The 115,343-nt window shown below is 40.0% G+C and carries 110 protein-coding genes, 1 other RNA gene and 1 riboswitch (2 of these 112 cut by a window edge); of the genes, 18 read left to right on the top strand and 93 right to left on the bottom strand.

Annotation, left to right across the window (positions count from 1 at the left end; translation table 11 throughout):
* A protein-coding gene (gene speB / locus NYE63_RS17555; protein WP_342602084.1) for an agmatinase crosses the window boundary here: on the top strand, positions 1-234 show its end. Its footprint begins 744 nt before the window's first position; the window shows 234 of its 978 coding nt (coding positions 745-978); its start codon lies beyond the left edge, outside the window; the stop codon is at positions 232-234.
* A gap of 191 nt (positions 235-425) precedes the next feature.
* Here speB and NYE63_RS17560 read toward each other — a convergent pair whose 3' ends face one another.
* The 7 genes from NYE63_RS17560 to NYE63_RS17590 all read right to left on the bottom strand — a co-directional run bounded on the left by NYE63_RS17560 (position 426) and on the right by NYE63_RS17590 (position 9,063).
* Complete coding sequence (locus NYE63_RS17560; RefSeq protein ID WP_342602085.1) at positions 426-1,490, bottom strand: M14 family zinc carboxypeptidase; 1,065 nt, start codon at positions 1,488-1,490, stop codon at positions 426-428.
* Between the two features lie 278 nt (positions 1,491-1,768).
* A complete protein-coding gene (locus tag NYE63_RS17565) occupies positions 1,769-2,962 on the bottom strand; it encodes a M14 family zinc carboxypeptidase (RefSeq protein WP_342602086.1) in 1,194 nt (397 codons plus the stop codon).
* Positions 2,963-3,327: 365 nt separating this feature from the next.
* Positions 3,328-4,413, bottom strand: a complete 1,086-nt coding sequence (locus NYE63_RS17570) for an endospore germination permease (protein WP_342602087.1) — start codon at positions 4,411-4,413, stop codon at positions 3,328-3,330.
* Between the two features lie 13 nt (positions 4,414-4,426).
* Positions 4,427-4,660 (bottom strand): hypothetical protein, encoded by a 234-nt coding sequence (locus NYE63_RS17575; protein WP_063590757.1) that lies wholly within the window; start codon positions 4,658-4,660, stop codon positions 4,427-4,429.
* 6 nt (positions 4,661-4,666) lie between these two features.
* Positions 4,667-5,854: a Ger(x)C family spore germination protein gene (locus NYE63_RS17580; RefSeq protein ID WP_342602088.1), complete on the bottom strand. Its 1,188-nt coding sequence runs from the start codon at positions 5,852-5,854 to the stop codon at positions 4,667-4,669.
* A 25-nt stretch (positions 5,855-5,879) separates the two neighbouring features.
* Complete coding sequence (locus tag NYE63_RS17585) at positions 5,880-7,379, bottom strand: spore germination protein (RefSeq protein WP_342605814.1); 1,500 nt, start codon at positions 7,377-7,379, stop codon at positions 5,880-5,882.
* A gap of 1,330 nt (positions 7,380-8,709) precedes the next feature.
* Positions 8,710-9,063 (bottom strand): GNAT family N-acetyltransferase, encoded by a 354-nt coding sequence (locus NYE63_RS17590; protein ID WP_342602089.1) that lies wholly within the window; start codon positions 9,061-9,063, stop codon positions 8,710-8,712.
* A gap of 1,182 nt (positions 9,064-10,245) precedes the next feature.
* On the opposite strand from NYE63_RS17590, the gene NYE63_RS17595 reads away from it, so the two are divergent.
* The 4 genes from NYE63_RS17595 to NYE63_RS17610 all read left to right on the top strand — a co-directional run bounded on the left by NYE63_RS17595 (position 10,246) and on the right by NYE63_RS17610 (position 12,648).
* Positions 10,246-10,605: a GerAB/ArcD/ProY family transporter gene (locus NYE63_RS17595; protein WP_342602090.1), complete on the top strand. Its 360-nt coding sequence runs from the start codon at positions 10,246-10,248 to the stop codon at positions 10,603-10,605.
* On the top strand, positions 10,584-11,360 hold the full coding sequence (locus NYE63_RS17600; protein WP_342602091.1) for an endospore germination permease: 777 nt from the start codon (positions 10,584-10,586) through the stop codon (positions 11,358-11,360). The genes NYE63_RS17595 and NYE63_RS17600 overlap by 22 nt, the downstream gene beginning before the upstream one ends.
* A 116-nt stretch (positions 11,361-11,476) precedes the next feature.
* Complete coding sequence (locus NYE63_RS17605) at positions 11,477-12,052, top strand: membrane-spanning protein (RefSeq protein ID WP_342602092.1); 576 nt, start codon at positions 11,477-11,479, stop codon at positions 12,050-12,052.
* Between the two features lie 20 nt (positions 12,053-12,072).
* Positions 12,073-12,648 carry a hypothetical protein gene (locus tag NYE63_RS17610; RefSeq protein WP_342602093.1) on the top strand — a complete coding sequence of 192 codons (576 nt, stop codon included), beginning with the start codon at positions 12,073-12,075 and terminating at the stop codon, positions 12,646-12,648.
* A gap of 87 nt (positions 12,649-12,735) precedes the next feature.
* On the opposite strand, the gene NYE63_RS17615 is transcribed toward NYE63_RS17610, so the two are convergent.
* Entirely contained in the window at positions 12,736-13,206 is a 471-nt protein-coding gene (locus NYE63_RS17615; RefSeq protein ID WP_342602094.1) for a hypothetical protein, read from the bottom strand.
* Positions 13,196-13,576, bottom strand: a complete 381-nt coding sequence (locus tag NYE63_RS17620) for a hypothetical protein (RefSeq protein WP_342602095.1) — start codon at positions 13,574-13,576, stop codon at positions 13,196-13,198. Before NYE63_RS17620 ends, NYE63_RS17615 begins: the two co-directional genes overlap by 11 nt.
* 520 nt (positions 13,577-14,096) lie before the next feature.
* On the opposite strand from NYE63_RS17620, the gene NYE63_RS17625 reads away from it, so the two are divergent.
* Entirely contained in the window at positions 14,097-14,543 is a 447-nt protein-coding gene (locus NYE63_RS17625) for a DUF5392 family protein (protein ID WP_342602096.1), read from the top strand.
* A gap of 187 nt (positions 14,544-14,730) precedes the next feature.
* Here the strand turns inward: NYE63_RS17625 and NYE63_RS17630 are convergent, their stop codons facing one another.
* From NYE63_RS17630 to hmpA, 13 genes are all read right to left on the bottom strand, one after another.
* Positions 14,731-15,762 (bottom strand): SRPBCC family protein, encoded by a 1,032-nt coding sequence (locus NYE63_RS17630; RefSeq protein WP_342602097.1) that lies wholly within the window; start codon positions 15,760-15,762, stop codon positions 14,731-14,733.
* Positions 15,763-15,828: 66 nt separating this feature from the next.
* A complete protein-coding gene (locus NYE63_RS17635) occupies positions 15,829-17,271 on the bottom strand; it encodes an aldehyde dehydrogenase family protein (protein WP_342602098.1) in 1,443 nt (480 codons plus the stop codon).
* Positions 17,272-17,403: 132 nt separating this feature from the next.
* On the bottom strand, positions 17,404-18,834 hold the full coding sequence (locus tag NYE63_RS17640; RefSeq protein ID WP_342602099.1) for an amino acid permease: 1,431 nt from the start codon (positions 18,832-18,834) through the stop codon (positions 17,404-17,406).
* A 58-nt stretch (positions 18,835-18,892) separates the two neighbouring features.
* Positions 18,893-20,074, bottom strand: a complete 1,182-nt coding sequence (locus NYE63_RS17645; RefSeq protein ID WP_342602100.1) for a Glu/Leu/Phe/Val dehydrogenase dimerization domain-containing protein — start codon at positions 20,072-20,074, stop codon at positions 18,893-18,895.
* A gap of 80 nt (positions 20,075-20,154) precedes the next feature.
* Positions 20,155-21,819 (bottom strand): thiamine pyrophosphate-dependent enzyme, encoded by a 1,665-nt coding sequence (locus NYE63_RS17650; protein ID WP_342602101.1) that lies wholly within the window; start codon positions 21,817-21,819, stop codon positions 20,155-20,157.
* A gap of 65 nt (positions 21,820-21,884) precedes the next feature.
* Entirely contained in the window at positions 21,885-23,381 is a 1,497-nt protein-coding gene (locus tag NYE63_RS17655; protein ID WP_342602102.1) for a sodium:solute symporter family protein, read from the bottom strand.
* Positions 23,381-23,572, bottom strand: a complete 192-nt coding sequence (locus NYE63_RS17660) for a DUF3311 domain-containing protein (protein ID WP_342602103.1) — start codon at positions 23,570-23,572, stop codon at positions 23,381-23,383. The genes NYE63_RS17655 and NYE63_RS17660 overlap by 1 nt, the downstream gene beginning before the upstream one ends.
* Positions 23,573-23,658: 86 nt before the next feature.
* Positions 23,659-24,621, bottom strand: coding sequence for a hydroxyacid dehydrogenase (locus NYE63_RS17665; protein ID WP_342602104.1), 963 nt, complete (start codon positions 24,619-24,621; stop codon positions 23,659-23,661).
* Between the two features lie 200 nt (positions 24,622-24,821).
* On the bottom strand, positions 24,822-26,756 hold the full coding sequence (locus NYE63_RS17670) for a sigma 54-interacting transcriptional regulator (protein WP_342602105.1): 1,935 nt from the start codon (positions 26,754-26,756) through the stop codon (positions 24,822-24,824).
* A gap of 674 nt (positions 26,757-27,430) precedes the next feature.
* Entirely contained in the window at positions 27,431-27,865 is a 435-nt protein-coding gene (locus NYE63_RS17675; RefSeq protein WP_342602106.1) for a general stress protein, read from the bottom strand.
* A gap of 80 nt (positions 27,866-27,945) precedes the next feature.
* Positions 27,946-29,193, bottom strand: coding sequence for a glutamate-5-semialdehyde dehydrogenase (locus tag NYE63_RS17680; RefSeq protein ID WP_342602107.1), 1,248 nt, complete (start codon positions 29,191-29,193; stop codon positions 27,946-27,948).
* A gap of 38 nt (positions 29,194-29,231) precedes the next feature.
* Positions 29,232-30,320, bottom strand: coding sequence for a glutamate 5-kinase (proB, locus tag NYE63_RS17685; RefSeq protein ID WP_342602108.1), 1,089 nt, complete (start codon positions 30,318-30,320; stop codon positions 29,232-29,234).
* A 334-nt stretch (positions 30,321-30,654) separates the two neighbouring features.
* Positions 30,655-31,863, bottom strand: a complete 1,209-nt coding sequence (hmpA, locus tag NYE63_RS17690) for an NO-inducible flavohemoprotein (RefSeq protein ID WP_342602109.1) — start codon at positions 31,861-31,863, stop codon at positions 30,655-30,657.
* A 170-nt stretch (positions 31,864-32,033) separates the two neighbouring features.
* Here hmpA and NYE63_RS17695 point away from each other — a divergent pair, with 170 nt between their 5' ends.
* The gene (locus NYE63_RS17695) at positions 32,034-32,498 is read left to right on the top strand and encodes an Rrf2 family transcriptional regulator (RefSeq protein WP_342602110.1); all 465 of its coding nucleotides are present in this window, start codon (positions 32,034-32,036) and stop codon (positions 32,496-32,498) included.
* Between the two features lie 35 nt (positions 32,499-32,533).
* Here NYE63_RS17695 and NYE63_RS17700 read toward each other — a convergent pair whose 3' ends face one another.
* The 3 genes from NYE63_RS17700 to NYE63_RS17710 form a co-directional block, all read right to left on the bottom strand.
* Positions 32,534-32,824 (bottom strand): HD domain-containing phosphohydrolase, encoded by a 291-nt coding sequence (locus NYE63_RS17700; RefSeq protein WP_342605815.1) that lies wholly within the window; start codon positions 32,822-32,824, stop codon positions 32,534-32,536.
* Between the two features lie 271 nt (positions 32,825-33,095).
* A complete protein-coding gene (locus NYE63_RS17705) occupies positions 33,096-33,281 on the bottom strand; it encodes a zinc-finger domain-containing protein (protein ID WP_214789160.1) in 186 nt (61 codons plus the stop codon).
* Between the two features lie 5 nt (positions 33,282-33,286).
* Positions 33,287-33,958 carry a reverse transcriptase-like protein gene (locus NYE63_RS17710; protein ID WP_230162699.1) on the bottom strand — a complete coding sequence of 224 codons (672 nt, stop codon included), beginning with the start codon at positions 33,956-33,958 and terminating at the stop codon, positions 33,287-33,289.
* Between the two features lie 222 nt (positions 33,959-34,180).
* Between NYE63_RS17710 and NYE63_RS17715 the strand changes: the two genes are divergently transcribed.
* Both NYE63_RS17715 and NYE63_RS17720 read left to right on the top strand, forming a co-directional pair.
* Positions 34,181-34,594, top strand: a complete 414-nt coding sequence (locus tag NYE63_RS17715) for a reverse transcriptase-like protein (RefSeq protein ID WP_125162269.1) — start codon at positions 34,181-34,183, stop codon at positions 34,592-34,594.
* Positions 34,578-35,489, top strand: coding sequence for a DMT family transporter (locus tag NYE63_RS17720; protein WP_342602111.1), 912 nt, complete (start codon positions 34,578-34,580; stop codon positions 35,487-35,489). The genes NYE63_RS17715 and NYE63_RS17720 overlap by 17 nt, the downstream gene beginning before the upstream one ends.
* Positions 35,490-35,533: 44 nt before the next feature.
* Here the strand turns inward: NYE63_RS17720 and NYE63_RS17725 are convergent, their stop codons facing one another.
* From NYE63_RS17725 to NYE63_RS17760, 8 genes are all read right to left on the bottom strand, one after another.
* Positions 35,534-35,827 carry a DUF6123 family protein gene (locus NYE63_RS17725; RefSeq protein ID WP_063233274.1) on the bottom strand — a complete coding sequence of 98 codons (294 nt, stop codon included), beginning with the start codon at positions 35,825-35,827 and terminating at the stop codon, positions 35,534-35,536.
* Positions 35,828-35,936: 109 nt separating this feature from the next.
* Positions 35,937-36,812 carry a 5'-3' exonuclease H3TH domain-containing protein gene (locus NYE63_RS17730; protein WP_251430711.1) on the bottom strand — a complete coding sequence of 292 codons (876 nt, stop codon included), beginning with the start codon at positions 36,810-36,812 and terminating at the stop codon, positions 35,937-35,939.
* 85 nt (positions 36,813-36,897) lie between these two features.
* On the bottom strand, positions 36,898-37,725 hold the full coding sequence (locus NYE63_RS17735; RefSeq protein ID WP_342602112.1) for a sulfurtransferase: 828 nt from the start codon (positions 37,723-37,725) through the stop codon (positions 36,898-36,900).
* A gap of 12 nt (positions 37,726-37,737) precedes the next feature.
* Positions 37,738-38,499 (bottom strand): nucleotidyltransferase domain-containing protein, encoded by a 762-nt coding sequence (locus tag NYE63_RS17740; RefSeq protein ID WP_342602113.1) that lies wholly within the window; start codon positions 38,497-38,499, stop codon positions 37,738-37,740.
* A gap of 15 nt (positions 38,500-38,514) precedes the next feature.
* Entirely contained in the window at positions 38,515-42,225 is a 3,711-nt protein-coding gene (locus NYE63_RS17745; RefSeq protein WP_342602114.1) for a dynamin family protein, read from the bottom strand.
* Between the two features lie 194 nt (positions 42,226-42,419).
* A complete protein-coding gene (locus NYE63_RS17750) occupies positions 42,420-42,578 on the bottom strand; it encodes a hypothetical protein (RefSeq protein ID WP_251430661.1) in 159 nt (52 codons plus the stop codon).
* 150 nt (positions 42,579-42,728) lie between these two features.
* Positions 42,729-43,259 (bottom strand): isoprenylcysteine carboxylmethyltransferase family protein, encoded by a 531-nt coding sequence (locus NYE63_RS17755; protein WP_342602115.1) that lies wholly within the window; start codon positions 43,257-43,259, stop codon positions 42,729-42,731.
* Complete coding sequence (locus tag NYE63_RS17760; RefSeq protein ID WP_342602116.1) at positions 43,259-44,347, bottom strand: 3-oxoacyl-[acyl-carrier-protein] synthase III C-terminal domain-containing protein; 1,089 nt, start codon at positions 44,345-44,347, stop codon at positions 43,259-43,261. The genes NYE63_RS17755 and NYE63_RS17760 overlap by 1 nt, the downstream gene beginning before the upstream one ends.
* A 330-nt stretch (positions 44,348-44,677) precedes the next feature.
* Here NYE63_RS17760 and NYE63_RS17765 point away from each other — a divergent pair, with 330 nt between their 5' ends.
* Positions 44,678-44,971 (top strand): chemotaxis protein CheX, encoded by a 294-nt coding sequence (locus NYE63_RS17765; protein WP_342602117.1) that lies wholly within the window; start codon positions 44,678-44,680, stop codon positions 44,969-44,971.
* Between the two features lie 381 nt (positions 44,972-45,352).
* Here the strand turns inward: NYE63_RS17765 and NYE63_RS17770 are convergent, their stop codons facing one another.
* The 13 genes from NYE63_RS17770 to NYE63_RS17830 form a co-directional block, all read right to left on the bottom strand.
* Positions 45,353-46,666 carry a nucleobase:cation symporter-2 family protein gene (locus NYE63_RS17770; RefSeq protein ID WP_342602118.1) on the bottom strand — a complete coding sequence of 438 codons (1,314 nt, stop codon included), beginning with the start codon at positions 46,664-46,666 and terminating at the stop codon, positions 45,353-45,355.
* Positions 46,659-47,258: a xanthine phosphoribosyltransferase gene (locus NYE63_RS17775; RefSeq protein WP_342602119.1), complete on the bottom strand. Its 600-nt coding sequence runs from the start codon at positions 47,256-47,258 to the stop codon at positions 46,659-46,661. Before NYE63_RS17775 ends, NYE63_RS17770 begins: the two co-directional genes overlap by 8 nt.
* Positions 47,259-47,419: 161 nt before the next feature.
* Positions 47,420-47,521, bottom strand: a riboswitch (purine riboswitch).
* Between the two features lie 223 nt (positions 47,522-47,744).
* Positions 47,745-49,262, bottom strand: coding sequence for a carboxypeptidase M32 (locus tag NYE63_RS17780; RefSeq protein WP_342602120.1), 1,518 nt, complete (start codon positions 49,260-49,262; stop codon positions 47,745-47,747).
* Between the two features lie 127 nt (positions 49,263-49,389).
* Positions 49,390-51,303 (bottom strand): ATP-dependent DNA helicase, encoded by a 1,914-nt coding sequence (locus tag NYE63_RS17785; protein ID WP_342602121.1) that lies wholly within the window; start codon positions 51,301-51,303, stop codon positions 49,390-49,392.
* Between the two features lie 226 nt (positions 51,304-51,529).
* A complete protein-coding gene (locus tag NYE63_RS17790) occupies positions 51,530-51,730 on the bottom strand; it encodes a cold-shock protein (protein ID WP_034307871.1) in 201 nt (66 codons plus the stop codon).
* A 193-nt stretch (positions 51,731-51,923) separates the two neighbouring features.
* Positions 51,924-53,072: a class I SAM-dependent RNA methyltransferase gene (locus NYE63_RS17795; RefSeq protein ID WP_342602122.1), complete on the bottom strand. Its 1,149-nt coding sequence runs from the start codon at positions 53,070-53,072 to the stop codon at positions 51,924-51,926.
* 626 nt (positions 53,073-53,698) lie between these two features.
* An RNA gene (gene rnpB / locus NYE63_RS17800) (RNase P RNA component class B) lies at positions 53,699-54,088 on the bottom strand.
* Positions 54,089-54,168: 80 nt separating this feature from the next.
* On the bottom strand, positions 54,169-54,480 hold the full coding sequence (gpsB, locus tag NYE63_RS17805; RefSeq protein WP_076365757.1) for a cell division regulator GpsB: 312 nt from the start codon (positions 54,478-54,480) through the stop codon (positions 54,169-54,171).
* A gap of 204 nt (positions 54,481-54,684) precedes the next feature.
* Positions 54,685-55,236, bottom strand: a complete 552-nt coding sequence (locus NYE63_RS17810; protein WP_342602123.1) for a DUF1273 domain-containing protein — start codon at positions 55,234-55,236, stop codon at positions 54,685-54,687.
* A gap of 65 nt (positions 55,237-55,301) precedes the next feature.
* Positions 55,302-55,880 carry a CotD family spore coat protein gene (locus NYE63_RS17815; RefSeq protein WP_342602124.1) on the bottom strand — a complete coding sequence of 193 codons (579 nt, stop codon included), beginning with the start codon at positions 55,878-55,880 and terminating at the stop codon, positions 55,302-55,304.
* 453 nt (positions 55,881-56,333) lie between these two features.
* Positions 56,334-57,590, bottom strand: a complete 1,257-nt coding sequence (locus NYE63_RS17820; RefSeq protein ID WP_342602125.1) for a ribonuclease H-like domain-containing protein — start codon at positions 57,588-57,590, stop codon at positions 56,334-56,336.
* 36 nt (positions 57,591-57,626) lie between these two features.
* Positions 57,627-59,903: a DEAD/DEAH box helicase gene (locus NYE63_RS17825; RefSeq protein WP_342602126.1), complete on the bottom strand. Its 2,277-nt coding sequence runs from the start codon at positions 59,901-59,903 to the stop codon at positions 57,627-57,629.
* A gap of 117 nt (positions 59,904-60,020) precedes the next feature.
* Positions 60,021-60,788 carry an alpha/beta hydrolase gene (locus NYE63_RS17830; protein ID WP_342602127.1) on the bottom strand — a complete coding sequence of 256 codons (768 nt, stop codon included), beginning with the start codon at positions 60,786-60,788 and terminating at the stop codon, positions 60,021-60,023.
* 141 nt (positions 60,789-60,929) lie between these two features.
* Between NYE63_RS17830 and NYE63_RS17835 the strand changes: the two genes are divergently transcribed.
* Positions 60,930-61,382: an Hsp20/alpha crystallin family protein gene (locus NYE63_RS17835; RefSeq protein ID WP_342602128.1), complete on the top strand. Its 453-nt coding sequence runs from the start codon at positions 60,930-60,932 to the stop codon at positions 61,380-61,382.
* A 68-nt stretch (positions 61,383-61,450) separates the two neighbouring features.
* On the opposite strand, the gene NYE63_RS17840 is transcribed toward NYE63_RS17835, so the two are convergent.
* The 4 genes from NYE63_RS17840 to NYE63_RS17855 all read right to left on the bottom strand — a co-directional run bounded on the left by NYE63_RS17840 (position 61,451) and on the right by NYE63_RS17855 (position 64,254).
* Positions 61,451-62,161 carry a YppG family protein gene (locus tag NYE63_RS17840; protein WP_342602129.1) on the bottom strand — a complete coding sequence of 237 codons (711 nt, stop codon included), beginning with the start codon at positions 62,159-62,161 and terminating at the stop codon, positions 61,451-61,453.
* A gap of 76 nt (positions 62,162-62,237) precedes the next feature.
* On the bottom strand, positions 62,238-62,606 hold the full coding sequence (locus NYE63_RS17845) for a YppE family protein (RefSeq protein ID WP_342602130.1): 369 nt from the start codon (positions 62,604-62,606) through the stop codon (positions 62,238-62,240).
* A 69-nt stretch (positions 62,607-62,675) separates the two neighbouring features.
* The gene (locus NYE63_RS17850) at positions 62,676-62,951 is read right to left on the bottom strand and encodes a hypothetical protein (protein WP_342602131.1); all 276 of its coding nucleotides are present in this window, start codon (positions 62,949-62,951) and stop codon (positions 62,676-62,678) included.
* Between the two features lie 355 nt (positions 62,952-63,306).
* The gene (locus NYE63_RS17855; RefSeq protein ID WP_342602132.1) at positions 63,307-64,254 is read right to left on the bottom strand and encodes a DUF2515 family protein; all 948 of its coding nucleotides are present in this window, start codon (positions 64,252-64,254) and stop codon (positions 63,307-63,309) included.
* Between the two features lie 144 nt (positions 64,255-64,398).
* On the opposite strand from NYE63_RS17855, the gene recU reads away from it, so the two are divergent.
* Complete coding sequence (recU, locus tag NYE63_RS17860) at positions 64,399-65,010, top strand: Holliday junction resolvase RecU (RefSeq protein WP_342602133.1); 612 nt, start codon at positions 64,399-64,401, stop codon at positions 65,008-65,010.
* Between the two features lie 27 nt (positions 65,011-65,037).
* Complete coding sequence (locus NYE63_RS17865; protein WP_342602134.1) at positions 65,038-67,785, top strand: PBP1A family penicillin-binding protein; 2,748 nt, start codon at positions 65,038-65,040, stop codon at positions 67,783-67,785.
* Positions 67,786-67,821: 36 nt separating this feature from the next.
* Here NYE63_RS17865 and NYE63_RS17870 read toward each other — a convergent pair whose 3' ends face one another.
* From NYE63_RS17870 to NYE63_RS17895, 6 genes are all read right to left on the bottom strand, one after another.
* Complete coding sequence (locus NYE63_RS17870; RefSeq protein ID WP_342602135.1) at positions 67,822-68,361, bottom strand: YpoC family protein; 540 nt, start codon at positions 68,359-68,361, stop codon at positions 67,822-67,824.
* Positions 68,358-69,014: an endonuclease III gene (gene nth / locus NYE63_RS17875; protein WP_342602136.1), complete on the bottom strand. Its 657-nt coding sequence runs from the start codon at positions 69,012-69,014 to the stop codon at positions 68,358-68,360. The genes NYE63_RS17870 and nth overlap by 4 nt, the downstream gene beginning before the upstream one ends.
* A 22-nt stretch (positions 69,015-69,036) precedes the next feature.
* Positions 69,037-69,732 (bottom strand): DnaD domain-containing protein, encoded by a 696-nt coding sequence (locus NYE63_RS17880; RefSeq protein ID WP_342602137.1) that lies wholly within the window; start codon positions 69,730-69,732, stop codon positions 69,037-69,039.
* 116 nt (positions 69,733-69,848) lie between these two features.
* Positions 69,849-71,141: an asparagine--tRNA ligase gene (gene asnS, locus NYE63_RS17885; RefSeq protein WP_063233252.1), complete on the bottom strand. Its 1,293-nt coding sequence runs from the start codon at positions 71,139-71,141 to the stop codon at positions 69,849-69,851.
* A 254-nt stretch (positions 71,142-71,395) separates the two neighbouring features.
* Positions 71,396-73,252, bottom strand: coding sequence for a XylR N-terminal domain-containing protein (locus tag NYE63_RS17890; RefSeq protein ID WP_342602138.1), 1,857 nt, complete (start codon positions 73,250-73,252; stop codon positions 71,396-71,398).
* A 150-nt stretch (positions 73,253-73,402) separates the two neighbouring features.
* Positions 73,403-74,935 carry a 4-hydroxyphenylacetate 3-hydroxylase family protein gene (locus NYE63_RS17895; protein ID WP_342602139.1) on the bottom strand — a complete coding sequence of 511 codons (1,533 nt, stop codon included), beginning with the start codon at positions 74,933-74,935 and terminating at the stop codon, positions 73,403-73,405.
* A gap of 205 nt (positions 74,936-75,140) precedes the next feature.
* Between NYE63_RS17895 and NYE63_RS17900 the strand changes: the two genes are divergently transcribed.
* Genes NYE63_RS17900 through NYE63_RS17910 form a run of 3 tightly spaced genes read left to right on the top strand, consistent with a single transcriptional unit; the run spans position 75,141 to position 77,118 of the window.
* Positions 75,141-75,929, top strand: coding sequence for a fumarylacetoacetate hydrolase family protein (locus NYE63_RS17900; protein ID WP_342602140.1), 789 nt, complete (start codon positions 75,141-75,143; stop codon positions 75,927-75,929).
* Complete coding sequence (locus NYE63_RS17905; protein WP_342602141.1) at positions 75,926-76,714, top strand: fumarylacetoacetate hydrolase family protein; 789 nt, start codon at positions 75,926-75,928, stop codon at positions 76,712-76,714. Before NYE63_RS17900 ends, NYE63_RS17905 begins: the two co-directional genes overlap by 4 nt.
* Positions 76,715-76,731: 17 nt before the next feature.
* Positions 76,732-77,118, top strand: a complete 387-nt coding sequence (locus tag NYE63_RS17910; protein WP_342602142.1) for a 5-carboxymethyl-2-hydroxymuconate Delta-isomerase — start codon at positions 76,732-76,734, stop codon at positions 77,116-77,118.
* A gap of 78 nt (positions 77,119-77,196) precedes the next feature.
* Here NYE63_RS17910 and hpaB read toward each other — a convergent pair whose 3' ends face one another.
* Positions 77,197-78,669, bottom strand: a complete 1,473-nt coding sequence (hpaB, locus tag NYE63_RS17915) for a 4-hydroxyphenylacetate 3-monooxygenase, oxygenase component (protein WP_342602143.1) — start codon at positions 78,667-78,669, stop codon at positions 77,197-77,199.
* A 164-nt stretch (positions 78,670-78,833) separates the two neighbouring features.
* On the opposite strand from hpaB, the gene NYE63_RS17920 reads away from it, so the two are divergent.
* Complete coding sequence (locus tag NYE63_RS17920; RefSeq protein ID WP_342602144.1) at positions 78,834-79,703, top strand: LysR family transcriptional regulator; 870 nt, start codon at positions 78,834-78,836, stop codon at positions 79,701-79,703.
* Positions 79,704-79,885: 182 nt separating this feature from the next.
* On the opposite strand, the gene NYE63_RS17925 is transcribed toward NYE63_RS17920, so the two are convergent.
* The 21 genes from NYE63_RS17925 to NYE63_RS18025 all read right to left on the bottom strand — a co-directional run bounded on the left by NYE63_RS17925 (position 79,886) and on the right by NYE63_RS18025 (position 100,673).
* Positions 79,886-81,451: a cation acetate symporter gene (locus tag NYE63_RS17925; RefSeq protein WP_342602145.1), complete on the bottom strand. Its 1,566-nt coding sequence runs from the start codon at positions 81,449-81,451 to the stop codon at positions 79,886-79,888.
* Between the two features lie 3 nt (positions 81,452-81,454).
* Entirely contained in the window at positions 81,455-81,793 is a 339-nt protein-coding gene (locus NYE63_RS17930; protein WP_342605816.1) for a DUF485 domain-containing protein, read from the bottom strand.
* Positions 81,794-81,989: 196 nt separating this feature from the next.
* Positions 81,990-82,862: an FAD synthetase family protein gene (locus tag NYE63_RS17935; protein ID WP_342602146.1), complete on the bottom strand. Its 873-nt coding sequence runs from the start codon at positions 82,860-82,862 to the stop codon at positions 81,990-81,992.
* Positions 82,863-83,090: 228 nt separating this feature from the next.
* Positions 83,091-84,074: a 3,4-dihydroxyphenylacetate 2,3-dioxygenase gene (gene hpaD, locus NYE63_RS17940; protein WP_342602147.1), complete on the bottom strand. Its 984-nt coding sequence runs from the start codon at positions 84,072-84,074 to the stop codon at positions 83,091-83,093.
* Positions 84,075-84,106: 32 nt separating this feature from the next.
* Positions 84,107-85,621 carry a 5-carboxymethyl-2-hydroxymuconate semialdehyde dehydrogenase gene (gene hpaE, locus NYE63_RS17945; RefSeq protein ID WP_342602148.1) on the bottom strand — a complete coding sequence of 505 codons (1,515 nt, stop codon included), beginning with the start codon at positions 85,619-85,621 and terminating at the stop codon, positions 84,107-84,109.
* 78 nt (positions 85,622-85,699) lie between these two features.
* Positions 85,700-86,620: a 2,4-dihydroxyhept-2-ene-1,7-dioic acid aldolase gene (hpaI, locus tag NYE63_RS17950; RefSeq protein WP_342605817.1), complete on the bottom strand. Its 921-nt coding sequence runs from the start codon at positions 86,618-86,620 to the stop codon at positions 85,700-85,702.
* Between the two features lie 106 nt (positions 86,621-86,726).
* Positions 86,727-87,404 carry a GntR family transcriptional regulator gene (locus NYE63_RS17955; RefSeq protein WP_342602149.1) on the bottom strand — a complete coding sequence of 226 codons (678 nt, stop codon included), beginning with the start codon at positions 87,402-87,404 and terminating at the stop codon, positions 86,727-86,729.
* A gap of 282 nt (positions 87,405-87,686) precedes the next feature.
* Positions 87,687-88,871 carry a pyridoxal phosphate-dependent aminotransferase gene (locus tag NYE63_RS17960; RefSeq protein WP_342602150.1) on the bottom strand — a complete coding sequence of 395 codons (1,185 nt, stop codon included), beginning with the start codon at positions 88,869-88,871 and terminating at the stop codon, positions 87,687-87,689.
* A 15-nt stretch (positions 88,872-88,886) separates the two neighbouring features.
* A complete protein-coding gene (locus NYE63_RS17965; protein ID WP_063233239.1) occupies positions 88,887-89,363 on the bottom strand; it encodes a DUF5590 domain-containing protein in 477 nt (158 codons plus the stop codon).
* A gap of 18 nt (positions 89,364-89,381) precedes the next feature.
* On the bottom strand, positions 89,382-89,552 hold the full coding sequence (locus NYE63_RS17970; RefSeq protein ID WP_065310840.1) for a YpmA family protein: 171 nt from the start codon (positions 89,550-89,552) through the stop codon (positions 89,382-89,384).
* Between the two features lie 152 nt (positions 89,553-89,704).
* Positions 89,705-92,485 (bottom strand): ATP-dependent DNA helicase DinG, encoded by a 2,781-nt coding sequence (gene dinG, locus NYE63_RS17975; RefSeq protein ID WP_342602151.1) that lies wholly within the window; start codon positions 92,483-92,485, stop codon positions 89,705-89,707.
* 160 nt (positions 92,486-92,645) lie between these two features.
* Positions 92,646-93,029: an aspartate 1-decarboxylase gene (gene panD, locus NYE63_RS17980; protein ID WP_054400285.1), complete on the bottom strand. Its 384-nt coding sequence runs from the start codon at positions 93,027-93,029 to the stop codon at positions 92,646-92,648.
* A gap of 25 nt (positions 93,030-93,054) precedes the next feature.
* Entirely contained in the window at positions 93,055-93,903 is an 849-nt protein-coding gene (panC, locus tag NYE63_RS17985; RefSeq protein ID WP_342602152.1) for a pantoate--beta-alanine ligase, read from the bottom strand.
* Positions 93,900-94,736 (bottom strand): 3-methyl-2-oxobutanoate hydroxymethyltransferase, encoded by an 837-nt coding sequence (panB, locus tag NYE63_RS17990; RefSeq protein ID WP_342602153.1) that lies wholly within the window; start codon positions 94,734-94,736, stop codon positions 93,900-93,902. The genes panC and panB overlap by 4 nt, the downstream gene beginning before the upstream one ends.
* A gap of 339 nt (positions 94,737-95,075) precedes the next feature.
* On the bottom strand, positions 95,076-96,056 hold the full coding sequence (locus NYE63_RS17995) for a biotin--[acetyl-CoA-carboxylase] ligase (protein WP_342602154.1): 981 nt from the start codon (positions 96,054-96,056) through the stop codon (positions 95,076-95,078).
* Positions 96,041-97,222 carry a CCA tRNA nucleotidyltransferase gene (locus NYE63_RS18000; protein ID WP_342602155.1) on the bottom strand — a complete coding sequence of 394 codons (1,182 nt, stop codon included), beginning with the start codon at positions 97,220-97,222 and terminating at the stop codon, positions 96,041-96,043. The genes NYE63_RS17995 and NYE63_RS18000 overlap by 16 nt, the downstream gene beginning before the upstream one ends.
* 13 nt (positions 97,223-97,235) lie before the next feature.
* Positions 97,236-98,375, bottom strand: a complete 1,140-nt coding sequence (gene bshA, locus NYE63_RS18005) for an N-acetyl-alpha-D-glucosaminyl L-malate synthase BshA (RefSeq protein ID WP_342602156.1) — start codon at positions 98,373-98,375, stop codon at positions 97,236-97,238.
* Between the two features lie 4 nt (positions 98,376-98,379).
* Positions 98,380-99,093: a bacillithiol biosynthesis deacetylase BshB1 gene (gene bshB1 / locus NYE63_RS18010; protein WP_342602157.1), complete on the bottom strand. Its 714-nt coding sequence runs from the start codon at positions 99,091-99,093 to the stop codon at positions 98,380-98,382.
* Positions 99,077-99,502: a methylglyoxal synthase gene (locus tag NYE63_RS18015; protein WP_063233231.1), complete on the bottom strand. Its 426-nt coding sequence runs from the start codon at positions 99,500-99,502 to the stop codon at positions 99,077-99,079. Before NYE63_RS18015 ends, bshB1 begins: the two co-directional genes overlap by 17 nt.
* A gap of 18 nt (positions 99,503-99,520) precedes the next feature.
* Positions 99,521-100,321, bottom strand: a complete 801-nt coding sequence (gene dapB / locus NYE63_RS18020; RefSeq protein ID WP_342602158.1) for a 4-hydroxy-tetrahydrodipicolinate reductase — start codon at positions 100,319-100,321, stop codon at positions 99,521-99,523.
* Positions 100,314-100,673 (bottom strand): nucleotide pyrophosphohydrolase, encoded by a 360-nt coding sequence (locus tag NYE63_RS18025; protein WP_207440388.1) that lies wholly within the window; start codon positions 100,671-100,673, stop codon positions 100,314-100,316. Before NYE63_RS18025 ends, dapB begins: the two co-directional genes overlap by 8 nt.
* Before the next feature lie 167 nt (positions 100,674-100,840).
* Here NYE63_RS18025 and NYE63_RS18030 point away from each other — a divergent pair, with 167 nt between their 5' ends.
* Positions 100,841-101,713, top strand: coding sequence for a YitT family protein (locus NYE63_RS18030; RefSeq protein WP_063233229.1), 873 nt, complete (start codon positions 100,841-100,843; stop codon positions 101,711-101,713).
* Between the two features lie 138 nt (positions 101,714-101,851).
* Here NYE63_RS18030 and NYE63_RS18035 read toward each other — a convergent pair whose 3' ends face one another.
* The 15 genes from NYE63_RS18035 to aroC form a co-directional block, all read right to left on the bottom strand.
* Positions 101,852-102,526, bottom strand: coding sequence for a zinc metallopeptidase (locus NYE63_RS18035; protein WP_342602159.1), 675 nt, complete (start codon positions 102,524-102,526; stop codon positions 101,852-101,854).
* A gap of 85 nt (positions 102,527-102,611) precedes the next feature.
* The gene (gene ypjB, locus NYE63_RS18040) at positions 102,612-103,397 is read right to left on the bottom strand and encodes a sporulation protein YpjB (RefSeq protein ID WP_063233227.1); all 786 of its coding nucleotides are present in this window, start codon (positions 103,395-103,397) and stop codon (positions 102,612-102,614) included.
* Positions 103,398-103,515: 118 nt separating this feature from the next.
* On the bottom strand, positions 103,516-104,112 hold the full coding sequence (locus NYE63_RS18045; protein ID WP_342602160.1) for a DUF1405 domain-containing protein: 597 nt from the start codon (positions 104,110-104,112) through the stop codon (positions 103,516-103,518).
* 176 nt (positions 104,113-104,288) lie between these two features.
* Positions 104,289-105,056 carry a c-type cytochrome gene (locus NYE63_RS18050; RefSeq protein WP_342602161.1) on the bottom strand — a complete coding sequence of 256 codons (768 nt, stop codon included), beginning with the start codon at positions 105,054-105,056 and terminating at the stop codon, positions 104,289-104,291.
* Between the two features lie 56 nt (positions 105,057-105,112).
* Positions 105,113-105,787: a cytochrome b6 gene (locus tag NYE63_RS18055; protein ID WP_034307974.1), complete on the bottom strand. Its 675-nt coding sequence runs from the start codon at positions 105,785-105,787 to the stop codon at positions 105,113-105,115.
* A 3-nt stretch (positions 105,788-105,790) separates the two neighbouring features.
* Entirely contained in the window at positions 105,791-106,297 is a 507-nt protein-coding gene (locus NYE63_RS18060) for a ubiquinol-cytochrome c reductase iron-sulfur subunit (RefSeq protein ID WP_063233224.1), read from the bottom strand.
* Positions 106,298-106,457: 160 nt separating this feature from the next.
* A complete protein-coding gene (locus NYE63_RS18065) occupies positions 106,458-106,919 on the bottom strand; it encodes a YpiF family protein (protein ID WP_342602162.1) in 462 nt (153 codons plus the stop codon).
* 162 nt (positions 106,920-107,081) lie between these two features.
* Positions 107,082-107,633 (bottom strand): ReoY family proteolytic degradation factor, encoded by a 552-nt coding sequence (locus tag NYE63_RS18070; RefSeq protein WP_063233222.1) that lies wholly within the window; start codon positions 107,631-107,633, stop codon positions 107,082-107,084.
* A gap of 41 nt (positions 107,634-107,674) precedes the next feature.
* Positions 107,675-108,946: a tetratricopeptide repeat protein gene (locus NYE63_RS18075; protein WP_342602163.1), complete on the bottom strand. Its 1,272-nt coding sequence runs from the start codon at positions 108,944-108,946 to the stop codon at positions 107,675-107,677.
* 367 nt (positions 108,947-109,313) lie between these two features.
* On the bottom strand, positions 109,314-110,600 hold the full coding sequence (gene aroA / locus NYE63_RS18080) for a 3-phosphoshikimate 1-carboxyvinyltransferase (protein ID WP_342602164.1): 1,287 nt from the start codon (positions 110,598-110,600) through the stop codon (positions 109,314-109,316).
* A 23-nt stretch (positions 110,601-110,623) separates the two neighbouring features.
* Positions 110,624-111,727, bottom strand: coding sequence for a prephenate dehydrogenase (locus tag NYE63_RS18085; RefSeq protein ID WP_342602165.1), 1,104 nt, complete (start codon positions 111,725-111,727; stop codon positions 110,624-110,626).
* Between the two features lie 47 nt (positions 111,728-111,774).
* Positions 111,775-112,887 carry a histidinol-phosphate transaminase gene (hisC, locus tag NYE63_RS18090; protein WP_342602166.1) on the bottom strand — a complete coding sequence of 371 codons (1,113 nt, stop codon included), beginning with the start codon at positions 112,885-112,887 and terminating at the stop codon, positions 111,775-111,777.
* 81 nt (positions 112,888-112,968) lie between these two features.
* Positions 112,969-113,337 carry a chorismate mutase gene (aroH, locus tag NYE63_RS18095; protein ID WP_342602167.1) on the bottom strand — a complete coding sequence of 123 codons (369 nt, stop codon included), beginning with the start codon at positions 113,335-113,337 and terminating at the stop codon, positions 112,969-112,971.
* 24 nt (positions 113,338-113,361) lie between these two features.
* Positions 113,362-114,441: a 3-dehydroquinate synthase gene (gene aroB, locus NYE63_RS18100; RefSeq protein WP_342602168.1), complete on the bottom strand. Its 1,080-nt coding sequence runs from the start codon at positions 114,439-114,441 to the stop codon at positions 113,362-113,364.
* Positions 114,442-114,444: 3 nt separating this feature from the next.
* Positions 114,445-115,343: the 3' portion of a chorismate synthase gene (aroC, locus tag NYE63_RS18105; protein ID WP_283897137.1), read on the bottom strand. The gene runs 274 nt beyond the window's last position; 899 of the gene's 1,173 nt are visible here — the last part of the coding sequence; the start codon falls outside the window, past its right edge; its stop codon occupies positions 114,445-114,447.

Genomic DNA, 115,343 nt, shown 5'->3' on the forward strand with positions numbered 1-115,343 from the left:
CTTGAGGTCGGTGGTCTAAATAGCTTTGAAACCCTAGAGATGATACGCTCTCTGCAAGGATTCAACTTTATTGGGTTCGACCTGGTGGAGGTCCTCCCGCCATACGATCCAACACAAATTACGTCACTATTGGCTGCCACCATCATTCATGACTTTGCCAGTTTAGTAGCCTTACAGTTAAAAGAAGAACAAAAAAAGGAGAATTCACAAGATAATAAAGTCATGAAACAATAGCAAAATGGGTTCCATATCCAAAAGGCATCTGCTCTTAGTGAAAGCAGATGCTTTTTCCTATGTGATCTCTTATCCCCCATTTCCAATTTAAAGAATTTCATATAATATGATGAACAAGTTCGAGATTCAAAATCGGTGTGGGAGAATTCAAAAAAAAACACATCCCATTCTGAATGGGATGTGTCATCATTTTATTCGTCTGATTCTGCTCCAGAACGATTCGATTGTGTTGGCAGGGTGTCCCAAAAGCTTGCATCAACAGTTTCAATTGAATCATCGGCAAGAGCTCTTACAGCTGCATCCAAAGTGGTTACTGTTTGCTTTATTAGATAGCCATTACTTTTTTGTCCAAGCGCTACTGACTCGATATTGTGGTCCGACATACCTCGCATCTCAAAGAGTAGTGTGGCAATATCATAACGAACGGCTGCACCATTACGGCCTATATTTTCTCCAGAACCGCCATCATACTTACCAATATGCCCCCAACCAGTTGGTTCAATGGAGTTATATACAACAGCACCCAGTTTTTTTGACGCTTCTAACACTTCAGGCTTTACTTTAGCGTTTGTAGGATAAAGAATTGAACCTGAAACAAGTTCACCATCTGTTTCGCTTAGTGTCCCTTGATGATGTAAATCTATCATGTAATCTATATCGTATTTCGCAAATACATTTTCGTGTAAAGCTTTTACCTCTACTTGCATGGAATCAGTTTTTTTATCATGCTCACGGTTTAAGTCGATCCCATTTGCATTTGCCCGTGTTAGATGTCGATCACCCTTTGCTAAATAGTCATCAAGAGGGAAATTAACATCTCCCATGGCCCCATCTGCATTTAACATGGGAATGATCAGTATATTAACATTTTCCAATAAACCTTTCGTTTTATTCGTGCCTAGATGTTTAATGAATTCGAGGGCACCCTCAGTAGTCAGTTGTTCATTTCCATGCTGTTGAGTTAAAAATAGAATAGTAGGATTCTTAGGATTTGAAATGTACTTCGCTAGGTAAATATCCCTTCCTTTTACCGTTTCCCCGATTACTTCCAGTGCCAGCCTTTCTTGTTTAGCATCCTGCGTTTCAAGATATCTTACCAGGCTTTCATATGTATGAAGATTTGAAGTTGTCACTTGGCCATTTCCAGCACTGGGGCCATTTCCAACCGCTCCGACTGGTAGCGCAACAGCTGTTACTGCGCTTAACGTCATCAAACTAGATAATGAAACTGATAGAACTTTCTTTTTAAAATTCAATAAAAACCCTCCTTATCAAATTTAATAACCAGGAAAAATATCCATTACTAATATTCTGACATTTTTAACACTTTATGTTAATAGTGAAAAGTAACTATGTTTCCAAATAGTTTTCTTCTACACAATATAACTTGAAAGGAATTACTTCTACAAAGGCGATATTCAAAAAAGCATTTTCTGTTTGCCGAAACCGTTCATGAAGAAAAACCAGGCGGCTAGCCGTCTGGTTACTTCAATCTCAACTGGAAGTTGATAAAAATATCATTTCTTCTCAATTTTTATTGCCTGCCCTCCGTCAGTGGAATTGACTCGTATTGTTCCGGATTGATTTTATATACAGAACCATCAGTAACTCCATCAATTATTCCATATAACCCTCTTTCCACTGCTTTAATAAGCATGCCTTTTTTCTTTTGGCCAAAAGACTGTGTTTGGCCTCTAACTTCAAAGAGTACTGTCCCACTTCCGTTTAAAGCAAAGGCTCCTAAAGCCGTTCCAGGAAGGTTTTGATTTTGTGGATATAACGATATATTTCCATATGGAGAATTTCCTTGTTCTTTCATAGCATTATATACCGCTACATTCAATTGTCTGGAAAAATCATAATTATAGTTTTTTGCATATTTGGCATACTCTTGTCCTGAAGGCGAGCTTGGATCAGGAACAAATTGAGCGGAAAGCGAGTATGTGACTAAATCATCCGTTCCATCAACTTCATAATAGGGAGCTTGGTGGTGCAAGTCGACAAAAATCTCCACCTTTCCGTATTGCTTCAGGAGAGACTTGTAAACATCACGTGATGCTTGTGATTCAGGTGTTATGAACCAACCAGGGGTGGATGATTTTCCAGGGAAGTCTTTAGCTTGAGGAATATAATTTAAATCAGGATTAAAGTCACGATTGACATCGAAGCCAGGTTTGGACTCATAATCGAATGATTCATTTTTGTATGTATAATAGTTCCAAGATGGTTTCGCTCCTGCTAACTGTGGAAACTGTTCCACGACCTCTGACCAGGTCATATCATTACCCCGACGGTTCAATTCAGCACCATCCGGATTCATTTTCGGCAAAGCCACTAGGGTAATTTCTTTACGAATTTTCTCCGCTTCAGGAGAATTCGTCCCCAAAAACTTCAAAATATTCAAGATGGCATCCGTACCAGTTTTCTCATTTCCATGAATCTCACTTTGAATTAAAACGACTTTGTCACCTGTTCCCACGGTTGCTTTATAGATTTCTCTATTTCTATTAGAATATCCAGCTACATCCACTTTTACTTTACCTTGGCTATTACTCGCAATTTGTTCTAGCTTTTTCCCTAGTTCAGCATGATCTGTAAAACCTGAAACCGAATAAGTTTGTTGAATGGGTGTTCCTGGGGATGTTTCATTCGCTGCAAATGTTGGTGCCGCAATACTCGCCGATAAAACGGCAACTCCTAGAGCTGAAACAAGTTTCCTGTTTTTCATATTACAACAATCACTCCCTTAAAATATTTTTCTATCTCATTATACAAAACGGCAAAGTAGAAATATGCTGGAATTTGATGTCGTATTATGACTTTTTATGATTCGGGCATCCGCTTTATCTATAAGATGGGTGCTACACTCCCTTATTCAGATCGTAAATATATGCTTTTTGAAAAGTGCCGATTTTTCCATGCAAAAAGATCCGCGACATGTGTATCACGGATAGTTCCCGGAAGTAAAAATGTAAAAAGTTAGGCTGTGATTCCGCCATGTGGTCGCTAATCCTTTCCCTTTTGGGATTAATTCTGTAAGCCGCATCCAGAGCAACATCCACATGAAAATATCTAATGTGATGCAAGTTGTCCCTACCTTCCCCTAATTTTCCCGACCACTAATAATAACAATGGCAGAAAAAAACAAATTGTTAAGGAAAAGGGTGTCCAAGCTATAGCTATAAAGTTTTGATAATGTACTATATCGGGATGAGAAAAGATAGTAAAAGTGAGAATTAGAAAAGCTAATGGGAATAGAAGAATTTTGTAATTTTGCATACCTAGCAATTGAGCTAGTCCTAAGGCGAGTCCATAAAAGCAAATGGTCAACTTAAAATACTCTGTAAAAACCCAAATGAATGCCACAATGACCTCGACCCTTTCAAAAAAATCACCAATGCTTATCCTCATCCCCAGTTTATAAGAAGGATAGATTAATCTTGCTGTATTAGCAGGATCCAATACGAGGATACTGAAAATGATCACTAAGAAAAGAACACCGCCACCTATTAAAGTCCCTAAATAAAAATTTTTCTTCATTTCAGCCTTTTCATTTACATATGGAGTGATCATTAAAAAGAAAACAAGCTGAACATAAGGCAGAGCTAAAGAGTGATATGATCCCTTCATTATCGGTTTCAAGCCTTCTTCAAATATAGGTTGCATATTTTCGATTTTGATATCGGGGATAAGAAATACGAATAATATGAAAAGCAGCAGTACAAGCCAAGGAAAAAAGATTAATGCAGTTCGGCAGATGACCTCCAATCCTAGCCGTGCACCAAATAAGCTTGTTAATATAAACAAGATCATTATCATTTCCATAGGTGTCTCAACCAGAACCTGTGACGAAAAGAAATTCCCAATTTCACTTAGTAACGCAGAAGAAAGGTAATAAATATATAACAGGAATAGCAGGGCAGAGATTTTCCCAATCCATTTGCCAAATATTTTTTCATTAACTTCTATATAAGTCATGGATGGGTAAAGTGAGGCGAGTCGGGTAAATAAGAAAACGAAACATAAACCGATGAGAGTAGCTAATATATAGGCAATCCAGCCATCCTGTTTTGCTAATGAGACAAGTCCGGAAGGTAAAGTAAGTATCGCTCCTCCTATGTTGAATATGATGACTAAAATAAGAAATTCACCAGAGCTGATTTTTCCTTTTTCAAGCATATTCGATACCTCCCTAGGATAGGATACGATCCATGAAATGAGCGAGTGGACTATATATTTTTGTTATCCAATCTATAGGAGTGGGAATGGTAATATCCTTGATTATTAAAATGCTCAACGTCATGCCAATTAAAAGCAATAAAATAAAAATGACAATTTCTTTCCAGCATTTCTTTTTAATAAGAGGAGGTATTTCAAAAAATGAAATAATAGCTCCAGTACACACTGTTCCAATAATTGCCCACATTGATCTTTACTCCTCGATTTCTTTTTGAAAGGATTCTGATATCGTTCCTAAATTACGAATCTTTGCTTTAACGGTTACATTCACGTCCAAATTTGCGAATTCCCGTTCCCAATTTTCTTCTAAACGTTTCCATGCTCTAGGATTAGTTCTATGGATTTCATCACCAAAACCGAAAATGTCACTTTGATACTTCTCTTGAAGCGTTTTTATCGATCCTTCTATTTTAGCTTTAATATCTTTTGCGTATCTTTCATTCAATTCTTCGATTTTTTCGGGTTTAGTTAAATCGATTGAGCATTCTACTTCACCAATACTCCCTTCTGTCGTGACATTTATATCAATTTTGGGATTTCCTTTTTCCATTTTCCCCTTGATTTTCGTTTTTGAACTAGTCGTGTTGATCGTAATTTGCTCACCTTCACATGGAATATTTACCGCAGTAGACTTAACATGATCTGTAATGTAACTAACACCTTTACTGTCGTTCCTGTTTAACCAGCCGACAAGTTTATCCTTCTTGAATACTCCAAGATAATCCAAACGCAAACCGGATTTCGGGGAGATATTTTGTGCATTCGTAACATTGCTTCCTGATTCGGGATCACCATAAACGTAAATCCCCGTTAGCATGGCCTGTCTGCCTTTGCTGACGATACTGCTGACCAGCTCATCCAAAGTGACTGTCCTAGTCGGTGCCCATCTTTTCTCTGAATTTTCCAAGGAGTCAAAGACTTTATTTGCCGGTATTTTTTCAAGAGCCGTTTGCACATTAAGCGTATCATAAGCAGTTGAACCCTTAGCAACGGTCATATAGAAATCGGAACGCAACTCCTTTAGCCGGGAAAGGAAATCCAGAGGTTTTGCAATTCCTTCCCTGGCCATTTCCTCACCAAAGACAACTTCGCGAAGATGTGCTACATATAACCTCCTTGGTACATCAGTTGATAGGCTTCTAAGGGCTTCAAAAATGGTTTTACCACTCTTCCTGAAGGTTACAACTTCCGTGCGACCAGACCTGGCATCACCTGCCAGCTCACTCGAATTCAGAACTTGGACGGTTACCAGATACCCATCTTCTGTTTTATCAATTCCCATGGCAGTAACGATGGCTAGTTCATTCAACTCAATGCTGCTCCAACAGCCCGATAAACAAATTATAGGTAACATTAAAAATACCTTTAGCATTTTTTTCATCTTGAACCCTCATAATCTCATCATTTTATCTAGGTGGTTTCGGAGAACTTACATCTCCTCTGTCTGTATCATTTTTACTGATCAAACGAGGCCGCTTTAATAATGACCAGTGTGGCAATCGGATGATATTGTCTTTTTGATCTTGTAAAATGAATGGTGCATTTGGAGCTAAATATGGTAATCCAAAAGATCGCAAGCTATTTAAATGTAGGACCATCACGATCAGCCCCAAAATGATCCCGTATAATCCAAATGTAGCGGCAAGGATCATAAACAAGAATCTAAGCATCCGAAAAGCCATTGCCATACTATTGGCTGGGAACACAAAGCTGCAGATGGCTGTTAAGGACACAATGATAACCATTGTTGCTGAAACGAACCCTGCTTCGACAGCAGCCTGCCCAATAACTAATGCACCTACGATGGAAATGGATGAACCGATTGCCCTAGGCATCCTCACACCGGCCTCACGCAAGATTTCAAACACTACCTCCATTATCATCGCTTCTACAAAAGCTGGAAAAGGAACACCCTCTCGTTGTGAGGCTAGACTTATGAGTAAAGGTGTAGGAAGCATTTCTTGATGAAAGGTTGAGACTGCTACATAAAGGGACGGTGTAAGCAAAGCAAGGAAAAAGGATAAATACCGTAATACCCGAATTAATGTTGCAATGTCTGCCCGTTGATAATAGTCTTCACTGGACTGGAAAAAATGTACCATAAGTGCTGGAACGATAAGGACAAACGGCGTTCCGTCAACTAGGATTGCAATCCTTCCTTCTAAAATGGCAGCGGCTACCGCATCAGGACGTTCCGTATTATAAACGGTTGGAAATGGAGTGTATACTTCATCCTGAATAAGCTCTTCAATGTAACCACTCTCAAGAATCGCATCTATATTGATTCGATTTAACCGGCATTGCAATTCTGAAACCGTTTTATCATTTGCAACACCTTTTAGATACATGATCGCAACGTCTGTTTGCGTTCTTTCACCAATCTGTTTTGTTTCTAGCCATAGGTTAGGATCTTTTATTCTCCGTCGTATTAAAGCAGTATTTGTTCGTAGCGTTTCAGTGAACCCATCCTTCGGTCCTCTAACTACTGTTTGGGAGGAAGGTTCCTGAACTCCGCGATCGACCCAATCTCTTGACCCGAGTGCTATTCCTTTTGGGGAGCCGTCCATCAATAACATCGTATCTCCCGATAAAACATGGTTAAAAAGCTTTTGAAAATCAGTTATTTCCACTATTCCACCTATAGGAAGAGTATGTGATTTTATCATTTTAAAACAGTCAGAGGGATTAAGGACCGCTACGTCCAAGTCCGAGTTCCGAATTTCAACCATCAAAGTGTCGAGGATGAAATCTTGGATGGAAGTTGAATCAGTTAATCCATCGGTGTAAACGATGCCTAATTTAATTTGCCCATTTTTACCTGCTTGAAAATCCCTTATAACTAAGTCTGAACTATTTCCTAACGTTTTCTTAATATGGTCTAAATTAAAATGAAGGTCAGAAGATATAAGTTTTGTTTGATGTTTCTTTGAGTCTTTACTTCGGTTTTGGGCTTGTTCTGGATTTTGGGCTTGATTTTTAGATTTGCTGGAGTTTGAATTTCCGCTTTGATTTAGGTCTTCATGTTGGTTTTTATTTTTCACTGATTGTTTATCTTCAATTAACTTCCTCAATGGGATAGGAACTCGAGATTTCAATGCTAACCCCCTCATAACCAAAAGCCTGTTAAAATTATGTTTTCACCTTGGCTGCAATTATATCCATCTAAGTAAAATAAATTGCAATTCATTGTGGACTTGATAATCTTTATCAAAATCCTACTTTTTTGTGTTCAACAAACACGCTCTTTTCTTGAAGATCGATAATTTAATTAAAGGATGCTGAAGGTTGTTCGGATATTAACCCTTCTGAACCTAGACTTTCTACAAAATTAAATCACGGTAGTTATTAACCACTTCCCGCCATCTCTGCAAACTCGGAAGCAATTTGTCTTATGGAATCAGATCAGTAGGTATAATTCGATATTAAAAAAGGATTTTCTTTTACCCTCTGCCTTTTGGGCTTTTTTTCCTTTTTATTGTGGTGTAAGTAAAACTTTTAAAAAAATCCGAAGGGCGAGTAATACAGTTTATATTAGGTGTTTTTGATGAATAGCTGATTTTCTATATTTTCGGAAAGAATATCAATCCCCCTTCAATAGATTGCCTCCTATCATGAATATGGCAAAAATAATCCACCTCAAGACTTTCCTTTTCACTTAAGGTAATTTGGTCTGGTAATTGTCTTTTATTAATCTCCAATTTTCTTCCTTTGGCGACTGTTCCTCATCTAATCGTTTAAAGGCGTCTTGAAGCATAATCTCAATCAAATTTAAGTTATGTTTCAAAATATCCTATGAGTAAATGCATAGATTGCCAATATTCGCATAATCTATTATCATTTTTGAGAGCAACGACTTCAATTTTTTCTTGTTGGACTATAGTTGGATGGGTTAGGGGCACAAAAAAGAGAAATGAAGAAAAACTCTGCAGAGATTTCTCTCCACAGAGTTTCTATGAGCTTTCAACTAATTTTCGGATGGCAGGGTACCTTCCCTTTGAATATGTGGATAGAATTTACTTCCTTAAACTTGTTCAGATGTTTGTTCCATTCCAAGTTTATTCATACCTGGTTTTTCCAACCTTAACTTCATAGTTGTTGTTTTATCGTAATTTTTCCCACACTCTAGAAGTCGTAAAATTTCATTGCTGGAACATATGTACGAAAAAAGAGCTGCACCCAATAGATACCATCCGCTTCCTAAAAAAATTGTACATCTATTGTGTCAAGGCGCCTAATTCAAGATTCCAATGTAATATATTCAGCTCCATGTTCTTTTGCCCAATTATTTATATAACTGAGCAGACTATATCCAAGGCCACTAGGACGATGATTTACATCAGTAACCAAATCTTGTACATAAACATAGCGTTCATTATATGAATCTTCACGCCAGCTAATACCTGCTAATGCTACGATGCTTGTATCATGATATAAAGCAAATAACTGTTTACCCTCCTTACGCATGTCATTTAATAATTCTAGATATACCTTTAGAGTCAAATCAGAACGTAACTGACTCAATATAGGATAAGCCTGTAAGTATTGATGTTCGACCGTTAACTCTACTATATTTTCCACTGGTATTTTCATACTAATATTCTCCTAACCTTTATAAGTTTAATTGCTTCGCCTTCCCTTTATAAATCCATATTCATTTTCTGACATATAAATCTATCCAATATGCAGTTTCCTATTCTCTTCCTTTCTCCATATTTAGATATACCAATAAATTATATGCAAGAGTCATGCCATACCAAAGGAAATATGCAACTTATAATAATAGTAGCAATTAATATGCTTAAAAAATTATTACTAACATTTGTACCAATGATGCACCTTTTCCTTAATTGACAAAACGAGGCAGTTTAATCAGAAAATCTCACCAAATATACATCGACTAGGAAAATCGCAAAGGACCGTATCAGTAAGTACAAGGAGGATTTGATGAAAAATTTAGCGACAGTTAAAACACTAATTTCACTTGGACAAGAATTAGATGATTGATAGGAGAAGCTACATAAAGGAAATGAGGAAATGGTTTATCCAAACCCTAAAAGTGCCTTTATTCTAACTGTGGAATATTCTCTATTATTCGGATGGTTTAAGAAAATAGGGACAAGTAATATTTTCTTCTATACATGCAATGTTTTGTCTTGCGAATTTATTCATCAATCAATACCACTCGTTTATTGAGTAGAAAAATTATCTAACTGTATATATTCATGACAATTGCATGAACAGTTTGTCGCGGATTTGAGAACTGCGCCAAACACACTTTAGATTTCTCCAATAATATTTTTTTAGAAGCTATAAAACAGTGTAAAAGGATAAGATTTAGCTACTTTAAGGAAGTTTTCTATCATGACAAAAAACAATCAACAGCAAAAAATGGTCTGTCATTAAAAAGAAAACACGCGTACATCATACATATCGGAGTGCTACACTTCCTTCAAATACAGTTTGTTTATTTCGATTTTGATTCTGGAAAAAGAAACAAGAATAATATGAAAAGCAGCACTAAATAATTTGTAATGCAATTCATTGTTTTACTTTTAAAGTGATTTCACGATATATTTTTATACCTTTACCAATGGAATCGGTTCTAATGAATATCTTAGAATTTTCAGGAAAAGGCAAGAAAAATTGAGACCAAATGAAACGGGGATGGATTGTTGAAGAAAGGCAATTAATTTCTGTCTGAATAACTTTTACATGAATAGCGAAAAATAAGAAGTATTAAGAAGGAAGGAACAAACAAAAAGGTGAATAATAATGCCTGGTAGTTTCAAAATTTCATCACATCAATTGATGATTTTAATCCTTTTGTATTCGGTAGGAACCGTTATTTTACATACTCCTTCTCCTTTAGTTAGTTTTGCAAAGCAGGATGCGTGGCTTGCTGCATTACTTGGGACAGGTATCGCATTAATTTTTGTATGGTTTTACATCAGGGTTGGAAATTTATATCCTGATCTCGCTTTAGATCAAATAAATGAAAAGGTTTTCGGTAAGTTAATCGGAAAGATGATCAATCTCACATTTTTTTCTGGTCATTTTCCACTGCTGCCGAGACAACTTATTATGTGGGGAATTTCATTGAAACTTTTTGGATGCCGGATACTCCACTTGTAGCATTAAATATATTGTTAGCTGCAGTAGTGACCTTTACAGTTCGCCTTGGTATTGAAACTTTTACACGCACGTTGGAAATATTCTTCATACCCGTATTAATTTTACTGACCATTTATTTGGTTTCCATCATTCCTCAAGCAAATATCCAAAATATTCAGCCAGTATTTGAAAATGGAGCAAAACCTATTATAAGGGCGACACTTTTTTACGTCAGCGTGTTCACGCTGTCTCCTGTTATGTTTTTAATGATTTTCCCTTCAAAAGTCAATGAAAGTAAAAAAGGGGGAAAAGCCTTTTATATTGGAACATTGCTCGGAGGAATCATTTTAATTCTTGTTATCATGCTGGATATCTTGGTTCTTGGACCCGATACCACCGCAAGAAATATCGCTCCAAGTTATACGATGGCAAAAAAAATAAATGTAGGGAATTTCCTAATGCGGATTGAAGCTCTAATTGCTACGATTTGGATCTTTACAACCTATACCAGGACGGTGATGTATTTTTATGTATCAGTTGTTGTATTTTCAAACATATTCAATATAAAAGATTATCGTCCATTTACTACAGCATTAGGGATGATAATGGTTTTTTTTTCATTGATTGTTTTTCCGACGGTCCCATTATCCGGGGAATTCAATAAAAATATATGGTTATTCTATGCATCAACTTATGGTCTGGTCATGCCTTTTTTATTGTTTATCACGGCTAAATTTAAAAACATCATTAAAAAGCACCATGTTAGCCAACAATGATAATAATAATGTGAGTTGGAGAATTAAAAAAGAACATCATAAAAATACCCCAAAAATTCAATTTTGCCGGCATCTGGCTGAATTGGATTTGATCGTAATGAATATTTACGAATGAGGTGAGTATATTGAAACATAAAATAATCATTATTTTTAGTCTGGTTTTTATAGCATTCATGACTGGTTTATTCATCTTTTACCTCATAAAGGATGATTCTTCCCGATGGATGGTAGCTCTTGGGGGAATATTGGTAAGTGCCTTGCCCATTTCATTACTGTTTGTAAAAAATAATCCCTTTAATATTCCAACCATAATCGGTTATTATGTTTTTGTTTTCTGTACCACATTTTTAGGGTCTATCGCAAATTTTTATGTTGATTTTAAATGGTGGGACTCTGGCCTTCACTTCTACAAAGGTATTTTCGTGGGTTTTGTTGGGATTGCTCTTTATAAACTATACATCCCTCAAAAAGCGAGAAAAGATGTTTCAAGGTTTGTCATCTTTCTTTTTGTTCTCTCACTTTCAGTCATTGCCACTGTTCTTTGGGAAATATATGAGTTCGCAGGAGATCTCACTTTTACTCATACGATGCAGCGAGGCGGTAATAAAGATACCATGTACGATATAATTTTCGGTTTTACCGGCGGCATAATTATCTCCCTTTATTCTAGTGTACAAAATTTAAAATTATGATGATTTGTTGAGGTAATCATATGAATCGTAAGCTAGTTATTTCATTAAGTTTAGTGTATGTACTTTTCATGGCAGCTTTATCTATTTTTTACTATACAGCCGATGAAACTTTCAAATCACTGGTTTCGATCGGCGGTGTGGTATGTGGGGCAGTTCCACTTTTATTGGCCCTTTTTACCAAGCTTCAATTCAATCTGCCAATTATCATTTCCTATTTAATCTTCTTATTCGCTTCACAATTTTTAGGATCTATTTTAGGTTGGTATGGACTGGGATGGTGGGACACATTCTTACATTTACTAAGCGGTTCCCTTCTTGCTTTTACGGGAATTGCTTTATATGAACGATTGGTATACAGAAATGCAGGCAAAGAGATATCCCCTTGGTTTGTCTTTTTGTTTACCCTCTCTTTCTCAGCACTTGGTGGTGTCATATGGGAGATCTACGAATTTAGTTCTGATCAATTATTCGGAATGACACTACAAGGCGGGGGAAATACAGATACAATGATAGATTTAATCGCGGATACTATTGGAGGACTTATCATTGCAGTGTGGGCTGGAGTGCGGACAAAGATTAAGGTCAAGAAAACATGAAAAAACCCTTGGTTTAATCATAGCTAACCATTTCTTAGAAGGGTATAAAAAACGACCATCATATCTAATGAATGGTCGTTTTTATGTTCATTTAAATATGATGGAAATTATTTTTTCCGTCGTCATCGCACTATCTACCACATATGTTCCAGGACGCAATCCGTTGGCCTTGCCTTTCTTTTCAACCGCATCATAAAATTCATAGGCATTTTTTATGACTTTAGCCTTTTGTAGGGTTTTACCCACATCGATGCTTGTCGAGCCTTTAGACACAGTTAGAACAGTACGGTATATGATTTTTTCTGTTGGTTCTTTTACCGTTTCTTTTTCCGCTTCCGCTTTATCTTTAACCGACTGTGCTTCAGCAACCTGATCTTTCCATTCTTTTTCGGAATGTATGACATACCCTTCTGAAGCCAGAGACTCTTTCATTTCATCTTCTGATAGCTTCTCCGAGGTGCCGGTCGCTTCACCTGGACCAAAGAAGTACACTGCACCGCATATGCCTGCTGCAACAACAAGGCCTCCGGCAAAGCTGCGCATGGATTTAGATGTCATTGGCCACATTTCTCCTTTCATTCTTCGTTTTTATGTAAGGAGTAAGCATGCTTTCAATTTCATCTTCCGACTGTTTTGTCTTCAGTGCGATGCTTTCAAATGAATAGCCTCGCTTATGTAGGTCGAGTACTTCACGCAACAAGTTCCGCTTTTCGGAAGACATTGCAAGAATGCCTGCCTCTTGCACCGTAATTTCAGCATCTATCTCGATGTTCCTGATTTTTTCCTGTAATACATTCATTTCATCCCCAAATGTGATAGCAACCTGTTCCAATTGACTGTCAACTTTTGCAGAATCCTTTTTAATAAACGATAAAATGAACAGTAATACTGCTGCACCAAACAAAATGATCAAAGCCCATTCCATCATTCTATGTCCCTCCTTAATCTTTGAATCTAATATCTCGCTTTCTAATTATATATTGATTTGTTCCAAAACTCGATTTAAAAGGATTTAAAAGAACAAAATACCACAATAGTCACGTATTTATGACAAAAAAAGGCGCGGGATGGCTGTCCATAAATATTAATAATGAAAAAGTGGGTAACACAATTCCATTTAAGGACCATTTTACCATAACCTATTCATCATTTATACCATTGTTAGTATATTAAGGCAAATGATCTTTATTTGCCTCCACTCATACTGCAAGAACGCTTTCTAATTGGGTTAGTTCAACATATATAACTGGGCATTCCATTCATCAAACACATGCGTCACTGCTTTTACTTTTCCCTTAAAAGAGTTCAAGGGGTATATTAAATGACAAACACGTTTCCAAACTATAAGATATATATTATTAGGTCTCTTTTCCTGTTTCATTGAATAGGTACGATTTTCCCAGTGCCATATACTTATTGAGTGCATGCAAGATAATAAGGAGGAAACAATGAATATCAAAATAAATAATATACCGGGATTCATGCAAGCCGAACTCGAACAACTTCAATCAACAATTTCCCCCTTGTTGAAGAAAAATATGAAATACGGTTTTTTTTCGACGGTGATGATAGGCTTTTCCATCATTAATCTTTTTTTTCTTTTATTTAAGAACGACTCTTTAGCCATCTCGAAAATCGCACTTGGAATCTATGCATTGGTGGGAGCTGTAGGGTTTGCCTTATTAAAAGAAAACAAACACAACCAAAGAGAAATAGTGAAAATGAGTCAAAAATATATGTTGGAGAGAATCAAAAAAAGCGGCTATTTAACAGATGCCAGAAAAAGTAACTACGTTATAAGAGTAAATGAGCATCCGCTTACTGCCATGAATGTTTTTTTTGAGTTTCTTGCTGAAGAACAACAATGGAAGAACAAATCCTCACACCTGGAATAAATAAAAGGCAGTTCGCAAATTTCATAACTTTATCGGTCGTCCAAAAAAGTCATCACAAATAAAACAACTCAACCAGTATGCTCCGGTAAACTACCGAATCATACTGGTTGGTTGCTTTCACTATTAAATTTACAAATTCTCTATGAACGTTTCTTTTTTATGTGCATTCCAATTGGCAGCACAGTAGTTAGTTCTGGAGGTTCTTATCAATAAGTTCATGAAAATAAACTGCAGCATGTTCAGTTGGAGAAAAGATACCATTTGTAAATGCCTCGGAACTTAATCCTTTTTGCAATTTTTCCACCAGTTCAAAATCTTCCTGCCGTACTTGATCAACAAATTTAAAATATTCTTCTTTTTCTATCGTTGTTTTTTCATCGAGGGAGTAATCACGATAAATACCTAACGACGTCTCAGCATCAACAGGAATTACTTGAATGGTATTCACATTCCCATCTCCTGGATATACGTTAATCATCATATTTGGCCAAACCCAATAAAAACGCGCTTGGTCACCTTCAGCATTCTTGCTCGCTGCCATATATTGATAGGTGAATTTGTCGTGTGTCGTTGTGCAAAAGTTCGATATATCAAAAGATTTTGCAAAGCCAGGATGGGCAATGGAACAATGGTCACATTCAAGGTAGTTGTCAACAACAGCTTTCCAATTAGCTTTAACTTCACGCCGGGTTTCCCTAACTAGTTTCAGTGAATCAAAGAAGGGATACTCTTTCATTTTCTCTAAAAATTCCTGATAGGCTTCTGCCATAGAAGGTGCATTTTTGTCTAGATTGACAAAAATCATAGCATTCTGAACTTCTAAGCGAATGGATTTCATGCAGCTGTGCATCCCCAGTTCGTTCGTTTTAAAATTAGGAGCTCTATATACACTTCCGTCTAATTTGAACGTCCATCCATGGTATCCGCATTGTAAAATTTTTTTATTTCCTTGATCGGAGTTTTCTACTTTCATTCCGCGATGAGGGCAAATATTGTAGAAAGCACGCAGTTCACCATCTGTACCGTGAGAAACGATAATAGGCTCTCCGGCGATATCTAATGTGATGAAATCGCCTACTTTTTCAACTTGGCTTGCATGCCCAACTAATATCCAATTTCTCCTGAAAATCTTTTTGCTTTCTTCATTGAATACCTCTGGATCTACATAACGTGAATAAGGTAGTGTAGGGCTGAACTGTACATTTTCTTTAGTGGACATAATGAAAATCCCTCCTGATAATTATCTGATTTTTCCCCTAAACCGCTTCGTGCAATTTTTTTCTAGTTATACCCGATCCATATAGACTGTCTTGACTTCTGTATAGAATTCAACGGCACTCTTCCCTTGTTCACGGCTGCCTGCACTTGAATTTTTACATCCGCCAAATGGCATTTGCGGTTCAGTTCCTGCTGTTTCCGAATTGACATGGACAAGACCCACTTCGACATCTTCAATAAACCTTTGAGCCGCCGTTAAATTATTCGTGCATATTGCTGCGCTCAATCCATATTCGGTATCATTCGCCATCTTAACTGCTTCCTCATAATTTCCTGCCTTAAACAAGGCGATGACTGGTCCAAAGATTTCTTCACGTGCAATGCGGGCATGCTGAGCAACATTTTCAAAGATAGCCGGTCGTACATAATAACCGTTCGCCAATTCCTCTTCTGCCGGAATCTCTCCTCCACACAAAAGCGTAGCTTCCGATTTCCCCGTATCGATCATTTCAAGCACTCCATCGCGTTGTGATTTGGATACAGCGGGACCGATATATGTTTCTTCGTTGAGCGGGTCGCCCACTTTTAATTCTTTCGTACGAGCGACAAGACGATCACGGAATGCTTCATATATTCCTTCTTCAACAATCACCCTGCTAGTGGCTGTGCATTTTTGCCCAGTGGACTTAAAGGCTCCTCCTACAGCAATTTCCACTGCTTTTTCTAGATCAGCATCAGCTAGTACGACAAGCGGGTTTTTCCCTCCCATTTCCACTTGCACTTTCTTCCCATGTTCAATCGCTTGTTTTTGAATTTGCTTACCTACTTGATTCGAACCAGTAAAAGATATAGCCTTCACATCAGGATGTTCCACTAATACAGCACCAATGACGGAACCCCTTCCGAATACACAATTAAGGACACCAGGCGGAAGACCCGCTTCATCAAATGCTTTTATCACATGATAGACCGACTTAGGTGTAAGATCAGCCGGTTTAATCACGACTGTATTCCCGTAAATCAAGGCAGGCGCCAATTTCCACACAGGGATGGCAATTGGAAAGTTCCATGGTGTAATCAACCCCACCGGTCCTAACGGAGTACGAGTTGTGTACAAAAATGTATTGGCATTCGCTGAAGGAATTACTTCCCCGAGTGGCTGTCGGGATTCAGCAGCATAATATTCAAGAATGCTGGCAGCTCGATTGGCTTCCCCCATCCCTTCCAGAAATGTTTTTCCTTCTTCCTTTATCAAATCCCGCCCTACTTCCTGCATATTCTTTTTTAAAATATCAGCGGCTTTCTGCAAGTATGAAGCCCTTTGCTGAAACGATAGTTTTTTCCAAGCAGGAAATGAATTTTTTGCGGCAGCCACTGCATCATGTAAATCAGCCGCCGCGCTAGATGGAAATTCCCCTAAATTTTCTCCATTATGGGGACTAAGATTTTCCTTATACTCCCCTGTAGTGGGTTCTTGCCATTTTCCGTTAATATAATTTAAGTAACGCATAATATTTCCTCCGTATTCTATTTTTCTACATTTAAATTATAGTTTTTCTTATAACTGGAACTTCTAAATGGATCCTTCAACGATCCCTGCATCTCGAACGTTTTCTTTTGTCTGACATATTAAGTATAATCCCTATTGAACAAAATCATTTGGCGGTTCATTCGATAATGCCGGAACCTCTATTTTCCTTCTCGTATATCTAAAATAGTAAAATATATAGCTAGCAACGACGAAACCTAAACCCCAATACAACGAAGTGCGCTGTGTCGGATCATATGCGGTGAACACGAAAATGCCAAAACACATAAGTATGCAGAGAATCGGGACAAACGGGAAGAAAGGTACTCTAAACTTCAGATCTTCAACCTTTCCGCCTGCTCTGATATACTGTTTACGGAATCTATACTGTGCGAAAGCAATCGCCATCCAAGTAAGCACCCCTCCAACCCCGCTTATGGAAAGTAGCACAACAAATAACGTTTCTTCCGCTACTACACTAGTAAGTAGAGACAGCAAGGCAAAGACCATGGTGACGAGTAAGGCATTAAACGGTACACCGCGCCTATTGAGCTTTCCAAATGCAGAATGCGCCATACCATTTTGGGAAAGGGAGAAAAGGATCCTTGTACAAGCAAACAGACCCGTGTTCCCAACAGAGAGTACCGCAGTCAAAATTACAAAATTCATAATGTCAGCTGCATAAGGAATGCCTACCATTTCAAACACGGTAACAAATGGGCTTTCCAGTACCCCGACTTCTTGCCACGGAACGATAGCCGATAGAACAAAGATTGCTAGTACATAGAAAAGCAGCACACGTATTACGATGTTTCGAATCGCCCTCGGAATGCTTTGTTGCGGGTTTTCCGTCTCTCCTGCTGCAACACCCATGATTTCTGATCCCTGGAATGCGTATACGACTGTCATCATCGATATAAACACACCCGTGAATCCTGTAGGGAATAGTCCATCACCTATAAAATTGGAAAAGAACGGGGCAGGTTGTGCATCCTCCATATGAATCAATCCAAACATCGCTGCCGCACCGATAATTATGAATAGAATAACGGCAAGTACTTTAATCCCGGAGAACCAATACTCTGTCTCTGCGAAACTTCTCGTTGTTAATGCATTTATAGTGAATAAAAGTACCGTAAATATCACACACCATATCCATACTGGTATATCGGGAAACCATCTAGTCATGAGCAAACCGGCCGCTACAAATTCCAAGCCTACGTAAAGAGCCCAGCTCAGCCAGTAAATCCAGCCAATGACAAAACCAGTGGCGGGTCCAATAAATTTCGTTGCATGGACCTGAAAAGAACCGGACACCGGCATCACTACCGACAATTCACCGAGACAAATCATCGCCAAGTACATTAATAAGCCACCGACCAAATAGGCAACAATCGCTCCTGAGGGTCCAGCTTCACCGATTGCATATCCTGATCCCAGGAAAAGACCTGTTCCAATCACCCCGCCTAAGGAGAGCATGAATAAATGTCTACTCTTCATTGAACGCTGTAATTCTTTTGGCTGACTTTCATGTTCTGTTTGCATGAATTCCTCCCCCGTTTCTGATCGATAAACTGCTAAACACTTTTATGATTAACACAAGTTAACGAGTGTTCCCCGATAACGCTTCGGAAGGCTCTGCATATTCTGGCAAGTCGCTGATTGTCGGTTTAAATATTTCATAAGCGACTTCTCTTTGATATTTATTTTGGTTTTTAGCTTGTGTAAACAAGTGATACGTATTTTTCCTGCATAGTTTTTCAATATCATCAACGACAGCTTGTGGATTTGGTTTAACTAGTCCGAAAATAACCACATCATAAAATCTTATCGCCCCCAGGTTTGCAACGAAATCATTGACAACATCAATTCCCCTTTGTTTTATGATTTCGTCTCCCTCAGAAGAAAGGGGAATGTTTGCCGCCTCCACAATCAAGCTCGCTTTTACATTTTTAGCATTAGATCTGTGGATGACATCCTCCAGTGCGGACGGAATTAAAATGTCGCAATCTATGTCGAGCCATTCCGTGTTTGGCCTTACATCATAATGCGGTTCAAAAAAGGCTTTATCCATTTCTCCGTACATATTCTTATGATCAATAAGCTTTTGGACATCTAATCCTTCTTCACACGTTACCAAAAGAGCTGCATCGGAAATTCCCACAACTTTATAACCTAACTGGGACATTTTCAATGCGCAGCTTGCTCCTACACAGCCGAATCCTTGAATGACAACTCTCGCTTCACCTTTTCCGCTTTTAAATTTCCATGCCTCATCTGCGGAAAATGCCACACCATAACCAGTTACGACATCGTTTAATAACAACCCGTCGATTTTTGTCGTCAATAGTTCATCGAAGTCTTTTATCCCTTGCAGAACATTCGGATTCTGCTTCATTGATTTCGTTAGAGGGATATCAATACCAAATTCATTAAATATTTTGAGCACATCTTCATATTTGGTACCTAAATCACTTCCTAAAGATACCCCTATATCTATATAAGGCATCATTGCAATCAGAAATCTTCTTAACACTGCATATGCGTCTGGCGCTTTATAATCATAGGCAATACCCGCTTTACAACCGCCAGTCGTCTCAGACTCACAGGCTACATACTTATATGCCATAGCCTCGGCCAACCTTTCGACCTCTTCTCTTGTAACCGTTGGGTGCATTCTTGTACCGCCGCCTGTGTATCCTTTTACAAAGTTATGGACGACCAGCCAGCCTTTAGCATCTGTTTCCGTATCATTCCATTCCAAAACTAAATATGGTTTTAACAACAATGAAACCTCCTTTAAATATCTTTATTGGTTGCTGCTAACCTCCAATGCAAACAATACCAAAACAGTCATGCTGGCAATTAATTGTTTGACACTAGCTTTTCGTGTACTTCCTTCTTGTCTTGGCCTACAGATAGAATGTTTGGATTGACTGCAACTTCGATTACTGCCGGTAGCCCAGAAGTAATCGCCCTTTGCAGCGCTGGCGCAAAATCACTATTTTTTTCAACCTTTTCACCATGCGCTCCAAATAAGCGGGCCAATTTGGCAAAATCAGGATTAGACAAGTCAGTTCCAACCACTCGTTTTGGAAAATGCTTTTCTTGATGTGCACGAATTGTTCCGTAAATATTGTTGTTTACAACAATTGATATGGTCGGAATTTTATACCGTACAGCTGTTTCAATCTCTTGGAGAGTCATCATGAAGCCGCCATCGCCTGAAATTGAAACAACATGTTTGTGAGGCTGCGCCAGCTTTGCCCCAATCGCAGCAGGCAGTCCATATCCCATAGCACCCGACGTTGGTCCCACGTAAGTGTTTTCTTGTTCAAAACGGTAATATCTGGATAGCCATCCGAAAAAGTTGCCAGCATCATTTGTAATGATGGTATCCTTCGGCAGACAGACGGCAAGATCATGCATCAATCCGTCCATATCAACGAAATCTTCTGTGTAGTCCGCCTTTGGTTCAGAAAATTCCATATATTTATCGTGCAATTCTTTCAAATGATCTTCGCTTGAAATAAAAGATTCTGATTCTGGCGCTTGCAGAGCTTGTTCCAAGAAGCTCTTGGCATCTGCCTCAATGGCAAGAGAAGGAGCATATACTTTACCAAAAATATCCGGACAAATATCCACATGGATCAGCTTGGAATTTTTAGAAAGCAAGGTGTAATCTTGTGTTCCTACTTGAGAGAATCGTGTCCCTATTGCCAAAACTACATCTGCATCCCGGATTGCATCAAGTAAATATTTAGGTGTCCCAAACCCAAGCCAACCTGCATAGCAAGGATGTAAGTTCGGAAATGCGTCAAATCGACGGAAAGCTGTAACGACAGGAAGTTTCATTGCCTCTACAAATTGTACAAGCAACCTGTAGGCCTTAGCATGAATCACACCTCCACCAGCAATCAATACGGGGCGCTCCGCGTTTCGTATCATATCCATCGCCTGCTTCACATCTTCCATATGGGGTCGAGGAGGAAGCGAGCGATAAGAAGGATTTATGTTCAACTCTCCCTCATCTTCTAACATGTCATGCGGCAAAGCCACTAATACAGGCCCCGGACGCCCCGATCGCGCAATATGGAAAGCCCGTTGCAATAATTCCGGGATTCTTTCCACACGATCGATCTCTACCGTCCATTTACATAAATGACTGAAAAAACCCGTCAAGTTCACTTCCTGGAATGCCTCCTTTTCTTTAAAAGGGCGTTCGACTTGGCCAATAAGCGCAACCAATGGGGTTGAATCTTGAGCTGCAGTATGAATGCCGATAGCTAAGTTTGTAGCACCCACTCCACGCGTTGCCATACAAACTCCTACCTCTCCTGAAGCCTTGGCATACCCTTCCGCCATAAAAGAGGCACCTCCTTCATGCCTGGCGGAAATAAGTTCTATTTCAGGATGTTGATATAGTGCATCCATTACACTAAGATAACTTTCACCTGGTACACAAAAAGCTTTTTTTACCCCTTCTTTAGCCATTACTTCTACGACTGCTCTTCCTCCACTGACTTTCATAATCAAGCCTCCCGCTTTCAAGTACGTGTTTTTGTTCTAGTAATTTATGATTATATTAATATTGATCATTTAACAAGTTTTTCTATTCCTGAAGCTTGTTTATTATCTTCTTCCATCCCAATTGAAGTTTTTCTTGTAACGGCACTCACTCCCAGAGTTACTGCAATGTTGATGAATAATACAGCTAACCCTACATCAAGATCTTGTATTACTTGCGGTAGTGATGGAAATAATGTAGCAAGTGTCGTACCTGAAGTAGTCGAGTATATGACAATTAGAATTCCAACTATCATTCCGGCAAAAGCTCCTTGAACGGTGACAGGATTCTTTTTCCACAGACTGAAAAATAGCGCTGGGAACAACTGTGCCATGAAGCTATATGCCATAAGATACAACGTAAAAATTGACTCCCCGCCATTAAACGTAAAATATAGAGTCACTATAGAAATGACAGGTACTAACATCCTGCTCAGTCTTTGAAGCTGTTCATCTGATGTATTCGGCTTCCACACTTTATATACATTCTTTGAAAGTATTGTGGCAGTAGCCGTCAACACGAGTGAACTAGGTATAAGGGCGGCCATCGCGCCTGATGCTCCAATAACTCCAACAAACCAGGGATCAAATGACATCTTCGCCAGTTTAAATAAGGCCAAGTCTGCTTCTGCCCCCTGTAAATTCGGAACTTGGAGAATCGCAGAAAAACCAATAAATAACGAAAAAATGATGATTACTTGATAAATTGGCATAACCCCAGCATTCCAACGAAGTGATTTTGGACTTTTTGCAGAGAATACTCCCGCCAACATATGAGGAAACATATAGAATGCCAGTGCTGTCATGATCGTAGCTGAAATAAACCAAGAGATACTCAAACCTTGTTCCGGGAAAATTAAAAAACCTTGTTTTGCCGTATCGATTGCTTCAAACATCGGCTGTAAACCACCGTAATAATGAAGTGGAAAATAAATCCCCATAAAGACGACAACAGTCAGAATCATGATATCTTTAATGACCGCAGTCCACGCTACTCCATGCATCCCTGAAGCAGTTACATAAATTGTGATCGCAATGACACTTACAACTATAGCCACATTTGGCGAAATGGACCCATAGGAGGCTTCCGATACGATAATTCCTAACCCTTTTAACTGCATGATCAGATATGGAATAATTGAAATGACACTAATTACCGCCACAAGAATTCCTAAAGCCGGACTATTGTACTTTTTATCATAAAAATCAGATTGAGATATGACATTATTTTTTTTTGCATATCTCCAAATAGGCGGCAACAGCCAATAGGCGATTACAAAATAGAAGCAATTGAAAGCGTATAAGGCAGGAGGCATACCTGATCTATAAGCTCCGCCGCTTGCCCCCAAAAACGTATATGTCGTAAACATTTCACCTGCTATCAAGAAGAAGAGCAAAAAGCTGCCGAAACCTCTTCCGCCTATTGCCCATTGTTCCAAACTCATATTTTTACCTTTTCGAGCTTGAAGCCCTAACCAAATACACAGAACCAGAAAGAAAAGGATAACAAGCAGGGCTTCATTCATCAGTCTTCTTCCTCCTCGGTTACAGGATCAAGTTTATTGGCAATTATTAAAAACACTGATGTAAGACAAACCCATAATATGGCCCAAAAAAGAACAAATGGCATCCCTAAAACATAAGGTTCAACCCGATTGATAACCACAAGCGAGCCAAGTGCCGGTATTGCACTTATCACATAGATTATTTTCTTCATTTGTTCACCATCCTTATCAACAAATGCCAAACTTGAACCATCAAATCCTTCGTTTTCTGAAAAAACAGATAATTTTTTCTGTATTATTACATTGACAACCCTTTAGTTAAGGGCTCATTTACAGCCCAATTCGGTTGCAGGCCTGTAAGAACTTGTTCCACTTGCATTGCTGCATGTACAGCCATGCGTATCGAGCCTTCCTTCGTCAATGCCGCATTATGAGGACTGACTATCACATTGTCCAATTTAAAAAGGGGATTCCATTTATCAGGAGGCTCAACTTCAAATACGTCTATTCCAGCGCCGGCAATCTGGCCCGCTTGCAAAGCATTTACTAGATCACTTTCCTTCACTACACCGCCCCTGGAAGCGTTTACAAAATAGGAAGAAGATTTCATCCAGGAAAACTCACGGCTTCCTATTATCCCTTTTGTTGTTTTCGTTAACGGCAGATGCAGGCTAATAACATCAGAGTTTCTTAATACCCATTCTAAATCTGTTGCTATCTCCAACTCCGAATTCGTTCTGGCTGTAACATAGGGATCGTAGCCAAGCACTTTCATATCGAAGCCTTGGAAAGCCTTTTTTGCCAGTATTCTACCGATTCTCCCCAGTCCGATAATCCCCAAAGTCTTGCCTTCCAAGTCCATGCCAAAAAGTTGATTACGAATAGCAAAATTCCCGCTGCGCAGCTCTTTATCAGCCAAGCTTAAATTTTTGGACAATGATAAAATTAATGCCATTACATGTTCAGCTACAGAATTCGCATTTGCCTCTGGTGTATTTGTTACATAAATGCCACGCGCTGTAGCAGCTTCAATATCAATATTGTCCAAACCCACCCCGTACTTGGCAATTACTTTGAGGTTTTCAGCTGCTTGAATAACTTCTTTATTTATTACAGCCGTTGATCTCGTTAGTACTGCATCACAACCCTTGATTTCTTCCATAAGAATTTCTTGCGACAGATCAGACCCTACTTTAATCTTAAAGCCTTTTTCTACTAAATAACTTTTCCCCTCTTTCTCAATATCTTGAGGAATATACACTAAATGACTCACCTGCACACCAACCTTTCATATTAACCTTGAAGGAAAAATCTTTCCTATTGCATTGTTATATATACAATTATTGTGCCAACATAAAAAACATCAGTTTATTCAAGAAAGAAGCCAATTAGTTCTTATATTAAGACATAAATAAAGTTTAACAAATTGTTTCAAAATGAATTAATTAGTTTCATTACGTTTCAATTTGTTTCAATATTCAAGTCTTTCATCTTTCTCCATAAAGTCGTGCGACTCATCCCTAACTCAAAGGCAGCTTTTCCTTTATTAAAATTAACCTTAATTAACATTTGAACGATTCTCTCACGCTCGGATAAATGCATTCCAGGTGACATATCCATCTCTTCGTTTTGTTTCGACAGCTGTATTTTCTTTTTACTTCTATTGGGAAAATACATTTCAATATCGTACACATCAATTAACTTGTCTTTATAAAGAGCGCATAATCGCTCACAAAAATTTTGCAATTGGCGAATATTTCCCTCCCAATTCTCTTCGCTCAGCTTTTTCATGGCAGTATCCGTGATCTTAATTTGCTTTTGATCCGAATGAGCTTTCTGAATAAAAGCATTCACCAATAACGGAATATCTTCTCTACGTTCCCGAAGTGGAGGCAATACAAGGTCCAGTACACTCAAGCGATAATACAGATCCTCCCGAAAGTCATTACTTTTCACCATTTGCATGAGGTCTTTGTTCGTTGCCGACACAATTCTCACATCAACCGGAATTACTTTATCATCACCGATGCGCATGATTTCCCGCTCTTGGAGGACACGTAGCAGCCGGCTTTGCATTTTTGGGGAGATTTCCCCTATTTCATCTAAAAAAATCGTACCTCTATGAGCCAGTTCAAAAAATCCTTGCTTTCCGCCTTTCATGGCTCCCGTGAAAGCTCCTTCTGCATATCCAAAAAGCTCACTTTCCAATAAATTTTCGGGAAGGGCCGCGCAATTAATGGCTACAAACGGGTTATTTTTCCGGTTGCTATGATTATGTATGCTTTGGGCAAATATTTCCTTGCCCGTTCCAGTTTCTCCAATTATAAGAATGTTTGAATCTACTTCACTATAACGTTGTGCTGTTTCAATCGTCTTCTTAATTTCGGTACTTCGATACAATATATTATCAAATGTGTACTTAGCCACATGTCCACGTGAATGAAGTTTTCTAAAGAACTTCCCTTCCATCTCTTGAATGCGTGTAACATCTTGAAAGGCGACCATATCCCCCACTTTTTTACCTTTTAAAAATATCCCAACTTTTTTTACCGATAATTGAATCGATTGGTAAGCAACGGTATCTTTTTCGTATTCATCTTCGCTTAAAAGCATATTACGAAATTTCCCGGGCTTAATTATATCGTATATTGAATTTCCAATTAAGCTCCCCTTGGAAATGGATAATATCTCCTGAGCCGCCGTATTAAATACAGATATTTGTCCTTTTAAATCTATAGCAATAACCCCTTCATAGGCATAATTAAGAATCGTCTGGTAACGCTTAGTCTTCTCCTGTTCCCTTCTGCTGACAAGAGCTACTCTTTTCGCCTCAATCAACGCCTGCCGAAATGATTCCTTTCCAGTGTCAACCAGAATGGCTCCCAACCCTATCTCTTCAGCATATTTACAAGTACTTAAACCACTTAACACAACCTCACAGCCATCGCTGGCTGCCAAATCCACTAAACTGACTGAGGACTCGATATCATTTAATATATAGGACTGAATCGGCAAATCAACAATATCCGAAAGGTTTTCCACGCCATAAATCATGTTTAATGCTCCTATAACGGCCACTTTTTTACTGCCAAAACGTGCCTTGCAATCATACAGGGAACGAATGAGGTCAATACCTTGTACAGGTATATCAACGATAGGAATGAATTCATTGCTTTCTTTTAATAGTTTCGTAATTAATCCCCTTGAAATGATTACATCAGCATCCAGCTTCAACTTCCCAATCTTATCGGCATCCTCAACTACCTCCTCTAAAACAAACTTCACTGAACCGTTATCATTGTTGTCCGATTCCTCCAACTTGTTGAATTCCTCAAATCTTTCAAAAGCATCCGTAATATATCCTTTTCGAGGAACAACGAGTTTTATTTTTATCAATACACCCACCTCCAACGTAAAGTCATTTTGGTTTATTGGATATAAGCTCAATCAACCTGTTATTCTAGCCCTAAATACAAGGACTTGGTATAATCGAGTAAGCTAAGAATGCCGCAAAGGTTTTCATTCAAAACCGTAATAAGAAAAGCAATGTGAGACTTCTAAAATCGTATTTCTGCATTTTATTTAGCTATTAGATATTTCACTTTATAAAATGACTTTGAAAAATAAAAAACCCTTTATCGTGGGTTTTTTCATCATAAGAATTTCGATTGGTATGTAATATGGATATTCAGGTTATGACATTAAAGCTTGCTTTTCTTTAATAGCATACGCTTTTTAACATTAACATCAGTATAATGATTCTTAAGGTGAAAATCATCAAAAAAAAATCCTCTTTAATTTCTTAAAGTGGCATCGTCATCTACTTTTTCCCATAATTCCCCTTCCTTTCTCGGTAATAGGACTATATTCCTTTAATTCTTCATACAAATGTGGAATTCCTTTTGATTTTATAGTTACTGACAATAAAATTAGTCTACAAACATATTAACCCCGTTCAAGAAATCCTGAACGGGGTTTATCAATAAATATTTATTTTGAGTTTTTGCGGGCATTGAGCTCCGTTGTCAATCCTCGTAAATCTGTTCATTCAAGGTAGTTTACTTACGAACTTAATAAGGATCGGCGATGACAAGGATTTTCCCTGCTTTAATATCCTCCACATATTGGTCGACTTCGGCTTCCTCAAGTCCAATATCCAATAATGGCTTTCTCAATCCGCCTGCTCCCGATGCTGCCCCGGCTGCGGCTCCGCCAAAAGTGGCGAAAATTGGTCCTGCTGCCAATATCGGACCAATTCCTGGTATGGCTAATGCACTCATACCAATAAGCAGGCCTGTCAATCCGACAGCACCACCCGCTGCCGCCCCAGCTACTAATCCATCCGTCTTTGCCGGGCTGACTTCTTCGGCTTCATTGGGTAATTTATCAATGTTTTTCGCCACTACTGATATTTGATCGGATGTATATCCTTGTTCCTTTAAATTTTCGACTGCTGAAGTCGCTTCATGTTCATTTTCATATATTGCTATAAACCTCTTGTCCATGGTATCTGCTCCTTTAAAAGTAATGTAGTATACAATACCCTTAAATGAGTTTTAATAACCTTCCATGAAAGGAATGAATTTCACTCCCGGGTTTGCCCCTGGCCATAAATGAAGTACTTGCTTGATGTTAAGGCCGGTAAACCCATTGGTCCACGTGCATGCAGCTTTTGTGTGGAAATACCGATTTCTGCTCCATAACCGAATTCAAAACCGTCGGTAAAACGGGTGGAAGCATTGTGATAAACGGCTGCGGCATCTACTTTATTCAAAAATGCGGAAGCGTTTTGTTCATCCCTCGTTAAGATTGCTTCAGAATGCTTGGTACCGTATCGGTTAATGTGTTCAATCGCATCGAATACACCTTTTACAATTTTCACGCTGATTTTTAAAGCCAGGTACTCAGTTGACCAATCTTCCTCCGTAGCCGTTTTCGCTCTCGGAAAGGCGCTGCAAACCTCTTCATCTCCATATACTTCAATCCCCTTTTCGTCCAGGAGTTCCAAAATACTCACTCCATTTTCTTCAAACCATTTTTCATGAATTAGAAGCCCCTCGATAGCATTGCATACGGATGGACGCTGAGTTTTACCATTTAAGACAATTTTCTCGACCATCGTGATATCTGCGGTCTGATCGATGAAGATATGACAATTGCCTGCTCCTGTTTCAAGGACGGGAACAGTGGACTCCTTAATGACCGTTTCAATTAAATTCTTTCCACCGCGAGGAATCAAAACATCTAAATACTCATTAAGATGAAAAAGTTCCTTAGCGGTTTCACGACTCGTATCCTCGATCAACTGAACTGCTTCTACAGGAATCTCCGTATTCTCCAATGCTTTATGAATGGAGGAGACTAGTGCCATATTGGAGTATTTGGCTGACGAGCTGCCTCTTAATAGGACGGCATTCCCCGTTTTCAAGGACAATGTAGCTGCATCGATGGTCACGTTTGGCCTGGCTTCATAAATCATTCCTATTACCCCGATTGGGACCCGTAACTTTTTAATCAATAAGCCATTCTCTTTTTCGATCGTCTCCAATTGTTCCCCAATCGGATCATTTAAATCGATCAAAAGCATAATGGCCGCTGCCATGTCATCAATACGATTAACATTTAACATAATCCGATCTAATGTAGACTCACTGTAACCTTTTATCCTGCCTTCTTCAAGATCCTTTTGGTTTTCTTTTATCAAAAAATCTTTATCGATAATAAGTTGCTTAGCAATTTTTCCAAGTGCCTCATTCTTCTTTTCCGTCGTCAATCCGATTAGCTGATAACTGGCTTTTTTGGCTGCCTTTCCTTTCAAAGTCACTTCACTCATTTCCAAATGCCCCCTTTTCTTTCTCTGATATTGATTATCTATGCTTTCACCCATTTATCGCGATGGATCACTTCTATGGAAGTGATCACAAGCTCGGATGTCCTCTTTCCCATCGCCTGTTTTAATTCTTCGTCGGAATAAAGGACCTCACCCCGCCCCAATAATCCATTTGCACCAAAGACTTCGACAACATCGCCCTTATTGAAGACTCCTTTAATTTCATAAATTCCAGCTGGCAGCAGACTGCTGCCATTTGAAACTAAAGCCCTTTCGGCACCTTCATCAACGAAAATTTTCCCGGATACTTGTGAGTGAAGGGATATCCATTGTTTGTTTTTCGTTACTGTCGTCATGACATCATTCCCAATATACGTGCCATCACCATTGCCTTCAAGGATTGTTAGAAGTTTTTCACTCCCCAAACCTGATCCGATGAATACTTTCACCCCAAGAGACAATGCAGTTTGCGCTGCAATCAGCTTCGATTTCATACCCCCGGTTCCGACATTAGACCCTGCACCTTCTGCCATTTGCAATAAATCCTCCGTTACTTCGGATAACTTTTCAAATCGTTTCGCCCCTGGATTTGTCTGTGGATTGGAATCATAGAGCCCATTAATGTCCGTTAATATGATCAAGTTGGTGGCGTGGACCAACCCGCTTACTAAGGCGGATAGCATATCATTATCACCAAAAGTCAACTCCTCGACCGATACTGTATCATTTTCATTTATAATCGGAAGGATGCCGCGTTCAAGCAATTCCATCAATGTCGCATATGCATTTTTATATCTATCTTTTTTCGAGAAATCTTTCCTTGTTAATAAAATCTGCGCCGGAACGATTCCAAAGTGCCCTAATTGTTCCATATATGATTGAATCAATAGGCTTTGACCTACAGCTGCAGCAGCTTGTTTTCCCTTGAGTGTGACAGGTCTCGTAGGGTAGCCGAGCTTGCGAAAACCTGTCGCCACAGCACCTGATGAAACAAGGACAACTTCATGTCCCGCCTTCCTTAATGCTGCCACTGCCTGGATATGATCGGAAAATTTACTTTGGTCGATTTCACCTTGTGTGTTGGTCAAAGAACTACTTCCTATCTTTACAACGATACGTTTCTTTTCCATCGATTACTTCCTCCAATAAATATCTAAGACATGAAAAAAAGCCCTTTTCATCCTCGAAATAAGGACGAAAAGGGCTGCTCTCCGTGGTACCACCTTCATTGAATGCAAGTTCATGCATTCCACTTTGCCTGATAACGCCAGGATTTGCGCCTATGTTTTGCATAGGACTCAAGAAGCAGGTTCTGCGCTTTCCTGTCGCGGGCCTTCCAGCAATTGACGCCGCTCTCTGTCACAGTGATTCTCGCATACTAATCTTCTCTCAACGTTCATTGTTTTAATATAGTATGCAAAATTATCTGCTTGATGTCAATAACATTCCTACGATGAATGAACCTTATAATGCCATGGCCGGTCCGAAGAACTCATAGTGAATTTTATCCGTATCTATCCCCAATTCTTTCAGGTAAGTAATAATGGCCTTCATGAAAGGAACAGGGCCACACACATAATAATCAGCTTCAGGTTTAACAAAACTGCTCAATAATTCTTTATCGATATACCCTTCCTTTTCAAAATTCGGCAGGTTCTTATCATCATCACTCGGATTTTTAAAGACAAAAGATAAATGATAGCTGGCAAGCTTGTTCGTTAGTTCTGTCAGTTCCATTCTGAACGGCTGTAAATTGCCATTATCAGACGCATGAATGAATTGGACATCACGCTCAGGTGTTTGTTCAGCTACCGCTTGAACCATACTCATGAAAGGCGTTATACCAACGCCTCCGCTCAAGAATACTGCCGGTGTCCGTTTTTCCAAATCGATGGTGAAATCACCTGCAGGAGCCGTTAAGTCTATACTGTCACCCATCTGAATGGATTCATGCAAGTAGTTAGAGACCCTTCCATCAGGAGAGGTTCCCGGCGTTTCTTTTTTAACGGAAATCCGGAAGTAATCTTTTCCCGGAACATCAGACAAACTATACTGACGGTTGAATAAATAGCGTTCACCCGGTATCTCGATACGAACGGTAATATATTGTCCAGGAAGAAATGATGGAACCTTATCTCCATTTGATGGCTTTAAATAAAAGGAAGTGATTACGTCACTTTCCCGTACCTTTTCCACTACTGTGAATCGTTTGAAATCAGACCATCCGCCGACCTGATTGGAAGCTTGGTCATACATTTCCTTTTCGATGCTAATGAAAACATTGGCAATGACTCCATAGGCCTCCCCCCAAGCTTGGAGGATCTCTTCTGTAGCCGCATCTTGTAACACTTCCTTGATTGCACCTAATAAATATTCTCCAACAATGGGATAATGTTCGGCTTTAACTGCAAGACTTCTGTGTTTTTGTGCTATTTGCTTTACGACAGGTATTATCGTTTCAAGTTGATCTATATGTTTAGCTGCAGCCAAAACCGTGTTGGCAAGTGCATTTTGCTGGCGCCCCTTTTTTTGATTGGCATGATTAAAAATATTTAATAATTCAGGATGTGCTTCGAAAAGATTTTTATAGAATACAGTTGTGATAGTTGTACCATGAACTTCTAATACGGGTACGGTTGATTTGATAACATCGATAGTTTTCTGGGATAGCATAGTTAAACCTCTTTTCATAAACAAGTATTTTAAATACATGTTTATATTAGAACTTAAATGAATTAAAAGCAATATTTTTTATACATCTTTTCAAATATTAAGTTTTCATGTTTATAAAATGTTCACATTTATGATATAGTCAAATGGGGATAGAATGTGAGGCGATAAACATGAGGTTGACGAGTTATTCCGATTACTCACTTAGAGTGTTGATTTACCTGGCTTCCCACGATCAAAGCAAATTATCAAATATTAAAGAGATTTCTGAAGTCTATCAACTGTCTAAAAATCATTTGATGAAGATTGTTCATAATTTAGGTAAATTAGGCTATATTGAGACGATACGTGGAAGAAATGGCGGTTTCCGGCTTGCAAAATCACCCGCTGAAATAAATGTAGGGGAACTGGTGCGGAGAACCGAAGAAGATTTTTATCTAGTGGAATGTTTTAAAGATCACGATAACTGTGTGATTTCTCCCGTTTGTTCATTGAAATTTGTCCTTAATAATGCCTTGGATGCTTTTCTACAGGTCCTTGATCAATATACGATTGCAGACTTCAGCGAAAATAAAGTAATGCTCAAAACCTATTTTGATTCGGTAAAGCAGAATGACGAAGAGCCCGATTTTTTATAATCGGGCTCTTTTCCATTCGCAAATCTATGATCCCTTTACTGGTTTTCAATAAACATAACTTCTTTTCCGACCAAAGTGGACATTAATCGGCTTACAAACTCCACCAGGATTTCTGGATTGAATTTACTGAACATATCGCTGTTCATTTGCTCAATCACCTTATAAAACGGCATGGCCTGTTTATATACACGATTTGAAGACATTGCATGGAATACGTCGGCTATAGCGTCGATTTTCGAGTGATGATGGATATCAATCCCCTTCAGTCCAAGTGGATAACCTTGCCCAGCTTCCCGTTCATGGTGCTGAAGGGCTGTTAATGCTATCGATGGTGGATTCCAGGGATGTTTTTAAGTAATCATAAATGGTATAGCGTTTTATTTCTTCATATTCTGCCGCAGTAAGTTTACCTGTTTTTTCCAATAGGCTATCCGAAATCCATTATGAAATCAATTTCAGGTATGGTAAGAGGCGAATTCGCTTCATTATTCAGCTTCCCTTTTCTATTTTTCATGCTCTCACACTTTTCTCTTTTTTTTTACCTATAATCCATATCCTGTATTTTCCTATGTCATAATGAAAGCGATTTTTAGGCACTTAAGATCGGTCACTAAGTTCATTGCCCAGCTGTTTTAATTTTTCACCAACCGTACATTCTGAAATACAGAACTGATGGGCATATGTACGCCCCTTCTCTTTTCGAAAATGCTTTCGTAAAAAACAATCTTGACAGAATGAAGCGAGAACAACTTCCACTTCTTCATATATTTTTTTCCTGTTCATTGTTGTTATGGCTCCTTTGACCCATCAATTTCTATTTTGCTGAAAATGGCTTTTCCCTGCAGCGCTAGAGTTGCCAGGCGATCGGCTTCCTGGTTTTCCTTTCGAGAAATTGGCTTGCAGACCGGAATGATTTTTAATTTATCCAGTTTCGCTTCAATGCGGTCCAGCCATTTATTTAAGTTTTCTTCCATACAGGGCCATTCACCGGAAAGTTGATTTAAGACAACTAGAGAATCCCCTTTAAAGACACAGCTTTGATGGTGGATTCCAAGTTCGTCCATCTGCCTGACCGCTTCATGAAAGGCCGCATATTCCGCTTCATTATTCGATTCGAATTGCTCCAATTTCATATTGGTGCGCAGCCGCCAGAACTTCTTACCTTGACGAAAATAAATGGCAACACCGATTCCTGCCACCTTTTCATCCTTTTGAAAACCTCCATCAAAAAAAACCGTCACATCTTGCGGCTCTTCCTCAACTTCCGTCAGGAGTTTCTTTAGCTCCTTCTTGGTCCATGTTGTATCGAATTCATCCTTGAATTCCACTTCCTTCAGCCTTCCTGCCTTTTCAAGATCTTCCGTAATGACCAGTGCAGTCCCGGCATCAAGCCAATCCGAAACGAAATCGGCAGATGGTTTTTTTGAAGCATGATATGTCCATTGCATAATTACCTTCAAAGATTTCCAGCTCCTTATCCATTCACCATTCATGCAGAACAGCTTACAATTTTCATACCTTTTTTTCGTCATACCCTTTATAATATATTGTAAGCATTTGAATCACTCTTTTTAATTATAGTTCCCATATCAGCCTGAAATTCTCATGTTTCAATCTTAATTTTATATGAATCATTTTTTTATCAAAGCATATTAACAGTTAAACTCGAGGAGGAGCACATCTTGATCGAAGTGTATATTGATGGTGCCAGTGCGGGCAATCCAGGGCCGAGCGGCGCAGGTGTTTTCATAAATAATAACGGTGTGGTCGAGAGGCATTCCTTTCCGCTTGGAAATATGGAAAACCATGAAGCGGAGTACCATGCTTTAATCAAAGCATTGGAAATTTGCGTTGCCAATAAATATCAAATCGTTTCTTTTCGGACTGACTCCCAAGCCATCAACCAGGCCATTGAAAAAAGATTTGCAAAAAATAAGTATGCCATTTTGCTGGAACGGGCGCTAAAGCTTTCCGACGAGCTTGAATTGTTTTTCATGAAATGGATTCCAAATCTCGAAAACAAGTCCGCGGATGAGTTGGCAAGACGGGCCATTCGATTGAATAAGGCTGAGGAAATTCATGAACAAGACAGCTGATTTTTCTTTATTATTCGTTGTATTCATCTGGGGCGTCACTTTTGTCATGGTTCAAAATGCACTATCTTTTCTTGACCCTTTCACGTTTAATGCCGTCCGTTTCTTCATGGCCTTCGTTTTCCTGCTCATCCCTTATATATTTACTTCTTTACACAAAAAGGGGAAAACTTGGAATAAGGGCCTTTTTCTAGCTGGGTTTCATATAGGAGTTTGGCTTTTTCTGGGGTATGGGCTTCAAACAATCGGATTGAATTATACAACTCCTGCGAAGACAGGCTTCATAACAGGATTAAGTGTCGTCATGGTCCCTGTTTTTTCCTTGCTACTTTTAAAACATAGGCTTTCCCGCAATACAATAATAGGTGTCGCAGCCGCAACCATCGGGCTTTATTTAATGACTTTCGCTGACCGCTCCAATTTGAATATCGGTGATTTACTGGTATTTTTATGCGCAATCAGTTTTGCCATGCAGATCATTACTACCGCTAGATATGCCAGGACCCTTCCTGCTTTACCGTTGACGCTGATTCAGGTTTCCACCGTATCTTTATTATCATTTGTTTCAGCCTTTATTTTCAAAGAAAATCATTCCGTCATCTTCAGCTCAGAGGTCATGTTACAGAAGGATGTATGGACTGCTTTATTGGTTACGGCAGCTCTGGCCACGGCGTTCGCCTTTTTCGCACAAACCTTCTTCCAAGCCTATACAACACCTACAAGAGTGGCGCTGATTTTTTCAATGGAACCGGTTTTTGCTGCGTTATCCTCATACATATTGATAGGGGAAAAATTGACTTCCGCTTCCATCATCGGCTGCGCATTCATTTTCTTGGGAATGATATTTGCTGAACTGCCTGTTAAGAAAAAGAAGCCGGTGACACAGGAGTTTTCTTGAAAAGCCCAATAAAATAAATCGGACTTCCAGTTACGAAGTCCGATTTATTTAAGCAGCCCCTGTTCTTTTGCAAACGATACCGCTGCACTACGCGTTTCAATGCCATTTTGTTTTAAGTTTTCCAAAAAGGAGATATAAAAGCTACCATCAAAATTCTTTTGTACCTTCAATGTCAATTCTATTGCTGCATTGACTAAAATATCACTTGCATCCGTATAGCGCTTACCAAAATAAATAAAACCAATAGCGTCATTACCAAAAGTGAATCCCTTACCCTCTAAAAAACTAACATACTCTTCAGTTGACTTCGCCAATTCTGCATCCACTCCATACTTCATGCCTTATTTTCATCTTACCGTATATCAAAGATTTTGACTATCCATTTTTCGACAAAAAAATCACCATACAAAATAAAGGAGCTCCCATTGGGAAGCTCCGCTTATTTGATTAGATCATTCGCAGTAAAGCCCTGAATTCATGATCATTAGCCAGATTTTTGACCTTCTCTCGATCATACTGATAGACCGCATCGTCCAAAGAACATGAAATTGGTACATCACATTTTATTTCTGCTAGCTTTCTGGATAAATGAAGCATATCGACGGCGGATTCAATTTTAGCCCGCTGCCCATTTGTCAATGAAGCAACGTTTTCAAGAATCCCTTCGATACTTTGATACTGGATCAATAATTTCAACGCAGTCTTCTCCCCAATTCCTTTAACTCCGGGATAATTATCAGCTGTATCACCCATTAAAGCTTTTAAATCGATCATTTGTCTTGGTGTGATCCCTTTCCATTCAAAAAAGCTATCGGGATTATGCACTTCATAGTTACCATACCCTTTTTTTAATAATAGTACGGAAATGTTTTCATCTATTAACTGGAGCATATCTTGATCACCAGTCAATATACCCACCCGGCTATGTTGGGCAGATGCCTTGGCAATTGTTCCTATACAGTCGTCCGCCTCATATCCTGAGAGGCCTATGTTAGGGATATCAAATGCTTCAACCGCTTTTTTCGCTAGGTCGAATTGAGGGATCATTTCGACTGGAGCTTCTGATCGATTAGCCTTGTATCCATCAAATAATTCATTTCTGAAAGTCTTGCTGCCCATATCCCAACATACCGCTACATGACTAGGTGAAAAGTGATTCACCGCCGTCAGCATATGCTTCAAAAAACCTTGAACGGCATTAGTCGGGATGCCTTTTGAGTTAATCATGAATTGACCAGTAACGGCCGTTGCATAAAAAGCTCTAAATAAAAGCGCCATCCCATCGACAAGCATAAAGGAAGGATGCTGCTCATTTTCTTTCATTAACACATTATCACCTCTATCATGATGTACTTCCATTTTAACATAACTGGCCCTTTTTTTAAGGATCGTTTAATTGGAAAAAATATTATTCAATTGGATTATCAACATACGAGATCCAGTCACTGAAACTGCCAATATAAATCTTCACATCTTTAAAGCCTGCTTCTTTCAGGGCGATATAATTGGGTGATGCCGTTACACCTGAACCGCAGTACACAATGATTTCCTTATCTTTACCGATGCCTGTGAAATTTGACTGAAGATTTTCCTTCTTTTTAAAATAGCCATTTTCCAGAACGTTCGTCCACACCTTATTTACTGCACCAGGTATATGGCCGGCTTTTTTATCAATTGGCTCCTCGATGCCCTCGTAGCGCTTAGATTCCCTTGAATCCATTAATACGATAGCGTCAGGCCTATTCATTGTGTAATCCTTCACTGTTTGAAAAGATGCAAATACGGACTCATTTAAATCGATATGATATTCTGTAGGCACATATTTCGTTTGATTCGAGTCAATTGGATAGCCCGCATCCCTCCAGGCTCGAAAGCCCCCGTTAAGAACAAAGACTTTCTGATGCCCAAGATAGCTCAGAAGCCAGACAAACCTGGAAGCAAAAGAACCTTCCCCGCCATCATAAGCAATAAGTACCGTATCATTGGTTATTCCATTTGATTCCAGTTTAACTTTAATGGTCTCCAGGTCAGGAAGAGGATGTCTTCCCCCATGTTCTTGAACCGGCCCCGATAAGTCCTTTTCAAGATCGAAATAAACAGCGCCGGAAATATGGTCTTTTTTATATTCATTATATCCTGCATCAGGAGAGCCTAGCTGAAAGCGGCAGTCACAAATTTTGATATCACTGGAATTCAACAACGGCAACAGCTCTTCTTTTTCGATTATAAAACTCATCTGAAAAACCCCCTATTTCAAAATGGTCCAAATTAATTCATTAAGCTCCGTTTCCATGTTCTTCGCTTTATGTAGCATAGTTATCTCATTCTTTATGGAAAGCGATTTCCCTTCTAATAGCGAAAGATTCTTTTCACTTTCATTGTTGCTTATACTTTCTTCCATTTGTTTTGCTTTAAATATCCGGGTCATCCTGGTTTTCAGTTCTTGATCAATCTGAACTAAATCAAGTAATTCCCATACCGATAAAGGTGGCAGCGAACCCCGTTGGATGATATATTCAAGGATTAAATACGAACGGTATACTTGTACCCATATTTTTAGTTCTTTTCTTTCGGAATCCCTTGGTTTTGTCAATTGTTGAAGATTGTCACTCATCATCCGATAGTAATGGTGTCCCAGTGCCTTTTTGGAATAGCAATCCGCTATCAAACCATTCATCTTCCTATAATAATCCGTATGGGTTATCAACTTGATTGGCGATTGAAATAATTCAAAAAGAGCAGGATTACTCTTTAAGGTAAGGCGGGATGATTTAAATAGATCCCAGCCTTCAATGTCAAATAGGCCTTCTTTCAAATGAATGACTTCAACTGGCTGACTCAAGCTGAGGTATGATCGCTTATCATTATGAACATAAATAAACCGAACATCGTAATCCGATTGTATCGATGATAAACCAAAAGAATGGCTGCCAGTAACAGCAGCCATCAATATGGTCATATCCTCTTTCTTTTCCAGGTATCTCAATCGTGAAATAAGGTTTTCTTTCATGAATGAACCTCGTTTCTATTTCGAATGCATTTTAGCCAATTCCGCTACGGCATTTTCATAATACGGTAAATCGACCGTTTCCTCCAATGCTGCACGTAAACCTGCAAAGATATCCGATATTTCCGTCTTAAATTCTTTTTGAATCGCGAGTAACTCTTGGTCGAGGACTTCAATATACATTTCGAAAATCCGCTCACCCTGATCTTTTACATATATAAGGGCAGGTTCATCTAAACGCTTCTGAAGCCCTTCGCTCATTTTCGCTTTTTCATTTTTTTCAAAGAAAGATTTTGGATTTTTAAATAATGCCAATTCTTTTTTGAATTCCCCCGTATCTAATTTGGCAAAAGCTCTTGTAAATTCAAGGGACTCCCTCTCATTTGGTTCATATGGCTGTAATGAAAGGGTTCTTCTTATTTTTTGCATTTGCTGAAGCAAACTGCTTTGTTTCTCATTCAGTAATTTATTTACGAACATTTCCGTCCTTAAAGCCGTTGCCCGCATTTCCTGGGCAAGGTCAAAGCCTAACGCATCCAATAAGTTCTTCATCGATTGCTTGAGGACAATTTTCAAATCGCCTCCATCATCTTTTAGAACAGCCGGATTGAACGATTCTTTAAAGAAATCATTAAACCGGAAGAAGACGCGTTGTTTACTATAGAATGTCAATTCGTCTATCTCTTTTTTCAAACGTTGCTTCTCTGCATCCCCTTTAATGACAGAGAGGAGTTCCGAAATGGACTGTGCCTCATGAGAAAGGGTCTCCAAGGCATTTCGTTTCGCTTTCTCATCCTGCCTGGAAGCTGTAATTACATCTCGTAGCAGTTCTTCCGTTCTTTTAACAGCCGCTTGAGCCGATTCAATTGCAAGTCCAGTTAAATCGTTTTCTATGAAAGAATCGAATTGGCCTTGGAATTCCGAGATTCCGCTATTAGGAAGGAACGAATGCTTAAACGAACCAGGCGTTTGTTTTTCCATCAACGCTCCCTTACTCGTAAGCGGGAACAGTTTTGGAAAACGGATTCCGAATCCATTCAATTGATCTGTGACATAATCCATCACTTCGTCCAATTCGTCAGTGGTTTGTGCCAGATCGACGGCATTGACGATGAAAAACATCTTATCCATGGCGAAAGAATCTTTCACACGTCCAAGTTGTATCAAGAACTCCCTGTCTGCCCGTGAAAATGGGTGATTATAATAGGTCACAAATAGGATGGCGTCCGAATTCTTAATATATTCGAAAGCTGCTCCTGTATGTCGTGCATTTATCGAATCCGCCCCAGGTGTGTCAACAAGGACCATCCCCTGTTTTGTCATTTCACAGTCATATCGCAATTCAATTAGATCAACAAGACACGACTTGGACTCTTCAGCAGCAAAACGTTTAAATCCTTCAAGATCTACCGTTACCACATTTCCTAAATCATTTTGGTACTCGGGAAGCCCTTGATGAAACGCCCTAAGAAAGGATAAATGCGTTTTCCCCTTATCAACTTCCCCCGCCTTTGAAATGATTGCACCGGCTAGTTGAAGTGCTTCATCTAGATTCTTTGCCGATTTATCAAAAGCTGCCAACGCCAGCCTAACATCTTCCAACAGCATCGCTTCCGTCTTTAATTTGACGGTTGCCGTTCCATGTGGATGCTCAGCGTCTGAAGACATGATTTTGTTGATTGCGGCAGTTGTCGGATTTGGTGAAACAGGAAGGACGCTTTCTCCCATCAACGCATTGGCGAAGGAAGATTTACCCGCACTGAATGCACCGAAGAGGGCAACCGTGAACGTTTGCTGTTCCAAGCGATTTGCCTTCTCTTTCAATTCTTTGTAAAGTGATTGAAACCCTCTCAAAGGTTGGATCAGTTTGGCCGCCTGTTGTAAACCCGTTGCAGTCTCCATCAGCTTTTCTTTTCCGCGTAAATCAGTAGCATCAGATGTAGAAACAGTTACGGAAGGTACAGCTTCTTTGTTTTCTTTATCATGTTCCGTTTCAGGTTCGTTGACGGATCTTGAATTACTTACGTTATCCGTTTTCATGATTTTGACTGTAATATTTTTTTCTTCTTCATTCCATTGAGTTAAAAGCATATCGATATCGCGCTCATCGACTAATGATTCAGTTTGTTGAGCAATGGCTTCTAAACGTTCCGTTTGGTACTCAATTTCCGCATTCATCGCAGCAGTAACTTTAAGGGCTTCCGCAAACTCAGAAAAACCTTCAAGCTCCTTATCGATGGAATTAGACTGCTGTTCCACTATTCCTTCCATAACGGTAACCATATTATTCAAAAATCCTTCTGATACATCACGAGCTTTCTTTTTGATGGCTGATGCTAAATCATTCGTATAGTTTAAAACGTATTCACCCGTAATATCAACTTGAGGCTTCAAAGAGTTTTTTATGTAAGATTCCGTTACCTCAATCTGAAGTGCCTGAGCCGTACTTTCAAGTGTTGAATCATGGATCTCCGCTTGATTAAGCGTTTTAACCGCCAACTCTTTAAGATGCCATTCAAGCTGGGTTTTCACCTTTTCTTGTAAATCGGTCAAGAACGCCTTGATACGGGCCTCACGTTCGGCATCCGTTTTTTTCTTAGCAAATAATAGACCCATTTTAAAGTCCGGCTGAGCAGATTCCAAGAAAGATTTACCTAGGTCCCGTGTAGCCGCGGGCATGATGTACGCACCTTTTAGTATGGTTTCTAATGCATCAGCATATTGGACCTTGATTTCCTCTATACGTCCAGTTAATGATTTTTTTTCTTTCAATAGGCTGTCCACTTGATTCGTCAGGTGTATTCGCTCTTCATGAGGAAGTTCTGTTAAAACTTCAAAATCATCGGCATGTTCATCTTCATACTGCTCCTTCAGCCAATTAAGATGCCTTTCGACAAGCGCATTTGCCGATTGCATGATGGCATCTTTCCCATCATTTAGACCTTTGCCCGCCATTTCATATATGAATTGCTTGACCACATCTATTTCATTTTCACTATTGTTCAAGTCTCTTACGGATGTATAAAAAATACCATCTGGATATACATTCCAGTTCGCAAATGCTTCAGAAACGGAAAGCTTGAAGTCTTGAAAGCTAAGCTCGTTCTCATCATGCTTATCGATCATATTGATAATTAAGTATGTCGGTTTTTCAGCCTCTAACAATTCTTTAGTGAATAGGAAGTTCACTTCTGATTGGACGTGATTATAGTCCATGACATAGAAGACGACATCAGCTAGATGCAAGGCAGATTCCGTAGAAACTCTATGTGCATCATCTGTCGAATCAATTCCTGGCGTATCCATGATCGCACACGAATCCGGCAGTGAAAAATCATTGGAACTTATCGTTATAGCCGATACTGAATCTCCATCCTTGGCAAATTTCTTTACCTCTTTAAAATCATAAGGCGCAGGAAATAAGACTGGTGGCTGATGATGGTAATAGACTTTGGCATAGTCTTCCCCTTTTTGGACTTTTACCGTATTTGCACTTGTTGGAATCGGACTTGAAGGCAATACTTGATCACCAAGGAGAAAGTTGATCATACTAGATTTCCCCGCTGAAAAATGCCCGCAAAAAGCAATGATGAACTCCTCGTTATTGACTTTCATGATTAACTGTTTCAGTTTATCGGCATTGCCTGTATCACCTGCCGATTGAAATTTCTCATACATGGCAGTCAAAATCCCCAATTTGGACTGTTGCTTTAATGTTTCTTGAATCATGAATCCATACCCCTTAATCTATCGTCATTTTGATATTCTTATTGTAAACGATTTCGTTTATTATTCATACCATCAGCTTTATTTTTACTATATGATTCATTACAGGCCGTGTTCAAAAAAAAAACCACCGAATGGTGGATTCATGTAGTTTGTTTCATATATTGGCTTTGAAATGCAAAAAAAAACCAGGATTTTTACCTGGTTGTAGGGGTGGGGTTAAATGCAGCTCGGTTTTCCATTGGTGACTCGGTATAAGGTTTTACTGCCTTTGCCGGTTTTTGAATATTATTCAATACATGTTTCATCACAAAACCATATGTAGCGACTGTCAATAAAATGAATACCCAAACCATTACCAACACCATCCTCTTATATATTGATTAGCTTTTAGTTATTAGTTATTAAAATAAATTTATCAAAATCCTAATGAGAATAATTTTCATCTTCATTTAGAATCTTATCACGAACGATAATCATTTTCAATAAGAAATTAAATTTTTTTATTATTTTCCCTTAAAAACCGCAGAATATTCCGTATGTTCCTTTAATGCCTTCTCTTCTAGTGGGATTCTTACCGTCATCATCCAAACATTCAATAAACTAAAGATGATAGCAGTATAGTATGCATTGAATAGCAAGGAAATAACTATAATCTCAGTTGCCACTATGATATAGTTCGGATGCTTGAAATATTTATAAGGACCTTTTATGACTACATCGGCATCAGGAACCACTATGATTTTTGTGTTCCAATGTTTTCCCAATGACCGGATTACCCAAATCCTGCCTGACTGCGCAATTATAAAAAGGGTCAGCCAAATTGGCCAAAGTCCAGCCACATCTCTTTCAAGCACGACCACTTCAATAATGAGAATAATAAAAAAACTAAGGTGCATCAGAACCATCCATCTGTAATGGGACTCACCGTATTCTACTGCTCCTGCAACTTTCAGCTGTTTTTCATTTTGTTTGGCGATGTATAATTCAACCAGGCGCTGAATAGCAATCAAGATAATGAAAATGGCGAAGATCATCACTTCCACCTCATTAACACAAGTTCTGATGAAAAACCAGGCCCCAATGCAGCGGCCAAGCCAACCTCACCTTTATTCCCGCCACGCTGCATGAACCTCTCCAGGACATACAAAATGGTTGCTGAGGACATATTGCCAAATTCCCGCAATACATTCATTGACTCTGCCGTCATACTTTCATCGAACCCGAGGGCTTCGTGATATGCATCAATTACTTTTTTGCCTCCGGGGTGAGCAATGAAATCTTTTATATCCCTCAGATCGAGACCATTCTCCATTAAGAACTCTTGAACATTAGGTTTAAGCCAATCTTTGATGATTGTAGGGATATCTTTCGAAAAGATCACGTATAGCCCCTGATCTTTAACGTCCCAACCCATTACATCCAATGAATCCGGCATTAGCGTAGATTGCGAATCCAAAAATTGCAAATGACTTACTTTTTTTGAAAACTGTTCATCCGGCACTTCATCACCGCAAACCAAAACACAGCTTACTCCATCAGAAAATAAGGAAGTTCCAATTAAATTGCTTTTGGAAATATCATTCTTTTGAAATGTCAGACTGCATAACTCCACACTTAAAACAATAACCTTCGCCGTCGGGTATGCTTGGCAATATTCAAAAGCACGAGATAGACCACTTGCTCCCCCCGCACAGCCAAGTCCCCAAATCGGAATCCTTTTAACATGAGGGTTAAATGTAAGTTCATTCATTATCCTGGCATCAATTGTCGGGGTAGCAATCCCAGTGCTTGAGATAAAGAAGAAAGCATCTAGCTCTGTTGCCTGCAGTTCTTCTTTTAAAAATTCTGTATTGGCTAAGCATTTTTCTATTGCTTCTTTCCCAAACTTGACTGCCTGCTGAATATATAAATCATTCCGATCGGCAAAAGCATGATCCTCTTTAAACCAATCAAGATCATTTGAAAAATATCGATTTTCTACTTGTCCATTCTTAAAGGCTTTTAGTAACCGTTCTATATTCTTAAATGAGGCTCCAAATATTTCTCTCGAAAATTCCATGATTTTTTCCTGAGAAAGTAAATGTGGCAGCTTTATATGAGATGCAGATAATAAATACGGCATGATTCCACCCCTTATTATTCATGATATGGTTAATATACCCACAGGGATATCATTTATGCTTTATCGCTAAATGGTCATATTTATTGGCTGTTCAGAATATTTTTTCTTTTTTTCTAAAAAAACCAGGTAAAAAAGACTATGTATTTGATAAAATAGTGAACATAATCTTACAAGCGGAGGAACGAAAATGGAAATCGACACTATAATCACAAAAGTGTTAAATGGGGACCATCCTGGCAGTTAAGTCCGTTATCCCTTTCTCTTTGGACGTTTAAACGCCGTCCTCATTAGACAGCCTTTCGAACAGGAATCATTAGCGTCCTTATTGGCATGACAGGGGATATCCGCGGAAGAATAATTATTGAGGAAACAAACGGATGCATGATCATAATAGGTGAAAGCATGTTTGGCATACCCTTAGAAGGTGAAATGCTTGAATCTTTTGCAGCAGAACTCGGCAACATGCTTGCCGGTAATATCGCCACCTCTTTAGCAGGAGAGAATACATTAATTGATATTACCCCTCCAACCTTCATTGTGGGCAATACTCATGAAGCAATCAATTTACCCATTTCATTAAAAGGCGTAGGTACTCTTCATATCATCTTAATGATCGAAATGTAATCATGTAACATAAAACCCCCTTACCCATAATCGGTAAGGGGGCGCTTTCATTCTTCTTTCTTTACTGAAGATTGATTTTGCACTTGAATTATTATATTTTGAAACTCCTCTTTTCCACAAACACTGCACCTATACTCCTGGCTTAGAATAGTTCGACAATGAATACAATATTTTTTCTCCATCCTATCACTACTTTCCTGTACATATACTATCAATATATTCAAAAAGTGAATAGAGTTTCCTTTTATCTGACAAAACTCCAAATTCTATATCAATGATATGCCTTCGGCCACAATGAAAAAATGCCCACAATCCTCATCGCCTGAGGATTGTGGGCATTTAAAAGGGCGAATCTATCAAGTTTACCGAATCTATTTTTAATCAGGCTACATTTTGCCCTTCAATACGCGCTTCCTTCACCTTCCCTTTTGTAGGAATGATGTTAAAGACGATATTCAAGAAAATGGCTGTCAAACTTCCTGCTACAATACCGTTTTCCGTTAAGATTTGAAAGCTTTCCGGAATTTGCGCAAATAGTTCAGGAACGACCGTCACCCCAAGGCCCATACCTACGGAACAAGCGATGATCAATAAATTTTCTTGAGAAGCAAAATCTACTTTGCTCAACATCTTAATTCCAGCGGCAATTACCATCCCGAACATCGCAACCATTGCACCGCCAAGCACGGATGAAGGGATAATGGTCGTGAATGCACCAATTTTCGGAACAAAACCAATGAAAATAAGAATGCCCGCTGTAGTGTATATGACATTTCTCGTTTTAATGCCTGACAATTGAATCAATCCGACATTTTGTGAAAAAGCCGTATATGGAAACGCATTGAACAAACCGCCAATCATGATGGCAAGCCCTTCAGAACGATATCCGCGAGCTAAATCGTCTTCTGAAATCTCTTTGTCCGTTATTTCACCAAGGGCATAATAAACACCAGTCGATTCCACCAAGCTGACAATTGCCACCAAAGTCATTGTAATGATCGCCGTGACGTTAAATGTCGGAGCTCCAAAGTAGAAAAAATGAGGCATATGCAGCCAAGTGGCACTGACCACTGAGCTAAAATCCACTTTTCCAAGCAAGAAAGCTGCAAATGTTCCGACTAACAGCCCCAATAAAATAGAAATGGAGCGGACGAATCCAGACGAAAATTTATACATGAATATGATGAATAACAAAGTTCCAAAACCAAGAGCTACATTATTCAAGTCACCAAAATCAGCAGCCCCTTGGCCTCCACCAAGATTGTTGATGGCAACAGGAATAAGCGTAATGCCAATAATCAAAACGACCGATCCAGTGACAATGGGTGGGAAGAACCTTGCCAGTTTTCCGAAGAATTTACTAATGATAACGACGATCAATCCCGACACCAATATAGATCCATAAATGGAGTTGATTCCATATTGTGTACCAATTGCAATCATCGGGCTAACTGCTGTGAATGTGCAGCCTAGGACGACCGGAAGCCCAATTCCAAAGAATTTATTTTTCCACACTTGCAATAAAGTTGCTATCCCGCACATCAAAATGTCTATCGAAACTAAATAAGTTAACTGCGCTGCAGTCAATCCGAGCGCCCCACCGACAATCAATGGAATGACGACTGCACCGGCATACATGGCAAGAACATGTTGTAATCCTAAGGAAGCTACTTTTAATGGTGATTGATTAGACATTGACGGTTGCTCCTTCCTTTTCGTCAGCGAACGTTATCTCACCGAATTTCAACTCAGCAATTCGCGCAAGTGATTCCACTTGAAAACCTTGTTCCCTAAGATCCTTACCACCACTTTGGAATGCTTTTTCAATCACGATGCCGATTCCGGCTACTTCTGCTCCAACCTGCTTACAGATTTCCACCAAGCCCCGGGCTGCCTGTCCGACCGCAAGGAAATCATCGATGATCAAAACCTTATCTCCAGCTTCAATATATTTATTGGATACAGTAATGGTATTGGTTTCTTTTTTTGTAAAGGAATGAACGGACGCCGTCACTAAATCATTTGTTAAAGTAAGTGATTTACGTTTACGGGCAAAAATTAGCGGAACTTCCAATTCCAACGCAGCCATCAAACCAGGTCCAATGCCTGAAGATTCAATCGTCAGCACTTTCGTTATTTCCTTTTTTTCAAAACGTTTTACGAATTCTTTACCAATTTCTTTCATTAAGATAGGATCCATTTGATGATTTAAGAATGAATCTACTTTTAATATATCTTCTGATAAAGCTTGACCCTCGGACAAGATTTTTCCCTTTAAAAGTTGCATGAAGGTTCCTCCCAATCTTGGATGTTTATTGACCCATAAACACGCAAATGTTTCCCGGCATATAAAAAAGCCCAAGAAACATTGCGACACTTTTTTGGAGTGAAGCAATACTTCTTGGGCATGAATGAAAAATGAATCAGCAAAAGCCTTCATTTACGCAACAAGATCTATTACTCACCCATAGTCGAATTATTTACGGTAATCCGGTAGAAACTTGCAGGCCATATCCCTGCTATTATACGAGTGGAACTTTATATTTTATTAATATATGAATTATAACAACGCTGGCTTTATTTGAAAAGTAATTTTTGATAAAAAACCGAACTTTCAATTAAAAAAATAAATCATCATTCGTATTATTAGAAAATTATGAAATCACGAGGACTAAATAACATGAATTTTCCTATCAAGAAAAACATCACGTTACAGACCCATAAAAAAGGAAGAAGGCCTTGACATTTAATCCAAGTCCTTCTTCCTTTTAATTCATTTGATTTTATAAACTTCTTTATATTTATTTTCAAGATACTGTATTAAATACTGAACATTCAGGCCTTCCCCTGTCGTTTCTTTCAAAATCTCAAGAGGCTTTTTTGTTTTTCCGTATTTATGTATCTTTTCATTAAGCCATTTCCTGATGGGCTCAATATCACCCGCTTCCAACAGTCCATCAAAATCAGGCAAATCTTTAAGCATCGATTGCTTGATTTGGGCTGCATACATATAACCCAATGCATATGAAGGGAAATACCCAAAGCTGCCATCTGCCCAATGTACATCTTGCAACACACCCATTGCATCATTTTCAGGCACAATTCCCAAATAATCCTTGTATTTTTCATTCCAGACTTCCGGTAAATCCTTCACTTCAAGTTCTCCATTAAAGAGAGCCTTTTCCAGTTCATACCGAATCATAATATGTAGAGGATACGTCAGTTCATCTGCTTCAATACGGATGAACGATGGTTTTGATTCGTTAATGCCCCGGTAAAATTCATCCAGCGTCACATCAGTGAATTGTTCGGGAGCATACTCTTTTAATAAGGAAAATTTATTTTTCCAGAAGCTATGGTTCCGTCCAATGAAGTTTTCGAAAAACAAAGATTGTGATTCATGGATCCCCATTGATGTCCCGCTATCGAGAAGTGTTCCGGTTAACTCTTCGGCAATATTCTGCTCATAAATGGCATGTCCACACTCATGAATGGTACCAAAGATTGCCCCCCTAAAATCATTTTCATCGTATCGGGTCGTCACCCGGACATCGCCCCTATTTATTCCAGTCGCGAAAGGGTGAACTGTTTCATCCAGCCTGCCAGCCTGGAAATCGTATCCTAGCTGTTTTAAAACTTCCAAGTTGAGTAGATGCTGTTTTTCTTTTGGAAATTCTTTATAAAGGAACGCTGTTTCAGGTCTATGTTCGCTTTCAGCAATTTGTTTTACCAAAGGAACGATCCTCGAACGAAGCTCACTGAATACGCTGTCAAGTATATCTACAGTCATACCTGGTTCATACATATCTAAAAGGGTATTATATTTCGTCCCTTCATATCCCCAGTACTCTACGAACCTACGGGTATAAGCAACAATTTGCTCCAGATAAGGTTGAAATAAAGAAAAATCCGCTTTTTCCCTTGCCTCTTCCCATGCACTTTCAGAACGCGATTGTAAAATGACGAATTCCTTATATTCGTTTGCAGGAATTTTCTTATTCCTTTCAAACTCTTTTTTACACTCTAGTACCATTTTATTCGTCGTTTCACTAAGAGTGGCTTTCTCCATCGAAAGTTCTGAAATGAAGGATTCCATTTCTTTACTTGTGCTCATATTAAACACCTCGGAGGAAAGCACGCCGATAACTTCGGAACGCTGCTCAACTCCCTTTTTCGGTGAACCTGTACGCAAATCCCAAAAAATTAACGCGAGAGCTTCATTATAGGCCGAGATTTTCTTTACATATTCTTTAAATTCTTTTTCTATCAGATCGAAACCCTTTTTTGTCATATTCACTGCTCCTTCCAACTACACTTTACCATATTATACAAAAATCTTTCATTTCAGAACCACTCCGATTAATAAATTAAAATAAGAGCCAAGGGGCACCTTGGCTCTTATTTTGGATTGGATTGAGTTAAAGCGTTACAGGAAGAACAGATACAATCTTCTCTTTCACCTGTTCCGAAAGATCCTTTTCAATCAAAATCTGGACTGTTCCCGTATCATTGCTCGTCCTGATCAATCGCCCTATTCCCTGGCGCAATCGAAGGAGCATGTATGGAAGATCCACTTCTTCAAATGCGTCGGTAACCGAGTTGCGTTTGGCCTCGAAAACTGGATCGCGTGGCGGGAATGGAAGAGAGTGTATCACTACATTTTGTAATGAAGGTCCTGGAACATCAAGCCCTTCCCATAAATGATAGGAGAAAAGGACAGATTGCTCATCTTCTTGGAACTTCTTAACAAGCTCGCTGATTTCCGCTTCCCCTTCAAAATAAAATGGATAAGAAGATATTGTGCAGTTTTCCTTGAACCAATGCAATTCTTCTTTTGAATGAAACAACACTAGTGTTCGACCTTCATTTTCCTCAATTGTCTTCATTGTATATTGAAGTTTTGCCAATTGATCTCCCTTTTCGAAGACCGGCATGTTCATTTTCATGACTTCATCGTAATCAAATGGCGATTCAACGGAGAAGCTGTCATACTTTTCTATCCCTAAACTATCTGCAATATATTGGAAGGATTTATTATCCGATAATGTTGCCGATGAAAAAATGTAAGGGATTTTTTTAGAGAATACCTGTTCAGACAAAATATCCTGTACAAGCCTTGGCATGATGACCAATGTTTTGGTCATTTCATTTTCTTCAAACCAGGAAACGGCCTGTTCATCCTTCACAAATAGAGAAAGGGAGTAGCCCAGCTGCTCTAAATACTCTTCCGTCACTTTTAAATCATAATCATTAATCGTGTACATTTCCGCTTCAAAAACAAGGTTCTCCTCTAACTCTTCAACCTTTTTGTGAAGCTTTTGGGCAAAGCTTGTTATTTCTTTGGACATCGGGATTTCATAACGATTAGATCCGCTGACATGTATCGCTTTTTCATCCAATAAATCAAAAAATTCTTCATTGATATCAATCAAGTCCTCAATGATGTATAAGGTTTCTTCACGAACCTGATTGGCTGTAAGCAATTCCAAAACTGAAGCAAGGGTTTGTTCCCCAACTTTATAAGTTAAAGCCTTTTGAGCAGCAAATTCCAAAAGATGACCTTCATCAAAGACAACGCAGCTATGATCAGGCAGCAATGGTAACTGTCCTTCACGCTTACGCTTTTCCTTAGTCCATACATGCTCCATGAAGAAGTCATGTGAACAAATGATCAAGTCACTTGATTTTCGGTAGTGGTCCCGTGATAAGGTTTGCCCACAACGATGGCGTTTATCACAAGTAAAACAGTTTTGAAGCTGATCCCATCCAACCTTAGACCAGTCTTCATCATTTAAATATGGATACTGTTTACGGTCACCATACGCTGTATAGGCGTTCATGGATGAGTTATCATGGACAAACTTGGGAAGTTCATCATAGAGCTGATCTATTCCCTCTGAATCTTCATGATTCACTGCGTAATCCAATTTCTTAAGACATACATATTGATCGTGATATTTAGCAAGCCGAACATCCACTTCAATACCTAAAGCATTCTTGATTTTTTGGATGTCGCCTTCCTCTTTGACAAGCTGTTCAATCAACGTTTCATCTGCACAAGAAATAATTGCAGGTTTATTCGTATATCTCGCATAACAAATCGCATATAGTAAATAGACCAATGTCTTACCGGTCCCTACCCCTGCTTCAGCAAAACTTACATTCTTTTCTTTAAAGGCTTTTTCTAACTGAAAAGCCATGAAGATTTGTTCGTCACGCAGCTCAAATCCTTTTTCGGGAAGAATATCGTAAAAAACATCTCCGATCCATTCTGAAAGCTTATCGTAAAAAGAATCTTCCTTTGTTACCGAAAAAGGCAGTGTTTTAAGCATCATGGTCTCCCCTTTTATCTATCATCAGTATATAGAATCCGAAACATTATAATCTTAAGCAAAAGTATATTATCCTTTATTTCACATTAATAGTCAAGATATTTACCAACTATCAGCAATGAAACGTATTATGTATGTTTTTCTATGTAAGCTGCTGGTTGCCCGATTCGTAAAATAAAAGACAGGCCCCAAAAGAGAGCCTGTCTGTAAATAATATAGGGTTGAATTAAGCTTTGTTTACGTTTGATGCTTGTGGTCCACGTTGACCTTGTTCTACATCAAATGTAACGTCTTGGCCTTCTTCAAGTGTTTTGAAACCTTCGCCTTGGATAGCTGAGAAATGTACGAATACATCGTCTCCACCTTCACGTTCGATGAATCCAAAACCTTTTTCTGCGTTAAACCATTTTACTTTACCTTGTTCCATTTTTGTTGCCTCCTAGTGTGTTCTCCACACATTATATTACTATCCTTGCTCAAAAGAATATTAAGGTATTCCTTAAATCTGAACAAAAATAATTCATTATTAGAATAACAGAAAAGGAAATGATAAGCAAGACTGGAACCTATTATGAATAAATCGTCCTGACTATCAAAATCCTCCGTTATATTCTACCTACTCATTCACCTTGAGGCTGCCTTGGCGGCCTTTTCCCCCAATATTGATAAAGGTCAGCACGGATGAAACCATTGAACAATTTCCTTTTTTTCGTTGCAGGCTTACCGTAATGCTGTTCGAAGTCAGGATTGGAGGTAATCATGTATACTGACCATGTATCAAGCTTCTTAAAGGCTTTGCCCATTTCTCTATACATCTGCTCAACCGCTTTTTTCTCACCAAGACGTTCTCCATAAGGCGGGTTCCCGACAATGACACCATACTCTTTCCTGGTCGAGATATCCCTCACCTGCATTTGTTTGAATTCAATCAGATCACCAAGACCGGCTTCAAAACTATTCGCTTTAGCTATATCGACCATTCGATGGTCAATATCACAACCGGATATGTCCAAGTACTGATCATAATCGGCTAAATCTTCAGCCTCAATCCGTGCTTCATCCCAAACCTTACTGTCCATCCATGACCAGGTTTCAGAAACGAATTCCCTGTTAAACCCAGGTGCTATGTTCTGCCCGATTAAGGCCGCCTCGATGGGAATCGTTCCAGATCCACAAAATGGATCTATGAAAGGTTTATCCGGTTTCCAATTGGTCAGCATGATTAACGCAGCCGCCAATGTTTCTTTAAGGGGTGCCTCCCCCTGCCCTGTCCGATATCCCCGTTTATGCAAACCCGCGCCTGAAGTGTCCAAGGTAAGTGTCACTACATCTTTTAAAATAGACACTTCAATTTTAAACAAAGGGCCAGTCTCTGCAAACCAAGATACTTGCTTATATTTGCTTTTCAATCTATCAACAATCGCCTTTTTGACAATAGCCTGACAATCAGGGACACTGTAAAGCTGTGACTTAACTGATTTTCCACTCACGGGGAACTCGACATCGGCTGATAAGTAATCTTCCCAATTCAATGCCTTTGTTTTTTCAAACAACTCATCAAATGAATATGCTTTAAATTCTGCGACTTTAATTTTCACCCTATCGGCACTGCGCAGCCATAAGTTTGAGCGGGCAATGGCGGATTGGTCCCCTTTATACGTGATTTTACCATTTTCGACTTGACAATCGTAACCAAGATCCCGAACCTCCTTGGCAACAATTGATTCCAATCCCATTGCTGATGTTGCGATAATATCGAATTGTTTCATTAATCCTGCACCTTCTTTCCATTAATCCAAATCAATGGCACCTTTTCCCGAATTTCTTCATTTTTTGTAATTAAGAATCAGGCATTGATTTTTTACATGTAAACCTTATTTAAAAGGTCCACCGTCTTTATATATTTTAGTTAGAGTTCTTCATTGTTTGCCTAGCTTAAAAGAACATTTATTAATTACCGTGAAATAAAGCTTTACTCAATTATCCATGTACCTTAAGATACACGCTGCAATTATATGAAATAATCCAAACCAATTATGTATGCTTCCCATCCATTATCCTGAAATTTGAAGTTCTGTCTTGATACCTTCATTTTAGGGCTTACAGAAGAGTTAAGGAACCTGTATAAATAGGATACCCAGAATCAAGGAAATGCCTAACATTCCAACACTATTTTTAAAAACGCTACCGACAGACTTCATTTAAGCCATTTACTTTTCGCTTGCGACTTTTCGAATGGAATGGAAAACTTGCCAAGTTCTAAGTTTAACACAGCGGTGTTTCAGAAAACGAAAAATAAATGGAAATGCCCAATCTTTTTATAATCGGGCAATCTCCATAAACAAAAACTCCCCTTTAACAAGGAGAGTTGTGCTTTTGGTGTTATATGATAACGTTTTGTAAGCCATGTTTTGTTCCTCAGTACTGCAAGCGACTCGCGTCTCGTACTTCGGCGGTAATCATCTATCTACAGAAGCATGTGCTTCTGTCCTTCTCCTCGTTCAATTCCAAGGAAGAAAGCGCCCCTACCATTAATTTGGGTTTCTCGCTCGTGGGGTTTACCTCGTTCCACCCTTTACATTTCTGTAAAGGCTCCGTCACTGTGGCACTTTTATAGGTATTCATGCCATATCCAAAAGGACTTAGGCATTTTCCCAGCCGTCAGCAATCCAAGATTGCTGCCCAAGCTTATTTTTTCGCCAGGCACGAACACTACGGACATCGCAGTCCGTGCGAGCATGGACTTTCCTCTACTGCATAAATGCAGCAGCAATTACCCAAACGTTAACATAACATAATTGATTATACTCCATTATTCATGAAAACACAATACCAAAATCATTTTCACTTTTACAATGCAAAATCTCAGTCAAAAAGCTTGTTACCAAAAACGTGTTTTTCCAAGTTGGATAACCGTTTAAGGATGTCAAAGTTAGTGGTTCCCGGAGTGGCACTTGGAGCAGGTTGATTTGGACGTTTTGTACTCTCTTCGGCTAGTTTTTTTAATTTAAGATTTTCTTGTTTAAGATCTTCAATTTCCTGATGGAACACTTCATAATCTTTAATGATCAGATCCAGGAATTGATCCACATCTTCAGGTTTATAACCTCGCATGGCTGTTTTAAAATCTTTTTCAAGAATATCTTTAGCCGTTAATTTTATCTTATCGGATAGCATAAGACTTCACCTCAATACTTTCGCCAATACAATCGACTTTTTATTATTTTTTCAAATCTGCTTGGGTTTGTCAACGAAACACCTTTTTAGTATGCTTACTGTTTCAGTGAACGATATGTATTCCCATTAAATCTGTATCTAAATTTCATCATAATATGATTATGCTTTAGAAACAACTTTTAATCCATAATTATTTTCACTCCATCATTCTTCGGACCAGCTGGCTTCTTCCGCAGCCAGTTGCAGATCATCAAAGTTTATCTGAAAGATGGGGTATGGCTGTGTTTCCGCTTTTTTCATCGCCTCGAAATAAGGATATCGGGCTGATCCCTCTTTTTCGGCTTCGAAAATGATGAGCATGGCATCGCTTTTATGGACCATATACCTATTTTTGATTTTCAGCTGTTGTGGACCTTCATATGGTTTGTTGAAAATGGACTCAACAAAATCCGCACGGGCCAATATGGATCGGTAATAGTCTTGATTCGTCTCGTTCCAAGACTCTTCCTGTTTCAGGAAAGGAGTAAGCACCCCTAATTTAAGCTGATTATATTCTTCCTGTAATTCGAACACCACTTCTGCACCCCATAGTTCCGTACCCAACTGACCTGAGATGATCACCCATTCCAGCCCATCTTCCGCCAATGGAAGGAGACGTTGCTTCATCGCTTTCTTTATATATTTTACGGCTTCATGGTCATTTTTGAATATCCCGAATTCAAAAGCCTTATAGCCCGTCATATACAAAACCTTCATCGCTTGGCTAATCTCCTTTTAACATGATTATGTAAGAAAACAAGGGCTTAATAAGCCCTTATTTTTTAATATCCGAAATGTCTAGGCGGACAGCATGGGTTATGCGGCGGCCTTCCACAAATCAAGTGTTGATTATAGCACTCGTTCACCACGGATTGAGTATGCGGGAAATAGTGCTTATACGTGTTCACATGTTTATTGACATTTGTAGTATGTGATGGATGAACGACAGGAATCACTGTGTTCGATACATTCGTATTGACATATTGCTGTGTTGGAGAGACTTGCGCTGGGGCAACTTGAGATGGAGATGTTTGTGTTGGACCATATTGCGCTGGAGACACAGCAGATGGACCATATTGCGCTGGAGACACAGCAGATGGACCATATTGCGCTGGAGATACAGCAGATGGACTATAGGCTCCCATTACGTTAGAGTTTTTACCGGTTGACGCTCCCATTACGTTGTTGGGGTGTTTACCGGCCGACGCTCCCATTACGTTGTTGGGGTGTTTACCGGTTGATGCGCCCATTACTCCAGGTGCGTTCCCGTATGCTCCCATCACATTGTCGGATGCTCCCATTACATTGTTGGATGCTCCCATTACATGGGGTTTATTTCCTCCACAATTACGAAAATACATTTATAATTCGTCCCCTTTCATCATGATAAGTTTAGTCTTACCATTACAGACTATGAAAAAAAGGGGATACGTGTACTGATGAAATGACCTAATTATACAGAATAAGTATAAAACGATGTATGGCTGTCGATAAGTACACTATTATATTAATGCTATCCCTTCAATTGTACTGAGGGTAATTTTCTACAAAAAGGAATAGAGACTGTCTTTTAATGAAGTAAATAAAACAATTGTTAAACAAAGGACAACAAAAAATAGAAATAAAGTCGTTTTATACATTTCTTCGCTCCGCTTTCACCTTGAATTTATGATGTAAAGGAATGAAATGAACGCTTTGGAATTTCACCCTCAACTCTTTCCATTTTACACATAATAGTTGAAGGCTACAATAATTGTATACATATTTTTTATTTTCAGCCTTTAGCACTAAAAGACCATTTCGATTCCCATATTTTATACATAAATACCCTTAGATTTCTCTTTCTTTTTGAGCCGATGGATTCTCTTTTCTAATTCCAATTGTTTTTTCCCCGGAGTGGTCCCTTCTCTCTCCATCTCTTGAAGTGCGATTATTGAACATTTTAGAGCAAGACCGGCGTCCTTAAATTGATGTTCATATAATTTTGCGCATTCAATCTGTGCCTGTATCCTAATTTGCACATTCCCTTTTAAGGCTACTTCCTTCCAAATTCCCAACGCTTCATTGAATTGTTTTTGCTTCTTCTTCTGGAAGGCTAAGGCATGGCCAGCTATTATCCGGTCTTCCTCATTCCCTGCTTCCAATATTTTTTGATATGTCTCAACTGACTCTTCTTTTTTTCCCAAATATGCGAGCCATCGCGCGATTTCCATGGACTCTTCCGTATATCCATCGATTTGGAGGATTTTTCGGGACAAATGAATATACAATGTGATCAGTGATAAGATATCCAATTCATTATGCTTCATGATCCCAAACAAAATTTCCGGATTCTTCCTCTCAACAAAATCAAAATAAATCATCGGTGCCAAATATCCAGGAATATCATCTTCCCTATGTACACCTAGAATATCTGTTTCGACTGCTGATAATTTCACTCGTTCCAATTTGTTTCTCCAAAGGCGTCTTGAAGCATGGTACAAATCGAAATGTCCGAATTCCGGTAGTTTTGGTACATGTTCTTTTATCAAGGTATGTCTGGTTTTTAGCTGGGGCCAATCAAAGGATTTACCATTATATGTGACAAGCGTTTCGTAATTGATGTTTTCCAGAAAGCTTTGATAAAGCGGGATTTCACTTCCAGGCTGCGGAAGGATATGTTGCTTCACGACTACTTCTTCTCCTTCTAAATAAGCATAACCAAGTAAAAAAATGGTATTGCCGGCTCCGCCTCCAAGGCCTGTCGTTTCCGTATCGAAAAAAAACAGGTCTTCACTATTGACGCCCCTAGCGGATAGCGGATGCTCCAATGAAGTTTGATTCCACTCTTTTACGATCGTTTCCAGCTCGGAAAATGCATATAACCCGTGTTTGTGATTTATAGGGTAGCGGACTTCCCTAATGAAACAATAGTCACCATCGAAATGGAAGGAAACGGTATCGTTCTCCAGCCACTTTTCAATGTAAGGAATTTCTTCATTCACTGTCTGGTCATTTCCATCTACAGGAGAAGGATTTTTCCCTAGGTTCATATGCGTTTTCATACGGTTCAATTTATTTTTTAAAGACATAAAATTACACCTCTTTTCTCTTATCACTGCAATCTATTAATGTTTTTGCTTACAAAATTGACCCAATAATTGTTTGGCATCACTCTTGGCTGTTTTCGTTGCGGATTCCGTCCCGATACAGGAAGGACAGCCGCTTTCACACGTGCAATTTTCGATCATTGATATTGTTTCCTGCAGAATGACTTCAGAGTTTTCATATACTTTATCACTTAACCCTATGCCCCCCGGATAACTATCATAGATAAAAATGGTCGGTTTTTCATTATGCGCTGCCTTAACCTGCGGATAAACATGAATATCATGCAGATCGCACATAACATAAAGCGGAATCATGTAATTAAGAGCATGGGAGGCACCTATCATTCCTTGTTCTATTCGATTTTCGTCCCACTTAAATATATCGGAATCCATAGAAAGCATGGCCGAACTCGTGTGCAGTTCCATCTCCGGGAGACTGATTGGTCCTGAACCAATATTTTCATGAGTTTCGAATTTGATTTTTTTGAAGATCGTAGGCATCGCCCGGATTGCGACATCACCAAAAGCAGCTGCTGTGGAAGCGAAAGTGCGCTGTTTATCGACTTCCAATACAGACAACTGAACAGCTAGGTTTGCATCCGTATAATAATCTACATTGACTTCACGTACATAAGCTTTCTTTTCATCCCAATCAAGTTCTTCCACCTGAAATTGGATTCCCTGGTGCAAATAAATGGCTTCATCATGGAGAAGGGTCATTGCACTGAACGTATCCATTTCCCCTATGACCCGATTAACCGGTGCATTCGTTTGGTCGATGATCACTACATTTTCCTGTGCCGCTGAACGCAGGCTGATATTGCTTGCGGGAAAAGCATCATTCATCCAATGCCATTTGTCCCCATTCAGGTGTAAGACCCTTTCTTCCGTAAGGAATTCAAGAACGTCCATAATCTCCGTTTTCCCAAAGGTATCGTCTTTTTTAAATGGCAGCTCATATGCTGCACATTTTACATGATCAACCAAGATCAAAAGATTATCCGGATTGATTCTTGCAGTTTCTGGATTTCTGGTAAAGAAATAATCGGGATGCTGTACGATATATTGATCAAGGGCACTAGAACTGCCGACCATGATGATCAATGCTTCACCATGCCTTCTTCCTGCCCGACCCGCCTGTTGCCAGGCACTCGATATGGATCCAGGGTAACCAGTCATTATGCAAACCTGAAGCTGGCCGATATCGACACCCAACTCAAGTGCATTAGTGGAAACCACTCCATAAATGGAACCATCCCTGAGGCCTTGTTCAATTTCTCTACGCTGTGTTGGCAAATATCCACCGCGATAGCCTCTGATCGATTTTGGCCCCAATTGCTTTGACACAAGTTCCTGTAAATATGTCAATAGAATTTCCACACGAACCCTGCTTCGCGCAAAAACGATGGTTTGAATTTTATTTTTCAAAAATTCATTTGCCAGCTTCCTGACTTCCAAAACCGCACTCCTACGTATGTTCAGCGGTTTATTGACTATTGGGGGATTGTAAAACACAAAATGCTTTTTCCCACTTGGGGCTCCGTTATTATCGATAAGGACCATTTGTTTTTCCGTAAGCTCTTCTGCCAACTCTTTTGGGTTATTGATCGTAGCGGAAGTACAGATGAATACAGGGTCGCTTCCATAAAACCTGCAGATCCTTTTTAACCTTCTTATGACGTTGGCGGTATGACTTCCAAAAACGCCGCGGTAAATATGAAGTTCATCGATGACCACATACTTCAAGTTTTCAAACAAAGAGACCCATTTCGTATGATGGGGCAGGATTCCTGAATGGAGCATATCAGGATTGGTGATCACGATATGTCCGGCTTGGCGGATTTTTTGCCTGATATTTGAAGGTGTGTCCCCGTCATATGTATAACTATTTATCTCAGCATCCATTTCATGAATCATTTCATTCAATTCGCTTTTTTGATCATAACTCAGTGCTTTTGTCGGAAAAATATAAAGCGCCCTAGTTTTTTCATCTTCCAGTATTTTTTGAAGTACTGGCAAATTATAGCATAATGTTTTACCAGAAGCTGTGGGTGTGACCGCTACAAGGCTATTGCCACTGACAGCAGTATCAAATGCAGTTGCCTGATGGGTATATAACCCATTTATCCCCCGTATTTCAAGAGCATGCTTGATCTTATCATTCATTGCATCGGGAAAAGGAACATGTTTTGCCTGTTTCGCTTCAATTACTTGCCAATGTACTATATTATCTTTAAATTCTTCATTTGTTTTTAAATCTTTGATAACTTCTTTTAAATTTTTTCGCAGTTTCATATAACCACCTCATACTCCTATTCTACCGAATGAACGTTCTATGCAAAAGGGAAACTATTTCCTATTCAAAAAAAAAAGCTGGAAACGTCAACATCTCGTTTCCAGCTCGGTCTTTTATCACTTATTCTTCTCGACAAAGCGAATGATTTCTTCGATTAGTGTGCTTGGAGCTTCCAACATTCCCATATGGCCGCTGCCCTTAAGTATAACTTCAGTGATATGGCTCCCTTTTACAGAAAAGGTTTTTTCAATGGGAATCACCTTATCCTGTTCACCTGCAACCAATAGGACAGGTAACTTCGTATCTTTTAGTACATGATTTCTGTCTATTCTGTTCCTCATGGCATGTAAAGACCCTATCGCACCAATTTCACTTGTTTTATATCCGATTTCCTTTGTATGGTCAATATTGGGATCATCGGAATTAGCGAAAAGCTTTGGTATAAGTCCGTCAATGAAAGCAGGCATTCCCTCACTTTCGATTTTCTCGACAGATTTTAAGCGCCCCGCCTTTCCAGTCTCATCGTCCGGGAAAGCTGTAGAATGTACCAATGAAAAACCAGACAATTTCCCAGGAAACCTTTCTGCGAATGCCAAGGTGATATATCCCCCAAGCGAATGACCAAACATATATACCTGTCCGATTTCCAGTTCTTCCAAAAATGACACAATATCATCAGCCATATCTTCAATCGAGAATGATCCCCCTATTTCCTCACTTGCACCATGCCCCCGTAAATCAACGGCAATAACCCGGTATTCATCCTTTAATTCAGCAATGATGTCACTCCAATATTCATGGCTTCCGCAAAATCCATGGATAAACAACAATGTTTGATTTCCTTTCCCGGTATCTATGTAGGAAAGCTTGCTATTATCTGTCATATTAATCCCTCATTTCCTTTACTAATCATTCAGTAACGTTATTCCCTATAGACCTGTATCTGAAACCCAACAGTGCATTCACATTTCTTCATTCCTCACATAGCCTATAGGCAAAGGAATTTTTTAGAAAGGAGTAACGTGATGACCTCTTCTGAAAAAAATAATAATCAGAATCGAATAGAACCCTTTACCCATTTCATTAACAAAATGGATCGGCTGTTTTCTGAAAGGCCCCCTAAAGGCATGCTGCAATCTCTTGACGATTTCTTTGGTTCGGCGAAAGAACGCAGCTTTCCTGTTGATGTTCACGAAACGCATTCAGAATATACCCTTACCGCCACGTTGCCCGGAATTGCACGCAGCCAAATATCAATTGATGTACTTGACCATTCCGTAACCATATCTGCAAAGCATGTAGATCGAAAGCATAAAAATCAAGGATTGTTCCAAAAAGAAGTTTCAGCAGGTACTTTTTCAAGAACTATTTCCTTTCCAAAACCGATTGATGAAGCAAAAGTGACCGCTCGACATCGCGATGGCATCCTCACGCTTCACATACCCAAAATCAGAGGGAATCGGGTTGAAATCCAATAGGCATAAATAAAAGCAGACTTAAAAAAGTGGCTGGTCACTTGTAAGTCTGCTTTTCCTTTATTCACCATCTAAGCTTTGAAGAAGCCCCCTACCCCTTTGACCATTGAAGATACTTGAGAAACTGTATTCATCATTTGTCCAGCTGTATTCATCATCTTCGTTATATCCATGGAACCATCTTGTGTTTTGAACTGATTCATGACCGATTTGAAACCCGAAGGCTGAGGTTTTTGCATGAACTGCTGCTTGGGATATGGATTTTGAGCCTGCTGCTGACTTTGCGGAGGTCTTTTAGCTGGCTGTAACGGATTGGCGAACGGACTAAAAGCTTGCGGCGGCTGATTGGACTGGATTGGGTGCATTTGTGTCATTGGCTGCATTTGTGCCATTGGCTGCATTTGTGCCATTGGCTGCATTTGTGCCATTGGCTGCATTTGTGCCATTGGCTGCATTTGTGCCATTGGCTGCATTTGTGCCATTGGCTGCATTTGTGCCATTGGCTGCATGACACTGCTGACCGGATAAGCTCCCACAGGCATCACCTGCTGCTGGACAGGTTGGAATGGGTGATAGGCCGCCTGCTGATAATGATCATGATATGGCGGCATATAGCCCCCTGTATCCTGGAGATGGTAAGGATACATAAATGGTTGTTCAAGATTATGATTATTTGGCGGAGGATACGGCATTGGCTGTTGGTATCCTCCCCAATTTTCCGGCATTGATTGAGGAAACTGTCCTTGATTTGGGGAGATTTGGTTATAACCGGATCTCATCATGTCAATGAGCCCTCCTCTTTTTTCATTACATGGTTCTGATAATATATGAAAAAAGAGGTAATAAGTGTAGGTGTTTTTATGATAAAATCCGATCGATTTCCGTTTTTACATTATTAAGGATGAATTCGACCGATTGGACATGGCTTTTAAATCGCTTATAACTTGTTTTAGGAAAAAATGCCTGAACGGCCACATCAGAAAGGTTATGGGCGGTTTGTTCGATTTGCTCGGGGAAAAGATGCCTAAATTCGGTTTCTTTCATCCACTCCTTCATTCCGGTTTCCCATTCGATGCATACGGTCCTGACCTGGTCTGCAAACGGCTTGACTTCCGAAAAGAAATCCTTTTCCTTTCCTTCCATGCGTACACCCTCATAAATATCATCCGCTTGGTCCGTATATTTTATTAATTGTTCTGTTAATAGCTGCAGTTTTTCTTTTTGCACAATATATTCCTCCGTACATTTGTTTCCCTTAGTATAATCCAGTTCTTTATAAAATGATATTCCTCCGGCTTATACGTGCAATTCAGTGAATACCTTGTGTTTTATTATTGTTTTTTCCGGGACAATGGAAAAGGAATGGTTCATACCTTCAGCATTTACCCAATAATCTTCGGCTTTCTCAATGGCTTCCTGGGCTTCATTAACTAATGTATATTGCTCTGCCCATAGTTTGCACCGCACTGTATTTACAGTTTCCCCATATGAAATTTCCAAACGATCCAGGCTGGTACTGATCTCAGCTATCATCCTTAATATCTCTTCTGTTGCGACACTTTTATTGACCATGCTGATCCCTCCCATTCTTTACCTGTACTATTCTTTTTTTTATCTGAAAGCCCTTCATGACTGACAAAACTAGAAGGGAATCGGCAAAGAAAGTGCATTTCACTTAATTTATTATGCCCTTCGACAACAATGGCAGAATGAAGAATGAAGTTTTAAACAAGAATACAGACAGGAGGTGATTTTATGCAGTCGAATGAAAGCAGACAGCAAAAAAACGAAAAACGACAAAAGCCGCCCACTGCAAAGGCAGGAACGGGAAACCCGAAACTTAGTGGAGAAAACCGCCCCTCTACGTAAGACATAAATACTGAACGATAAACAGGGAAGGCTTAATCGGCGCCTTCCCTGTTTCCTATTATAAAATCCAATTTTTGATCATTGCTGCCGTGTGCAGCTGCTTTTGTTTATGGTCATACCAATCGGTCAAATGCGGGTCTTCTTCCCATTCGGGTTCAATGAACCATTTTTTTTTAATCCTTTTCTTCACATCCCATTGCTCTGTCTCCCCTTCCTGATGATGAATCAATGGATATACTCCCCTCAGCACCGGGGTTTCATGGTACCTAGGCTTTTTCCGATATTGTTCATAATCATATCTGGCACCCGTTGGTTCAGTCCGGCAGGAAAATTCATAAAATAGCGGAAACAAATCATCAGAAAATAAAAGGCCAGCCAACCTTTTCCCCAGTTCAATCCTATTATCGAGATTTCTAAAATGCGAAACGGATGAGCCATACAGTTCTCCATTGCAGGTAGGAAATAAAACAGTGCTAAAATGCATCCAGTCCTGCAGGAAAAATAACAGAGAATGAAAAACGAAAGATTGCTTTTTAATAACCGGTTCTTCAATGATGTTTTGTTCATTTATGATAAGTGCAGTGACTAATTTTTCTCGATTTCCATTTTTCCAAAAGGAATACCATTCGTTCGTCATGAATTTGGTAATAAAAAAATAATGACATAAGTGAAACAAAGGGCGTCCATACTTCGTCGAATAATGATAGAGAAGTAATTGCGGATAAGCGTCTTGGAATATTCTCCAATTTGCTTCCTCATAAGTTAGGAATAAGTGATCCCTGTATTTAAGGCCAAGCAAATGGGAAAACCAAATCCCTTCAAGATCACACATATTCCAGCCTGCATTTCTAGAAACCATCCCAGCTAAAAATGACCATTGGATTTCTGGATGCATTCTAAAAAATTGTTCATATGCCTTTGTTCTTGATATATTATCCCTATTCCCTTTAGCAGTTTGGGCTTTTATGGAATGGAGCAATTGCTTTTCCGTCTTTAACATTCGCATTTATGTGTCCAGCCTTTCTAAAGCGATGAATTGTGACATATAGTTGTACATAAATCCTATCGTTCTAAGAAACAATTCTTTTTATTCACATATTGGATTCTTTTTTTGCTAATATAGATAAGTGAAAAAAAAGGAGGGGTAAAAGTGGCATTTCATTATCCCAACGGACGAAGATTTGTACCGCAGGCTATGAAAGAAAAGAAAAGCCCACTAAAAAAAATCAGTTACAGCAACCGGGGAAAAACATTGGAAGACGATTTGAACGAAACCAATCAGTATTATTTAGCACACGGCATTGCCGTCATCCATAAAAAACCGACACCCATTCAAATTGTCGATGTCCATTACCCGAAAAGAAGTGCTGCAGTCATTAAAGAAGCCTATTTCAAACAAGCATCGACCACCGATTACAATGGTGTTTATAAAGGAAAGTACATTGATTTTGAGGCAAAGGAAACAAAAAACAGCAGTTCTTTCCCTCTGAAGAATTTTCATGACCATCAAATCGAACATATGAAACATATCGTTCAGCATGACGGAATTGCTTTTGTCATCATCCGGTTTTCCGCAATGGATGATATATATCTAATGAGTTCTGAACAACTGAGTTTTTATTGGAAGAGAATGAAAGACGGCGGACGCAAATCTATAACTCTTCAAGAGGTTGAAAGCAGTTCACGAAAGATTACTCTTGGCTTTCAACCGAGAATTGACTATATTAAAGTAGTAGATTCGCTCATCTCAGAAAATTTTTAGTTTTTTTAGAAAGGCAGGTTAGCTGTAATGGCTGAAAAATATAATACTAGAGAAGAACGCCGAAAGCAGGGGCAGACACAAAAAAAGGGACCGAAGAAAGGTCCTAAAAAGCCAACCAATATGCTTAAGCGCATTTTCCTTATACTTGTTACAATCGGAATAATAGGCTTGGTTGCCGGAGGAGCTGCAATGGCTTACTTTATAAGCGACGCTCCAAAACTTGACGAAAAGCTTTTGAAAGATCCGGTCACATCCAAGATTCTCGATGAAAATGGTAAATTGCTAGCTGAAATCGGAAAGGAAAACCGGGATTATGTAAATTATGAAGACATCCCCGATCTTGTCGAAGAAGCTTTCCTGGCAACGGAAGATTCCCGCTTTTATGAACACCACGGGGTCGATTTCTTACGTCTGGGCAGTGCCGTCATAGCCAACGTCAAAAACGGATTCGGCTCAGAGGGTGCAAGTACATTGACCCAGCAGGTTATCAAGCGTTCTTATTTAACACCTGATAAGACCATTAAAAGGAAAGTCCAGGAAATGTGGCTATCCATACAGCTTGAAAGAAAATATACAAAAGAAGAAATCTTCGAAATGTATGTGAATAAGATATTCTTTGCAAACCGTGCCAACGGGATCTTAACTGCATCGCAAACTTATTATGGAAAAGATCTTAGCGAATTGAAATTGAACGAAGCGGCCATGCTTGTAGGATTACCGCAAAGCCCAAGCAGGTATGACCCGTATAAATACCCAGAACGTGCGAAAGAACGCCGTGATATTGTCCTGCACTTAATGAATAAACATGGTTATATCACCGAAACGGAAATGAAAAATGCACAAAGCATTGATATAACAGAAGGACTTCAAGAAATCGATAAGAGCCAAATCGATACGACCGCATACGATGCATTCATCGATTTGGTAATTGAGGAAGTCGGGGATATGGGTGACTATAACGTCTTTACCGATGGTTTGGAAATCCAAACGACCATCGATAAAGATGCCCAGGAATATGTCTATAACATGTTGAACAGTGATGAAATCATCAATTATCCAAGTAAAGATCTCCAAGCAGGAGTCACATTACTCGATACAGAAACTGGTGAAATTAAAGCAGTGGGCGGCGGCAGGAACACGACGGTTAAACGCGGCTGGAATTATGCTACGGATGCCAAGCGATCACCTGGTTCGACCATTAAGCCGATTCTGGATTATGGTCCTGCCGTAGAATATTTAAATTGGTCCACTTACCATCAAATCAAGGATGAGGAGTATAAATACAGTGATGGAACACCGCTTAAAAATGCTTCCGGACGACATTATGGTACTGTAACCACTCGTGAAGCACTGGCACGGTCATTAAATATTCCTGCCTTAAAAACGCTTCAAGCAGTCGGCTTGGACCGGGCGCGTGATTTTGCCACCGACCTTGGCATTCCTTTTGACAAGGAAATTACCGAATCGGCAGCATTGGGCGGCGGTAAGGATGTTTCAACACTTGAACTTGCCGGTGCATACAGTTCATTCGGAAACAACGGTATCTATAATGAACCGCATAGTGTGAAAAAGATTGTTTTACGTGATAAAACAACCATCAAAAACAAGACGGAATCAAAACCGGTCATGAAAGATTCCACAGCTTTCATCGTTACGGACATGTTGAAAAGCGTCATGAAAGAACCTTATGGAACAGGAAGGTTAGCCAATATACCTAGTCTTCCGGTAGCCGGTAAAACGGGGTCAACCAATTTCACGCCTGAGCAGCGTGCAGCGAACAACATCCCATCTTCCGGTGTAAAAGATAGCTGGATGGCAGGTTATACAACCAATTATACAGTCGCGGTTTGGGCTGGTTATGATAATGCATCTGGTGAGCAAATGGAATATCTGGGTGAATCATCTCAAAGAATCCCTAAATCCATCTTTAAGAATTTAATGGAACATATGGCTCAATCAAAAGAAACGAAAGACTTTGATCAACCTGACAGTGTTGTGAAGGTTGGAGTCATCAAAGGTTCGAATCCAGCTGTTAAAGCCAATGAATATACACCAAGCAGTAAAATCACTTATGAATATTATGTTAAAGGTCATGAGCCAACACAAGTGACGACAGAATATGAAAAAATCGACTCACCTGGCATTAACGCTTCTTACAACCAGGAAAGCAATGAAATCAATCTATCATGGTCATATCCTAAAGGTAATGGCAATACTCAATTCGAGGTTAAGATGTCCGTTGATGGCGGAGCACAGAGCGTATTAAAAAAATCGAAGGATACTAGTTTAACGATCCCTAATCCAACCCCTGGAAGTAAATATACTTTCTCAGTGGTAGCTCTAGTGGATAACCAACAAAGTGATCCTGCGAGTACATCTGTCAAAATACCTGCTGAAGCGGTAGTCCCTGAGGATACTGAGGACGAGGAGATTGAAGATCCGGCCGAAGGTGAGGATACGGAACAAGAAACTCCTGCTGAAGGCGAAGAAGATAAAAAAGACGAAGACAAAAATAACAATGGCGAAAACGGCAATATCGACAATAACGGTAATAATGGCAATAACGGCAATAATGGAAATGGCAACAATGATAACAATGGTAATGGTAACGGAAATGGCAACAACACTGATGACGGAAATGGGAATAAGGGTGATGAGGAGGTCGAAGGCGGAGATGATGCCACTGACCCTGGAACGGTAGAAGAGGAAAAACCAGTTGAAACCCCTGCCCCGGACCCTAACCCAGACCCAGATCCAGACAAAGATACGGAATAAATAAAGATTGACTAAAAAAACGTCTAAGCTTTTAGCTTAGACGTTTTTTTGGCTGTTCTTGTTTTTGATCATGAACTTCACATATTGTTTTTCGAATTCTCGGAACAACTCACTAAGCTGTCTATAAGAATGAAAAAAAGCGGGTCTTGCCAGGATGAAAGAAAGCCTTTCATCCATGTTCACTGGAATATTGTTAAAGGTTTCTATTTGGACCCGGAAATCATTCAATACCACTGGCTTCCCATGCATCCAGAAGACTGCGGTTAAAAATAAACCGATACCCTGCTTCATGAGCCCCAAAGTCTGTCCCACTTTTCGCTCAGAAAATAGCAAACTGCATTCTGAATCAATTCCCTTCCATATTTCCAGCAGTTCCTTTACATGCATTGCCCCCTTAGTCCAAGGAGCATACGCCTCTACATTATTATAATAAAGTAACTCATATGGGAAAGCCTCGAATGGGATCGATTCACTCCAACCTGCATATCGCTCTTTTTCCAAGATGGTTTCCTTTTCAGGAAAAAATAAAGGATGGTCCAGTTCTTCATGGACTTTTAATGATATGGACTGCGTCAATTGGCTTCTTTCCTTTTCATTCTTTTTTTTCCTTCACGGCATAATTCGAGAAGCGGGCAGGTTTCACATTTTGGTGACTGGGCCTTGCAATGATAGCGTCCAAAGAATATCAGGCGGTGATGCGTAACGGACCATTCATTCTTTGGTATCTTAGCCATCAACGTTTTCTCAACATCTAGGACACTATCCTTCCAACGGCATAATCCCAAGCGCTTGGAAACACGCTCTACATGGGTATCCACAGCAATCGCTGGCACATCAAAAGCAACAGAAACGACTACATTCGCCGTCTTTCTGCCAACGCCAGGCAATTTAACAAGCTCATCACGATCTCTGGGAACTTCCTTACCGTATTCTTCGATCAGCATGCGCGACAACTTTTGAATGTTCTTGGCCTTGTTACGAAACAAACCGATTGAACGAATGTCATTTTCCAACTCTTCAATCGGAACGCTTATGTAATCCTCAGGCGTTTTATATTTCTGAAATAAATCCTTCGTGACTTTATTGACTAATACATCCGTACACTGAGCTGACAGGGCAACAGCAACCACCAATTCAAATGGATTGGAGTGATTCAGCTCACAATGGGCATCCGGAAACATTTCACCCATCGTATCCAGACAATATCGAATTTGAGCTTTATTCAACATATTGGTTCTCCTTCAATTTACATTACTGCTCGAGCCAGTTATAGAAAGGCACATCTTTCAATGGTTGTGCAGTTTCCGTCTTTCGGTCCCTCTTTTGGTGAACTCTAAATTTTTGTCCTTGCTCCCTTGCCTGTTCCAAGGTTTTAATTCCATTCTTTTTCCACTCAAATAAAATTCGATCAATGTATCGGAAATTCAATTTTCCGGAAATGACAGACTCCCTTAGAGCTGACTTAATGATCTCAGGTTGATGGTCGTCCTCCATCCACATTGCCAATGTCTCACATTCAAATGGAGATAAAGGGCGGCCAAACTCCTGTTCAAAAATCGTATAAAGGCTCTCCCCCGCTTTTTGGATTTCATCAGACTCTGACTGTTTCAAAGTTTTCAAGAAACAGTCCATCATTTTTTCATAAAGTGGAGACAAGGAATATTTTTCCTGTCCGATTTCTTGGTTCCCTTCAACCACCATTTCAACAAATCCCCTTTGGACCAAACGCTGGATTAAGAAGAGACATTCCGTTTCCTGCAATGTCATTCTGTCAGCAAGTTGGGATGGTGCAGGGAAATGGTTACCTTTATCGATGAAGCTTTGCAATTGTAATAATAGGACCATTTCTTGTTCATTCAGTCCCATCGTACTATAGTTAGTCAACAAAAAGGATGGAATCGTTATCGTTCCTTCCTTAAACCAAGCATATAAATGTTCTTTATTCATGTTTTTGGACACCTCTGGTTAAGTATAACATGAATAAGGCTCCTCGAATAAGTTTATAATTTTAACAAAAAACGGTTATCTGCCCAATATGGCAAGATAACCGCTTCATTACGAGATCAAGGATATAATCGATTTAATAGACGTGGGAACGGGATGGTTTCTCGGACATGCTCGACTCCACTGATCCATGCAACGGTGCGTTCTAAACCCAAACCGAAGCCTGAATGCGGTACAGAGCCATATTTTCTTAATTCCATATACCATTTGTAAGCATCTTCGCTCAAGCCATGTTCATTGATTCTCTGTTCAAGCAATTCCTGATCATGAATCCGCTCTGAACCGCCAATTATTTCCCCATATCCTTCCGGGGCAATCAAATCGGCACAAAGAACGACTTCTTCCCTGTCAGGAGCTGGCTGCATATAAAAAGGTTTAATTTTGGTTGGGTAATGAGTTATGAAAACGGGCTTATCATAACTTTCCGCTATCGCAGTTTCATGCGGAGCTCCAAAATCATCACCCCATTGGATATCGTCAAATCCTTGTTCATGAAGGAACTTAATGGCTTCATCATATGTAATACGCGGGAAAGGAGCTTGAATTTGTTCAAGCTTCGCTGTATCACGGCCAAGTGTATTCAACTCAAGCTGACAGTTTTTCAATACGGATTGGATGATGGAAGAAACGAATTGCTCCTGAACCTCCAGGTTTTCTTTAAATTCGATAAAAGCCATTTCTGGTTCAATCATCCAGAACTCGATTAAATGCCGTCTTGTTTTGGATTTTTCTGCCCTAAAGGTAGGACCAAAGGAAAATACCTTCCCAAGTGCCATGGCAGCCGCTTCCATATAGAGTTGACCACTTTGTGAAAGGTAAGCATCCTCATCAAAGTATTTAGTCGCGAACAATTCACTCGTTCCCTCTGGTGCGCTTCCAGTTAAGATTGGGGGATCCACTTTAACGAAACCTTCTTCATTAAAGAATTCATATGTAGCACGGATTATTTCATTCCGGATTTTCATGACTGCATGCTGCCGTTTTGAACGCAGCCACAAATGGCGGTTATCCATTAAGAATTCAGGACCATGCGCTTTAGGGGTAATGGGATAATCCAATGATTCATGAATGATTTCAATATCTTTCACCTGTAACTCAAAACCGAACGGCGATCGTTCATCCTTTTGAATGACACCTGTTACATACAAGGATGACTCTTGCGAAACCGATTTCGCACGAGCGAAAATTTCTTCACCCACTTCAGCTTTCACGACCACACCTTGAATGAAGCCAGAGCCATCACGGATTTGAAGGAAAGCAATTTTCCCACTGGATCGTTTGCTGGCAAGCCAGCCTCCAATTGTAACTTCTTGATCGACGAATTTGCTAGCATTTTTTATTGTAATTTTCACGGAATTTACCTCCAAAAATAGCTTAACTTACTAATGAATTTACTCTACTTATTATACCCATAGCCCTGCTTACAAGCAAATAAATCAATTGAAGCGGAAGCTCCATGCCTTTTATATCACTCTTATTATGTTCGTATTCTCCAGATTGCATGGTAGATTACTTTTCACTAACGCCCAAGCTCTTATTACATAAAATCATCTCCGTATATGTATCGATCGACCATTTCCATTTTTAAACAAATGGTTGAATCCAATCAACCAATGGTAATCATTTTCGCCTTTAAAAGGGTTTCAAATGATGCATATAATTGAAAAGCACTTTTAGGATTTCTTATTTGGCAGGAAAGCAGCTCTTCAAGTCTTTTGATCCGATAGCGTAAACCACTCATTGAAATGTTCAATTCTTTCATACTGCATTCAAGATTTCCACCGCATTGCAGAAATACATAAAGCGTTTTCAATAATTCATTCATTTTGGGATCATCTTTCATCAATAAAGGACCCAGCATTTTCTCAGCTTTTTGCAGGACCGCTGGAGTACTCCCAGTATGCATTAAAATGGATAGCAGATCGACTTCTTCAAATTTAATGATATCCCGAGTTCCTTCATTCATATTCAAAGCGGTTAAAGCTTCTTGAAAAACATCGTGAGCCCGTTCCAATTCATCACTTATTGTACTAAGTCCCATTTTAAAGTTATATCCGCTGAAAACAGTATATAAATGATTGATGCATTCCTTGGTTCGAAGTTGAAATTCATTTCCAGGACTTAGCGGTATAAGCCATACGATATGACCATCCCTTATGGCTGTTAAGACGACTTGATTCCGCTTCTTAAAGAAACTATTAATCTCTTCGATAATTTTCTGCTGAATGAAATAGTCATTCTCTGTCCCCCGATCGGGGGAAAAACGATAGCCCAGCACCGCAATGGTGAAAGGGTGATCCAATGAAGCGTCTAAATACATGCTTTTTTTGATTATTTCTTCTCTAGTAGCAAACTCTCCATTTAATATTTGCTCAAGAAATAAACCTTTTACCCTTTCAAGTGCTTCAAAACTGCTTTTCTCATTTAAGAGGAATAAGGAACCAGTCATGGACACCCTCTCAAGAATCATTCGATTGATTTCCAGGTTCGTTCTTCCTTCGACTTGATTTGATTGCGCAAAGGCACAATAGCCGTAAGTTTTATTTTGTAACGTAATGGGGGTGTAAAGCAGCTCCATCCCATCTTTTACGATTCTTCCGGTCTCCAAGGTGACAGGACCATTTTCCCTCATCAGTTTGAGCTGATTCCTGACTTCCCTTACCTTCCCTTTGTGAAACCCAGCATGATAAACCTGATTGCCATTGAAATTCTCCATCAACAAAGGTATTTTTGTTTTCTGATAAACCATCCTCACTATCGATTGAAGGCTTCTTCCGTTAATTAACTCTTCTGTCAGCAAATTATGAATATCCATCACTTTTGACAAACTATTGCGTTCCTCCAGCAACTTTTCATATGTTACGGCAAGCTCTTGAACAATCGGTTCGGCTTTATAATATTTCAACTCATCCTGAATCTCCATGCCCCATAAATGTATCGATTTACCTTCGTATCTACACTCTGATTGCCCTGCTCCCTTACAGGCACTTTCCTTGAAAATCACTTCATGACCGCAGACCGTTGAATAAAATCCACTTGCATAACCCGTCAATGTATAACAAACTGGCTTTTCCGCGATGCCTGTTTGGGTGATATGTTCCTGTGCATAGGAATTCACCCAAACCCCTTCCACCTTTACAGAGTGTACTTCCGATTTACTATCCATCGATAATTCCAGATTCATAGTATTAACTTTTGTATAACCTTGCAGCATATGTAAAATGGGGCCTTGCCTCAGTATCTCCTTAACCGTTGACAGATTCCCTTTTAGTGCCTTTTTAGCATCATTAACTCCGATATTCCAGCCATAACGTATTAAAAAAGACTTCATTCTTTCAAATCCAATATTCTCGATCAAGTCCTTTCTTAAGGTACCGAAAATTGAAGAGGAAGTCAGGATCATCCTCTCATCATTTAAATGAATTTCACCATCATCATTCTTAAGATTCAAAAGATTCGTCATGATTCCCCCCGGCTTTCCTTTTACATAATATTATACTTTTTCCACACCTTACCTATCAAGATAAATGTAAACGCATTCATATCATGCAGTGGTGGAAAAACCGGTGGGATTCCGATACAAACCATTCTTTTTCACGTTTTCTTAATCAGATTAATTCATTCGGAGATGGATCAAATCAGCATTAATGCCTTCATCTGCATTTATCCACTTTTCATTTGTCCAGCCATGAAGGTCATAATCGTCCATTGCCAAGTCCACAAAAGATTTGAATTTATCCGATTGTCCATTTAAATCTGCCATTTTCATGGTTTCCAGCCTAATATTTTCATGGTTACCCGCATAATTGATTTCATATAACTCATTCCTGCCACCAAATTCCGTTCCGATAGAATCCCATATAAGTTTCATCAGTTTTACCCTTTCCACTGCCGAAACCCCACCTGAACCCTTATAATATTTATCGAGATACGGACGAACCTCAGGGTTTAAAAAATCCTTGGAACTTGATGGGAGTTGAATGAGATTACCTGCTACAACCTGTTCAAATATCTGTTTCACCTTTGGCCAAACCATAGGTGCGAACACCCTATATGCAGTTGCATATGTGCTATTGGGGAGAACAGTGCCATTCGGTCCTTCCACCGGATCTGTAGCCATCGCTGTCGAGATTGCCCAAAATATATTCCTGTAAGCAAGCACTTCCCCGATATTGGCTTGAACTCCCCTAAATTGATTCGTTCCTGCCATTTCCGTAGCCTTCATCAAAAGCCCAGCCATAAAGTCCAATTTCACCGCATAGCGTGTGCAGCCATGAAATGTATATCGATTCATCCACCCAGTCTTGGATCTAAAACCATTTGCAATTTCCACATTATTATACGCGAATACATTCTCCCATGGGATGAATACATGATCAAGGACGATGACTGTGTCATTCTCGTCGAACCGACTAGAAAGCGGGTAATCGAAAGGAGTGCCTGTCCTCGCAGCCGTTTCTTCAAAAGACTGTCTGCTGATCATTTTTAATCCCGGTGCATTCATCGGCACAAAGAAAATCAATGCATGGCTTCTATCCCCTTCCCTAAGATCGACAGGAGAATAATTCGCGACAAAATTATAATTCGTAAGTGCTGCAGAAGTTCCAACCATTTTAGCTCCACTTACTATTATTCCATCATCCCGCTCTTCCACCGTCCGTACAAATACCTCTTTATTTTCATGTAGCGGTTTATTCCTGTCCATTGCCGGATTTATAATTGTATGGTTACAGAAGGGAACGTCCCTAGTGGTTTTTTCATACCATCTTTTCGCATTATCTTCAAATCCCTTATAAAAATCGCTATACGGTCCCAATGATCCTGTAAAAGCAGCTTTGTAATCAGGGGTACGACCCATGAAACCATAGCTGAATTTTGACCATTCTGCTATGGCATCCCTTGCTTCAAGCAGCTCTGCTGCGTTCTTTGAGGCCTTGAAGAACTTATGGGTAGTATGGCCTTCATCTGTCTTAGTCGTTAAAATCCGTGCCGTAACCGGATCATGGAGAGCATCATATAGTTGGGCAATTGACCTGGCAGAATTGCGATATGCGGGGTGTGTCGTCACATCATCTACCTTATCGCCGTTCAAGAATACCGTTCTTCCGTCTCGTAAACTTTCTAAATACTCATTGCCATTCATCATCGGAACATCCCCCATTCACAATCTTTCAATTTGAATTCCTAGCTTTATACTAACTAAATGTTCAAGGCGTTTTTCTGTTGAAACCCATCTTTTTTCTAACATTTTTTGTCTAATTTTACTGAATAATCTAAAAATGTTGAACTTAAACAAATAATCATATACGATATCATATATGATTATTAATAAAATCAAGGGGTGAGTGTCCATGGCAAAAGCAAGAGTGAAACTCCAAAAGTCAGATTATTCGGAAGAAATGGAAATACTGTCGCACCGATATATTTTAATGAACGGTGAAAAGTATGAGCTATCACAAATCAAGTTGGATAACCCTATTTCAGGAACGGTATATGGCACATTATTAAATTATAAAGGATCATTGGAAGCGTTGAAGGGAAAGATCAACCATCCTCCTTATAATGAACCTCCTAAAGGGCCGATCCTATATATTAAACCTAGAAACACGTTTTCTTCTTTTTCAAATCCAGTTCCTCTTCCAAACGGCATACCTGAATTGGAAATAGGGGCAGCACTTGCAATAGTAATCAGTAAAACGGCCACAAGAGTCAAGAAAGAACATGCGATGAGTTATATAGAAGGTTTTACGATCGCCAATGATGTTAGCGTTCCGCATGAAAGCGTTTTCCGTCCAGCCATCCGCCATAAAGCCCGTGATGGATTTTGCCCGATCGGTCCATGGGTCGTATCTAAGGAATCCATCTCCAACCCCGATTCTTTAAGAATCCGTGTATATATAAATGGAGAGCTAAGGCAAGAAAATTCAACTTCAAATCTAATTCGCTCCATATCCCGACTTATTGAGGATGTAACAGACTTCATGACTTTAAGTACGGGTGACGTCCTTCTAGTTGGAGTTCCAGAGAATGCACCGCTGGCAAAAGCCAATGATCATGTCAGAATAGAAATAGACGAAATCGGATATTTGGAAAATACTATCATTTCCGAGGAAAAACTATCACTGGAGGGGATTTTATGAAGAGAGCACGTGTAGCCTATGCAGGTGCCATACATCCAGCAAGTGAATATTATGGCCAGCTCAAATTGGCGGATGGCCGGGTTGTCAATGAGCAGGATGTTGTCTGGCTTCCCCCTGTGGAACCACGAACTGTCTTCGCGCTTGGCCTGAATTATGCAGACCATGCGAAAGAGCTTGCTTTTAAAGCCCCGGAAGAACCCCTTGCGTTCTTAAAAGGTCCCAATACCTTTATCGGCCACCGGGGACAGACAAGGCGACCTGCTGATGCAGCTTATATGCATTATGAATGTGAACTGGCAGTCGTCATAGGTAAAAAGGCGAAAAACATAAAAAAGGAAGAAGCCTTTAAGTATGTAAGTGGATATACGATTGCAAATGATTTTGCAATACGGGATTATCTGGAGAATTACTACCGACCAAACTTAAAGGTCAAAAATCGCGATACCTGCACCCCCATTGGTCCTTGGCTAGTCGATGCCGAAGATATTCCAGATCCTTCGAATCTTACCATTAAAACTTACGTCAACGGAAAATTGACTCAGCAAGGTAACACGAAAGACATGATTTTCGGCATTGCTGATTTAATTGAATATTTCAGCAGCTTCATGACTTTGAGCCCAGGCGATATCATATTGACAGGCACACCTGAGGGATTGGCGGATACCGCTGTAGGCGATGAAATCATCACTGAAATTGAAGGTATCGGGAAACTTGTTAGCACAATAGTCGGTGACGATATATTTACTGAAGGCGGGGATCGGCCGCACCTAAAAATCCATAATTAACGGAAGGGACTAATCACATGCCTCATATTATTATTGAATATACGGATAATATCAAAGATGAAATCCAGATTGACAGCTTATTAGAGAAGGTGAATGATGTACTGATATCCTATCCTTCCATCTTTCCAATTGGCGGAATTCGATCCCGGGCCATTGAATTGAAGCATTATCGTGTTGCCGATGGTACAGAGGATGATGCGTTTGTTCATGCCATACTAAAAATTGGTGCTGGGCGCCAGGACAGTGATAAAACCAAAGTATGTGACCAACTTTTCGACACGATGGAATCCCATTTGGCTTCCCTCTTTTCAAAAAGATATCTTGCCCTCTCCATGGAACTTACGGAATTCAGTGATTTTGGCACATATAAAAAGAATAATATCCATGATCGATATAATAAATGAACAAGATTTCATATTTAAAGGCCTTCCTCATCATCGGGAAGGCCTTTAAATTAAAATGTTTTGCTACTGCTACCGGGCTCAGTTGATTTCTGCAAGATTTCCAGTACGGTTCAAGAACTCCTTGACACGGTCCACATATTCCTGTTTATCATAGCCGTTATATAAAGCGCTTGCCATACGGACCGGATCCCCAAAAAAGAATCTTTCGTACAGTGTTTGCCTGGATCCAAATGAACTCATGCATACATCCCATGCGAGACGATACAATTTAACCCTGTCATAGGCTCCACCATTCGCGGCTTGAAGATATTTATCCAAATCCGGTCGAAGTTCCGAATTGAAATCAGCTTCATTTGGTATCGCCATTAAGCCACTAGCTCCAAGCAGCTGCATTATTTCACTGAATCTAGGGTAAATCTTCGGATAATAATTACGGGCAATGTTTAACGGTGTGAAATCAGGTGTCATCATTCCCCACTTATCCACTTTCGCGTTTGCCTCCGAAGCTATAATGAAAGCCTTTACCGTTTCAAGTGCTATGATGACTTCCGAGATTTTCTCTTGAACATGCTGGTATTGCCCAATATTGATGGTCTCCACCATTAGTTGCAAAATCCCCAGAATGAACTCGGTTTTTGCGATATTCTTCGATACCACCTGATGGGTCATATGAACAACTGCATTGCTTTCATTATATGCCTGGTTGCAAATGCCGACATCCCCATATGCAAATACCCGATTCCAAGGAACGACTACATCATCAAAAACGATAATCGTATCCATTTCCTCAAATCGTGAACCAAGTGGATGGTCAAAATGTGATTTGCCATAGTCGAATGATTCACGACAGATGAATTTCAACCCCGGTGTATTATTTGGTATGGAGAATGCGAATGCATAAGGGTTTTCTTCTTCTGATTGTTTAAGCAATGTTGAAGGGAAAACCATGATTTCATCCGTTATTCCTCCTTGTGTAGCTAATAATCTGGCTCCCTTTATAATAAGCCCTTCTGAATTCTTGCCAGCAATCCGTGCAGCGATGTAAGGGTCAGGAAGCTTGGCGGCACTAACTCCCCTATTAACCTGGGGTTGAATCAGGGTATGTGTCAGCGACAAATCCTTTTCCCGGCAGAGCTCATAATAATCTTTCATATTTTTAGCAAATGCCGAATCCTGAGTACCAAACATATCAGCTGCAGTACCGTACGCCATCATCCCACTGTTGATATAGTCAGGGGAACGTCCCATCATTCCATTATTATGTCTTGCCCATTCTTGAATCATTTTCCTCCTTTTTTCAAGGTCTTCCTTAGTCCGCGGCTGCATGAATGAGGTCCCTACTCTTTCGTTTGAAGTTGGTGAAATATAAGTCATGATTTCATTTTTTGCGGAATCATGCTGTAGATCGTATAATTCGGCCTGTGTTTTCATGACTCCTTTAAAAGCTGGGTGTTGACTGATCTTATCTTTTACTTGCTCTCCATTGATCCATACATTCGCTTTTGCTTTGTCTACCCTATCGATATATTCTTTACCTGTTTTAGCTGGCATGCTTGCATCCCCCTTGGTTTCAATATAAATGAAGCGCTTACAATTAAATAAATTCCAAATATTGAATTAATTCCTATAACAAAATATACCATGTGTTATGATATATATAAAATACTTAAAAAATTCAATATGTATATGTAAATCATATGTATGAGGTGTATAAAATGGACATCCGGCAGTTAAAGTATTTTGTGACAATCGTTCAGGAGGAACAAGTAACCAAAGCCGCAAAAAAATTACATATGGCTCAACCACCTCTTAGCCAACAACTTAAATTAATGGAAATGGAAATCGGTGAAAAACTATTCGATCGGAATGGAAAGAGACTTGAGCTCACTGAAACTGGCAAGGTCCTATATAAAAAAGCTGAAGCCCTATTGAATCAGTTTGAAGAAACACTTCAGGAAGTGAAGGAAGTCAGTAAAGGGGTAAAGGGCACTCTTTCCATTGGGTCAGTAAAAACTTGCTTTTCTTACATTCCGCAAAGGATGAGAACCTTTAGAGTAAAATACCCTGAAATACGCTTCAAGTTAATGGAAGGTGATACATTCCGTTTGACGGAAGGGTTAATAAACAGGGAAATCGAGTTGGCCATTGTACGGCTTCCAATTAACGGTAAGCAGTTCTCAACGGTTAACCTTCCCCCGGAAGATTTTGTGCTTGTCACCCCAAATGATTGGGATATCCCTGACTCCATCGAATTTAAACAAATTAAGGAATTTCCCCTCCTATTGCTGCATAGGGTAAGCGGTCAAGGTACTTATGAACTTATAGTGGATGAATGCTTCAGACATGGATTTGAACCTACGATTGTATGTGAATGTCCTGATGCTGCAATGATTTTATCTTTGGTGAAGGAAGGAATAGGCGCTACCATCATGCCACGAACCACATCTAAATCGTTTTCAACCCAGGGTATTAAAATAGTCGAATTGATAGATTGTGAAGTACAATCGGAAGCCGCTCTCATTTGGCTCGAAGAACGCTATCTTTCCAAAGGCGCCGTCAAATTTCTAGAAACATTTTCTGAATGAATGACCAGTTATCCTTTTAATATTATTGCATCTGTACCTCTTTCTAATAATCTTTGGTGTTTGTTTGAATTTCTTTATTCAATGAAAAGAAAAAAGCAACCTATCAGTAGATGGCTGCTTTTTCGATCAATTCTCATTTCCCGATGACCTGCGCATTATTTACTGGCATGCTTTTACACCATTCAATGTCGCAAAACACCCTTAACATCATGACCGGTATTGGACTTTACGAGGATTTCATTATAATTGTCTTTTGTAACCGTTTTAAAACCTGCCCTGCGGTTACCGAACAGGGCACCTAAATAGCATGCGAGGAACCCAAGCGGGATGGATACTATTCCTGGTGAATTCAAAGGGAAAATCGGGTCACCTGTCATAATGGTGGCTCCGGGGACCGGGTTCCAGACATTTGGACTTAGTGCCACGAGCAAAAGTGTACCAAAAAGACCTGTCATCATACCGACTATTGCACCGGTTTTATTGAATTTTTTCCAATAGATTGTTAGAAGGATGACTGGCAAATTCGAACTAGCGGCCAATGTAAAGGCAATCGATGCCAGAAACGCTACATTGAATTCCTGCAGGCCTAATGATAAAACGATCGCAAGTGCAGTCACACCAATGGAAGCCCACCTAGCCATCGTCATTTGCTGTTTTTCTGTCGCTTTTCCATCTTTTAATATTTCATTATAAAAATCATGTGAAAATGCCGTAGCACCTGTTAAAACGATTCCCGCAACAACTGCGAGTATCGTTGCAAAGGAAACGGCCGCAATAAATGCGAATAAGATGTCCCCGCCAACAAGTTGGGCCAATAAAGGTGCAGCCATGTTACCCGCTGGATTAGCGGCCATTATATTCGATGTTCCAACCAACTTCGCAGCACCGAATCCGAGAAAAATGACCATGATATGAAAAGCACCCATAATCCACATCACCCAAACAACCGACTTTCTTGCCACTTGTGCATTCGGGACAGTCAAAAAACGTATTAAAATGTGAGGTAGACCTGCCGTTCCCAGAATTAGACCGAGTGATAAGGAAGCTGCATCCCACCCACTGGCATATTTAATACCTGCTTTCAGGTAATCTGCACCCATGGGTGTCGCCGTTTTCATTTCAGTGAATATTCCGATGAAACTAAAATTCAACTTCCACATGACGATCATGAATAATATAAACACTCCGCCTATCAGTAGGATGGCTTTAATGATCTGCACCCAGCTCGTCGCCGTCATCCCCCCAAATAGAACAAACACCAACATGACAATGCCTACGATGATGACAGAAATATTATACGGTATGTCCAAAAGCAATTTAAATAAAGCACCTGCTGCAACAAGTTGCCCCAGCATGTACATGACTGATATCACCAGGGTATTAAATGCGGTCACTCCCCGGACCTGTTTATATTTAAACCTTGTAGTCACCATATCAGCCAAAGTGTATTTCCCTAAGTTCCTCAAAGGTTCAGCCACGAGGAATAACACGACAAGAAATGAAACAAGTGCTCCATACATCAGGAAAAATCCATCATACCCCGTTAAGGAAAATGCTCCAATCAATCCTAAAAACGTGGAAGCCGACATAAAATCCCCGGCCAATGCAAGTCCATTTTGCCTAGCGGTCAACCCGCCACCAGCCGTATAAAAAGAGCCTGCCGTTTTAGTTTTTTTGGAAGCGAAATACGTGATGAAAAGGGTACCTATCGACATTAGCGCAAAGAGAATAATAACTGTCCAATTCATGATTCAAAGCCCTTCTTTCTCGATGATTTCTTTTATTTGTTCATCGATTCTTTCTGATTTCCTTACATATATGCTGCAAACCCATACAGACATAACCGTAATGGAGACACCGTACACCCACGCCCAGGTTATGTCTCCAATGAAAGGGTAATCCAGGATATCTGTGTAAAAAACTAAGAAGGGCAAAAGCAGGGAATATCCCATAAAGAAAATCGTAAAAGGGATGACGAATTTCTTTTTATCGGAAAGCATATTCTGAAACTCTTTGGAGGCAACAATCTTTTCATAATCCACTAGATTAGTTTGTTCCGATTCATCAAGGTTTTTTTCCAACCGAACCATCACTTCACACCTCTTCTGGTATTTATTTTTCCAAGGACGGTACTTTATTCAATGGCACATGTCCCCTCCATCCCAAAATCCAAACTCATCTACTGCAAGCGGGTCTAAAGCCACGTTCCCTTAGCTCTCCGGACTCCTTTTGAACAGACAAGGCAGCAGTAGGTCACCACTGCTGCCCTGTCCCAGACCAAATCTTTTAGTAGGCGTGCACTTTCGAAATAGACCTGGCTCGCTTATCCGTCAACTGGTTCAAATTCATTTTACTTTCACTTTTCCATTTGATATGAATCTTCTTTCCTTCCAAAGGAAAAGAATCATTGAACTGTAAGTGCCAATTCTCTTGAATGGATTCGTCCATTGTTTGATAGGCAATTCCCTCATAAGCATTTCCTTCGTTTTGAATTTCGATTAAATAAACGCCTGGCGGGGGTGTCAGGAATGTTTCCGATAATGTAACTAGAACGTGTTGATTATCCTTGAAATAGATTGTCCCTTGACTTTCAAAATATGTGCCAAGGTATGACGGGATATCTGCGAACCGACCATCCGCAATCAAGTTTCTAAGCATAGTGGAACTTACTTTTTCATGATCAATTTCAAATTTTTTCATTTCCGTCACTTCAAAAAATCGCTTACCTTCGATTTTCAGCGTTTCCATATTTCCTTCCCCTTTATGCCCATAACGGAAATCGAATCCAGCCACGGCATGTTTGCAATTAAATCCACATAGATAATCCTCGATAAAACCAGAAGGTGAAAGATGGGCAAATGCGGAATCGAAGTTCACGACTATCAAGGTTTCTATACCTAAACCCTGCATTTTTTTTACTTTTTGCTCTAAAGGAGTAATGTATGTGTGGGGCGTTTGATCGTTTCCTATGATTTGCTTTGGATGTGGAAAAAATGTCATGACTGCTAATTTCAAATCTTGCTGTATAGCAATCCTTTTGGCTAGATTTATCAATTCTTGATGCCCTACATGAACTCCGTCGAAAAATCCAAGAGCCAGCACACACGGTTCTGCTGTATATATACTGGAAAGTGGGTGCTGATCATGAATGATATCCAAATCCATCTTCCTTCCTTTGCTTCTTGAAAGGTACAATTTAAACTCAGTAAACAGACCTTCCTTGATCCAGCAGTTTTCCCTAAACTATTCACCAATTCTGTTCCCTTAAACGGTGGCAATAGGTCTTGGAACAGGTATATATCCACTATCGCCCAATCCAAATGAACATGAGAGTCAATGTAGGTTTTGCGAAACGCTCGATCATTCATCCTAAATCCCGCTTCTTTTTTAGATGATGAATTCAGGCTTGCTTTTTGCCAGAATCGGTTCTTCAAGAGGAACTTCTTCACCTGATATAATATCAAGAACGGCAGAAGCCTCATCAAACCATGAATCAGGAGCTTTGGCTCCCCAGAATGTCTGACGCCTTGGATCATTTAAATCCCAATGAATCGGTTCCGTATCCGGGTCAGATGTTAAATAATCCCCATTGTATAATTCAATCCTGTGACCGTCCGGGTCTCTTAAATATAGGAAGAATGCATTGGATAGGCCGTGCCTTCCTGGTCCGCGTTCGATGGACTCGGAATATCCCAGAGATGCCAGTACATCACAGGCATGGATAAGTGCAAGGGGGTCAGGCAGAAAGAAGCCTACATGATGAAGTCTTGGTCCGATTCCGTTCATGAATGCCTGGTCATGGACCGTTTGCTTTCTATGTAGCCACGTTGCCCATAATTTGCCCGATTCATCCACTGTGTCTTCCGAGCAGGCAAAACCTAATTCTTTCACATAAAAATCATGGGCTTTTTGCACATTTGGTACACAACAATTCACATGATCGATTCTTTGGACCCTTGAACCCCTATGCATATCGAATCGTTGAAGCAATCTCTCGGCTTTATCCATTTTGCTGAAAAACTCCACTGGCAATCCTGAAATATCCTGAACTCGTAGCGACTTGCCCAGTGCATGCTGTGTTCCTTCCTGCATCCACTTCATTTTCATTCCCTTGGACAGAAAAAAAGATTCCAATTCTTCAAGGTCTTCCTCTTTTTCAACCTTATATCCTATTGCTTCAACGCTTGGCTTTTCTGCCTTTTGCAAGATAAGCGAGTGATGGTGCGCTTCCTCTAAACCACGTAAATATATGTGATCATTCGTTCTTTCCGTTTCAATGAAACCTAAAGCATCCACATAAAAGGCTCTTGATTTATCTAAATCTGTTACATTAAGTATCGTTCTCGCAACACGAATAATAGAAAAATTCATTAGTATTCTCCCCTTCTTTAATGAAACACGGATTATTTTTCAGCAGAAGAAACGGCATTTTGTTTTACGTCTCCAAATTTCGGAATGTGATGTTCGCCAATTGCTACGTGGATAACTTGTGTTTCCGTGTAGAATTCAAAGCTATAATGGCCACCTTCACGTCCTACGCCACTATATTTCGATCCTCCAAATGGTATCCGCAAATCCCTGACGTTTTGGGAATTCACCCAGACCATCCCGCTATCGACAGCTTGTGCAAACCTATGTCCACGTTTCATATCATTGGTCCATACATAAGCCGCTAGCCCATATTTTACATCATTAGCCATTCTCAGTACTTCCTCTTCAGTCTTGAAAGGAATGACTGCCATGACTGGTCCAAAAATCTCTTCCTGTGCTACTGTCATATCATTTGTACAGTTCAAGAGAAGCGTCGGGGCAATATAATTCCCTTCCTTGAACGCACTCGGTATGGCACCGCTTACAATTTCCGCCCCTTCATCTTTTGCTATATCCAGATAACGGGAGACATTATTATAATGGTTACGATGGATCAGCGGTCCGATTTCCGTTTCTGGGTCCATTGGGTTTCCAATTTTGATATTATGAACACGTTCCTTCAATTCTGCAACGAACTGGTCTATTATCGATTCATGGACAAATAATCTAGAATTGGCTGTGCAGCGCTCCCCATTGAATGAATAGATTCCCCATACCACTGAATCCAAGGCCTTTTCCAGATCGGCATCTTCAAAAATGACCGCTGGTGATTTACCTCCGAGTTCCATGGAAAAACGTTTCATTGTATCCGCACCATTTTTAATGATTTCAGCGCCAGTCGTCGTTTCTCCGGTAAAGGATATCAATTGGACATCAGGATGGGCAACCAAGGACGCCCCTGCTGTCTCCCCAAAACCGTGAACGATATTGAATACGCCTTTTGGCAGACCGGATTGGTCAATGATTTGTGCCAATTTATTGGCAGTCAGTGGGGACCACTCCGCCGGTTTAAGGACACATGTATTACCTGTAGCCAGGGCCGGGGCGATCTTCCAGGTCTCTAACATGAAAGGCGCATTCCAAGGAGTGATTAATCCTGCCACTCCTATCGGTTTATGAATCGTATAATTGATGAAAGTGTCATCCACTTGATACGACTCTCCTATTAGCCTGCTTTTCACCATCTCAGAATAAAAACGGAAATTCTCCGCTCCCCTTGCCGCCTGTTTTTTTGTTTGGCTAATCGGCAACCCTGTATCAAGGGATTCCAAAAAGGAAATTTCTTCTGCATTTTCTTCAATTAAATCAGCAATCCTATTAATGTACTTCAATCTTTCTTCCACTTTCATCGTTCTCCATGGGCCATTATCGAATGCAGATCTTGCGGCAGCTACCGCTTGATCGATATCCTCTTTAAACCCTTCTGCCACATTATTGATTGCTTGATTATTAAAAGGGCTTAGATTTTCAAATGTTTTTCCTGAGATACCATCGACAAATTGACCATTGATGTAATGCTTGACATCTTGCACGGGAAAAGTTTGCATGATAAATCCTCCTTTAAAAATTAATTCGGGAAGATGACAATAATCGATTAGATTTGTGCAATCTTCCCAATCTAGCAATTATGACTGGATTATTTGGTCAATCAACCCGTATGATTGAAGGGTTTCACGCAGTTCTTTTTCCAATGGTTCCGAAGGCGGTCCCATAGGCGGCCTTAATGCAGGATTGATTTTCCCCATCATCCCCATCGCAGCTTTTAATGGTCCTGGATTGGTTTCTTTAAACAAGACATCATTCAATGGCATTAATTTGTAATGGAGGTCAAGTGCCTTATCCACATCACCCTCCACCCAAAGGTTATAAATTTCCGCAACTTCTTTAGGAGTGATATTTGCAGTAGCACTTATATGTCCTGCCCCTCCAATAGCCAACATTGGATAGCATAATAATTCGATGCCCGAATATAAGAGAAAATCCCTTCCGCAATTCAATAAGACACGGTTCACATGTTCGAAATCTTTATTAGATTCCTTTACACCAATAATATTTTCACAATCTTCAGCAAGACGTGCCAATGTCTTCACTTCTAAATTCGTCGCCGTTCTTCCGGGAATGTTATAAACGATAAGCGGGATATCAACAGAATCGGCTACCGTTTTAAAATGATTGTAAAGTGCCTGTTGATTCGGTTTATTGTAATAAGGAACGATGACTAAAGCAGCATCCGCGCCCATTTCCTGTGCCCTTTTTGTCAAATGCAACGTTTCTTTCTGATTAGCAGATCCAGTACCGGGTGCAACTGGAACACGGGCTTTTGCTGCTTTAATTGCCGTTTCCATCACTAATTCCCTTTCCTCAATTGTTAGTGAACTCGGCTCACCGGTAGTCCCGCATACCGAGACACCATGGGAACCGCTTTCAATATGCCAGTTTACTAGATTTTCAATTGCCTTTACATCCACTTCCATCTTGTCATCAAACGGAGTGATAATGGGAGCGATGGATCCTCTTAAACGACTTTTGATTTCCTCGTACATTATTTCTACCACCTTTTCATTATTTGAATATTCCGAATAATCCAAGTGAAAAAATCGGCTTTGATTTTATGAATAATCGATTGACTATTATAAAACAAAGCCTGGGTAATCAAAGTGCCTGATCGTGATTAGTTTCCGCCCTCTGCTTGAATGTGCTGATGGCATTCAGTTTATGTTTTCTCACCAATGATTCAATTTCTTCAAAAGATGCTTTTTCCTTTAGAAGCTTTATGATGCTTTCATGTTCGCAAATCGATTGGACTGCGCGTTGCGGCACCATGGTGAACATGGACTTTCTGACTCTATTCATTCTTTGTTGCGCTTGTTTAATTTCTTCCTTTAAAAAGGAATTTCCGCACTTTTCATAAATTTCCGCATGGAAGCATTCGTTTAACTTACCAAACAGCTCTAATTCAAAGTTATGGAGGGCTTTTTCCATTTCTTTGTTTAAATTAATTAGATTTTCAAAATCATGATCATTCATCGTTAAAGAACTGAGGGCAGCTGCATATCCTTCAAGCAAAGATAAAACTGAAAGAGTTTCAATGTATTCGCTTTCATTAATGCTTGTAACCACTGCTCCACTATAAGGCTTATATTGAATAAGGCCGTCAGATTCCAGTTGTCTGATTGCTTCCCTGACAGGAATCGGACTTAAACTTAGTTCTTTTGCTGTTTGATCGATAATGATCCGCTGTCCAGAACCATATGTTCCATCCAAAATTAATTTACGAAGGTGCTCATAAGCTATTTGCTTTTTACTGGGGTTTTTGTTTTTCTCTTCCATATTTTTATCATATATGAAATCATATATGATTGCAATCGATTTTTATTAAAAATCATATATGATTTTTTCTTTACAAGCTTGTTGTGCCATATATAATGATCAGTTCATTTGAATAGTCTGAATGTAACAAAAATCAAGTGGTCCACCTTTTCCTTTGCCATAGTGAAGTGAACTAAAATGCTTATCATGCCTTCTTCCCGAAAGTGCCATATCGAAATATAATCCAACAAAAAAAACCTGCAGATCCTGATGTAGCCAGGTAGTCTGCAGGTTATTAAAAATTTATGCCATTTTTGATTTAACGAATGAATGTATTCTTTCAACGGCTGCTTCCAGCAGCTCCAATGAAGTTGCATAAGAGAGTCTGATGTTATCAGGTGCACCAAACCCTGAACCTGGAATAACAGCCACTTGAGCTTCTTCCAGTAACGCAGTCGTAAAATCTTCGACATTGCTGTACCCTGTTAATTCAACTGCACTTTTAACATTCGGGAATAAATAAAATGCCCCTTGTGGTTTAATGCAGCTAAAGCCTGGAATTTCAACCAATTTATCATATATCTTATTCAAACGGCCTTCAAATGCCTGACGCATTTCTTCAACAGGCTCCTGAGTACCTTCATAAGCGGCAATCGCACCATATTGAGCAGTTGTGGTAGGATTGGATGTACTATGGCTTGCAAGGTTCGTCATTGCTTTAATGATTGACTCATCACCGACTGCATAACCAATTCTCCAGCCAGTCATCGAATGCGATTTAGAAACACCATTGATGATGATCGTTTGCTTTTTCAATTCAGGTGAAATCTCTGCAATGGATGTATGTTTAGCATTTCCATAAACCAATTTTTCGTATATTTCGTCGGAAACGATCAAGATATCATGAGCCAGGCAAACTTCCCCGATAGCCGCCAATTCTTCCCTGGAATAAAGCATGCCCGTTGGATTGCTTGGAGAGTTGATGATAACCGCTTTCGTTTTTTCGGTAATTGCTTGTTCTAATTGTTCTTTAGTGATTTTATATTGATTTTCTTCCGTACCGACTACATAAACTGGCTTACCGTCAGCAAGCTTGATTTGCTCAGGATAGCTCACCCAATATGGTATCGGAACAATGACTTCATCTTCTTCATCCAGGATAGCTTGAAACAATGTGTAAAGCGCATGCTTTGCACCTGAGCCAACTACAATTTCAGACGTTTTGTATTCCAAGCCTTGATCACGCTTCAACTTAGCCGCAATTGCTTCTTTTAGCTTCGGCAGACCAGCGGATGGCGTGTATTTAGTTTGACCTTCATTCATGGAAAGAAGTGCTGCATCTATGATATGTTTGGGCGTATTATAGTCTGGTTCACCAGCACCCAAACCAATTATATCTAGACCTTGTGCCTTAAGTTCCTTTGCTTTTGCCGTGATGGCCAATGTTGTTGATGGCGTTAATGACTGAACGCGGTTCGCTAATTTCATTTTAAATCCTCCATTCTAAATGCTTCGATAATACTTTAGCCATTCCCCAGTTTTAAAATCATAATAGTCATAGTTAAAACGCTCGGATTCATCAAGATACGTTACTTCCCAAAGCGGAACGTTCTTTTCCATGCCTAGCTTAACCGAAATGATTTTTTGGGGATTAAGCTTTTCTTTGACAATGTTTAAGATCTCTTTTTTTGATTTACCATCTTTATAGTTTTCCACTACTATTTCTTTCTTCTTGTCCTCAGGAAGCCAGACTATTTTTTTAGTCCCTTTTTCCCCCTTACCAATGATGACGGAGTATGAATCCTGCCCATTATAAAGGTAAAATTCTTCCATTGTCACAAGGCCGCCCTCTTCCTTTGCCTTTTTGAAAGCCTCATTACCAGCCTCTTTTTTAGGCTGCAACGCTTTAATATATGCCCCGCTGACAAATCCGATAAAACAAAGGACCAGAATAGAAGCAATAATCAACCATTTTTTCAAAGCTGCTTTTCCTTCTTTCTATGTACGATAAATTGTAAATATCGCTTTTTCTTGATCTTGGGAATCCAGTGCCAGGCCGAACATTAAGTCATCTTTTTTCAATGTTCGGTTCAAAGAATCCACAATTTTATACAGATCAGGAGAATGTTGCAACCTGACTGTTGAAATTACTTCGATTTTACTTTCCATGAAAACGCCCCTCCATTTTAATAATTTGTCAACAACCACTGGTATGAATAGGATTTGAAGGCTTTACTACCTATCACATTATACCAGCTCAAAGGTTATTTTTCTTTATAAATTCATAAAAATTCATTTTGGATTAATGAATAATCTAAAAATTAAATCCACTCTTCTATCATTTCAGCCATTTCTGTTATTGAGGCTTGGTGCCAGTCCACTTCCGGAATGGACTTCTGAAATTCAGATCCATATTTGGCAGTGATGATACGGCGATCAAGAATAACCAATACCCCTTTATCTTCTGGAGTGCGTATAAGCCTGCCGAATCCTTGTCGAAACCTTAACAGGGCTTCAGGTAAAGAATACGCAGAGAAAGGATTACGCCCTTGCTTCTCGAGAAGTTGGCATTTTGCAGCTGTCACTGGTTCATCCGGTGGCGAAAAAGGCAGCCTGACAATGATTAAACAAGATAAATCCTCGCCGGGAATATCCACGCCTTCCCATAGGCTGGTTGTCCCAAACAGGACGGCTTTCTCGAAGTTTTGAAAATTCCTGAGCAGCCTCATCCGGCTTCCGCCAGAAATCCCTTGCGCAAACAGGGTGAACTCATCCAGAACGCCACAATCTTTGATGGAATGATAGGTTGCCCGCAGCATTTCATGCGAGGTGAATAATACCATCATCCTCCCTTTCGCTGCCTGAGCGGCTGCAATAATATGGTTTGCCACGGTTTCGGAGAATTCCTCCACCGATAAGCAATTAATATCTGGTAGATCATTGGGAACCAGTACCTTTACGAGTTCCTTATAAGGAAAGGGTGAAGGAAAACTTGCTGTCTGCATTGGCTCATTCTCTAGACCGAGTTGTTCTTTAAAATACTTAAAAGAATCCTTCACCACAAGGGTGGCCGATGTCATGACCACACTTTTTTGGCGCCCGAAATAGGAATCCCATAACCGTTTACTTCCTGCAATCGGCTGAACCGTCAAAGTCACCCCATGCTGGGGCGCTGCATTTGTATAATCAAGCCAATAAATATTTTCCTCATGCGGCTTGATGAAAAATTCATGCAAGGAGTCCCTGGTATCCTGTAAATGTCCAAGCAGCACCTCGATATCATTCAAGTGAAATAATGAATTTTTTCCTAAGGGGGACTCATTATTCAATAAAAGGGCCAATCTTTTCTCTAACTCCGTGATGATGTATCCTAATAAATCCACCAATCGCTCAGCAACAAGAATAGCTTTACCCCATCTACCATCATCTATTTTGAATGAAAGCCGTTTCGGACGCATCGAACGTGAAAGTTTTTCCGACTGATTGGAAATGTAATAAAAAAGCTGTTCGAATTCATACGAAAAATCACTAAGCTTTTGATCTAAGTCATACGTAGACTTCCCATCCGTCAGTCCATTATTTAAGAGCATCCTGTCCAATTTATATAATAATTGCTTTTGATCTGATGTCCCTAGCCTGTTCAAAACCGTCTTCACCGAAATGTAATTAAGCCTGCTCCCAAGCTGTTTAGATGCTGCCTGTTCCAAATGGTGTGCTTCATCGAGAATCAAATACCCTTTTTTTGGAATCAAGGCGTCTTCTGTAAGCAGATCCGTCATCAAAAATGAATGATTAGTAATGATGATATCCGCCTTGGCAGCTGTTCTTTTTGCCCGTTCAAAAAAATCCAATTCAAGCCAGGGCTGTTTTAAGCCGGCGTATGTAAGACCATCACTTTGAAGCCTATTCCAAAATAGTTGACCGCCGCTTGTAAGATTCAATTCATCTTTATCACCTGTTACGGTTTCAGTAAGCCAAACCAATATCTGCATTTTCGTTAATGCCGTTTCATAATTATCTTCCTTCTCACGCAATGCCCTTTCGAACTTTGCCAAGCTCAAATAATTACTTCTCCCCTTTAGCAAAACAGCTTGAAAGTTAAATGGAAGGATTTTCTTAAGCTTAGGAACCTCGTTTTGAAGAAGTTGATCCTGTAGCTGAAGCGTATACGTCGAAACGACGACAGGTTTATGATGTTTTTTTGCAAAATAAACGGCCGGAAGCAGATAGCCAAGGGATTTTCCAATACCTGTCCCAGCTTCAATGATTGCATCCTGGCTGGATTCGAAGGAATGGTGAATCATGTTCATCATATCAAGTTGTCCGCTTCTTGCTTCAAAGGCAGGGAATGCACTTTGGAGCATGGCTATTTTTTCTTCATCATCGAGCGGGAATTTCGACGCCGTATCTTTATGATCACCTTCTTCTTCAGCCTTTTTAAATGCAAGGCCCCTATAAGTAATGAGATCAGGTGAATGGACTTCTGCTTTAGCAAGTTTGCTTGCAATGCAAGCATCTATTAATTCGGAAACCTCACTTTGTAAGGAATAAGATAATCGATATAACTGTTTAAGTGTCATGACTGGAAGATTCATCAGCTTTTTTTTCAATTCCAACAATAATAAAGCGGTGGCATATGCATCACTATCCGCTTGATGGGGCCTGGAATGATCTAGGTTTTCTTCTTTAGCCAGCTGGTGCAGCTTATATCCATCGGATGTTGGTTTTAATATTTTCGCTAACTCTACTGTATCAAGGGTGGAGCCATAAAACGGCTCAAACCCGCATCGTACTAGTTCTTCCTGTAAAAAAGATAAATCAAATAAAACATTATGGGCAACAAAACAAGCCCCTTCTATAAGCCGGGCAATATTTTCTGCAACATCTTCAAAGTCAGGTGCATTTTTTACCGTCTCGTTGCTTATTCCGGTCAATTCTTCAATAAACAAGGAAATTTCCTGTCCAGGGTGGATGAATGTCGAGTATTCATCCACAATTTGGTCATTTTCGATGACCACGCCAGCAAATTGAATAATCCTATCTCCTTTTTTCGGAGAATTCCCTGTTGTTTCCAAATCGACCACTACATATCGTTGCATCATGAATTGTACACCTCAAACTTCGCTTTCTCCACTTCCTGATGGAATTCTCTTATCTTTTTTATACCATAATAATCGTAATAAAGGAAACAAGCCGTTCATCAACAGACTAAAAGGGCCGGCACCTGTATGCATGATTCATGCACATGTGCCGGCCCTCCGCTTACATGATTGTAGCCGCAGGTTCGTTTGAAATCAAATCAATGATTTTGTTGTTTTCATCCATGATCGCAACTTTTGGTTTGTGATCACCCAGTTTATCCTCTGAAACCATTACGTAAGAAATGATTATCACGATATCATCCGGCTGCACTAGTCTAGCTGCCGCTCCATTCAAACACACGACACCGCTGCCCCGTTCACCCGCAATCACATACGTTTCAAGTCGTGCACCATTATTATTATTCACGATGGCGACTTTTTCATTAGGCAGAATACCCACCGCATCAATAATGTCTTCATCAATCGTAATACTGCCTACATAATTCAAATTAGCTTCAGTTACCCGTGCACGGTGGATTTTTCCATTCATCATCGTTCGAAACATCTCTATTCCCCCAGATCTTCTTGAATTATTCTACATATAAGGTGATATTATCAATTAGTCTTGCATGCTCGAACTTTACAGCCATTGCAATGATGACGTTTCCTGCCAGCGATTCAAGTGGTTTAAGTTCAGGGTATTGATAGACTTCAATATAGTCGACCACTCCGCTTGTATGGGCAGCAATATGTTCACTTACTAAGGCCAAGACGGTTGCTGCATTTCTTTCACCTGATTTAACCGCCTCTTTGGCCTTTAATAAACTTTGGTACAGCTCTTTAGCCTCCATGCGTTCTTGATCTGATAGGTTAACATTTCGCGAGCTCTTCGCTAACCCATCTTCTTCGCGAACCGTATCTACAGCAACAAGCTGGATAGGGAAATTAAAGTCTTTGATCAGTCCATCTATCACGGCGACTTGCTGTGCATCCTTCTTACCAAAGTAAGCTCTATCCGGAAGGATGATATTGAAGAATTTCGTTAAGACTGTCGCTACACCATCAAAGTGTCCAGGCCTTTGTCTCCCGCATAAAACATCCGTCCTGCTTTGGACAACAACTTTCACAGATGGTTCTTCACCGTACATTTCGTGGACTGTTGGATAGAAGAGATAATCCACTCCGCCATTGGCTGCGACATTTTCATCCCGTTCCAAATCCCGCGGATATGTTTCAAAATCCTCATTGGGTCCAAATTGCATCGGATTCACAAAAATACTCAATACCACAATATCATTTTCTTTGCGCGCCTTTTCCAAAAGGGTGGCATGCCCCTCATGTAAAAACCCCATTGTCGCTACATAGCCAATGCTTTTGTGATTGTTTTTTTCCTCTCTAAGTGCCAGTTGCAAATCAGCTGCTGATGTAAAAGTTTTCATCTTTTCCCTCCGTAAAGTTCAGAAAGCTGCTCTTCCTTCATCGTAAAAGTATGTTCTTCCGACGGAAAATCTTTAGATTTCACTTCATTCACAAAACTTGTTATCGATTGGCCAATCAGTTCATTTGCATCTCCATAAACTTTTACGAATTTCGCTAGCCGGTCTACCCCATACTTGATAACATCATGGTAAACGAGGACTTGACCATCCGTTTCTACGCCTGCCCCAATTCCAATGGTTGGAATTCCGAGGTTCCGTGTGACGAGTTCCCCCACTTGATATGGAACACATTCAAATACTACTGCCATCGCCCCCGCCGCTTCACACTTTCTCGCATCTTCCAAGAGCTGTGCTGCACTTTCGGCATCTTTTCCTTGCACTTTATATCCGCCCAGAACGCCGACTGATTGAGGAGTCAAGCCAAGATGGGCTACAACCGGGATGCCCGCCTTGGTCAATGCTGATATTTTTTCAACAACATTATCAGCTCCCTCAAGCTTCACGGCATCCGCATGACCTTCCTGCATGATCCGGGCTGCATTCTTGAGCGTTTCATCCATAGATAGGTGATAGCTCATAAAGGGCATATCCGTCACGACAAAAGTATCTGGTGCCCCGCGTTTTACTGCCTTTGTATGATGGATCATGTCATTCACCGTAACTGGAATCGTTGAGTCATATCCCAATACGACCATTCCTAAAGAATCGCCGACTAAAATCATGTCTACACCTGATTGTTCGGCTAACTTTGCTGACGGGTAATCATAAGCCGTCAGCATGACAATTTTCTCTTGGTTTTGTTTCATTTTCAAAAAATCTCCGGACAATTTCATTACGTTTCCTCCTTTTGATGGAGGAGATGAAAACATCAGCGAAAACTGGTGTCTATACATTCATGCGCAAAAAAAAGATTGACTAAAAAAGTATCTGTTTCGCTACGAAAAATGGCTTAAAAAGCCAAATATCGATCAATAAACAGACTTATCTTTTTAGTCAACCTTAGTTTCATCAGAAGTTTCATCCCTCCGTCCCCGTCCAGTTCTCTGGATCAAGGCAGATTTTCAAATAATTTGGTATTGATGGGGGTGCAGTTCACATGAGATACTGCCCACTTGCATTATATCAAGCCAAATTGAAAATTTCTATTTAATTTTCACGAATTTGACAAAAATCTACTGAATTTCAATATCTGCAGAATATATCGAATGTACTGTTCCTTTTCCGTCTTCAAGAAGTAAAACGCCTGAATCCGTTATTCCTAAAGCTTTTCCGACAATCGTGTCATTAACGGTACTGGCTTTGATAACCTGACCAAGACTGATCGCATAACTCTCCCATAAATCCTTTATTGGCATGAAGCCTTGATCTAAATAGAGTTCGTACAAATTTTCCAGACGAAACAATGCTCGTTGTATGACCTTGGACCTTGAAACCGTCCCTCCACTTTCTATGAGAAGGGAAGACGCTTTTTCCTGCAGTTCTTCAGGAAAATCCTCCAATTGCTGATTGATATTCATTCCAATTCCGATAATGACAGAATGGATTCTATCAGACTCCGCCTGCATCTCCGTCAGGATGCCCACCACCTTCTTGCGATTCACCAAAATATCATTCGGCCACTTTATTTGTGGCTTCAAATCAGTGGTATCCTCTATAGCCTGAGCAACTGCGACCGCGGCCAATAATGTAAGTTGTGGAGCCTCATGAATCGGGATTTTCGGTCTTAGGATGAGACTCATCCATATGCCGCTGAATTTTGGGGAATGCCAAGATCTCATTAGCCTTCCTTTTCCGGATAACTGCTCCTCGGCAACGACGACGGTTCCCTCCTGAACGCCTTCATTTGCTAGTTGATGCGCAATTTTTTGAGTGGATTCTACAGTTTCCTGATAATGGATCATCTTGCCGATCGTTTTTGTTTCCAAGCCAAGTTGTATTTCGCTCTCGGAAACTTTTTCAGGCGCTGATATGATCCGATAGCCTTTTTTCCTAACGGCTTCTACATTATAACCTTCACTGCGCAGGTCTTCTATATGCTTCCAGACGGCTGTACGCGAACAGCCAATGTATTCAGCAATTTCCTGACCGGATATAAACGCACCATCCGCTTTTGAGAGGGCTTCCATCAGCTTCGTTCTTAACTCAGATTGCATTTCACCAGCCACCTCTTTATTTCTTCTTTATCATTTCTTAATTCTTCATTCAAGACAGCTTCCAATATTTTTTCCAAGTATTCTTTGACCCATGGACCTGGCTTTTCTTGTTGCCAATTCAATAAATCCGTCCCCGTAACGGCAAGATCCGACATTTGTTTTATAATAAGTTCATTGTAGCGTCGATGTGCATTCTCCTCCGCATCCGATACATTACCGCCAGTCAGTGCCGCCCTGACTTTAGCAGCTTGTACAGTTACCCCATGACCTGCCTGAAATACATCGATGGCTGATGATTCTTTCTTCACTAGCTGTATCGTACGTTGAACGTTTCTTATGGTTTTCACTGGCAGCTTCCATTCCCTCAAAGCCTCTTCCATTTCCTGATCCTTTGTGTGAATCATGATTATGGACCATATTTCTGCCGCTTTTAGCTGATGAAGCGGCAGGTTCAGCAATTCCATTAAATGATCTTTTTTACTGGAGAATAGAGGCAGGTATTGATATAATCCGCTTTCCAGCAAGAGTGAGAAAGCCCTTATCTTATTGGAGCCGGCCACTAGCTTCTCAAATTCAACCAGGATTCTTTCGACAGCGATTTCACTGATGATCTGGGCGTTCTCTTTAAGGGAATCAAAGGTTTCTTGATCCAGTTCAAAATCAAGTTGACTGACGAACCTTAGAGCACGCATCATTCTTAATGCATCCTCATGAAACCTTTCATGCGGGTTGCCAACCGTAATAATCCTTTTTTCTGCCAAATCACGCTTACCATTAAATGGATCTATGATCTTTCCTGTCTTATCCATTGCCATTGCATTCATCGTAAAATCTCTTCTTTGCAAATCCTCAGTCAAAGAACGGACAAATTGCACAGTATCGGGTCTGCGAAAGTCCGAATATCCGCTTTCTGTTCTAAACGTTGTAATTTCGTATGTATCCGTATCCGTAATAACAAGCACTGTCCCGTGGTCGATCCCGATATCAGCCGTATTAGGAAAAATCCTTTTTATTTCCTGGGGTGTTGCCGAAGTAGCGATGTCCACATCGTTTATGGGCCTGCCAAGGATATAATCCCTTACAGAGCCGCCAACGAAATAAGCCTCGTATCCTGCTTCTTCAATCAATTCCAGAATGGGTACTGATTTTAAGAATAACCGATCCATCAGCATCCCCTCCCTATTCCATGGATTTATCTTTAAGTGCTTGAATGTAGATGGCTTCATATTCTGACATGATCGTATCGGAGTGAAAATTAGTATTGGCCCTTTCCAGCGCAGCTTCAGAAAAGCGTTTATGTAAAATCGGGTCGCTTAAAAGTCCAATCGCTTTTTCAGCAACCATTGTGACATCTCCCAATTCACAAATATAACCAGTCTCCCCATCAACGATGACTTCAGGAATTCCCCCGATATTCGTACCTATACAAGGAACTCCACATGCCATCGCCTCGAGCAGCACAAGACCGAAACTCTCTTTTTCCGATAACAGGAATATCAAATCACTGATTGAATATAATTCGGCAAGGTTATCCTGCTTACCAAGAAACAAGACCAAATCATCGATTCCAAGATCTTTAGCCAATTTCAATACGGTTGTCACTTCCGGCCCGTCTCCTACGAGTAGAAGCTTTGCAGGCGTTTTCTTTTGAGTTAAATAAAACGCCTGGATGACGTCTTTCACTCGCTTGACCGAACGGAAATTCGAAACATGTATGATCACTTTTTCATCTTCACTGATTCCGTATTCATCCTTAAGGTAATCGGAATCAGATTTATGGTAATCTCTTTCATCAATAAAATTATAAACTGTTTTGATTTCCTTTTCAGGCGCGATTAATTCGTGCGTTTGCTGAACAAGGGAATTAGATACTCCCGTAACGACATCGGATTGCTCTATCCCGAATTTTATCAAATTGGTCAAAGAGGGATCATGGCCTAATACGGTTATATCCGTACCATGCAGTGTGGTTACGATCTTTACTTCATTACCTGACATCTGCTTTGCAAGGATCGCACAAACAGCATGGGGAATTGCATAATGAACGTGAAGGATATCTAATTTCTCCCGTTTTACGACATCCGCTATCTTGCTCGCAAGCGCCAGGTCATATGGTGGATATTGAAAGACTGAATATGAGTTCACTTCAACCTGGTGATAAAAAATATTACAGTACATCTTATTCAAACGAAAAGGGATGCTTGAAGAAATGAAATGTATTTCATGTCCTTTTTCTGCAAGCATCTTACCTAATTCAGTTGCTACGACACCAGAACCCCCAACTGTAGGGTAACAGGTAATTCCAATTTTTAATTTCATAAGATTATTTTTCTCCTAACAAGTCGGCATCGATCATAAGCGGTTTTTTTGTCATGAATCCCTCCGCATAGGAGACACCCACTTCTTTACCGAACATCCGCTCCCGGGCCTCGACAGTCTCGATATAGCCATTAACTAGCGGTGTTTCAACAGATACTTGACTTTTTTCGAATTGGCTGCCATATGCCCTAAGGCTATCCAGCTTTTTCGATATTGTCGAAGTGATGTCCACGACGAAGTCCGGTTTGTGAAACCCATTGATCATATAATAGTACATATTTTGGACACGATGAGAATCAAGGCCTTCTTCTTCCATATACTTTCTTACTCCTGCCGAAAAAACTGCTTCCTCGACTAATTTGGCACAGTTACCATGATCGGGATGGCGATCTTCAAAAAATGGTGCAAATACAAGGGCTGGTTTATATTGGCGAATGACGTTAATGATTTGATTTATGTATTCCGCTTTCATGTAAAGTCCCCGGTCGGGTAGATCAAGGGAAATCCTCTTCACCCCAAGGATTTCAGCAGCTTTATGCGCTTCCTCTTGCCGCAATGGAACGGTTCCATTGGATGACATTTCAGCTTTTGTCAAATCACAAATGACAATTTTCCTGCCTTGTTGCACATATTTAGCGATCGTGCCACCCATACCGATTTCAACATCATCCGCATGTGCGCCGAAAGCCAGAATATCTATGTTACTTTTGTTTATCATTTATCTCACCTTGTTTTTGCCGTAGTTTTAGCCAGTCCATATACCCATGTTTCAAACCTTGTATCAGCACTTCTGCCGTGCCCATATTTGTAGCCAATGGAATTTCATATACATCTGAAAGGCGTATAAGCGCCGATACATCAGGTTCATGTGGCTGTGATGTCAATGGATCCCGGAAAAATAGGACCATGTCCATTTCTCCGCGTGCAATCATTGCACCTATTTCCTGATCCCCTCCAAGAGGTCCTGAATGAAAACGATGGACGGGCAATGATACTTCTTCCATGATTCGTTTCCCGGTCGTACCTGTTGCAAATAATTCATGCTGTTCAAATACAGTTTTATAAGCTGTTACAAATTGAATGATATCTTCTTTTTTCTTATCATGGGCAATTAAGGCAATTCTCATCGTAAATCCTCCTGATCCCTATTCGATAATATTTTCCAGGCCGTATACAAGAACATCCAATTTCATGACGGTATCGACAGCAAGTTTGACACCTGACATGAAGGACGCTCGATTAAAGGAATCATGCCGAACCGTCAATAGCTCTCCATCACTTCCGAAAAGCACCTGTTGATGGGCAACCAGTCCCGGTAGCCTTACACTGTGGATATGCATGCCATCTATATTTGCACCTCTTGCCCCCTGGATGGTTTCTTTTTCATTAGGGTGCCCCTGTTGTTTTGTTTCACGTACCGCTGCAATCATGTCTGCCGTTTTGGAAGCAGTGCCAGAAGGAGCATCCAGTTTTTGATCATGGTGCATTTCTATGATTTCTACATCCGGAAAATACTTTGCGGCCATTTGGGAAAACTTCATCATCAGAATGGCTCCAATTGCAAAGTTTGGCGCGATGATGCAACCAATTCCCTTTTCCTTTGTTAATGAATCAAGCTTCGCTAAATCTTCCTTAGTAAAACCAGTTGTTCCCACTACAGGGCGGATGCCATGATTAAGTGCCGTTTCGGTATGGAACATTCCCACTTCTGGTGTGGTCAAATCGATCAATACGTCCGCCTCTATAGATGAAAAGCATTCATTTACATCCGAAAAAACTGGTGCTTCAATACCGTGAAAACCTTCTATTGCGGATAGGCTTTCCCCGTTATGCTTGCGATCTATGACAGCTGCCAATTCAAACCCTTCTGTCCTATGTACAAGCTTCACCGCTTCATTTCCCATTCTGCCACGTGGACCAGCTACAATCACTTTCACTTTACTCATCTTTACCTTCCTCCTCCATTTTCTCTTCTTTTCTTGTCCATCTATCTTTATCGCGGGTTGTAAACTTCTCCATGACCAAATCATGCGAGTTTTGAAGGTCTATCCCTAAAGAATTGGCAAAACAAATCAACACAAAAAGCATGTCCCCTAATTCCGCTTCAATCGTATTCTCTTCCTCTGTTGCCTTCTTAGGTTTTTCACCATGGTAATGATTGACTTCCCTAGCCAATTCCCCAAGTTCTTCAGACATGCGGGCGAGCATGGCCAGAGGGCTGAAATATCCTTCTTTAAATTGTCCTATGTATTGGTCGACTTCCGTTTGCATTTGTTGGATCGTCTTATGCTTTTCCATATAGTCACCCATTCTTGATTTTCGTTTTCAAACATCATACCTTCTCCATGTTAGCTAAAAGTGAAACAGATGACAACAGATACGTTCGCAAATTCAAATTGCCCATAGTTGGTTAATTAGTTATAATAAGTAAATTAATGATATGCAAACCTTTGGAGGTATGGGACATGCTTTTGGGCTTAAAATTGAAAAATATTATATTCATCCTTTTTGGGGCTGGAATCTTCGCCTTTGGCCTCGTGCATTTTAACATGCAGAACAACTTGGCAGAAGGCGGATTCACCGGTCTCACCTTGATTATATATCAACTTATCGGGATAAATCCTTCATATTCTAATTTGATTTTGAATATTCCTTTATTTTTAATAGGGTGGAAATATTTAGGGCGAACATCTTTCTTTTATACGATTATCGGAACGGTTGGCCTCTCCGTTTGGCTATGGGTTTTCGAGAGATACCAAATCGAAATCGATCTCGGAAACGACTTGATGCTGGTGGCATTGTTTGCCGGGGTCTCTGTTGGTGTCGGGCTGGGCATAATCTTTCGTTACGGCGGGACAACAGGCGGAGTGGATATCATCGCCCGTTTTGCCCATCGTTACTTAGGGATGGGCATGGGACGGACCATGTTCATCTTTGATGCCGTCGTCATTGGCCTTTCAATCCTTACCTACCTGGATTACCGGCAAGCGATGTATACCCTCGTTGCCGTATTTATAGGTGCTAGAGTAATTGACTTTATGCAAGAAGGAGCCTATGCTGCTAGAGGTGCAATGATCATTAGTGATAAAAACAAGGAAATTGCTGAAAAAATAATGAATGATATGGAGCGGGGCGTAACCGTATTAAGGGGATATGGGTCCTTTACACGCAATGACCGGGAAGTACTCTATTGTGTTGTTGGGAAAAATGAGTTAGTCCGCTTAAAAAATGCCATAACATCGGTGGACCCTCACGCATTCGTATCTGTAAGTGAAGTGCATGACGTATTGGGTGAGGGCTTTACCCTTGATGAAAACAAGAATCCCATTGAAAGGTAATCCAATGATTTGTGGCATACCGATGGAATGCAATCCTTATGAATGTTGCCCTGTCTAACTGAATTTTATTAGCAATGTGCAACAAATACTTTTAAAAATGAAAAAGGACCCCATCCTAAGATGGTGTCCTTTTTCAAATTAATCTTCTTCCCGCATTCCTGTATACATAAGCAGAAGACGAACCAATTCCAGTACGGCTACAAGAGCGGCAGCAACATAGGTCATTGCAGTAGCACTTAATACTTTTTTCGTTTCCCGTTCTTCATCATTCCGGATGACCCCAGCGGAAACGAGTTGATCCATCGCCCGAGAAGAGGCATTGAATTCAACCGGCAGTGTTATCACTTGGAACAATACTGCGGCTGCCATAAATACGATACCCGCCAATAGCAACCCAGGAATTGAAGCTAACATCCCGATTAAAATCAAAATCCAAGATATGTTAGAGCCAAAATTAGCTACCGGTACTAATGCATGGCGGAAACGCAAGAATGCATATGCTTCTTTATCTTGAATCGCATGTCCAACTTCATGGGCTGCAACCGCTACACCGGCAACTGAATGGCCGTGATAGTTTTCCGTTGATAAACGCACCGTTTTATCCCTTGGGTCATAATGGTCCGAAAGCATTCCAGGTGTCTCTTCAACTCTGACATTGAACAGTCCATTTTGATCCAAAATGGCCCGCGCCGTCTCAGCACCATTCATACCAGATGAGGCCGATACCTTTGAATATTTTTTATATGTGCTTTTCACTTTCATTTGTGCATAAATCGGGATTAAAATGATAATCGCCAAATAAATGAAATACATGGTATCCTCCTATTACTATTATTACTCTTAATTCTATGGATTGAAGGCAACCGTGTCAAATATAGTGTTCTCTTCCCCTGTCTTTTTAATCATTATGTTCTTTCCTTGGTTTTTCCCTATCACCTTTATATTTTCTCCAGCCTACATAAGAAAGCGTCATGATAATGATTGAGCCTGTCGATATGATGACCCACCAAAGGGAAGGATCTGCATCATCTTCCCCCATATCATCAAAAATTGAGGTTAGTTCGCTTTGCAACGCATCCAGTTCCTTTTGACTTTCTCCATCATTGATTACCTCCGGACGGTATTGGTTGATGTATTGAATCCTCGTGTCCAGTTGCTGCATCGTTTCTTTAGAAAGGTCGACTTTCAAGCTTGGATATATCATTTCATATTGTGATAGGAATAAGTTCAATTGGCTATTGAATGTAATTGTGTCTTGATTGATCGCGGCATTCTTTGTCTGCTGGAAGGAATTCATCATTTGATCCTCCATCTCTGTCCAAAGGGGCTGATGGGTAGACTTAACCGCATCAACAACAAGCCGGAACTTTGTAACAGAATTAACCTTTTCGGAATCTCCCTTGTTCATATCCTTTATTGTCATCAACGCTTCATTATGAGCTACAGTGATAATTCGAAGTTCGTCCATGTCAAGGATCTGCTCTTTCGCTGTCTCTTTTAAAAACCGGTCAGAAAAAAACGTCAGCATCTTTTCCGAATCTCCATATCGCTTCAACTTGGTCATTTCCAAGGCTCTATCGGAAATGTTATCTAATTGCTCCAAACTTGAAGAGGATTCTGCATAGACAGGGAAATGTAAGACGACAAATAAAACAGCAATGGTTAATATGAATTTTTTCAACATGCTACTCGTCCCTCCTCATATCTCTACTAAAACGATATGAAAGAAAAAACATGAGTAGACCTCGTTCAACATAAAAAAGTTAACCCTGCTTTTACAAAGCTTATGCAGGGTTAACTTTTTAATGGATGAAGGATAGGGTGATTCGCTTTTTTCTATATCCAAAGTACCAGCCGACAAAAATGGAAACTATGCTGAGCCAAAAAGTGAAATAACCTATCGAATTCATATATACCAATAAATCACGGTATACGGGCATCATTTCAAAAACATAATCGATGATGTCATTATGTATGGTCCAAATCCCTGCCACTATCAAATGCCAAGGTTTTATTCGATAAAATGGTGCATATAATACTCCTTGAATCGCCATTCCCAAATGAGAAGCCATTAACATATAACCTTCCCATGGCAATGAACCTGTTGTCACGAAGGTCATCAAATTCATTAAAACTGCCCATATGCCATATTTGAATAGTGTTATTATCGCCAATGCTTCCATAAGTCCGAAATTCCTTCTTAATAGGAACCCCAATAAAACAAATACAAAAAACAGGCTAGCTGTCGGGCTGTCCGGTACAAATGCCAAAAAAATCGCAGGAGTGTTTTCCAATTGACTACCGTACCAATAATATCCATAGGCAGTTCCGAATATATTTATTAATAATAACAAAACGAGCATTTGCCGATTTGCAAGCCAACTGTAGATAACATTCATTCTTTTACCCTCACTTACATTCTCATGTATACTCATTTTACAGGCCATCAACCAGAAAACCAAGTATTCATTTCAATTTCTTCTCATTAACACTTCAATTTACCAATAAAAAAGCCGACAACCGTGGTCGTCAGCTTCTTTTGCAGCATATGAAAGAAAATCTGTTGATGGCTATATTATTTTGTCGATAAACCTGATACAAATTCAGCTAATGTTGCCAATTCTTCATCTGTACCTTTGAACATGCCAGCTGGCATGGCGCCCTGGCCTTTGACTGCGATCTTAGAGATTTCTTCTGGCTTTAATCCAGTGTCAATTAAGCTTGGCGCTCCTGCTCCACCAGTTAATTCTGCTCCGTGACAGCTAATACAGCCATTAGAATCCATCAATTTATACCCATCGCTCTCTTTATCAATGTCTGCACCTTCCACGATTGCTCCTTGCTTCTTGGAAGCTTCCCAATCGTGATGGGCTGCGGACTCCCATGTTAAATAAAAAACGCCTGCCATTGCCAATAGCATGAAGCCTACAGCAAAAGGACGTTTCGCTGGGCTCCGCTCTGGACCACGATCTAGAAAAGGTGCCAAGAGCAATGCCCCGAAAGCCAAACCAGGTATTACCATGGACCCGATTGCATTATAAGGACCTGAAGCATAGGTATACTTAAGTAATTGGTAAAGGAATAGGAAATACCAGTCCGGCAGCGGAATATACCCTGTATCTGTTGGATCTGCTATCCTTTCCAATGGTGACGGATGTGCGACTGTCAGGCAAAGATAACCTACAAGAAATACAGCTCCTACCATCCATTCTTTTAAAAGGAAATTAGGCCAAAATGCTTCAGTTTTCCCAGGATATTCTGAATAATCTTTCGGAATATTCGGTTTACGGTCCGCGGAGATACGCGAGTCACCTACGAATTTCATACCTTTCCCACGATGCATTGAACAATTCCCCTCCTTTATGAAAAGGTTTTTTTGGTTTTTGGTTCACCATTCTTTTATAGCGGACCTGAAATACCTTGTTTTCGGATCATCAGGAAATGAGCCGCTAGTAAAGCAAATAAAGCTGCTGGCAGGAAGAATACATGAATTGCAAAGAATCGTGTCAATGTCTGTGCTCCAACGATGGTTGGATCTCCTGCTATCAATGTCTTGAGTGCTGGTCCCATTAACGGTACCGATTCGACAATTGTCAAAGTAACTTTGGTTGCGAATAGCGCTTTCATATCCCATGGCAATAAATAACCAGTCAAGCCTAATGCCAGCATGATGAAGAAAATCAATACGCCGACCATCCAGTTCAATTCACGCGGTTTTTTATAAGCTCCCTGGAAGAAGACACGAAGAGTATGTAAAAACATCATAACGATAACTAGACTTGCTCCCCAGTGATGCATACCACGGACAATTTGACCGAAGGCAACTTCATTTTGCAAATAATAAACAGATTCCCAAGCGTTTTTAATGTCCGGGACATAGTACATCGTCAAGAACATGCCTGACAAGATTTGGATGACCGTAATAAAGAAAGTTAACCCACCAAAACAATATACGAATGCAGAAAAATGATGTGCGGGGTTAACATGTTCAGGAACCTCATGGTCAGCAATATCCCGCCATAACGGCGTAATATCTAAACGCTCGTCCACCCAGTCATATAACTTTGTTAGCAATGTTTACGCCTCCCCGTGCGGTTTTAGTTGACCCAAATAAAGTATTCCATCTTTTTCTTTCGTGTCAAAGACATCCAATGGTGAAACTGGCGGTGTCCCTTTGACATTCATCCCATCTTTCGTATACCTGCCATAATGGCAAGGACAGAAAAATTGATTCGGATTAGTCTTATCCGTATTCCAACCTACCGTACAGCCTAAATGCTTACAGATTGGAGATAAAGCAACGATATTACCATCATCCGTTTTGTAAACCCAAGCTGTATTTGTTTCTTCAGACTCATACCACCCATCGACCTGTTTAAAACTAAAGTCAACACGGGTTGGTTCGGTAGTCAGTTCACTTACCTTCTGTTTAGTTGCAACGTAGTCCCCGCCTTTATCTGCTGATAATACAGGATCAATTGCAAACCTAACCATAGGCATCAACATACCGGCCGCCATAAATCCACCAACGCCAGTAAGTGTGTAATTAAGGAATTGACGTCGTGAAACATTATGCTTGCTCATGCGTTTTCCCCCCCTCTATTACTATACTGAGAGCCCAAAGGACCAATTAATAGCGACACTATAAAACTAGGACATTTCCATGATATCTCAATAATTTACCAAGGTCAATATTTGTAAAACCCAAAAGGTGGCAACTATGTGTCAAATAATGAGAAAAATCCTACTTTTTTTCATTATTCCAATTATAAGAGAAAATATCAAGGATTTGGAGAACTTGCTGGTTAATCATTTCCTTTGCTTGTTCAATTTCAAGCCCCTCCAAGGGGATGGCAGGAATCCATACTAAATTATTTTCCAATACCCGCTCTTCCTTTTTCCACTCAAAATCCGATGTTAGAAAAAAAACATGCTCGAAATCATTTTCTTTCAATTCATTGGCCCAACGCTTTAACCGCTCAACTTTATCCATTTCACCACTCAAATAATGAAATGTTGGCAATAAAAGAATTCTTCCTTTCATCTGCTTTTCAATTTCCAAACTTAAAATGGTAAGAAATTCATTCATTGAGCCCGTTTGCTTCATTTGCCCTTTAAAAGATAGGGGAACCAAAGGAATCAAAACGGTATCCACATACTCTTTTGATTGCATATACATGTCAAGATCTTTTGCTGTCCACTTCATGTTTTTTCTTCACTCCCGATTTTTCAAATCAACTCCTTATCATTTTACCATTATTTTTATAACATCTTTACCATATACCCATAGTCTTTACAAAAATGTGGATTTTATCAATGTTTTATAAAAAATAAAAACCTTTCCTGATTACGGAAAGGTCAATTTATTTTATCCAAGTACTTTTAATTGATTCAATTGTTCGGTTAAGTTCTTAAATGCTTGCTCATCATGCTTATCAAGTGCTTCATCGATCTCCTTAAGCAGACGGTCCCTTTGAAAATACAACATGCTTCTTTCTAAAAATTGTTCAGCCAGCAGCTGATCTTTTTCATTTGATGCCGTTGATTTCGGCATGAAGGGATTGTGCTCGAGTACCGCTGCATATTGATAGGAAGAGTATGACGATTTAAAATTGAGCTGAATATATATGTCTTCATCCCTATTTAAACGGATATCATGAAAAGATTTCTCTGCATCGGTCGTCATGATATTGGACTTATAAAACCTGAAAGGGACTTCATCCACACAATGTGTCGACATAATCAGTCCACGTGGGCAATATTGTGCATTTTCTACAAAATGAACCTTTTTCATTAGTTGGTCATGACTCATTAAGTAATTCAATATCCACACGCATTCTCTTCGTTTCAGTTGATAATGATTTAAAAACCACCGAATAAAATCCTTCTTCTCATTCACAGAAACAGGGGCAGCCACCATGAATTCCCTCCTCTGTCTTGATTTAGTTTTGTTTCGCTTATCTACATTTGATCTGTACTTTCACCTAGCCGCTCCAAAATCATCGCATACTCATCATTCGCCGGGTTCATCTCAAGCAGCTTATTAAATACTTCTCTAGATGTGGCTCTGTCTCCTTCTTCAATTAAAAAGAAACCATAATCTTCAAGGAAATCTTGATTGTTCTTGAATGAATTATATGCTTTATGATAGCTGGTTAATGACTCTTTAAATTGTTCAGTATGCTGATAGGATACAGCAGCTATCCATTCAAACTGCGGATCATCTTCTCCATATCGCCTAACTTCACCAATACACTCCAAAACATCTTCATACCTTTCGTGGTGCATATACAATTTCAAGAGCGTAAGTGCAGCTTCCAGGTATCCCGGATCAATGGCAAGTGCTTCTTTAAATAGATTTTCCGCCTCTTCTTCATGCCCGCTTTTCAAGGCTATTTTTCCGCCGAAGAAGTAAAGTTCCTTATTGAATTCATCAGCCTTGATTCCTTCTCTGACCGTTTTCAAGGCATTTTCCAGATCTTCAAGATGCTCATAACTCTTTGCCAGGTACAAATATAAAGAATGGTATTCATGATCTAATTCTTTCAGTTCAATAAACTTTCGTACGGCTGTCTCATAAAGACCTGCCTGAAAAGCTGTAAATGCATATTCAAATAGGGTATTGATTTCAAGTCCATCATTTAAGGCCTTTTCAAAGTGCGGAAGGGCCTCCTCGAACTTCCCCGAACTGCTTAATGCTTCAGCAAGCCTCTGATTGACATTAACACCAGCGATCTCTTGTTCCTGTTCCAAAACCTTTATGTAATTTGCAATGGCTTCCTGATCCCTTCCTTGATGAAAGAACAGTTCAGCTAGTGCAAAATCAATGATGATCTCATCTGGAAGCATTTCCTTGGCCTGCAGTAATTTCCGTTCGCTGACCTCATCCATCCCCTGTAATTGATAAAGGTCCGCTTCCAAAAGCAAAGCACTTGGATATACTTCATCATCTGCACTTACTTTTTCAAGCATCAGCATCGCTTCATCTTCCTGGTCCATGTCAATCAGGATCTCCGCCAACGAAACAATCAATTCTCCTTCATCGGGATAGAGTTGCAGCAGATGTTCAAAAAGATCCTTTGCCTCCTCCGCAAAACCAAGCTGGAGCATTTCTTCGGCCAGCAGCAATATGTCCTCTGCTGACTCTGATGATTTAATTCGATTTATATGTTTAAGAGCTTCTGTTAATTCCCCTTTTTTTAAATGCTGTATAACTTGTTCCACTGTGTTCATTGTTGAATCCCCTTTTGCATGATAGACTTGGTCCCTAGTCATACACACTCACGCCATAATGTAACATACCCTGCCAATAAGAACAAAATACCCATGTAATCGCGAGATGCATAGTAAACAGTATTCATTAGTTTACCATACTGTAGCCCTGTATTCCATTGATGAAGTCCCCTCCCATTCTCATTAAAAAAAGGTTACTAGTTAATTCTCCACGCTACGGTAAATCTCCTTTTTGATCATGAACGCCTTTTTCATTATTTTCATGATTAATACAGGTTCAAAAAGCCAGAATGTTAGCGCTTTCAACACTTTCAAGCATTTAAAAAAAGTTTACAGACCAAATAAGGTATGTAAACTTTTTTTATATTTACTTTATCAATTGCGTCAAATGCCCAAAAAATTGTGGATATGATACATCTATGGCATCAGGATCAGCAAGTTCCACTTCACCATCCGTTATCAAAGCCGCTACAGCAAGCATCATCCCGATACGATGATCTCCGTGGCTTGTAACCATACCTCCATTCAGGGATTTACGTCCTTTGATGATCAATCCGTCTGCTGTCGGGGTTATATCCGCGCCCAGGATGGAAAGCTCATTTGCAACAGTATCAATTCGATTCGTCTCTTTCACTTTAAGTTCTGCTGCATCCTTGATCGTCGTTATCCCTTCAGCCTGTGTTGCCAGAAGTGCTATTACCGGTATTTCATCGATGAGACGGGGAATTAAATCACCGCTGATGGTCGTTCCTTTTAGTCGGGAGCTTCTGACAGTTATGTCTCCTGCAGGTTCACCCTCGCTAGTCTTCTTCTCTATCGTAATATCCGCCCCCATCGATTTCATGACTTCGATGATTCCAGTCCTTGTCGAATTAAGGCCCACATTCTTTAACACCACTTCACTATTTTCCGTAATCGCTGCAGCTACCATGAAGAAGGCCGCTGAAGAAATATCACCCGGCACATGGATGTTGGTCCCTTTGAAGACTTGATTTCCGCTTACTTTAATCGTTTGACCGTCCTTTTCGATTTTGCCGCCAAACTCTTGGATCATTCGTTCTGTATGATCACGGGTCTCTTCCGGTTCGATAATGATCGTTTCACCTTCTGCCTGTAAACCAGCCAAGATTATCGCTGATTTTACCTGCGCACTTGCCACAGGCAATTCATAGCGAAAACCTTGTAATTTGCCTCCTCTTATGAAGAGCGGGGTGTATTCGGCTCCTTTTCGGCCATCAATGATCGCTCCCATCTGGCGAAGAGGGTTGACTACCCGGGTCATTGGACGTTTGGCTATCGATTCATCACCCGCCAAAACAGCAGAAAATTCTTGCCCTGCCAAAATGCCCATCATTAACCTGATTGTGGTACCAGAATTTCCGACATCCAGCACTGATTCTGGTTCCGTTAATCCTTTAAAACCTTTGCCTACAATTTTGACGTGCTGGCCATCTTGTTCAATATGGACTCCAAGCTGCTTAAAACAGGAAATCGTACTTAAACAATCCGCTCCTGGAAGAAAATTAGTGACTGTCGTTTCCCCCTCAGCAAGGGCTCCGAACATTATCGAACGATGGGAGATCGACTTATCTCCAGGTATGGCAATCGAACCACGTAATGTTTGGATGTTCGTTTGTAATTTTTTTGTATTCATAAAACCATCCTCCCCTATTAATATTATGCCAGGATCGTTTCATAATCTGTATGTCTTGAAATACACTCCGCAGCTTTAATGCGATCAACATCCGTTTGGAAGCTGATGACCAGCACACCGTATATCTCTTCCCTGGTTTCAATGATCCTTATGTTTGTAATGCTGATACCTTCTTGTGCCAAATATCCCGTAATCTCAGAAATTATTCCGGCATAATCCGGTATATCGATATATAAATCATAAAATGCTGGTATGGCGCCTTTCGCAGATGTTGGCAAATCATCCCTAAAAATCTTGGCATCGGTAAAGAATCGAAGGATTTCTTCACTATCTTCATTCGCGACCAAACCTTTTATATGCTCCATTTCATTCAGCCAATCATTCATTAATTCAAGTAGCACATCCCGGTTATGTAACAAAATGTCACGCCACATTTCCGGACTGCTTGAAGCAATTCTTGTAATATCTCGAAATCCACCAGCTGCAAGCCTTGAAATCAACTTATTTTCCTTACTGTAATTTTCTGCCTGCTTAACAAGCCCCGATGCGACAATATGCGGAAAATGACTAATGACCCCAGTCAGCTTATCATGTGTGGCAGGACTCACAACCAGAAAGTTCGCTCTTGTCCCTTGCAGCCACCCTTTCAGCTGCTCAACTTTTTCTTCTTCGATGGAATCTCCGGGAGTAAGCAAATAAAATGCATGTTCGAATAAATGCAATTTGGCTGCCGCAGCGCCGCTTTTATGGGAACCAGCCATAGGGTGCCCCCCGATGAAGGCCACCCCTTTATCTATCAATGGTTTTGCTGCCTTAACGACTGTATCCTTCGTACTTCCTGCATCCGATATGAGTACATCACTTTTTAAATTCATATCAGCCAATTGAGCTAAAATCTTCACGGTTTCATTGACAGGCACAGCAAGTAGAATCAAATCAGCTTCACATGCTCCCGCTTCCAAAGATGATACAGAATCATCAATGATCCCTAATAGCATCGATAGTTGAATATTCTTTTCACTTAGGTCCGTACCAACAATCACTGCTTCGGGATGCGCATGGCGTACAGCCATGGCCAGTGAACCGCCAATTAGACCTAGACCTATTACAAAAACCTTACCCTTCACTCTTCTCTCCCCCGCATCTTTTATGCTCCTCTAGGTTTGATGAAACGTTAAAGCAGCGAATCAGAAGGTGCCTCAACTTCATTCAAAAAAGTTTTAATAGCATTAATCATTCCTTCATTTTCTTCCGTAGAACCAATCGTTACCCTTAGGCTGTTAGGAAAACCGAAAGATTTCCCCGACCTTGCGATATACCCGCGCTCAAGCAAATATTGAAACACCACATCTGCATCCTGTTTAAAATGGATAAAGATGAAATTACCTTGTGACGGGTAATAAGCTAAATTTTCCTTTTTGCAAAATTCATAGTACCGATTGAGCCCTTTTTGATTTTCTTCCTTGCATTTTTCAATGAAGGCTTGATCTTCCAAAGCGACGATAGCAATATTCTGTGCGAATGTGTTGACATTGAATGGTTCCCGGGAAGGATCTAGTTTCTGAATAATATCCTCATCCGCCAAACCGTACCCAACCCTAAAACTCGCAAGTCCATAAATTTTTGAGAATGTCCGGAGTATGATCAAATTTTTATATTTATTAATCCATTGATTCGTTCTCGGGTAATCCTCAGCCGTTGCATATTCACAATAAGCTTCATCCAAAACGATAAGAACATCTTCCGGCACTTTTTCGATGAACGATAATAAGTCCTGTTCCGAAATGTATTTACCTGTTGGATTATTTGGTGTACAAAGCCAGACAACCGCTGTTTTATCATCTATTACTTTAAGCATTCCTTCTAGATCATGAGCACCGTCAATATGAGGAACTTCCCTGATTTCCGCACCTTCCAGCGTGGCATTATGGCGATACTGCGAAAAAGTGCCTGTTGCCATGACCGTATTCTTTCCAGCTCCCAATAGACTCCTGGAGATGATTTGAATGTTCTCATCAGATCCATTTCCAAAAATAAGCTGAGTTTCTTTCACACCAGTATGTTTTGCAACAGCTTCCCTAAGCATCGTTGCATATCCATCCGGATAGATGGCAAACGAATGGGTAGAATTCCTAACCGACTCCTTGACCTTTTCCGAACAGCCAAAAGGATTTTCATTTGATGCTAATTTCGTGATTTTTTCTAACCCGTATAATTTTTTCACTTCATCAGTGGATTTTCCCGGTTGATAAGACTTCAAGGAAAGGACCGCTTCATTCCATTTCATGTCAATCACCTCTATTTTTTTATCACTTTAAAGTAAGAAAGTGTGAGAATAGTATATCATATTCATAGCTTTATAATCATCTTATATCTGCTTTGTCAAATCTGGCCGTAATACCGTAGCCCCTGCCTGGTATACATGATGTATCTCTTGTTGAGATTTCGTCGTATTTACGTGGATCATGACCCGGATGCAAAATGGCAAGGAATTGCTCACCGGTATTTCTTTCATGCATGTAACCGGTACATAAGTCCAGCCTTCGAATTTCCTCAAGGCTTTGGCAGGGAAGACAGAACGTATCTCTTCCGTAGCAGAAAAAAATACAGAAGCTACCATATCGGGATCAATCTCGTTGACCTGAATGATCTCTGACATCAACTTTTCGACAGCTGAAATCACTTCCATTTCTGTGTCTCTCTCTACTGTAGTGGCACCCCTTATTCCTCTTATCACACATAGTCCCCCTTCTTCAGAACTCTATATCATATCCGCCATTTCCTCTATCAGCTCAGAGTCGGCTATATCCATTAATAGCGGTGACCCCACTTCGTTTAACAGAACAAAGGTAGCTGCATCATTGACCGATTTTTTGTCTGTTTTCATTAAATCAAGTAGCATTGCATGTTCAAGTCGGGTTGGAATGGTTATTTGATAACCTAAAGAAGAAACCCAGTCAATAAACTCATCTAGTTTAAAATCGAGATCCACTTTCTTTCTGCTTAATTTAAGAGCATATACCATCCCGATTAAAATGGATTCCCCATGCGTAAAGTTTCCGTATCCCATTGAACTTTCCACTGCATGTCCAAGCGTATGACCAAAATTCAAAAAAGCACGAATGCCATTTTCCTTTTCATCCTCTTCGACAATTTTAGCTTTAATGCCAATTCCTTTTGTAATCATTGTCAGGAATTGCTCATCCGTTATATCATTCAAATCAACAATATTCGACTTTAACCATAGATAAAACTCATTATCTGCTATCAAGGAATGTTTAATGACTTCCGCAAAACCTGACCTTAATTCTTTAAGAGGCAGAGTTTTAAGAAATTCAAGATCATAAATGACTGCTTCAGGCTGATGAAAGGCCCCAATCATATTTTTCCCTAGCGGGTGATTGATGGCAACCTTGCCGCCCACTGCACTATCGTGGGCGAGCAAAGTCGTCGGAACCTGTATAAATGGAATCCCTCTCATAAAAGTGGCCGCAACGAATCCAGCCAAGTCACCGACTGCACCACCGCCAAGGGCGATAATCAATGACTTGCGATTAATCTGTTGGGATAAGCAGAAGCTTTGGCATTCATAAAACACATCGAAAGTTTTAGCATGCTCCCCTTTTGGCACTACATGATGCAGGACCGGTTTTCCCGTCTTGATCAGGGCGTTTTTCACAGTCTCCAAATGGAGTGCCGCCACTTTCTCATCAGTTATGATCAGAATCTTGTTTAGATGATTTAATTCATGTGTTATTAATTCTGGCAATTCATTTATTGCCTTCTTGCCAATTAAAACCGGATATTGCTTGGAAGCCGTTTTTATTTGGATGGATTCCATGATTTAAAACCCCTTTACTTCTTCCCGATATGATCTCATGTATTCTGCTAATTGCTCATACCGATCTGAAGGGAATTGATCAACGATGGCAGCCGCCAGCTCCCATGCCACGACCGCTTCAGCAACTACTGCTGCTGCAGGAACCGCACAACTATCGGAACGTTCGACACTTGCTTCAAACACTTCCTTCGTATCAATATCAACACTTTTCAAAGGTTTATATAAAGTCGGTATCGGCTTCATCACACCGCGTACAACTATCGGCATTCCAGTTGTCATACCGCCTTCAAAACCGCCAAGGCGATTGGTTTTCCGGTAATAACCTTGATCTTCGTCCCATGCGATTTCATCATGGACATCACTGCCGAATAGATGGGCCGCTTCAAAGCCAAGACCTATTTCCACACCTTTAAATGCATTGATGCTCATTATCGCTGCGGCTAGTTTTGCATCAAGCTTACGGTCATAATGCACATAACTTCCCACACCCACCGGCATTCCTTCTACAATGACTTCAACGATTCCGCCGATGGAATCTCCTTTTTGTTTCGCTTCATCAATTGCATCCTTCATCTGCTGCTCTACGTTTTTGTCAAAACATCTAACAGAAGATTCTTCTGTTACTTGTTGCAATTGCTGAATCGTTTCGTATTTTGGCGGTTCTGCCTTCACTCCGCCAATTTCCAAAACATGTGATGCCACTTCTATCCCCAATAAAGACAATAGCTTTTTAGCGACAGCACCTGCTGCCACCCTTACTGTCGTTTCACGGGCTGAAGAGCGTTCCAGAACATTTCTCAAATCGCGGTGCCCATATTTAATCCCACCGTTCAAGTCGGCATGACCAGGACGAGGCCGGGTGATTTTACGTTTAATTTCCTCAGCTTCCTCTTCTGAAAGCC

This window comes from Peribacillus sp. FSL E2-0159, assembly GCF_038643155.1.
GTDB lineage: Bacteria > Bacillota > Bacilli > Bacillales > DSM-1321 > Peribacillus > Peribacillus simplex.

What these genes read in the sequence shown, in the direction of transcription:
- NYE63_RS17565 (WP_342602086.1), bottom strand. Translation starts at nt 2,962, where the DNA reads ATGAAAAACAGGAAACTTGTTTCAGCTCTAGGAGTTGCCGTTTTATCG.
- NYE63_RS17570 (WP_342602087.1), bottom strand. Translation starts at nt 4,413, where the DNA reads ATGCTTGAAAAAGGAAAAATCAGCTCTGGTGAATTTCTTATTTTAGTC.
- NYE63_RS17575 (WP_063590757.1), bottom strand. Translation starts at nt 4,660, where the DNA reads ATGTGGGCAATTATTGGAACAGTGTGTACTGGAGCTATTATTTCATTT.
- NYE63_RS17580 (WP_342602088.1), bottom strand. Translation starts at nt 5,854, where the DNA reads ATGAAAAAAATGCTAAAGGTATTTTTAATGTTACCTATAATTTGTTTA.
- NYE63_RS17590 (WP_342602089.1), bottom strand. Translation starts at nt 9,063, where the DNA reads ATGAAAATACCAGTGGAAAATATAGTAGAGTTAACGGTCGAACATCAA.
- NYE63_RS17595 (WP_342602090.1), top strand. Translation starts at nt 10,246, where the DNA reads ATGCCTGGTAGTTTCAAAATTTCATCACATCAATTGATGATTTTAATC.
- NYE63_RS17600 (WP_342602091.1), top strand. Translation starts at nt 10,584, where the DNA reads ATGCCGGATACTCCACTTGTAGCATTAAATATATTGTTAGCTGCAGTA.
- NYE63_RS17610 (WP_342602093.1), top strand. Translation starts at nt 12,073, where the DNA reads ATGAATCGTAAGCTAGTTATTTCATTAAGTTTAGTGTATGTACTTTTC.
- NYE63_RS17615 (WP_342602094.1), bottom strand. Translation starts at nt 13,206, where the DNA reads ATGACATCTAAATCCATGCGCAGCTTTGCCGGAGGCCTTGTTGTTGCA.
- NYE63_RS17620 (WP_342602095.1), bottom strand. Translation starts at nt 13,576, where the DNA reads ATGATGGAATGGGCTTTGATCATTTTGTTTGGTGCAGCAGTATTACTG.
- NYE63_RS17625 (WP_342602096.1), top strand. Translation starts at nt 14,097, where the DNA reads ATGAATATCAAAATAAATAATATACCGGGATTCATGCAAGCCGAACTC.
- NYE63_RS17630 (WP_342602097.1), bottom strand. Translation starts at nt 15,762, where the DNA reads ATGTCCACTAAAGAAAATGTACAGTTCAGCCCTACACTACCTTATTCA.
- NYE63_RS17635 (WP_342602098.1), bottom strand. Translation starts at nt 17,271, where the DNA reads ATGCGTTACTTAAATTATATTAACGGAAAATGGCAAGAACCCACTACA.
- NYE63_RS17640 (WP_342602099.1), bottom strand. Translation starts at nt 18,834, where the DNA reads ATGCAAACAGAACATGAAAGTCAGCCAAAAGAATTACAGCGTTCAATG.
- NYE63_RS17650 (WP_342602101.1), bottom strand. Translation starts at nt 21,819, where the DNA reads ATGAAAGTCAGTGGAGGAAGAGCAGTCGTAGAAGTAATGGCTAAAGAA.
- NYE63_RS17655 (WP_342602102.1), bottom strand. Translation starts at nt 23,381, where the DNA reads ATGAATGAAGCCCTGCTTGTTATCCTTTTCTTTCTGGTTCTGTGTATT.
- NYE63_RS17660 (WP_342602103.1), bottom strand. Translation starts at nt 23,572, where the DNA reads ATGAAGAAAATAATCTATGTGATAAGTGCAATACCGGCACTTGGCTCG.
- NYE63_RS17675 (WP_342602106.1), bottom strand. Translation starts at nt 27,865, where the DNA reads ATGGACAAGAGGTTTATAGCAATATATGAAAATGAACATGAAGCGACT.
- NYE63_RS17680 (WP_342602107.1), bottom strand. Translation starts at nt 29,193, where the DNA reads ATGAGTGAAGTGACTTTGAAAGGAAAGGCAGCCAAAAAAGCCAGTTAT.
- proB (WP_342602108.1), bottom strand. Translation starts at nt 30,320, where the DNA reads ATGGAAAAGAAACGTATCGTTGTAAAGATAGGAAGTAGTTCTTTGACC.
- hmpA (WP_342602109.1), bottom strand. Translation starts at nt 31,863, where the DNA reads ATGCTATCCCAGAAAACTATCGATGTTATCAAATCAACCGTACCCGTA.
- NYE63_RS17695 (WP_342602110.1), top strand. Translation starts at nt 32,034, where the DNA reads ATGAGGTTGACGAGTTATTCCGATTACTCACTTAGAGTGTTGATTTAC.
- NYE63_RS17705 (WP_214789160.1), bottom strand. Translation starts at nt 33,281, where the DNA reads ATGAACAGGAAAAAAATATATGAAGAAGTGGAAGTTGTTCTCGCTTCA.
- NYE63_RS17720 (WP_342602111.1), top strand. Translation starts at nt 34,578, where the DNA reads ATGAACAAGACAGCTGATTTTTCTTTATTATTCGTTGTATTCATCTGG.
- NYE63_RS17725 (WP_063233274.1), bottom strand. Translation starts at nt 35,827, where the DNA reads ATGAAGTATGGAGTGGATGCAGAATTGGCGAAGTCAACTGAAGAGTAT.
- NYE63_RS17730 (WP_251430711.1), bottom strand. Translation starts at nt 36,812, where the DNA reads ATGAAAGAAAATGAGCAGCATCCTTCCTTTATGCTTGTCGATGGGATG.
- NYE63_RS17735 (WP_342602112.1), bottom strand. Translation starts at nt 37,725, where the DNA reads ATGAGTTTTATAATCGAAAAAGAAGAGCTGTTGCCGTTGTTGAATTCC.
- NYE63_RS17740 (WP_342602113.1), bottom strand. Translation starts at nt 38,499, where the DNA reads ATGAAAGAAAACCTTATTTCACGATTGAGATACCTGGAAAAGAAAGAG.
- NYE63_RS17745 (WP_342602114.1), bottom strand. Translation starts at nt 42,225, where the DNA reads ATGATTCAAGAAACATTAAAGCAACAGTCCAAATTGGGGATTTTGACT.
- NYE63_RS17750 (WP_251430661.1), bottom strand. Translation starts at nt 42,578, where the DNA reads ATGGTTTGGGTATTCATTTTATTGACAGTCGCTACATATGGTTTTGTG.
- NYE63_RS17755 (WP_342602115.1), bottom strand. Translation starts at nt 43,259, where the DNA reads ATGATCTTCGCCATTTTCATTATCTTGATTGCTATTCAGCGCCTGGTT.
- NYE63_RS17760 (WP_342602116.1), bottom strand. Translation starts at nt 44,347, where the DNA reads ATGCCGTATTTATTATCTGCATCTCATATAAAGCTGCCACATTTACTT.
- NYE63_RS17765 (WP_342602117.1), top strand. Translation starts at nt 44,678, where the DNA reads ATGACAGGGGATATCCGCGGAAGAATAATTATTGAGGAAACAAACGGA.
- NYE63_RS17770 (WP_342602118.1), bottom strand. Translation starts at nt 46,666, where the DNA reads ATGTCTAATCAATCACCATTAAAAGTAGCTTCCTTAGGATTACAACAT.
- NYE63_RS17775 (WP_342602119.1), bottom strand. Translation starts at nt 47,258, where the DNA reads ATGCAACTTTTAAAGGGAAAAATCTTGTCCGAGGGTCAAGCTTTATCA.
- NYE63_RS17780 (WP_342602120.1), bottom strand. Translation starts at nt 49,262, where the DNA reads ATGACAAAAAAGGGTTTCGATCTGATAGAAAAAGAATTTAAAGAATAT.
- NYE63_RS17785 (WP_342602121.1), bottom strand. Translation starts at nt 51,303, where the DNA reads ATGCTTAAAACACTGCCTTTTTCGGTAACAAAGGAAGATTCTTTTTAC.
- NYE63_RS17790 (WP_034307871.1), bottom strand. Translation starts at nt 51,730, where the DNA reads ATGGAACAAGGTAAAGTAAAATGGTTTAACGCAGAAAAAGGTTTTGGA.
- NYE63_RS17795 (WP_342602122.1), bottom strand. Translation starts at nt 53,072, where the DNA reads ATGAAACAATTCGATATTATCGCAACATCAGCAATGGGATTGGAATCA.
- gpsB (WP_076365757.1), bottom strand. Translation starts at nt 54,480, where the DNA reads ATGCTATCCGATAAGATAAAATTAACGGCTAAAGATATTCTTGAAAAA.
- NYE63_RS17810 (WP_342602123.1), bottom strand. Translation starts at nt 55,236, where the DNA reads ATGAAGGTTTTGTATATGACGGGCTATAAGGCTTTTGAATTCGGGATA.
- NYE63_RS17815 (WP_342602124.1), bottom strand. Translation starts at nt 55,880, where the DNA reads ATGTATTTTCGTAATTGTGGAGGAAATAAACCCCATGTAATGGGAGCA.
- NYE63_RS17820 (WP_342602125.1), bottom strand. Translation starts at nt 57,590, where the DNA reads ATGTCTTTAAAAAATAAATTGAACCGTATGAAAACGCATATGAACCTA.
- NYE63_RS17825 (WP_342602126.1), bottom strand. Translation starts at nt 59,903, where the DNA reads ATGAAACTGCGAAAAAATTTAAAAGAAGTTATCAAAGATTTAAAAACA.
- NYE63_RS17830 (WP_342602127.1), bottom strand. Translation starts at nt 60,788, where the DNA reads ATGACAGATAATAGCAAGCTTTCCTACATAGATACCGGGAAAGGAAAT.
- NYE63_RS17835 (WP_342602128.1), top strand. Translation starts at nt 60,930, where the DNA reads ATGACCTCTTCTGAAAAAAATAATAATCAGAATCGAATAGAACCCTTT.
- NYE63_RS17840 (WP_342602129.1), bottom strand. Translation starts at nt 62,161, where the DNA reads ATGATGAGATCCGGTTATAACCAAATCTCCCCAAATCAAGGACAGTTT.
- NYE63_RS17850 (WP_342602131.1), bottom strand. Translation starts at nt 62,951, where the DNA reads ATGGTCAATAAAAGTGTCGCAACAGAAGAGATATTAAGGATGATAGCT.
- NYE63_RS17855 (WP_342602132.1), bottom strand. Translation starts at nt 64,254, where the DNA reads ATGCGAATGTTAAAGACGGAAAAGCAATTGCTCCATTCCATAAAAGCC.
- NYE63_RS17865 (WP_342602134.1), top strand. Translation starts at nt 65,038, where the DNA reads ATGGCTGAAAAATATAATACTAGAGAAGAACGCCGAAAGCAGGGGCAG.
- nth (WP_342602136.1), bottom strand. Translation starts at nt 69,014, where the DNA reads ATGTTGAATAAAGCTCAAATTCGATATTGTCTGGATACGATGGGTGAA.
- NYE63_RS17880 (WP_342602137.1), bottom strand. Translation starts at nt 69,732, where the DNA reads ATGAATAAAGAACATTTATATGCTTGGTTTAAGGAAGGAACGATAACG.
- NYE63_RS17890 (WP_342602138.1), bottom strand. Translation starts at nt 73,252, where the DNA reads ATGACGAATCTTTTGAATCTTAAGAATGATGATGGTGAAATTCATTTA.
- NYE63_RS17895 (WP_342602139.1), bottom strand. Translation starts at nt 74,935, where the DNA reads ATGATGAATGGCAATGAGTATTTAGAAAGTTTACGAGACGGAAGAACG.
- NYE63_RS17900 (WP_342602140.1), top strand. Translation starts at nt 75,141, where the DNA reads ATGGCAAAAGCAAGAGTGAAACTCCAAAAGTCAGATTATTCGGAAGAA.
- NYE63_RS17905 (WP_342602141.1), top strand. Translation starts at nt 75,926, where the DNA reads ATGAAGAGAGCACGTGTAGCCTATGCAGGTGCCATACATCCAGCAAGT.
- NYE63_RS17910 (WP_342602142.1), top strand. Translation starts at nt 76,732, where the DNA reads ATGCCTCATATTATTATTGAATATACGGATAATATCAAAGATGAAATC.
- hpaB (WP_342602143.1), bottom strand. Translation starts at nt 78,669, where the DNA reads ATGCCAGCTAAAACAGGTAAAGAATATATCGATAGGGTAGACAAAGCA.
- NYE63_RS17920 (WP_342602144.1), top strand. Translation starts at nt 78,834, where the DNA reads ATGGACATCCGGCAGTTAAAGTATTTTGTGACAATCGTTCAGGAGGAA.
- NYE63_RS17925 (WP_342602145.1), bottom strand. Translation starts at nt 81,451, where the DNA reads ATGAATTGGACAGTTATTATTCTCTTTGCGCTAATGTCGATAGGTACC.
- NYE63_RS17930 (WP_342605816.1), bottom strand. Translation starts at nt 81,793, where the DNA reads ATGGTTCGGTTGGAAAAAAACCTTGATGAATCGGAACAAACTAATCTA.
- hpaD (WP_342602147.1), bottom strand. Translation starts at nt 84,074, where the DNA reads ATGAATTTTTCTATTATTCGTGTTGCGAGAACGATACTTAATGTAACA.
- hpaE (WP_342602148.1), bottom strand. Translation starts at nt 85,621, where the DNA reads ATGCAAACTTTTCCCGTGCAAGATGTCAAGCATTACATCAATGGTCAA.
- NYE63_RS17955 (WP_342602149.1), bottom strand. Translation starts at nt 87,404, where the DNA reads ATGGAAGAGAAAAACAAAAACCCCAGTAAAAAGCAAATAGCTTATGAG.
- NYE63_RS17960 (WP_342602150.1), bottom strand. Translation starts at nt 88,871, where the DNA reads ATGAAATTAGCGAACCGCGTTCAGTCATTAACGCCATCAACAACATTG.
- NYE63_RS17970 (WP_065310840.1), bottom strand. Translation starts at nt 89,552, where the DNA reads ATGGAAAGTAAAATCGAAGTAATTTCAACAGTCAGGTTGCAACATTCT.
- dinG (WP_342602151.1), bottom strand. Translation starts at nt 92,485, where the DNA reads ATGATGCAACGATATGTAGTGGTCGATTTGGAAACAACAGGGAATTCT.
- panD (WP_054400285.1), bottom strand. Translation starts at nt 93,029, where the DNA reads ATGTTTCGAACGATGATGAATGGAAAAATCCACCGTGCACGGGTAACT.
- panC (WP_342602152.1), bottom strand. Translation starts at nt 93,903, where the DNA reads ATGAAAACTTTTACATCAGCAGCTGATTTGCAACTGGCACTTAGAGAG.
- panB (WP_342602153.1), bottom strand. Translation starts at nt 94,736, where the DNA reads ATGAAATTGTCCGGAGATTTTTTGAAAATGAAACAAAACCAAGAGAAA.
- NYE63_RS17995 (WP_342602154.1), bottom strand. Translation starts at nt 96,056, where the DNA reads ATGCAATCTGAGTTAAGAACGAAGCTGATGGAAGCCCTCTCAAAAGCG.
- NYE63_RS18000 (WP_342602155.1), bottom strand. Translation starts at nt 97,222, where the DNA reads ATGGATCGGTTATTCTTAAAATCAGTACCCATTCTGGAATTGATTGAA.
- bshA (WP_342602156.1), bottom strand. Translation starts at nt 98,375, where the DNA reads ATGAAATTAAAAATTGGAATTACCTGTTACCCTACAGTTGGGGGTTCT.
- bshB1 (WP_342602157.1), bottom strand. Translation starts at nt 99,093, where the DNA reads ATGATAAACAAAAGTAACATAGATATTCTGGCTTTCGGCGCACATGCG.
- NYE63_RS18015 (WP_063233231.1), bottom strand. Translation starts at nt 99,502, where the DNA reads ATGAGAATTGCCTTAATTGCCCATGATAAGAAAAAAGAAGATATCATT.
- dapB (WP_342602158.1), bottom strand. Translation starts at nt 100,321, where the DNA reads ATGAGTAAAGTGAAAGTGATTGTAGCTGGTCCACGTGGCAGAATGGGA.
- NYE63_RS18025 (WP_207440388.1), bottom strand. Translation starts at nt 100,673, where the DNA reads ATGGAAAAGCATAAGACGATCCAACAAATGCAAACGGAAGTCGACCAA.
- NYE63_RS18030 (WP_063233229.1), top strand. Translation starts at nt 100,841, where the DNA reads ATGCTTTTGGGCTTAAAATTGAAAAATATTATATTCATCCTTTTTGGG.
- NYE63_RS18035 (WP_342602159.1), bottom strand. Translation starts at nt 102,526, where the DNA reads ATGTATTTCATTTATTTGGCGATTATCATTTTAATCCCGATTTATGCA.
- ypjB (WP_063233227.1), bottom strand. Translation starts at nt 103,397, where the DNA reads ATGTTGAAAAAATTCATATTAACCATTGCTGTTTTATTTGTCGTCTTA.
- NYE63_RS18045 (WP_342602160.1), bottom strand. Translation starts at nt 104,112, where the DNA reads ATGAATGTTATCTACAGTTGGCTTGCAAATCGGCAAATGCTCGTTTTG.
- NYE63_RS18050 (WP_342602161.1), bottom strand. Translation starts at nt 105,056, where the DNA reads ATGCATCGTGGGAAAGGTATGAAATTCGTAGGTGACTCGCGTATCTCC.
- NYE63_RS18060 (WP_063233224.1), bottom strand. Translation starts at nt 106,297, where the DNA reads ATGAGCAAGCATAATGTTTCACGACGTCAATTCCTTAATTACACACTT.
- NYE63_RS18065 (WP_342602162.1), bottom strand. Translation starts at nt 106,919, where the DNA reads ATGAAGTGGACAGCAAAAGATCTTGACATGTATATGCAATCAAAAGAG.
- NYE63_RS18070 (WP_063233222.1), bottom strand. Translation starts at nt 107,633, where the DNA reads ATGGTGGCTGCCCCTGTTTCTGTGAATGAGAAGAAGGATTTTATTCGG.
- NYE63_RS18075 (WP_342602163.1), bottom strand. Translation starts at nt 108,946, where the DNA reads ATGAACACAGTGGAACAAGTTATACAGCATTTAAAAAAAGGGGAATTA.
- aroA (WP_342602164.1), bottom strand. Translation starts at nt 110,600, where the DNA reads ATGAATACAAAAAAATTACAAACGAACATCCAAACATTACGTGGTTCG.
- hisC (WP_342602166.1), bottom strand. Translation starts at nt 112,887, where the DNA reads ATGAAATGGAATGAAGCGGTCCTTTCCTTGAAGTCTTATCAACCGGGA.
- aroB (WP_342602168.1), bottom strand. Translation starts at nt 114,441, where the DNA reads ATGGAATCCATCCAAATAAAAACGGCTTCCAAGCAATATCCGGTTTTA.